The sequence below is a fragment of the Rothia sp. P100 genome, from assembly GCF_023712425.1.
In the GTDB taxonomy this organism is placed as follows: Bacteria; Actinomycetota; Actinomycetes; order Actinomycetales; family Micrococcaceae; genus Rothia; species Rothia endophytica.
The window spans coordinates 1-114,163 of the sequence record NZ_JAMAYG010000001.1 but is presented as its reverse complement, the minus strand read 5'-3'; the positions used below and the strand labels follow the sequence as shown (position 1 = coordinate 114,163).

Genomic DNA, 114,163 nt, shown 5'->3' with positions numbered 1-114,163 from the left:
GACGCGTTTATGGACATGCTCGGCATCAGCGAACGTCAGGTGCTAGCTGATGACCAGAGCGTTGAGGTCAACGGCAGCCAGGTGCAGGTAGGCATCGGCAGGGTTGGTCGGCTACCCCTGCCTATGACACTCAAGGAACTAGCTGAAAAAATCGCGGACTTTCTACCTGCCACCGCAGCAGGGCTACGCGTTGCCGGGCGGGCAGATACTCAAGTGCAAAAAGTGGCTTTGTGCACCGGTGCTGGGGACTCTCTTTTCAAAGAGGCACTCAAGAGCGGCGCAGATGTCTATATCACCGCTGATTTACGCCACCACCCAGCATCAGAACTCCGAGAAAACGCTCTGATAGCCGGCGGTCCGGCGCTCATCGACTGCTCACACTTCGCCAGCGAATGGTTGTGGATGGACGGCGCAGCTCAGCTGCTCACCGAACGCTTAGCGGACCGTGGGTTCACCATCAGCACCTATATTTCTGATCTCAACACCGACCCCTGGGACTTCACCGTTTCAACCGGGAAGATGAGCGGTTCAGCCAGCACCCGCTAACTCCAGCTACGGCCAGAACCTCAAGCCCGGCGTCCTACTCTTTCACCACCAGGGTGAGGGTGCCGGGCCTTTTATCTGTTGCGGCGCTCAGCTCCACGGTGAACTTGGGGGAGAGCCGGGGTAGTAGCTGTTCAATATCGTTGATGTTCGTAAGGCCTTCATCGATCAGGTATCGGGCCAGCAAACCCCTGTAGTGCTTCGCCATATGTGAGACCACCTTGCGGCTGCCGTCGGGCAGCATCTTCTCAACTCTTACCGCATAGGTGAGCTGAGGTTGAGGTGCCCAGGCCTTAGCGTAAGCAGCTGACCGGCAATCAATAATCAACTGACCGGCGAAGGCATCAGATAGAACCGACGTCAGCTCACCGGCCCAAAATTTAGCCAGATTCCCACAGTTACCTAGTTTCACTCCCATTGAGAGACGGTAAGCCGGGATGCGGTCCTTTAAGCTCACCGCACCCCAGAGCGCGGAAATCACCAGAAGGGACCGAACAGCGCTTTCTTGAGCTGCAGTACCTAAACTTGCAAAATCAAGCGCTTCAAACAAAACCCCGGTGTACACCTGAGCCGCAGGTGCAGCTGGCTCAGCTAAGAGGCGAGTATTTCTTTCAACCTCAGCCAGTAAGGACTTACCGACCTTGAGCTGTTCAGCGGCGCCTTCTTCTGCACTAACCCGAGCTAGCTCCTCCACCACGCGCTCGCGGGCTTCGGTGAGCTGCGCGAACGATAAATCACCTATCTCAACGGGGCTAGTACCTGTGGCGGGAGTCTTACCTTCGGAGGGCGGTAGAAGAATGAGCATAGTTTTTAGTGTAGTAAAGTTGAGAGGTGGACGGGGTGCCTGGGCAATCGCGAGACCTAAGGTTTCGAGGAAAGTCCGGGCTCCACAGCACAGGGTGGTCGATAACGTCGACTCAGGGTAACCTGCAGGCCAGTGCCACAGAAAATAGACCGCCGCACCTCTGGTGCGGTCAGGGTGAAACGGTGAGGTAAGAGCTCACCAGCACCCCGGGCGACCGGGGTGGCTCGGTAAACCCCACTCGGAGCAAGGTCAAACAGGGCATGCTAGTAGCCAGTGCGGCGAAGTGCCCGGGTAGGCTGCTTGAACCCACGAGCAATGGTGGGTCTAGATGGATGATTGCCGCTCGGCAACGAGTACAGAACCCGGCTTATAGGGCACCCCGTCCCTACAATACTTAAGACGCCCGCTCAGTTGAGCGGGCGTCTTTTTGAATTCTTAGTGACCGAAGGGGTCCGGGTCTACACCCGGCACCCAGCTGTTGCCGTCAACAGTCCACCCCTCAGCTTTCACCACTTTTTTATACTTCTTGGTGTAGCGGGGGTTAAGGCGGTTGACATAGAGTTTTCCATCGAGGTGATCTGTTTCGTGTTGCATGACGCGGGCAAACCAGCCTGTAGCATCAAATTTCAGGGGGTTGCCATCAGCGTCTTGGCCGCTCACTGTAACCCATTCAGCGCGCTTGAGCGGGAAGGAATAACCGGGGAAGGAGAGGCATCCTTCAACTTCTTCTTCGGGATCAGGCTCTGAGGTTGAGATTTTGCCCAGGGTGAGCAGGGGATTGACAACAACACCCAATGGGGGCACTCCGTCTTCGTTGTCAAACTTATAGGTAAAGAGCCGCAAACCGACTCCCACCTGGGGAGCTGCAAGGCCCACCCCGTTGGAAAGCTCCTGCGTCTCATACATATTAGCAATCAGCTGCTTTAGGTCATCATCAAAGGACGTAACGGGTGCAGCCGGGCGGTGAAGCACGGGGTTACCGTGCACAACGATGGGTAGAACTGTCATAACTCAACCTTACCGTGTGGGTTTAGAAGGGCACATAAAAAGAGAGCCGCTACGTTTACCGTAGCGGCCCTCTTTATTCTGGGTGATCGACGGGGGTTGAACCCGCGACCTCCTGGACCACAACCAGGCGCTCTGCCGACTGAGCTACGACCACCATGTTTACTAAAACGCTAGCTAAATTTCTTTTGCTTTTGTTTTGGCAACAGGTAATAGCTTACACAGATTTTTACCAGCTGTAAAACTGAGTCTGTGATTCGCGGGGTGACCATCCTCACCTGAATTCTAGGTGAGTTATCACGGTGAGCTGCTTTCATGGGAGCTAAACAGAGTTAACTTCTTGGCGGGTTTCACTCACCTGGCGAGCTACCTGCTGGCAGGTGGCGCTATCCGGACCAGGTGCGGGTACAAAGATGGTTCCGCGGTAGTAGCGGAGCTCATCGATCGAATCACGGATATCACCTAGAGCCCGGTGATTGCCGGTCTTGGCAGGGGCGTTGTAGGTTGCCTTTTCAAACCAGCGGCGAGATAGTTCTTTAATCGTTGACACATCAATCACCCGGTAGTGCAGATAATCAATGAGTTGTGGCATATCCCGCACTAGGAAGGTCTTGTCGGTACCGATAGAGTTGCCGCCCAGCACAGCCTTTCGGGGTTCTGGAACCCATTTTTTAACGTAGTCCAGGACCAGCTGCTCTGCGTCAGCCATGCTAATGCCGCCGTCCAACTCATTGATAAGACCAGAATCCGTGTGCATGTTGCGCACAAAATCATCCATCTGCTCAAGAGAGCCTGGGGCCGGTTTGATGACTACATCGACGCCTTCACCCAGAATATTGAGGTCACCATCGGTAACAAGGGCTGCCACTTCAATCAGAGCATCATTCTCTAAGGACAGACCGGTCATTTCACAGTCGACCCAAACAATTCGTTCATTACTAATAGACACACCACCAATGTACTAGCCCTAGCTGATACTTGTCTGGTCTTAGAGGTAAAAACCATAATTTATTGAGAGCGGGGGATGAGCATCGGTGCCGATGAGAGCAACGGGCGGGTAAAATCGTGGATGTTTTAACAGCGCAACTCACGGAGAACGATGAGCCCCAGAAATATGGAGGCAACTACCGCCAGCAAACCGGTGCACCGCTATAACAGCAAAACTGCGCACTATGTAACAGGTAGCCCCCTAAGAACGCTGATTTTCGGCACCATTGGGTCCCTGCTAGTGATGTTTGCTTCATTCGGTGTGGGATGGCTAGCAGATGCTTCCCCCTTCCGCCGTGTTGAGTGGATTGTTCCGTTGCGCTACACCACCCCTGGTCTGATTACCTGCATTGCTTTATTGGTGATTGGTGCCATGATGCTCTGCCGTGAATGGTTGCGTATGGTGCAAAAACTCATGGTCTGGGATGAACGGGCTAAGAGATGGGTTTGGGCTGCCACCATATGTTGGATCACCCCCCAACTGTTCGCCTTCCCGCTTTATAGCCGCGATGTCTTCTCCTACTTTGCTCAGGGGCGTCTCATGCAAGCCGGCCTCAATCCCTACGAATACGGGGTCTCCGCAGTCAACAATTTCTTCCAGTACGGGGCAGATCCCATGTGGGCGGAATCTGCACCACCATATGGGCCTGTTTTCTTGTGGATCGAAAAGATAGTGGCAGGTATGGCGGGGGAGTCTGTTGATACTGCCCTCTACCTCTTTAGAGGTGTAGCAATACTGGGCGTCATCCTGATTGCCATTTATGTGCCGAAGTTGGCTAAACTCCACGGAATCAATGGGACGCGCGCTAACTGGCTGGTGGTCGCAAACCCCCTATTTATTGCAGCGTTCATTACCTCTAGCCATAATGATGCCCTGATGACGGGCTTTATCCTCGCCGGTGTCTACCACGCAGCTTCCCGGAGGGACGCAGTGGGCGGCATTCTAGGTGCAACCCTGGTCACTCTGGCGGTAGCTGTAAAGCCCATAGCCCTGGTAGCCCTGCCCTTCATCGGGCTGTTTTGGGCTGGACGAGGGGCCAGCTGGCCCCGTCGCTTTGTCTTTTGGGCGCTGACCTTGGCAGTTTCGGTGGCCGAGCTAGCTCTCTTGGGCTGGGCCTCTGGTCTGGGCTTTGGGTGGATTTCTGCTCTTTCAACGACAGGTGGCCAGTACATCTGGTACACCCTTATCGGGTTTTTGGGCCTACAGATCAACCAGATTATTGTTTCGATGACCGGGAATAATGATCTAGCCAACAGCATCAGAGATGCTTTCTTCAGCCTGGGCAAACTGATTGGTATGGGTCTTGCCGTACTCACTATGTTCATCGGAAAGGACGAGAACCTGGTGAAGCGAACCGGTCTCGCCATCGGCTTCGTGGTGCTCTTCTCACCCATGATTCAATCCTGGTATCTACTCTGGTTTATACCGCTCTTAGTGGTAGCCGGCATTAGAACAGACTGGCAGCTCGATTTCTACTTCTTAACCACACTCTTCTTTATGATTTACGCGGTCTCAGATCAGCTGGCGGTATCACCCTACCTTGAAGATTTTGATCAGAATATCGGTCGCCTAATCGCAGCGGTTATCAGCGTTGCCTACGCATCGTGGCTGGTCTTCCTAGACCCTGCTACGCGCCGAGTGTTGCGCCGTGCCCAGCGTTCATCGATTTATGAGGTCTCAATTTAGCCTGAGCCTCCGGGGGCGTGGAACTCTACCGCTGATATGACTTTGAGGTGCACCCACGCTAGAATAAAACACGTTCAGCCTCAGTAGCTCAGTGGATAGAGCAGGAGCCTTCTAATCTCTTGGTCGGGGGTTCGACTCCCTCCTGGGGCACTTCACCTATCCCTCACCTCATCAAAGAGGTGGGGGATATTTGTTTAATCAACTATTTATTGTGAAACTATCCTCTCATTTAGAGCAGTAGATACTGCACTTGAGAATAGACTTGACCTATGTCCCAGCGAACTTTCTTTCCCTCTAGCGATGCTAATCTACACCCCACTGCGCGCTCGCGGAGAAGCACGCTCAAAGCGACTGCTGCTCTTCTAGCTTTAGGGCCTGTGCTGGTAGGTTGCGGAGGCGATGGGGACCGAAAACAAATCACAGCTTCCGGGCAGGAACACCTTAATGATCGAAAAGACGTGGATATCAATGAGGCTCTGTCCAGTCTTGAAACTGAGCATTCAGCAACGATTAGCTTGGCCGTCTACAATCATGAAGAAGATAAAACCTTCCTCCACCATGCTAATGAGTGGTCTTATGAAGCCTCAATTGTCAAAGTTCCCATAGCTCTAACTCTTCTGCGCCGTGCAGTCTTTGAACAGCGCACTCTAACGGAGGAAGAAAAAGCGCTCATCGAGGCTGCTATCAGTTTTTCAGATAACTCCTCCACCACAGAAATATTTAGACGGATTGGCACTACGGGGCCCGGCACCGATTCAGAGGCAAGCTCTCAATCCCTTAACAAAACCTACGAATTATTGGGTGCTACGAAGACTCGCAGCGAGGGCACCTGGGGTAATAACCAGACCTGGGCAGAGGACTACGTCAAGATTATGCGGTTTATCGTTGAAGATATCCACTGGATCAGTAAGACCGATGCTGAATACCTCTTAGAAACGATGAATCCGAATGATTGGTCGCAACTCTGGGGCGTGGGTTCTCAAAAAAACCAGACTGTTTTTGGAAAGCAAGTTCAGCAGGTCTCTGTTAAAAACGGGTGGATTCAGGACGAGGCGGGTACCTGGTACGTCAACTCTATAGGCGTGGTGCAGACAGAAGATAATACTTTTTCTATAGCCCTGCTCTCTCATGGCTTTAGTGATGTAAACATCGGCTACGAAGTTGCCAGTACAGCTGTGCAAGCCTACTTCGATCATGCTGGCTAATGGTCATTGCCCGGCTCATCCATTCCAGCCGTATACGGCTAGGCACCTAGCCTAATGAACCCCGTTGCTTGGGCTAGAGCGCAGCACACAACCGGACCGGCACGCTGCACGCCAGCGTCCTTGAGATCGTCAGCAATCCTATCTGTCGTCTCTAAAGTCCTGGGTAGCTCACTGACCGAGTCAAAGATGGCGGGTGAGTCAAAAGCCTGTTCGAATAAGTCGGGAAGATTAATGTTGTGATGAAGCAAAGTCTGTGCGTTGGTGATACAGCTCCGAATTTTAGCTTCATTCCTAATCATGGATGTATCGGATAGCATCTGAGAAATATCGTGCTCGGTAAGAGAAGCAACAGCCTCTAGAGAAAACCCTTTGAAGTGTCTGCTGATAGCTTCTCGCTTACCTAGGACTACGCTCCACCACAGCCCATTTTGAAAGACCAAAAGGCAAAGGTGCTCAAACATAGCCTGCTGCGTGCGCGGCACGTTCTGCCATTCTTCAAGGAAATACGTTCGGCTGGGATCATCTCGTACCCAGGAAGGTTCCTTGCGCTTTATACCCGCCACAACCTCAGCTTCGATATTTTTATAGACCATGATCGCTCCTCCATAACGGTGTAGAAACAACCTAGGTGGCTCATGCGCCGCTGGTCAACGGCTGTGGACAGAACCCGACACAAACTTTGGTGAGCGCGTCTCACAGTCACCACATTGTTTCAGAAGTCCCAGAAACCTCAGCTCCCCAAGTCAGTAAGTTTATCCACAGCGCCCAGGCTCCTTTCAAGACCTCTTCCTGGAGTGTCAGGCTAAAGCTACCCAACCTTTACCCCAGTAGCTCAAGGAGGAGCCATGACAGATACCGTGACCGTGAGAGGCTACATTGCCACCGCCCCCACCCAAAAATACCTACCGAAGACAAATATCCCTCTAGCTAATTTCCGATTAGCATCAACTCCATGCTGGTTTGATAATTCAACAGGGCAGTGGCGTGAATCAGATACAAACTGGTACACCGTCAATTGTTTTCGAGCACTGGCTCATAATAGTGCCCGCAGTCTTCACGTGGGTCAGCCCGTGTTAGTAACTGGACGCCTGAAAGTTAAGCAGTTTGAACGCAGTGACGGGTCGCAAGGCACCAGTATTGAAATCGATGCCTCAAGCATCGGCCATGACCTCAACTTTGGAATCGCCCGCTTTGAGCGGGTCTCAGATCGCCGCCCGGAAGCTGGCGATGGTGATAGAAGTTTGGAACAGCAAGTAGAGGGTGAACGCCAACGCGTTCAGACTCAAGTGCCTACCTCCCAGGTGAGTGCCGGGGATACACGCCCAGAGGTCCCCCCTGCGGTTAAACCTTCTCAGCCCATCAGCGACCGTGTGCAACAGCTACCCCCAAATTTTGGGCTGACTGACGCTAAAGAGACCGATGATGCCGCTCTTTCGGTTACTACCTGACGCTGGAATCTGGAAGAAAGCGGGCCTCACCTCTCAGGGAGGGGAAAGCCGGGGCCTGCAAATCCACCGGCCAGATACTGACCCAATGCCGTTTGTTCATATGCGAGCCCGGTGTGATGTTGGAATGTGCCAGCGGTAGCACGCGTGATTCTTCAGGGGTTATGCTACCTGGTTTTAAAATAGCCATCCGCTCGACCGTAACAAGCTATGGGTTATGGGCTACTCAGGTGGTGCAGAAATAATCGGCTTTGAACTCAACGCAGACCGCCAAACAAGGTGAAGGGCTGGCGGTGGCAGCGTCCTGGTCGGTGGAGGTAACTCAAACGGTATGCAAACTTACCCCCACTCAAGCCTTCCAGCACAACTCCCGCAGAAATACGATAGTCGTTTGGTCTGAATCAACAGGCACCACCAGCCTGAACAGTAACGGCGGGCTCTACTGGCACTGGAGGAATATTGAGGCACACCAAGAGTAGCTCCGGTGAAAACTGCGTAATTTGACCGCACACGGTAGGCTTAAACCCATGGCTGAATTTATTTACACCATGACCAAAGCCCGCAAAACTGTGGGCGATAAGGTCATTCTTAACGACGTATCAATGTCGTTCTTCCCCGGTGCAAAGATCGGTATGGTCGGCCCTAACGGCGCCGGTAAATCCACCATCTTGAAAATTATGGCGGGAATCGACACTCCCTCCAACGGCGAAGCACGACTCTCTGACGGTTACACCGTGGGCATCCTCATGCAGGAGCCCCCGCTCAACGAAGAAAAGACCGTCCTGGGCAACGTCCAGGAAGGCGTAGGCGAAATCTACGAAAAGATTGTTCGCTACAACGAAATCTCAGAAGAGATGGCTAACCCAGACGCTGACTTCGATGCGCTCATGGAAGAAATGGGTAAGCTTCAGGAAGCTATTGACGCTGCTAACGCCTGGGATATCGATTCCCAGCTAGAGCAGGCAATGGATGCCCTGCGTTGTCCTCCCGGCGACTCACCCGTGAGCCACCTTTCCGGTGGTGAGCGCCGCCGTGTGGCACTCTGCAAGCTGCTGCTGCAGAAGCCTGACCTGCTTTTACTCGATGAGCCTACTAACCACCTGGATGCTGAGTCCGTGCTCTGGCTAGAGCAGCACCTGAAGTCCTATGAAGGTGCCGTCATCGCGATTACCCACGACCGCTACTTCCTAGACCACGTTGCCGAGTGGATCGCTGAAATTGACCGCGGTAACCTCTACCCCTACGAAGGCAACTACTCCACCTACCTGGAGAAGAAGCGCGCTCGCCTTGCCGTTCAGGGTAAGAAGGACGCCAAACTCGCTAAGCGTCTTGAAGACGAACTTGAGTGGGTACGCTCCAACACCAAGGGCCGCCAGGCTAAGTCAAAGGCTCGTCTGGCACGCTACGAAGAAATGGCAGCTGAAGCTGAGAAGACCCGCAAGCTGGACTTCGAAGAAATTCAGATTCCGCCCGGACCTCGCCTGGGTAACGTTGTTATCGAAGCCGAAAATCTGCAAAAGGGCTTCGACGGCCGCTCCCTGATTAACGGCCTGTCCTTCTCTCTGCCCCGCAACGGCATTGTGGGTGTCATTGGCCCCAACGGTGTGGGTAAATCAACCCTCTTTAAGACCATTGTTGGTCTTGAACCTCTGGACGGCGGCAAGCTCAAGGTAGGCGAAACCGTCAAAATCTCTTACGTTGACCAGAACCGCGCCAACATTGACCCTGAAAAGTCGTTGTGGGAGGTCGTCTCTGAAGGTCTGGATTACATCCAGGTTGGCCAGGTAGAAATGCCTTCGCGTGCCTACGTCTCAGCTTTTGGTTTCAAGGGCCCGGACCAGCAGAAGAAGGCCGGTGTGCTCTCCGGTGGTGAGCGTAACCGCCTGAACCTTGCACTGACCCTCAAGCAGGGTGGCAACCTTCTGCTCCTCGACGAACCCACCAACGACCTGGACGTCGAAACTCTGACCTCCCTGGAAAATGCGCTACTGGAATTCCCCGGCTGTGCTGTCGTGGTCTCCCACGATCGTTGGTTCCTCGACAGAGTAGCTACCCACATCCTGGCCTGGGAAGGCACCGAGGGTCAGCCCGATAACTGGTACTGGTTCGAGGGTAACTTCGAGTCCTACGAGAAGAACAAGGTAGAGCGTCTGGGCCCCGATGCCGCTAAGCCGCACCGCGTTGTTCACCGTAAGCTCACGCGCTAAATGTGACCCTAAAGTAACCCGCCCTTTCCTAACTCATGGAGGGGCGGGTTCTTAGTTTAAGCAGTTCTACAATTCATGATGAACTATTTGATGAGCGGTATTCGGGCAACCTCAGCATGGCCTCCTGAGCTACCGTTGCCACGTGCTTGCCTGAGGCCGTGAAGATTTTACCGATAGACAAGCCGCGGGCGTGCTGGGCGCTGGGGGATTCCTGCACAAGGAGGAGCCACCGGTCGGCGCGAGCCGGGCGGTGGAACCACATGGCATGGTCCAGCGAGGCCACCTTCATGCCGGGCTCAAGCCAGCTTTTCCCGTGGTTGCGCAACACCGGCTCTAACTGGGTGTAGTCGGAGGCATAAGCAAGTGCTGCCTGATGAAGGGTGGGATCATCGGGGAGAGGCTCGAAGGTTTTGAACCACACCATGTTGGTGGGGGTGGGGGAAGTAGCTGGGGATGTGTAAAGCGGGGTGGCTATATGGCGCACATCAAAGGGGCGCGTATAAGCCACTTTTTGTGCCATCGGCAGATCGATATGGCCCAGCAAATCTGCGGCGGTAGGCAGTAATTCTGGGTCAGGCACATTCATAGGGAAATCTGAGCTGTGCTCAGGCCCTCTCGCCTCAGACTGGAAAGAGGTAATAGCCGAGAAAATGGGTGCCCCATTTTGGTAGGCCTGCACACGGCGGGTAGCGAAGGAACGAGCTTCGTTGAGGCTCTCGACGCCGTAAGAGAGCGGATCGTCCACATTACCGGGGCGTAAAAAGTAACCGTGCAGTGAGTGAATCTGCTTGTTCTCCACCGTGTGTGCTGCGCTCACGATGGCTTGTGCCAGTACCTGACCGCCAAAGATACGAGGAGTTTCGCGGGTTAGCGTCACGGCACTAAATACCTGTTCGTGTGCACGGGCTATACCTGGAACGGGGGAGAGCATCTGCACCAGTTTCTGGGTGGGCGATAACTGATCGAGGCGGTAGGTTTCTGCACTGTTCTTTTCTTCACTCATAGAAACTACTTTCTCATATCTCGTATAGGGTTGTGTGGGTAACTTCTACGCTAGCTGACGATAAGAGAGAAATATCAATGAATGATCAAACCGCCTTGGGGCTTGAGCCCACGACTGCAGATTCAGCCTATTTTCAGCTCCCCGATGCCAAGACTGCCAGGGATCTAGCTACTTTTATCACGCGAGCTAAGTCGGTTGATCCGCAGGCCGTTGTGCGTTTGCAGGGCAAGGGGGGCGTCTTAGGCGTTTATGTCTGCACGTTAGCACCAGCTGACCTTTTTGATAATGAAACACCCACGGTGCTAGGGCTTCGAGCGATCAGCTTGGGGAAGAGGTCTGACCTTGATGTCACCGCTCCGGCAGCAGCCCTCTTAGACAGGCTCGCCCGGATTGAAGAAACAGGTTTTAAACTGATGGTGCCGCCGGTGACTGCCACGGCGCCGTGGGCAGGCATAGCGCCCCCCACCGGTGGCTGGCAAAGGGCGGGCTTCTACCTGTCGGACGATGCCCGGTCAGCTGCACGTGCGGGCATTGAGGCGGTTGATAAGGCTCTTCCCGAAAACCCCGGTCACGCCGTGGTCACCACGGTGAGGTCCCGTATCTGGGCGTCCTCACTTGAAGCCCCGGATGCCAGTGTGCCCCTGCCTATTGGGGTGGCCTTCGCCCTTGAAGTTCTTGGCTTTTTACCACCGCGTGCCACCGAGCCCTTGCTCGTCTTCACGAACGGTGACTGGGCACGTGTCTCGGGTAAAGCTGGGCATGTGCTGGTGCGCACCAAATAACGTTTGACCGGGTACTTTTATTGAGCGCGGTTCTGCATAGCGTGCGCTGAACGTTCAAAGTAGTCCCACATCTCTGCGTCGTGCAGGGGTGAGAGGTTCAGCGTGTCCAGGGCGGTGCGCATATAGCGGAGCCAGGTGTCCCGCTCCTTGGGGCCAACATAAAAAGGAGCGTGTCGCATGCGCAGGCGGGGGTGCCCACGTTCTGCCTGGTAGTCCTTAGGCCCACCCCAGTACTGTTCCAAGAACATGAAGAGACGACGTTCTGCCGGAGCTAAATCTTCTTCCGGGTACATGGCTTTGAACTCGGGGTCAGCTGCCACTTGAGAATAAAACTCGCGGCAAAGCTTCTCAAAGACAGGTCTGCCACCTACCTGGTAGTAAAAGGAATTTTGGTTGGTTTCAGGAACAGGGTGTTGGGCGGCAGGTTGATTGTTGGTGCCCAGGCTAAGAGCGGGGTTGGGTAGGTTGTTCATAGTTCCAGTCTACCGACAGACCAAAAACCAGGGGCAGGGCTTCAGCAACGAAACCCTGCCCCCTTCCTCAGACACGCTGTTTAGATATCAGCTGACTGTACCTTGAGCGCTCGAGCGAGTGCGTCGCGGCACTCAGAGATTTGACGGTGCAAAGACGCCGCGTCCTCGGGGAGCTGGGCGAGGTAGGCTTCAGCCCGTGCCAGGAGTTGTTGGGTATAGACCTTGGGGAAGAGACCCGTGACAATCTGGGTTGAAACCTCGTGGGAGCGCTCGCGCCACACCCCTTCAACAGCTGCAAAATACTTCTCAACGTAGTCCTCAGCTAGGTCACGTGAACCGCGATAAAAGCCCGAGATGGCAGAGCGCTGCACAATATTAGACAGTTCACCGGTTTCAACTACTGCCCGCCAGGTCTCAGCTTTGGCTTCGGCAGTTGGTATCGCTGCCTGTGCAGCTGCGGCAGCCTGCTGGCCGTTTGACGTGTTGTCCTCGGCAAGGGCGGCGTCAATATCAGTTGCAGTGCGGCGTCCTCCAGCTGCCAGTGAACCTAAGAGAACCCAGCTGAGGTCAGTATCAATCTCTAGCCCCTCAAGAGTTTTATCGCCGGTCAACAGAGCCTCAATAGCATCGAGCTGCAAATCGGTGTGGGCTAGGCGGGCAAAGCTGGTCACAAACTGGAACTGATGGTCAGAACCTGCCTCTGCCGCTTGAGCAATCTGCCACATGCGGTTAGCCGCCAGTGCGCGGATCTCCTCTGCGTGGGAGGGCGCCAAGAAAGCCTTGAGTGCATGTTCGAGGTTGAGCAACTGCACGCGAACAGCGGTGGAGTTGGTCTCTTCAGCAATATTATTGAGCACCAGATTAACGAACTGGCGGGCAGGCATTTCTGCGTCCCGCACCGTATCCCACAGTGAGCCCCACACCACCCCACGAGCCAGCGGTGAATCAATAGCGCCAAGGTGCTGCACAGCGGTTTCCCGTGAACGATCATCTAAACGAATCTTGGCGTAGGCCAAATCCTCATCATTAACCAAAATCAAATCAGGACGCTGCAGCCCGGCAGCCTGCGCAACTTCGGTGGTCTTTCCATCAACATCTAGCTCGATGCGGTCAGTGCGTACCAGCGCATCGTTTTCGAGACGGTAAAAGCCAACCACCAGACGGTGGGGGCGGAGGGTCTCGTAGCCCTTAGCGTAGCTCTGATGGATCACGAGCTTTTCGATGGTTCCGTCGCTGGCCTCTGCTACCTCGGTGGTCAGGGTATTAACCCCAGCCGTCTCAAGCCAGAGGGAGCTCCATGCTTGAACATCACGACCAGAGGCAGCCTCAAGTTCAACCAGAAGATCATCGAGAACGGTGTTACCCCAGCTGTGCTTCTCAAAGTAGACCTTGAGCCCAGCCATGAAGTTATCTTGACCTACCCAGGCAACCAGCTGGCGTAGCACAGAGGCCCCCTTGGCGTAAGTGATTCCATCGAAATTGACCTGGACATCCTGCAGGTCACGGATGGGGGCAACAATGGGGTGAGTGGATGAGAGCTGATCCTGGTTATAGGCCCAGGTTTTCTCTGAGGCAGAGAAGGTAGCCCACGCTTCAGATGCGAAACGGGTGTTCTCTGCTGCTGCCAGGGTAGACATGAACTCAGCGAAAGATTCATTGAGCCACAGGTCATTCCACCACTTCATGGTGACAAGGTCACCAAACCACATATGGGCCAGTTCATGGAGCACGGTTATGGCGCGGCGCTCCACTACCGCTTCAGTCACCTTTGAACGGAAAATGTAGTTCTCCAAGAAAGTGACAGCACCAGCGTTTTCCATGGCACCAGCGTTGAATTCAGGCACAAAGAGCTGGTCGTACTTCTCAAAGGGGTAGGGGGTAGAGAACTGATCTTCAAAGAACTCGAAGCCCTGGCGGGTGAGCTCAAAGATATCTTCGTGGTCCAGGTACTCCATGAGTGACTTGCGGGCATAGCAACCCAGCTTAATCTCGCGGCCCTCACTATTGGTCAAAGATGAGTGCACCGAATCGTAGGGTCCCGCGATAATGGCGGTGATGTAGGAGGACATGCGAGGGGTGGGTTTAAAGTTCCAGGTCTTGGTTTCCCCAGCGTCTATCACGTTCATCTCAGGCTGGTTAGAGACAACTACCCAGTGGGCCGGGGCAGTGACCACAAATTCAAATTCAGCCTTAAGATCAGGCTGCTCAAAAACGGGGTACACACGGCGGGAATCGGGCACCTCAAACTGCGAGTAGAGGTAGACCTCACCGTCCACGGGGTCAACAAATCGGTGTAAGCCCTCACCGGTGTTGGTGTAGAGCATATCTGCTTCAATGACTAGGACGTTTTTTTCGGAGAGATTGGGTAAACCAATACGCACGCCATCAGCTAGGTCTAACGGTAGCTGCTCGCCGTTGAGTTCGATGGTGTGCACCGCGTCCGTAATGGCGTCGATGAACGTTTCGCCCCCGGCCACGGCATCAAAATTGATTTGGGTTTTACACCCAAAAACCCTCTCGCCGCGGGTGAGGTCCAGCTCAATCCGGTAGGAATCGACACGGGTGATGACCGTTGCGCGTTCTTGCGCTTCGATGCGGGTGAGGTTCATTCCTGGCATGGAAATCCTTTAGATGTGAATAGTTCAACAAAATAATGACGCTGATGAAGCAGCGCGACTACGCAGCAAATAGGCAGGTGATTTAGAATCAAGGGAGATGCCATCTGCTCTGCATTAACCATCATTTTAGGTGCTGGTCTGTGAATTACATAACTTCACGCCAGTGCAGGCAGGTCGCTTGTTAGCCAAACCATCTGAACGGAGAACACCATGCGCGTTCACATTGCAACAGACCATGCTGGTCTTGAATTGAGCCACTTCCTCATCAAGGAACTATCAGCTGCTGGCTACGACATGATTGATCACGGTCCCGAAGAATACGATGCTCTGGACGACTACCCCAGTTTTTGCATCAATGCAGCTCTGGCGGTCAAGGCAGACCGCGACGCTGGTCGGAACTCTCTAGGTATCGTACTGGGAGGCTCGGGCAATGGTGAGCAGATGGCTGCTAACAAGGTGCAGGGAATCAGGGCTGCGCTGGCATGGAACCATGACACCGCTGCACTGGCCCGTGAACATAATAATGCTCAGGTGGTTGCTGTGGGCGGCCGTCAGCACACCAAGGAAGAGGCTCTTGAGATTATCAAGACCTTCCTCACTACCGAATGGACCAACGAAGAACGTCATGCTCGCCGCATTAACCAGATGTTGGAGTTTGAGGCAACTGGCGACATTGCCGGTAAAATCATCAACCGCTAGAGCTCGAGGGGAATCCAAATATGCCTGAGGGGCACTCTATCCATCGTTTGGCCCGCCAATTCAATGATGTTTTTGCGGGGCAGAGCGTCGCGGTGAGCAGCCCTCAGGGCAGGTTTGCTGAGGGTGCCCAGTTACTAGATGGGCACCGTATCACACATGCCTTTGCCCACGGGAAGCACCTTTTTGTGGGCTTTGACAACGAGCTTTACCTCAACGTTCACCTGGGGATCTACGGCGCTTTTAGCTTCGGCGGCGATGAGTTCTTTACAGGGGCCTCCTCGATTGGGGCACCACGCAAAATTGGTGAGAAAGAAATCCACCAGGCCGATGAGTTTAGCGCACAACCACCTGAACCTCGACCAACTACCCGTGCCAGGTTTGTCAGCGACCACGGGTGGGCTGATGTGGTGGGGCCAACGGTCTGCCGGACGCTCACTCATAATGAGGTGCGCCAGGTACGGAGCAAACTGGGACCTGACCCTCTTAACCAAGACGCTGACCCGCACCTCTTTTATGCTGCAGCTGCCAAAACCTCCCGCCCCATCGGCGTGGTGCTCATGGACCAGAAAGCTATTTCAGGGGTAGGCAATATCTTCAGAGCTGAGTCCCTTTATCGATGTAAGGTTGATCCTTTTAAACCGGGTAAGGAATGTTCAACTGATGAGCTTGAAGCCCTCTGGCTTGATAACCGGCACCTTCTTGAGATTGGTGTGCGAGTGGGCAGAATCATCACCACTGAAGCGAAGGACCGCCCTGGTGTCAGTGAAGAGGCCGCCTGGCCTGAGCACGCTAACTACGTCTACCAGCGCCAGGGTCAAGCTTGCCCTCGCTGCGGTGCGACTATTCGACGGCAAGAAATCGCGGCCCGCAAACTCTACTGGTGCCCCGGCTGCCAAGTCTAAAGGAGCAGGTCTACAGCCATAACGCTGGCTTATCGCCCGTTCGCATCACTGAGGTTGAAGCCGCGCATGCCATCGTGACACTGCACACTCATCGCCCCGGTACTGGTGCAGGTCATACCCATCCAGCTCAAAGACTGCCCCTCGGGCAGAACGTTTTCAGTGTTGAACCAGGGGTGGGTAGCTGCTCGCCCCTGAGCCTGGATAGAGCGCGGGGCTTCATCCCCGGGTTTCATGGAAACACTGAGTAAGACCCAGTTCAGTGAATCATCAGTCATGCAGAAGACCCCGTAGGGTTGCATAAGGCAGGCAACCTGAGGGTCAGTTGTTTGAAAGACAAGTGCTGGCTGATCGGCTTCAGCGTAAATGTAAGTGTCCGTTGAAACAGGGTCGCCCGTGACGAGCTCGGTGGTGGCGATACTGGCAGGGTCAATGGTGTAGCCATCTTGGGTAGGGGCGGTAGGGTCCGCCGTAGGTGAGGGAGTCTTAATGCTTGTCTGCTCACCGTGTTCTGCTTCGGAGGTCTCTGCGACCGTGGGAGTGGGGGTAGCTGTGGTGTTACGGGTCTGGCTGGGAGATGAGGTGGCTGATTCTGTTACCTCGCTCTGAGGAGCCTGGGAGCAGCCAAAGAGCAGTAGGGAAATAAGTGCTAGGAAAGGTAGACGTTGCTTCAGGTGCGGCATGGGAAACCTTTGCTGGATGGTATGCCTAATGAGCAACAGTCTATCCTTTTCCTTAACTCTGTAGAGTTCGAGGTTTACCCCTAACCCTGCTCTTGCTCACCAATAATCTTGAGGATGCTTTGGGCTGCCTTATCAGTTTCTTGCAGAAAGAGAGGATCCGTGCCAGGCATGGGGGAAATCGTTGTATCCGGATGCTGGCCGCCGGTAGGTATTCCGATGAGCAGGATGCGCGGATCAAGCTCACCAGCAGGGTTAACCAGTAAACGTGTGGCGGGGTCTGTTTCAGGGGAGCCTGTACCAGCAAAAGCGCGCATTCTGGGCGAAAGTGAAGCGAGCAAAGGGTCATCGGTGCGCAGTGCATTAGGCGTGTGCATCCAAGCATCAACCAGTACATCCCCGCTGACTGGAATCTGCTCTGTCGTGGGAGAAGTAACCACCCAGTGATCAGATTGAACAGTAATCTGGGGCCTGGCTCCGAGGAAGGTGATGAGGCCAGCGTCCACCAGAGCTAGTAGCTGACGGCTGCGGAACGCCGGCGGCCCAGAACCCACCATTTGCCCCATCTTCATGAAGCGGGAAACTTCGGCTTGATCGGAGTAGCGTCCACCTGCACCCAGCATGGAAACACGTTTTCTCACTGACGAAATAACCCAGAGGGCGTTTTTGAGGGGACTGGACGCAGCCTGTTCGGCTTGACGAATATCGTTGGCCAGTGAGTCAGCAATAAAGGCAGTCAGTTGATCAGGGTTTCCGGTAAAACCTGCCAGGGGGTTGAACCAGTAATCGATATCAAATTCTGGATCTTGTGCCAGGGCGTCGTGAAGAATTGAAGGGTACACCTCCTCCAAAAAGCAGATGGTATCTGCACCTTCCAGTTGCTCAAAAACAGCATCAAATGCGGGAGTTGAGGCCACCGGGGGCAAACCGGCGTACTCTGATTTGGGTAAGAAGGGGTAACCTCTGCCAGAAGTGACCAGCAGGGCAGGTTCCAGACCTGAAGGCAGGAAGCGCAGGCCGCCGCGAGCTGTTGAATCTGCGATAAACTGCCCGCCTCGGTCGATGCTGCTGAGAGCTAGAACATCAAAAAAGCCCATTCCCATCCCACGCACCAGAACCTTCTTTCCGCTCGAAGCTGGGGGAAGGGCGGAGAGGTCCTGTTCCAGAGGGTTAGCAGGTTTGACCCAGGGGAGGGAAGCCGCGGCAAAGACGGTTTCTTCAGCCGTGGCTGAGGGGGTTACCCATCCCAGGGCTAGAACGGTGGCATCGGAGAGAATAACGGACCCGTCGGCCAGCTCTACTCTGTCCCGCCCCTGGACTTCGGTCAGTGAAACCGCTCGTGTTCGGTGTTTGATGACCTCTACATTTGAGGGCAACCTGTCAAGAGCGATTTCAAAACACCATTGAAGGTAGGCTCCGTAGAGAGCCCGTGAAGGGTTTGATTCAGGCCGGGTGATGGCCAGCTCATCCTCAAAGCTAGCGAGCAAATCAGGAAGGTCAGAGCTAAAAGCCACAGCTTGAGCATGAGCTGGGTAGGAATCGTAGAGAGGATAGGCGGGGGAGTCCCCATCTTCCCTCAGTTCTTGAATCCACTCGTACATCGTCGGGCCAGGTTGGACTGGTCCGCTGATGCTGGCACCTGGCTCGGTGAAGAGGGTAACGGCACCAGCTAGGGTGTTCATGCACAGAGTGCGGGTTTGGTCCGTTTTCCAGACGGCTCCAGCACCAAGTTGGGCAGAATCGACGCAGTGCAGCACAACCTTTGAAGTGACTCCCGCCGCTCCCAGTCGTTCAATAACCGAGATGCCACGGGGCCCCATTCCCACAATTGTTACGTTTACTACGTCCACATTGATTCCTTTGAATTCTGATGACTAACGTTAATTTTTCATGACGAAACGGTGACCGCTCACCCAACCTATCACCGCGATACCACACTCGTTAGAGGGGCGTAATAGTTCGCAACTCTGGCCAATATTGAAGGAAATCACCCGTGGCTTTTACCCGGCGACAATTTGTAACCCTTGTATCAGCAGGTGGCATTTTAGGGGCTGCCGGCTGCGCAGCTGACGGTTCTGAACCTGTTTCTGACACCTCCTTAACCTACCTCGAATCTGCCTTTTTCACCTCCCTCTACCCGCCGTCGGTTGGCTTCTACCCTAATGGTGGGGTCATGAATAATATCGCGGACCGGCTGCTCTATCAGCACCCTGAAACCAAGCAACTACACCCCTGGATTGCTGAAGAACTACCCGAAATCAACCAGGACGGCACCGAATTCACGTTCAGGCTGCGCCGGGGAGTGACCCACTCTGATGGAAGCAGACTCGATGCCCGCAACGTTGCTCGTAACTTTGACCTGTTTGGCCTGGGGGATAAGAACCGAAAACTCACAGTTTCTGAACAAATTACGGGTTACCTCCGCAGTGAAGTGCTCGATGACTATACCGTCAAGTTCTACTTTGAAAAACCTGCCCTAGGTTTTCCGCAAGCAACTAGCTCTATGAACGCAGGGCTACTGTCTGACGCTACTTTGGAGCTAGATAACACTGGGTTCGGGCCGGGAAATGCTACGGAGATTATTGCATCTGGCCCCTTTGTCATCACGGGTGAAAAGCTTGGTACCGAACTGGTTCTAGAAGCACGGGGCGATTACGCCTGGGCACCGCCTATCCTTGAGCATCAAGGCAGAGCTAATCTAGACCGGATCACCATTGCCCTTGCGAGTGAAGACTCGGTGCGGGTTGGTGCCCTTATAGCTAACCAGGCCGATATTGCCCGGCAGATTGAGGCGCCTGTCGAAGACCACCTGCTTGACCAGGGGCTGAAAATCGTGGCGGCAGCAACCAACGGCGTCAATAACTCCTGGGACCTGCGGTTTCAGCACCCGCTACTTTCTGACATTCGGGTGCGCCGTGCCATCGGCTATGGAATTGACCGCCAGCACATACTCACCACCCTCTTCTCGCCCCGCTACAAGCTGGCGACTGGCCCGCTGGCGTCCACCGCGCTGGGCTATGTGGATCACAGCGAGGCCTACCGTTATGACCCTACCGAGGCCCAGCGGCTACTGGATGACGCCGGGTGGGTACCTGGAGAGGACGGCATCCGCACCAAGGGCGGCAACAGACTGTCTCTCACCGTCAATTGGAGCCCCGTCCAGCCCCGCAATAGGGAGCAATCAACGGTCATTCAAGAACAGTTGCGGCGGATAGGCATAGAAATCAACATCTTCCCCGGTGACAGGTCAGCCCAAAGTGCAGCGACTCTGGATCACAACATCATCCAGATCAACTCATCCATGGTAGGACGCGCGGATTACGACGTCATCAAAAGCCAGTACTGCTCAGAAAACCGGGACACCCTGCTCAACCTCAACCCAGATACGCAGACCATCGGGGATCAAGAACTTGAAGACCTCACTTTTGCCGTAGCCCAGGCTGCCAGCGACGAAGAAAGAGCCGCCAACTCAGCCAAGATACAGCAGCTGCTCATCGATAAGGCGTACAGCATCCCTATCTTCGAAGAACCCCAGGTTTTCGGTCTTCAACCCGCGGTCAAAGATTTCATGACTGACCCCATCGGCCGCCCCTCTTTTTACAGCGTAAGAATTGAAAGCTAAAAACCAATGAAAAGCACACAAGTATTACTGAGGGTAGGGCAAGCGATACTGGTTTTGCTGGCAGCATTCACCCTTGCCTTCATCCTGCTCACAGCATTACCCGGAGATGCGGTCACTACCCGTTACTCCAACCCTGAACTGGGTTTGTCAGAGGCTGAAGTTTCCCAGATTAGGGAATCCTACGGCCTAGATCAGCCCCTGATTATTCAGTACTTTATGACGCTAGCCAATTTTTTGACGGGTAACTTTGGATACTCTGTTAATTCAGGCACCGCAGTCAGCAATCTGATGAAATCAGCGCTGCCAGGTACCCTAACTCTGGCTTTCTTAGCCTTCGCTGCGTCCATAGTGCTAGCTTTTTGCATTGCATTTGCCTCGACGTTGCCTGGACAGGGCTGGCTCAGGCGCACGGTCAGAGCACTTCCGGCCTTCATGAGTTCAATCCCCAGTTTCCTCATCGGTATCGTGCTCATTCAGATGATCTCCTTCCAGCTCGGCTGGGTACCTGTCTACGGTGCAAGCAACCTACAGGACCTTATTCTGCCCGTGCTCACCCTAGCCGTTCCCATCTCAGCCCCGCTTGCGCAAGTGCTGGTCCGCAGCATCGATGAAGTGTACACCCAACCCTTCGTGCAGGTTATCCGAGCCAGGGGAGCTAGCGAACGGTGGATCTTCTTCCACAATGTGCTGCGCAATGCCATGATGCCCGCTATCACCATCGCCGGGGTTCTTTTTGGCGAACTGGTCAGCGGGGCCGTGGTCACTGAAGCCGTCTTTGGACGCGCCGGGCTAGGAAACCTTACCGTGCAAGCTGTTGCTAACCGAGACACCCCTGTCCTGCTCGCAGTAGTTGTCACCGCAGCTACCGCCTACATCATCATTAATCTCATCGTCGATCTGCTCTACCCGGTCCTCGACCCCCGATTGTGCAGGAAGGCAAACTCATGAAAACTGCCTACACCAAACCCACAGCACTTCTTGCTTACCTTATTTTGGCGACAGCCATCCTGTGGTCACTAGCCCCGGGCCTCTTTACGCAGGGGGATCCCATTATCGGTGATGATCGAGCCCTGCTAGCACCCAGCGCCACCCACTGGTTTGGCACAGACTCCGTGGGTAGAGACCTCTATACCAGGGTGATCTACGGAGCACGCAACTCACTGCTAGGCGCTCTAGTCGCCGTCCTCGTTGGCCTCATCATCGGTACCTCCCTTGGTGTCATTGCAGGCACCTTACGCGGTAAAGCAGAGACAATTATCATGCGAATAGTCGACGTTCTGCTCTCCATCCCATCTTTGCTCCTGAGCCTTGCCGTCCTCATCCTGCTCGGTTTCGGCACCATGAACGCAGCCATCGCTGTAGGTGTTACCTCGATTGCAATGTTCGCACGGCTGGTGCGCTCCCAGGTGCTGTCCGTGGTCTCAAGCGACTACGTTGAAGCAGCCTATGGAGTAGGTTCCACCCGCACCGCCGTCCTCATCAGACATGTCCTGCCCAACTCCCTAACCCCGGTTCTGGCTCTGGTTGCCCTGCAATTCGCCTCGGCCCTGCTTCAACTGGCAACTCTAGGGTTTCTGGGCTACGGCACCCCGCCGCCCACTCCGGAATGGGGGCTACTCATTGCAGACTCCCGCGCCTACCTCGCCACCAGCTGGTGGCTGACCCTGCTACCCGGTGCTGTCATCGTTGCCGTTGTGCTAGCTGCAAACCATATCAGCCACATCATTAATCAGGAGGGGCAAGTATGAGCCTACTCAACGTTACCGACCTCAACGTCAGCTACACCGCCTCATCGGGTACAGTTCAGGCTGTTCACGGAATTAATCTGACCGTAGAACGCGGCCAAACCACCGCGATTGTGGGGGAATCTGGCTCCGGTAAATCAACCAGCGCCCTGGCAATCATCGGCTTGCTGCCAGATAACGCTTCAGTATCAGCAGGTGCCATTACACTCATCGACCAGCCCGTGACACCTGTTATGAGGGGGAAAAGGGTAGGGCTGATTCCCCAAGACCCAACAAACTCCCTCAACCCCACCAAAACCATCGGTGAATCTGTGGCTGAAGGTTTGAGAATTCACGGCCATGCTGATGTGAAATCTAAGGTATTAAGACTGCTTGAAAAAGTGGGTATTGATCAACCCGAAAGACGCTACAAGCAGTACCCCCATGAGTTATCGGGTGGCATGAACCAGCGCGTCCTCATCGCAGCGGCACTCGCTCTCGAGCCAGATCTGTTGATCGCCGATGAACCAACCAGTGCCCTCGATGTGACCGTGCAGAAGGTAATCCTTGATCTTCTAGACCAGATGCGTGAAGAGCTGGGCATCGGAATTCTACTGATTACCCATGATTTGGCGGTTGCTGGGGACAGAGCCCACCGCATCGTCGTCATGCAACAGGGAGCAGTCGTTGAAGAAGGTCTTGCAGCTCATGTCTTAGCCAACCCGCGGCAGCCCTATACCCAGCGGCTACTTGCCGATGCTCCCTCACTAGCCACCGGCTCACAGGCTCCTCTTAGACCCTCTACTAGAGAAGGGGAGATCATACTCAGCGTCGAAAATCTGGGGCAGGTCTATGGCAACTTTACCGCTTTAGAAGGTTTGAGCTTCGAGGTTACCCGGGGGAGCACCCACGCTATCGTAGGGGAATCAGGTTCGGGTAAAACGACAGCGGGCCGAGCCATTGCTGGCTTGCTCACACCGTCCTCAGGGCAGATTACCCTGGATGGCGTGAAGCTAAAGCCCTCTCGTGCCCTCCGCCAAAAAGTGCAGATGGTATACCAAAACCCCTACTCATCACTGAACCCGCGGCAGACTATAGGTAAGGCCATTGGCGAGGGGCTGGGGAATTTTACTAATCTTACGAAGAAGCAAATCCAACAAAGGGTTCAGGACTACCTAGAACTTGTCTCGTTGAGCCCCGAGCTAGCCAATCGCCGTCCGCGGGAACTTTCAGGTGGGCAACGCCAGCGAGTTGCAATTGCCAGAGCGCTTATTCTTGAACCCGATGTGGTGGTATTGGATGAAGCGGTTTCAGCGCTGGATGTAACCGTTCAGGCACAAATCCTGCGCTTGCTTGAAAAGCTTCAGCAAGAGCTTGGACTGACCTACCTCTTTATTTCCCACGATTTAGCTGTGGTGCGTCAAATATCGGATACCGTGACGGTGATGAGCCGGGGGCAGCAGGTAGAGCACGGAGAAACCGCCCACGTCTTTACCAACCCTCAGTCAGACTTCACCCGCACCTTGCTCGGGGCAATTCCAGGTGCTAGCTATCGTCACGGCAACTACAACCTGGGGCTCTAAGAAGCAACGGCTAAGAGGATACAAAATGGATATTATTAACTTCTTATCAGGCACAGACCTTGCTGAACGCAATGATCGGCTCCAGGCAAAAGACAATGCCCAACTTAGTTTTGAGGTACTTTTGGAGGGAGAGTTGCCAGAACGCTACGCTGTCGCAGCGTTTGTTGCTGGTCTGCACAGGTCCCCAGTAGCTGAATTTTATTTTGATCTTCTAGGCGATGAAAACCCAGGCCTGATGCAACCTGTGGCTGAGGCTGTAGCTGCCGGTTTGGACACCTGGGGTAGCGGACCGTCAGAGCAGGGGCAGGCACGATGGTTCTCAGCCGCAACCCTACCTCATGCCGATTCTCTGGGCCAGCGACTCGTCGCTGCACTGGATTTCTCCCACTTCCTCGTCTTTCACCCTGTTGATAGCACCCCGGAGCGGCTAGCGGCTTTGGCCAAGGTTTTTACTGAAGACGAGACCGTTACTCTGGCTCAGTTGATTTCTTTTCTGGCCTTTCAGCTGCGAGTGGTGCACGGGCTAGTCGTGCTGGACGGGCGAGAGACTGCACCGTTACCGGCCCCTGCCTCCACTGCACCTGCTATTACCGTGGCCAGTGATGAGGGTAGCGCACCCACGGCACTAACTGGGGGAGTGTATGAGGTGCTGACCTACCCCCATCTGGTGGAACCTAGCCACTTTGTACACCATTCATTGGGCTGGAAACCCTGGGTGCCAATCCTGGGCGAAGATGAACTGACGGAAGCGCACCTGGAGGCCATGATTCTTCCGGAACGCGCTAAATCAGCCTATTTCAGGCTATTAGCCAGGGACCCTCAAGCGCTCAAAGCACGAACCTTGACCGACTTCGATATCTTTTACAACATTGACACCGGAATTGGGCGGGCTGAGCGGGAGCTTGCTGCGACTGTTGCTTCGCGGCTCAACGGTTGCATCTATTGCGCTTCTGTTCATTCGGCTCGTACCCTCGAAGAATCAACAGGTAGGGTTGCTGACGTAGAGCGGCTGCTGGACCAGGGTGTTGGAGCTGATCTGGGGTCAGATACCTGGAATGCTATCCGTGATACTACCGTTGCACTGACTCGCACCCCCATCGATTTCGGGCAGCGCCATGTGCATCAGCTGAAGGCATTAGGGCTTGAGACCGGCGACATGATTGACATCATTAACGCTGCTGCCTTCTTTAACTGGGCTAACCGGCTGATGCTATCTTTGGGTGCCGCAGAAGTACCGCGCCGTTTCCGAAACCACTAGGTGCCCCCTCTAGCTGTAGGGGTGCATCTTCGCCTACCGCTCAACTGCGTTGTTCTACAAGGCGAAAAGACCCGGTGAGCGTTACAGCTACCGGGTCTTAGGTGGAGGGGATGACGGGAATCGAACCCGCGTAATCAGTTTGGAAGACTGAGGCTTTACCATTAAGCTACATCCCCGAATATTCAGTTATATCCTCGAAGGACTTGTTCAAGTAAACACGCATTTGGGACACATGTCAAATGCTGATGATGTTGTTTTAGGGGGTGTGATTGACCGGTTGAAAGACACGCTGAGAGCATAACCAAAACCTGGGTTAGGTAAAACTGCAGTGAACAGGTAAACTCGTATTTGCTTCCGTGCAAAACGGGGTGTGGCGTAGCTTGGCTAGCGCGCCTGCTTTGGGAGCAGGAGATCGCAGGTTCGAATCCTGTCACCCCGACGTGAATAACGCGAGACCCGCCGGAAACGGCGGGTCTTTTGCTTTATTCCCGCAAACCAAGATATATCACCGCTCAAACCCGAGCTGTGGTCCCATCAATTATCAGGAGATCAACGGACGTGAAGACTGCCGTCGAGAAGATCAACCCGACCCTCGCAAAGATTGAGGTCGAGGTCCCCTTCGCTGAGTTCAAGCCTTACCTTGACCGCGCTTACAAGACCCTGGCAGGACAGATTAATGTTCCCGGCTTCCGTAAGGGCAAGACCCCCAAGGCTCTCATCGAGCAGCGTGCAGGCTTCGATTTCATCGTTGAAAACGCACTGAACGAGGCGCTGAACAGCTACTACTCACAGGCTCTGGCCGAGAACGAACTGACCCCCTTGGCCCAGCCTGAGCTGGATATCATTTCCAAGCCTGAAGAGGATGCTCGCGAAGCTGACCTCCACCTAGCCATCGAGGTCACCGTTCGCCCCGAAATTGAGCTCCCCTCCTATGAAGGTATCAAGGTTGAGGTTGCAAACGTAGAGGTTTCAGAGGACGACGAAAAGCAGGCACTGGATGCCCTGCGCGGTCGCTTCGGCACCCTCAAGACCGTTGAGCGTCCCGCCGCTAACGATGACTTCCTGACCATCAACATCGCTGCTGAAATCGACGGTGAAGAGGTTGACGCTGCTAACGACCTGTCCTACCAGGTTGGCTCAGGCACCATGCTAGATGGCCTGGATGAAGCTGTTCTGGGTCTCTCCGCTGACGAAGACGCTACCTTCACCACCAAGCTGGCCGGCGGCGAGCACGCCGGGGAGGAAGCAACCGTCAAGGTTAAGGTCTCCGCTGTTAAGGAACGTGAACTGCCCGAGGCAGACGACGACTTCGCTCAGTTGGCATCAGAGTTCGACACTATCGACGAGCTGAAGGCTGACTTGGCTAAGCAGGCCGCAGAATCAAAGGTTGCTGAGCAGGGCTCAGAGGCTCGCGACAAGGTTCTGGAAGCTCTGGTTGAGCTTGTTGAGATTCCCGTGCCTGAGAAGGTTATTGATGAGCAGGTGGAGCAGCACTTTAGCGCTCCCGGTTCAGAGGACGACCACGACAGCGAAGAGCACCGCGCTGAGGTTCGCGAAAACACCATCGCGGCTTTCAAGAACGAAATCATCCTTGATGCTATTGCTGAGAAGGAAGATGTATCCGTTGAGCAGTCAGAACTCATTGACTACATCATCACCATGTCACAGCAGTACGGTATGGACCCCAACCAGTTCGCTCAGATGCTGGATGGTTCCGGTCAGTCCGGCATGATTGTCGGCGAGGTTCGCCGTTCAAAGGCTCTGGCTGCAGTTCTCGCCAAGGCTGAGGTTAAGGACGCCGACGGCAAAGCTGTTGACCTGACCTCATTCCTGGGTCAGAACGAAGAGGCTGCTTCCGCTGAGTAGTCCCACCTAGCGTTTCAAGCTAACGAGAAAACGCCCCCACCGCTACATCGGGTGGGGGCGTTTTCTCATCAAATCGGTGCGATAATTGATTAGGTTACAAAAATATGACGTAAAGAGGGCTTTTTGTTTGAAATAGGTTTACCTTACTTGTAAGGTTAGGTGGGACTTACTTCGATGACGGGGTGGGCCTGGCCCTGATAAAAACACCACAAGGAAACCTACGTGAAGCAGAACTCTTTCTCTCTCATTGCAGTCACCACAGTGCTAGCGCTGGCGCTGGCTGGCTGCGGCGCCAATACTGCCTCTTCTGAATCATCGGCTGACACTTCTGCAAGTTCTTCAGCTCAAACCGCTCAGGAGATCACGATTACCGACAATTACGGTGAGGTGACTGTCTCTCAGCCCGTGCAGAAAGTGGCTTCCACTGATAATAGGACTTTCGAAGTGCTTGATGCCTGGGGTATTGACCTTGTAGCCGCCCCTGTTCCCCTCATTCCTTCAACGGTTGAAAACTATAAAAATAACCCAGATATTACTGATATCGGAACTCACCGCGAGCCCAATCTTGAATTGCTGGCTGCTGAAGAGCCGGATCTCATTATCAACGGTCAGCGTTTTACCGACTACTACGAAGAGATCAAAACTCTCAACCCCCAGGCGGCTATTATTGAGCTAGAGCCTCGAGAGGGTGAGCCTCTGGAGGCTGAACTTAAGCGTCAGGTTACTACTCTGGGTGAAGTTTTTGGCAAGCAGACTGAAGCTGAGCAGCTGATTGCTGATTTTGATGCCGCTCTCAAGCGCGCTAAGGACGCTTACGACGGCGAATCAACGGTCATGGCAGTTAATGTTTCCGGTGGAGAAATCGGTTTCATCGCCCCCAGTAAGGGCCGCACCTACGGCCCAATTTTTGACCTCCTTGACCTCAAGCCAGCTCTTGAAGTAAATGATTCCAGTGATAACCACCAGGGCGATGACATATCTGTTGAAGCAATCGCTGAGGCCAACCCGGATTGGCTCCTCGTGCTGGACCGCGACGCCGGGGTGAGCAGCGTCGAAAGTGCAGAACCTGCAGCCGATGTGATTGCAGCCAACGCAGCACTTGCTAATGTGACAGCGGTGAGCAAGGGCAATTTGCAGTACGCTCCTAAGGATACCTACACCAACGAATCAATCATCACCTACACCGAGATTCTCAACGATATCGCAGATAAGTTTGAAGCGGCTTAGTAGGCAGTTTCAGCCCTAGACCCAAGAAAAAGGAGTCACCCACACCGAGCGTGCGGGGTGACTCCTTGAGGCATTTATGACGACGATAACTAGTAACCGAGCTAAAAGCACCCGTGCGCCACTTTTTGATACTAAACTGCTGATTGGCCTACTGGTCGTTCTTGCTCTACTCGCGGTCTCCTTGCTAACGGGGGAGTATGACATTTTTGGGAAGTCTGATGGATCCCAGATGTTTGCCAATACCCGTATACCGCGCACGATTGCGCTGGTACTGGCAGGAGCAGCTATGGCTATGAGCGGGCTGGTCATGCAGATGCTCACTCAAAATAAATTTGTGGAGCCAACTACCACGGGCACCACTGAATGGGCAGGGCTGGGGCTACTTTTTATGCTCTTTTTCTTCCCGGCGTCCACGGTGTTACAGCAGATGATGGCTGCGGTTTTCTTTGCCTTTATTGGTTCTATGGTCTTCTTCCTCTTTCTACGCAGGGTTTCGCTACGTTCTTCTCTCATCGTGCCGATTGTGGGAATAATGTTGGGTGCGGTGGTCAGCTCGTTTTCAACCTTCTTTGCCTTGCAGACCAACCTTTTGCAGAACCTGGGCGTCTGGTTCGCCGGTAGCTTTACCTCGGTAATCCGCGGTCAGTACGAGGTCTTGTGGGTAGTCCTTGCCGTGGTAGCGGTTATCTTTTGGTATGCGGACCGGCTGACGGCTGCCGGCCTAGGGGAAGAATTCGCCACCAACGTTGGGCTCAACTACGCCCGTATCATGCTGGTTGGTACCGTACTTATTGCGGTAGCCACCGGAGTGGTGACAGTTGTTGTTGGTTCTCTACCTTTCCTCGGGCTGATCGTGCCCAATATGGTCAGCATCTTTCGTGGAGATGATCTGCGCTCAAACCTTCCCTGGGTGGCACTGACGGGCGTTGGTGTGGTTACTGTCTGTGATCTCATTGGCCGTCTTATCATCGCACCCTTCGAGATACCTGTCTCTGTCATCTTGGGCATTGTTGGTGCTCTGGTCTTTATCTTCCTGATTATGAGGGGACGCCGACGTGTATAAGAAACCTGCCACGCGCCGCCTACTACCCGTCCGATCTTTATCAGCGCCAAAGTCTTACCGCAGTGCTGGTGCCTTCAGAACCCTCGGTGCAGCTCGCCGCTATTGGATTATTCTGGCCGTACTCGGGGTCATTGCTGTACTAGCTGCCTTTGGTTTACTCGCCTATAAGAATCCTTTTGAAACGGGGAGCCAGAAATGGTGGTTGATTGCCGAACGCCGCGGCAACGCACTCATTGCGATGGGAATAGCCGCCGTCTGCCAGGCAGTAGCAACCATTGCCTTTCAGACGGTGACCAACAACCGCATCATTACTCCAGGCATCTTGGGCTTCCAGGCTCTTTACACTGCTATTCACACAGCTACCGTCTATTTTGCAGGGGTTACAGGGCTGGTTGCTGCTCGGACGCTCGACACCTTCATCTTCCAAACCATCATGATGGTAGCCCTCAGCCTGTTGATTTACTCCTGGCTGCTGACCGGTAAACACGCCAATATGCACGTCATGCTTCTGGTAGGAGTTGTTATTGGGGGCGGGCTTGGCTCGGTATCAACCTTCATGCAGCGAATGCTGACCCCCAGCGAATTCGATGTGCTCACTGCCCGCCTCTTTGCTTCGGTCAATAATGCTGAACCCGAGTATTACCCCATCGCTGTTCCACTGGTGTTGGTCAGCGTCCTGATTCTCTGGGCAAAATCCCGCACCCTCAATACCCTCAGTTTAGGTGCCCCTGCGGCAACCAATCTCGGGATTTCCTATCGCCGCCAAGCAATTGTGGTTCTTGTCCTGGTCTCTGTGCTCATGGCAGTTTCTACAGCCCTCGTTGGCCCCCTTACATTCCTGGGTTTCCTTGTGGCTACGATGACCTACCAGGCAGCAGACACCTTTGATCACCGTTATCTTTTCCCCATGTCTATCCTGCTTGCCTTCGCCACCCTGGCAGCTGCTTACTTCATCATGAACCACATCTTCTCAGCTCAGGGTGTTGTAGGTATTATCATCGAACTGGTCGGCGGTATCGCCTTCCTCATCATTATTCTCAGAAAGGGCAAACTGTGATCACCCTCGAGCAGGTCGCCAAATCCTACTCATCAGAAACCAGTATCGGGCCCGTTGATCTCAGCATCCCAGCCGGGGGCATCACCGCCCTGGTGGGCCCCAACGGCGCGGGCAAATCCACTCTTCTTACCATGATGGGGCGCCTTCTCGATATTGAAACCGGCACCATCACCGTCGGCTCTTTTGACATTGCCTCCACTAAATCAAAAGACCTGGCTAAGGTTCTCTCCATCCTGCGCCAGGAAAACCACTACGTCACAAAACTCACCGTGCGTCAGCTCGTAGGGTTTGGCCGCTTCCCCTACAGCAAAGGGCGCCTGACCCGGCAGGATGAAGAGATCATCTCCCGCTACATCGACTTCCTTAACCTCACTCAACTAGAGCACCGCTACTTAGAAGAGCTCTCCGGAGGTCAGCGTCAACGTGCCTATGTAGCCATGGTGCTCTGCCAGGAAACAGAATACGTACTGCTGGATGAACCGCTCAATAACCTCGATATCTCGCACTCAGTGCAAATGATGAAGCACCTGCAGGCAGCCGCCCGTGAATTTGGCAGAACCATTATCGTGGTACTTCACGATATTAACTTTGCCGCCCGCTACGCCGACCACATCTGCGCCATCAAGGACGGCAAACTAGCTGCTTTTGGCACGGTCGGAGAAATCATGCAACCGGAGCTACTGACCGAAATCTTCAACACGGAAATCGAGGTTCTCCAGGGCCCTAGCGGCCCCATCGCCTGCTACCACTAGAGGGGACGCAGGGTGTCACTGGGTATGTTTGTTCGCCCAGAGCGGTCACAAAAGGTACCGCTACATGCCATCAGCGAACTGAGCCCCTTTTACCCCTCGCGCCGGCGTTTTTAGCGATAATCTGAATGTCAAGAAAATCTTTGGTGCCCACCCGGCACCTGACCCGATTGAGGAGCTGACTTTATGTCATTCAACCTTCCCGCAGCAACGCAGGTACCGGTGATGGAAACCCCCATGGGCGGCCAGGACGACTACGTCTACAACCGTTTGCTCAAGGAACGTATTATTTGGCTGGGATCAGAGGTGCGTGACGATAATGCCAACCGCATCTGTTCACAGCTTCTCTTGCTTTCGGCAGAAGACCCCGAAGCTGATATTTACCTTTACATCAACTCACCCGGTGGTTCAGTCACCGCTGGCATGGCTATCTACGACACCATGCAGCTGATTCCCAATGATGTGGTCACCGTTGTCACTGGTATGGCTGCTTCCATGGGCCAGTTCCTGCTGACCGCAGGAGCTCCCGGTAAGCGCTACTCAACCCCCAACGCCCGCATTCTCATGCACCAGCCCTCCGGCGGCATTGGTGGTACAGCATCTGATATCCGCACTCAGGCCCAGCTCATTCTTGACATGAAGAAGCGCCTTTCCCAGATTACCGCTGAGCGCACCGGTCAGAGCTTAGAGACCATCCTGCGCGATAATGATCGCGACAACTGGTTCACCGCTGAAGAGGGCCTGGAATACGGCTTCTTCGACAAGATTCTTGACCGCATCGGCCCCGCAACCAGCGCCACCGATCAGTAACCGGCAACTTTAGTTTTTTCAGGAGAACACCAATGATTCACCTTCCCTCATCTACCGCGCCTGCCGGTATGCCCACCGACCGATACGTGTTGCCTAACTTTGAAGAGCGCACCCCTTACGGCTACAAGCGCCAGGATCCCTACGCTAAGCTGTTTGAGGACCGCATTATCTTCTTGGGTGTACAGGTGGACGACGCGTCAGCTGACGATATTATGGCCCAGCTGCTGGTTCTGGAGTCGCAGGACCCTGATCGCGACATCACCCTTTACATCAACTCACCCGGTGGTTCCTTCACCGCGATGACCGCTATTTACGACACTATGCAGTACATCCGCCCTGAAATTCAGACTGTTTGCCTGGGTCAGGCCGCTTCTGCGGCGTCAGTTCTGCTGGCTGCGGGTACCCCTGGCAAGCGTCTGGCACTTCCCAACGCTCGCGTGCTCATTCACCAGCCTGCTCTTTCAGGTCAGCAGGGTGGCCAGGCGTCTGACATTGAAATTCACGCCAATGAAGTGATGCGCATGCGTGAGTGGACTTCAGAAACTCTTGCACTGCACTCTAACAAGACCTTTGAAGAGGTCGACAGGATTATTGAGCGCGACCACATCCTCACGGCTTCGGGGGCTAAGGAGTTTGGCATTGTTGACCAGGTGCTCGAATCCCGTAAGGCAGTAAAGCCCACCTTCAACACCGCTAAGAAGCACGACTAAGAACTCATAGCTTTTCAGTGGCCAGGACGCCGCCTACCGCACCCACCAGCATTGGTCGGGTCACCGGTAGGCGGCACCCTTTTTAGGTCAAATACAAAACCTACGTGGTGTGGGCTAAGAAGTTATTCACTTATCTTCATCTAAACGTAATATTGCAACGGTGTCAGCAGTCTTGGGTCTATCCCCATTAAGGGGTAGATTAGGAGTGATATACACGAGGAAAGGCGGAGTTCGATGGCGCGTCTCGGCGACAGTGCGACACTTCCTAAATGCTCATTTTGCGGTAAGAACCAGCGACAGGTGCGAAAGCTCATCGCTGGGCCGAATATCTACATCTGCGATGAGTGCATTGAACTGTGCAACGAAATCCTCGAAGAAGAGCTGGCCGAGGTAAAAGACCTAGGCGCCACGGTAGAGTTACCAACACCCCGCGAAATTTTTGACCACTTGCAGGAATATGTCATTGGGCAAGAGGCTGCGAAGAGAGCCCTATCTGTAGCTGTTTACAACCACTACAAGCGAATCCGCGCCCTGAGTGCCCCTGCCTTTGATGCGCAAGAAATCCTTGCCACTGAAGGTGAAGATGTTGAAATCGCTAAGTCTAATATTCTCTTAGTTGGACCTACGGGCTCAGGTAAGACCTACCTTGCTCAGACCCTGGCTAAAAAACTTGATGTTCCTTTCGCTGTTGCCGATGCGACCTCGTTAACGGAGGCAGGCTATGTCGGTGAGGATGTCGAGAACATTCTGCTCAAACTTATTCAGGCTGCAGATGGTGATATTGAGAAAGCGCAGCGCGGTATTATCTACATCGATGAGATTGATAAAATCTCGCGCAAGGCAGATAACCCCTCTATCACTCGTGATGTTTCAGGTGAGGGGGTGCAGCAGGCGCTGCTGAAAATTCTTGAAGGCACCGAGGCTTCTGTGCCGCCCCAGGGTGGCCGTAAGCACCCACAGCAAGAGCTCCTGCGTATTAATACTTCAAATATTCTCTTTATCGTGGCTGGTGCTTTTGCCGGTATCGAAGAGATAGTAGGCGGACGCGTTGGCCGTAAGGGAATTGGCTTTGGAGCTTCCATCGAACAAGCCTCCAAGGATTCAGACATCCTCACTAAGCTGATGCCCGAGGATCTCCTTAAATTTGGGTTAATCCCAGAATTCATTGGCCGCCTCCCGGTACTTGCCACCCTAGGCAAACTGACTGAAGAAGACCTGGTTGCCATTCTGACTCAACCCAAGAACGCACTGGTCAAGCAGTACAGGCGCATGTTTGCCCTCGATGACGTTGAGCTGATTTTTGAGGACGCCGCCATTGAGGCTATCGCTCGTCAGGCAACGGCAAGGGATACCGGCGCTCGCGGACTGCGTTCCATTATGGAGAACCTCTTGCAACCAGTCATGTTTGATATTCCCAGCCGTCAGGATGTCACCGCTGTCATCATTGATGAAGCGGTGGTGCTGGGGGAAAAGGACCCCATTCTGGTGGTCGAAAAAGATGTTGAAAAGAAATCTGCCTAATCATGAAAGAAGAAGTTATGGCTCAGAATACTGTTGATTTTTGGTTTGATCCTACCTGCCCCTGGTGCTGGATGACCAGCCGTTGGATTAAGGATGTGGAGAAGCTCCGTGATATTTCGGTGACGTGGCACCCCTTCTCACTCGCTGTTCTCAATGAGGGTAGAGATCTTGACCCCGGCTACCGCAAGCACGTTGATAACACCTGGGGCCCAGCACGTGTATCAACCGCCGTGGCGGAGCAGTACGGACAAGAAAAGTTGGACGAACTATACACGGCACTGGGTGAGCAAATTCATCACCAGAAGAACACGGAAGGCACCTACTTTGAGAAGGCTATTGACGCTGCTTTAGCAGCTGTCGGTCTTCCAACAGAGTTAAGCCAGGTTGCCTTCACCGAAGAATACGACGAGCAGATGCGCGCCTCGACACGTCAGGGGCTGGATGCTGCTGGTGGCGACGATATCGGCGTCCCCTTGATGAGCATCAATGGGGTGACTTTCTTTGGACCTGTCATGAGCCCGGCGCCTACGGGCGAAGAAGCTGGCAAGGTTTTTGATGCAGCTGTCACTCTGGCTGGGTACCCCGGTTTCTACGAAATAAAGCGCCCCCGAAAGGTTGGCCCCATTTTTAACCAGAAGTAGAAGTTTCAGTGGCGAGATAACGCAAGCTTAAGCGCCAGATCAGCTTAAGGCTACTGCCATCACCCTCTACGGGCTAACCGTCTGCCCCCAACTTTGAAGAACTCACAGGAGCTCTGGGCCGCCACAGGCTCGGGGCTTCCTGCGTGTATATCACCAATCTCGATACAGTTGACCGTGAAATACTTGAGCAGCTAGTTATTCAGTCACGGACAGCTGATAGTGAGGGTTACTCTGCCTCAGGCTGCTAGCTAGCGCTGTTTGCTTTCTGCTGACGTCGGCCACGCCGGGTTTCAGTGGCGTTATGCGTGTAGTTGACCGCTCCGTCATCGGTGAACTCAATGAGTGCAAAGACGTGGACCGCCATCAGAACGTAGACGGCGTAGAGCGTACTGACAGAAGCCTGGCCGGTGAAAACGGTAATGGCATTAATGACGAAAGAAACGCTCAGCAGGGCTAAGAGAACCTTGCGGGCACGCCGACGCCCCCGAATCACAGCAGCTGAGAGGATAACCTGAACCAGTGCGAGGGTCACTAGCGCACCAATGAGGGTGATATCGGCATATTGGTTGGTGAAATCAGCGAGGGCAACATCTCTTTCGCCCAGTAGGGTAAGGGACGACGCAGTGTAATCAGGCAGGTGCAACAGACCCAAGCCCAGCTGAATCAGCGCTAAGACGCCCACACAAGCCGCAGCGGCCCAGACACTGAGCGGTGCCTGCTCCGCGAGTTGCCAGGGTGTGCGGTGGTAAGAGTAGCGGGACTCTTCATGGTGATCGTGGATTTCCATAGCCTCTTCGACAACATCGTGCACATCTAGAATGGGCAAGTGACCATCGGTGATGATGTTATCTCCGCCGCCGTTGCGTGAATGGTAACCGGTCGAGAAATCCTTGATGACATCAAGTGAGGTGCTTGAGGGATGGCAATAACGCACTGTATCGACCACATAGTCACGTTCTTTATCGGTTTCAGCATCAATCTTGTGAGTCACTTGGAAAGTGAAGAGGGAAAGACCGACGGACCGGTCGTAGGTAGCGGCAGCTAGCCAGTCAACCTCAGCACCACCGGGCAACTTCCAATCTGCCGGAGTCTTCCAGAACCTAATATGATGGCGCTTGCTAGGGGAGCCGTCAACTTCCTGCTGGTAGGCGAAATCCTCTTTGCGGTTGAAGAGGAAAAGTGGTGAAACCGGTGCCGTAGGGTAGGGGAGACGGCGGATGGTTCTGATAATGATCCGCCAGGAAGAAGCCAAAGTAACCGGTTCCGCTTTGTGCCAGCCGGCATTTTTCATGGCACGGTGAACGTCTACTGACTCGCCCTGAAAAGCCAGATTGACGGGGTCCCCCAAGAGACCGTCGTTAGTGCGGGTGCGGCCAATAAAGTAGCTGGGCACATAAAGGGTGGTGAGGATTCTGTGCAGCCGTGGCAACGTCATGTAGGCGGCGATACCCCAGAAAACAAGAGCTAAAAGGATTCCCCACCAGCTGTGCTGCACCGCGTCCACCAGGGCCACGATAGCCAGCCATGCAGAGGCAAGCCCAGCGAAGACAAAGAAGAAATGATCCAACCAGCTTCCATCAACCCGGCGGTCTGCCTGTGTGAAGGGGTGCAGAAGATTGCTGGGATTGCTGTCATTTCCACCACGGTAGACGGGGTAGCCAGAATCGAAGGGACGCCGAGTGGTGGGCACGCTACTCCTCAACGGTTGAGCTTGATAGTTAGGGTGTACCCATTCTACCGGGGCAGTAAATGGGAATACTCCTATAAAAGGCGCCCCGGTTACCTTCGTGAGGTACCCGGGGCGCTTAGAGTGGGGGGGGGGGAGTTGCGCCTACTCGGCGTCTTCTACCAGAACAACGTCAGAGACAGTCAGCTCGCCTTTACCCTCAACTAGGGTGATGGCGCGGGCGTTGCCGGCAGCCTTGAGGTCGTTCAAACCTGTGGTCAGTCGGGTAACGTCAGCGGCAGAAGCGGTGATGACAGCGCTCTCAACCTCGGTGCGTTGTTTGACCTGGGCCTCGCTCTTTGCCTTGCGCAGCCCACTTAGGGCGGTTGCAACGGTGGGCAGCACCTCGGCATCAGCATCTGCTACCAGTGCTGCATAGCCTTCGGTGGTGGGCCAGGGTGCACGGTGCACGGAGCCAGCACGCCACCAGCTCCAAATCTCGTCGGTGACGAAGGGTAGGAAGGGAGCGAAGAGACGCAGCATAGCATCGAGGGTCGTTGCAAGAGCCGCCAGAACTGAGGCCTGCTGGTCTTCACCCACGTTGCCGTAAGCGCGATCCTTGATAAGTTCTACGAAATCATCGGTAAAGTGCCAGAAGAAGGTCTCTGAGATTTGCAGAGCACGGGCGTACTCGTAGTTCTCAAAGGCTTCGGTGGCACTCTCAACTAGGGTGTTGAGGCGTGCCAGTAGGGATAGATCCAGCTCGTTGATGACCGTGGTGGCCTGCTCGGGGCTGGTCAGCACTGAATCAGCGGTAGCACCCAGACCCAGAACAAACTTAGAAGCGTTAAGCAGCTTGATCGCCAGGCGGCGGCCAATCTTCATCTGCGCTTCATCATAGGCGGTATCGGCGCCCAGCTTTGCGGAAGCAGCCCAGTAGCGCACCGCGTCCGAACCGTACTTTTCAAGGACGTCGTTGGGGACCACCACGTTGCCCTTGGACTTTGACATCTTCTTGCGGTCCGGGTCCAGGATCCACCCCGACAGGGCGGTGTTGGTCCAGGGAACGGTGTTCTCCAAGGAGTTGGAGCGAACCACGGTCGAGAAGAGCCAAGTGCGGATGATGTCGTGACCCTGAGGACGCAGGTCCATGGGGAAGGTGACTTCGTGCAGTTTCTCGTTCACGGCCCAGCCAGTAGCAATCTGCGGGGTCAGGGAGGAGGTCGCCCAGGTGTCCAGGACGTCGGGGTCAGCAACGAAGCCTCCGGGCACGCCACGCTGATCTTCGGTGAAACCGGGGGCAGCCTGGGAAGCCGGGTCAACGGGGAGCATGTCCTCGGTGGGCAGGATGGGAGCATCGTAGTTGGGCTCGCCCTCAGCATCCAGTGCGTACCAGATGGGGAAGGGCACGCCGAAGAAGCGCTGACGGGAAATGAGCCAGTCGCCGTTGAGACCCTCAACCCAGTTCTCGTAGCGGGAGCGCATGAAGGCAGGGTGCCAGGTCATTTCGCGTCCGCGCTCTATCAGAGCCTCGCGGCGCTCGGTATCACGACCACCGTTGCGGATGTACCACTGACGGGAGGCTACGATTTCGAGGGGCTTATCACCTTTTTCGTAGAACTTGACCGGGTGGGTGATGGGCTTGGGCTCGCCGTCCATTTCACCGGCTTCGACCAGCATCTCAACAACGGTCTTCTGGGCGGTGAAGACGGTAGCGCCAGCCATACGCTCGTAGCGCTCGCGTCCCACTTGGCTGGTGATCCACTCCGGAGTCTCGGATGAGAAGCGGCCGTCGCGGCCGATCAGGGCGCGGGTGTCCAATTGCAGTTCGCGCCACCAGGTGACGTCTGTGGTATCGCCGAACGTACAAATCATGGCGATACCGGCACCCTTATCCGGCTGGGCTAGGGGGTGGGCCTTGATTTCGACTTCAACACCGAAGAGAGGAGAGGTGACCTTGGTGCCGAAGAGAGGCTTGTAGCGCTCGTCATCGGGGTGGGCGACCAGAGCAACACAGGAGGGCAGTAGCTCGGGGCGGGTAGTCTCGATCCAGACCTTCTCGCCGTTCTCGCGGTGGAAGGAAATGCGGTGGTAGGCGCCGGGTCGTTCTTTGTCTTCTAGCTCTGCCTGGGCAACCGCGGTGCGGAAGGTGACATCCCACATGGTGGGGGCTTCTGCCATGTAGGCATCGCCGCTTGCTAGGTCGTTGAGGAAGGCCAGCTGGGAGACCTTGCGAGAGCGGGCATCGATGGTGCGGTAGGTGTGTGACCAGTCCACGGACAGACCCAGGGTGGTGAAGAGTTCTTCGAAGACCTTTTCGTCTTCAACCGCTAGAATTTCACAGAGTTCGATGAAGTTCTGGCGGGAGATGCGGGGCCAGTCACGCTGGTTCTTGGCGGGCTTTTCGGGCGCTGTGAAATCGGGGTCATAAGGGATCGCGGGGTCACAGAGTACGCCGTAGTAGTTCTGCACGCGGCGTTCGGTGGGCAGACCGTTATCGTCCCAACCCAGGGGGTAGAAGACGTTCTTGCCCTTCATGCGCTGGTAGCGGGCTATCACGTCGGTCTGGGTATAGGAGAACATGTGACCGACGTGCAGTGAACCGGACGCCGTGGGCGGCGGGGTGTCAATCGAGTAGACCTGCTCGCGGGCGGTCTTTTCGTCAAACGCGTAGGTGTTGTGCTCAGCCCAGTTCTGAGTGAACTTCGCTTCAAGGCCTTCGAGGCCGGGCTTAGCGGGGACATTGATTTCTACGGGCGTGTCTGTGCCCTGGTTGATTTCAGCCATGCTGTCCATTCTCTCATGTCTGGCTCCAGCATGCACCCGGGCAGAGGGTTCTGTGAGCAGTAGGATAGAGGTCAGAGATTACCTACCGTGAGGAGTTCACATGAACCTGCCTGCTAACCCCTTTGCCCCCGATGCTCATACCGGTAAGGTTGCTGTGGTGACCGGTGCCTCTTCTGGAATCGGCCGTGCCACCGCCGAGCTGATGACTGCTACCGGCTGGACGGTTTATGCTGTAGCCCGCCGCGCTGACCGCCTCGAGGAGCTGGCCTCACGCACTTCGGTGCATCCGGTCGTCCTCGATATTACGGACGCAAAGGCGGTCACCGCCCGCGCCCAGGAGATTCTGGGTGAAACCGGCGGTCGTCTCGATGCTCTCGTTAATATCTCTGGCGGTGCTATTGGGGCTGACTCGGTGGCGAATGCCGACCCTGCTGGCTGGTCGGCCATGTTCGAGCTTAACGTGATTGGCACCCTCCATATGGTCAAGGCCTTTTTGCCAGCCCTGCGCGAGAATGGCCAGGGCACCATCCTTAACCTGACCTCAACCGCGGCAGAAGCCGGCTACGAAGGGGGAGCGGGCTACAACGCCGCCAAGTTCGGTGAGCGGGCCCTGACCGAAACCCTGCGCCTGGAAGAAGCTGAACATAACGTGCGTGTAATTGAGGTACGCCCCGGCATGGTGCACACCGAAGAGTTCTCGCGTAACCGCCTTGGGTCGGAAGATGCCGCAGCTAAGGTCTACGTTGGCGTGGACAAGCCCCTGCTGGCTGAGGATGTCGCCCAGACCGTCACCTTCGCGGTGAACGTTCCCCACCATATCAACCTGGACCACATCACCATGCGGCCGGTGGCTCAGGCGGCTCAGTACAAAGTGATTCGCCGGGCAGAATAAATCTGCCAGAAGCGTTAAGCGCGAGCGGGGGCTGCTGTATGAGGCGGATTAGTCGGATGTCTTGAAAACAGTTCTATCGAAGGTAGGGTTTAGATATCCAGGCTGGCACCGTGGAGCAAGTGATTGAAGAGGCAGAGGCGGTCATCTTCGCTCCCGTTATGGAGAATTAATCAAGATATATGACGGGTGGGGGTGTATCTCTCATGCTGTTGATTGTCCTGTACAGTGGGTGGGGTCAGCCCCACCCACTGTGCTGTGTCAACAGCAGACTGGAGCCTCATGATTCACCTGGTCGCCGCCTCCCACGGAACCGATAACCCCCAGGGCCGTCAAGCCGTCAATCTCATCCGTGAGCAGCTCACTGCCCTGGTCGAGGCTCAGGCTCCGGGAACCTACACTGTGCACGAAGCCTATGTAGATGTGCAAGAACCCTCCCTGCCGCAGGTATTGCAAGGCTTGCCGTCCGGGGCGACCGCCGTCCTTGTGCCCCTGCTGCTTTCACCGGGCTACCACACCGAACATGACATGAGGCAGGCAGCTGCCAGCGCCAGCCACTTGACTACCACAATTGCTCGCGCACTGGGCCCCTCAGCAGCCCTTGCCAAACTCCAGCGTCAGCGGTTAGAAGAAGCGGGCTGGGACGGCTACGACGATATCGCCATGGCGGCAGCCGGTTCCTCCCGGGCAGACGGCCGTGAAGCTGTGCTCTACCAGGCAGAAGTATTCAGTACCCTGCTCAGCCGGCGGGTGCCCTACGGCTTTGTCGCCGATATCGAACCTACCATCGAACAGGCGTGGGAGAGTAACCAGGCCGAATACATCTCAACCTACCTGCTGGCCCGCGGCTACTTCCACAACAAACTCACCAAGGCTTATCAGGGCACAGAAAAGGCGGTCGTCGCCGAGCCGCTCGTGTTACCCGGTGAGGCCGCCTCTGCTGCGGTAATCGCTTCGGTTGCCCTGGAACGGGCTAACGAAGCCCTAGCTGCTCTTAGCGCTTAACCGCTACCGCCTCAAAGGTCTCAGCAGGTTCAACGTAGGCCTGCTGGGACTCAACCAGCTGCAGTTCACGCTGGCCCGAGACTAGGGTGTTTTTCAGCAGTTCGTAGACGCTGGCGGTGGTGAGTTCCAGTGCTTCCTTCAGGCTCTTGCCCGCTGCGAAGTGAGAGGCAAAGAGGGCCTGGGTAACGTCTCCCGAGCCGTTAGCCTTCATGGGCAAGCGGGGAGTGGTGACTAGCCAGGCCTCATCGCCTGAAACGGCCAGCATCTGAATAGAGTCGTCGGGGGTTTCAGGGGTGTTGACGCTGGTGACCAGCACTGTCTGGGGGCCAACCTTCTGGACTGCGCCCACAGACTCAAGGACCTCATCTAGGGTCTTAGGGTCCGTGCCGGTGACAAAGCCCAGCTCAAACTGATTGGGAGTGATGATGTCGGCGTGCTGGATTACGCGATCACGGATGAGCTCCTGCACCTCGGGGGAGACGAAACAGCCACTGGTTGCGTTGCCCAGCACCGGGTCGCAAGAGTAGAGGACGTTAGGGTTGGCTGCGCGGGCCTTAGCAACGGCATCAAGAATGGCATCGCCGATGGATGAGCCACCCTGGTAACCGGAAATAACCAAGGCGGTGTCGACCAAGCCGCCCCGCTCTTCGATGCCGGTGACAATCTCGCGGACGTCGTCACCCGAAATCAGCGGGCCTCGCCAGGCACCATAGCCGGTGTGATTTGAGAACAGGACGGTATTGACGGGCATGACCTCGTGGCCAAGACGTTGGAGCGGGAAGACTGCGGCTGAATTACCTACGTGGCCGTAGGCAACAGCGGACTGAATAGACAAAATACGCATAAACACCATTGTGGCATGCCCCGGGTCTATCTGCGGTACGCCCGTTTCATGAGATGACAGGTAAGTCTGCAGCCAGTGGTGCACAGTAGTTGGCTCTCAGGGCCTGACGCAAAATTTAGGGCGTAAAAATTACCCCCTGTTAAGACCTGTGACGTAAAAATGTCGCCCCGTGACTTAGTCCCCGAAATAAATCGACCACCCCGCCCCCATAAGCCTAGACTTTCAAACAATTCGACCTTAAGAACAGTTATGAAAGGAACACTATGGAACCCTCATCCGTGAGCTTTAAAAACTTTGGTCTTGGTTCACCGGCCACACCGCTGGAAAATCCGGCGATTAGCCCAGAAGGAACGGCCGAGCCCGCCCAGCTCTCAGACGCAGAGAAAGAGGCCAACCGGGAACTCGTGGATCGCTATGCGGATGCCCTCTACGATGCGAGCGCCGAAGAAATCCTGACCTGGGCCCACGAACACGTGGCGGGCAAGCTGGTGGTAACCCTCTCCATGGAAAACACGGTGCTGGCTGAACTAGCCAGCCGTTACCTACCTGACTCAGACTTTCTTTTCCTCGATACAGGGTATCACTTTCCCGAGACCCTGGACGTAGCTCAGAAGGTAGAGCAACGCTACCCCCAAAACCTGGTCAAGGCTAAGCCTCTGCTCACCGTCGGCCAGCAGGATGCACGCTACGGTATCAACCTCTACAATGCCGACCCCGCCGCCTGCTGCCGCATGCGCAAGGTGGAGCCCCTAGCCGTGTCCATGGCCCCCTACACCGGCTGGATCACCGGCCTACGCCGGGCAGATTCACCGCTTCGCGCCACCACCCCGGCCCTGGACATTGACCCCAACGGCAGACTGAAAATTTCGCCCCTGGTCACCTGGAGCCTGGAAGACACCGACCAGTACATCGAAGACAAGAACCTCATCGTTCACCCCCTGACCAAGGCAGGCTACCCCTCCATCGGCTGTGCCCCCTGCACCGCCAAGGTAGAAGCTGGCCAAGACCCCCGCAGCGGACGCTGGGCAGGGTTCACCAAGACAGAATGCGGACTACACACATGAGCACCACAACAGCAGGAACCCTTTCACCTCACCTCAAAGACCTAGAAAACGAGTCAATCCATATCCTGCGCGAAGTAGCCGGGCAATTCGATAAGGTCGCCCTGCTCTTCTCGGGCGGCAAAGACTCCGTAGTTGTCTACGAACTAGCCCGCCGCGCCTTCGCACCTGCACCCGTGCCCTTTGAACTACTCCACGTGGATACCGGCCACAACTTCCCTGAAGTCATCGACTTCCGCGACCGACTGGTAAAGCGCACCGGCGCCCGCCTGCGCGTCGCCAAAGTCCAGGACTGGATTGACCGGGGCGAACTTCAGGAGCGACCCGACGGCACCCGTAACCCCCTGCAAACCGTGCCCCTGGTTGAAACCATCGAGGAGCAAGGTTATGACGCAGTTCTCGGTGGCGCTCGCCGCGATGAGGAACGAGCCCGCGCCAAAGAGCGAATCTTCTCGGTGCGCGATGCCTTCGGCGGCTGGGACCCCCGCCGCCAACGCCCCGAGCTGTGGAACCTCTACAACGGCGGGCACCTGCCCGGCGAGAACATCCGTGTCTTCCCCATCTCCAACTGGACCGAAGCCGATATCTGGGAATACATCGGTGCTCGCGCTATCGAGCTTCCCCCTATCTACTTCTCCCACGAGCGCGAAGTCTTCAACCGCGACGGCATGTGGCTGACCGCGGGGGAGTGGGGTGGGCCCAGCAAGGGCGAACCCATTGAAACTCGCCGGGTACGCTACCGCACCGTCGGTGATATGAGCTGCACCGGCGCCGTGCTGTCTGAAGCCAGCACGGTACAGGACATTATCACCGAAATCTCCACCTCAACACTGACCGAACGCGGCGCAACCCGCGCGGACGACCGCCTCAGCGAATCAGCCATGGAAGACCGCAAGAAGGAAGGTTACTTCTAAAATGACTCTGCTCACCCAACCCACCGACAGCGAGCCGGCACCCGGGGCAGCGGCCTCGGCCCAGCTCGCAACTCGCCAGACCCTGCGCCTGTGCACCGCCGGTAGCGTCGACGACGGCAAATCAACCTTCGTGGGCCGCCTACTGCACGACACCAAGAGTGTGCTGGCCGATCAGCTCTCAGCAGTCGAGCGCACCAGCCGTGAGCGCGGCCACGATGGACTTGACCTATCACTACTGGTCGATGGTCTGCGCGCCGAGCGTGAGCAGGGCATCACCATTGACGTGGCCTACCGCTATTTCTCAACCGCCGAGCGCACCTTCATTCTGGCTGATACTCCAGGCCATGTGCAGTACACCCGCAATACCGTTACGGGTGTTTCAACCTCCCAGGTCGTAGTGTTGCTCGTCGATGCCCGCCACGGCGTGGTGACCCAGACCCGCCGCCACCTGACGGTCGCAGCCCTGCTGGGCGTGCGCCAAGTAGTTCTGGCGGTCAACAAGATTGACCTGGTGGATTACTCCCAGGACACCTTTGAGCAGATTCGCGAGGAATTTACGGCTCTAGCGCAGGAGAAGGGGGTTGCCGAGGTCACCGTCATCCCCATTAGCGCGCTGAGGGGGGATAACGTGGTGGAACCATCCACAAACACCCCCTGGTACACCGGCCCCACCGTGCTTGGGTACCTAGAAACCGTGGAGGTCACCGAGGCTACGTCGGAGCTGGGCCTGCGCCTGCCCATTCAGTATGTCATCCGCCCGCAGGGCACTGACTACCGGGGCTACGCTGGCCGTATTGCCGCCGGGCACCTAGCCGTGGGGGATATCGTGCACCTGGGGCAGGGGCGCACTAGCACCGTCACTCATATCGACACCGCAGATGGTGAAGCCGCTACTGCCACCACCGGCGATTCCATCGTGGTGCGTCTGGCAGACGATATCGACCTATCCCGCGGCGACCTCATCGCAGGAGCCGACCGCCCCGAGGGGAGCCGGGATCTCACCGCCACCCTGGTAGGACTGGCCGACACCCCCTTACGCCCCGGCGCCAAGGTAAAACTCCGCTACGGCACCTCCCTGGTGCGAGCTCGATTGACCTCCATCGACTCCCTACTCGATATCGACACCAACCATGAACACCCCGGTGAAGCCATCGAACTGAATGACATCGCCACCGTCACCCTACAACTGGCAGAAGACCTACCCACCGAACCCTACAGCGGGCGCGGGCTGGTAGGCTCCCTTTTGCTCATCAATCAGGCAGACGGCACCACCCTCGCTGCAGGACTCGTCCGCTAGAGCCCCTCACAGAACGAATACCACCATGAACAAACTACTTCTCATCGCCCTAGGCGGTCTGCTTGCCCAACTGGTCGACGGCAGCCTCGGCATGGGGTTTGGTGCCACCTCATCCACCCTGCTCCTTGCCCTTGCCGCGATGAACCCGGCCAGCGCGTCCGCAGTTGTTCATGTGGCAGAACTCGGCACCACCCTCGCATCGGGTGTGAGTCACTGGCGGTTCAATAACATCGACTGGAAGGTTGTACTTCGCCTGGGCCTGCCCGGGGCGGTAGGGGCCTTTGCCGGAGCCACACTGCTCTCCAACCTCTCCCTGGCCACCGCCAAGCCGGTCATGGCAACTATTCTGACTCTCATCGGCATCAACCTGGTCCTCCGCTTTTCAACCGGACGGCGTACCGCCCGGGGCACCGGAGCCCCCGCCACCCCCCGAACCCTCAGCTTCCTAGGGCTCTTCGGAGGATTTGTTGACGCCGCCGGTGGAGGAGGCTGGGGGCCTGTCACCAGCTCCACCCTGATGAGCATCGGCAAAACAGAACCCCGCCGAATAGTGGGTACCGTCAATACGGCTGAATTCCTGGTGACCCTAGCAGCTAGCCTGGGCTTTGTTCTGGGCATGTGGCAGGAACTGACTGAACACCTCCTGCCCGTCCTCGCTCTGCTAGCCGGTGGTGTCCTCGCTGCCCCGTTTGCCGCCTGGCTGGTCACCCGCATCAACCCCACCGCACTCGGGGGCTTTGTGGGCACCTGCCTCGTCGTAACCCACCTGCCCTACCTCATCGGCCTTGCCCCGGCTCTTGCTCCCTATAGCCTGCCGCTGATTCTGGCAACTGCCCTGACCGGACTGGTCTTGAGCGTCCGCGGGGTACTGCGAAGCCGCCAGCTGACACCGCGCCGTCCCACCGGCTACCAGGAAACCGTTCCTCCCTCAATTCACACTCTTGCTACCAGCACCACACGCACGAAAGACTAGAACCCATGGCAAAAACCCTCACCGCCCGTCCTGACCAGGCCGCAACCCCGTCTCGTCGCAAACCTGTCTCTAAGAAGCCCAACGGTCAGTGGAAAATCGACGGCAAGACCCCGCTCAATGCCAATGAAGAATTCAAGCTAGCTGACGACGGCTTGCACGTGCGCGAGCGTATCATCGACACCTACTCCAAAGAAGGCTTCGATGCCATCGACTCAGATGATCTCCACGGACGCTTCCGCTGGTGGGGACTCTACACCCAGCGTAAGCAGGGGATTGACGGCGGACGCACCGCCACGCTGAGCCCAGAAGAGCTTGAAGATAAGTACTTCATGCTGCGCGTGCGAATCGACTCAGGTCAGCTCACCACCGAGCAGACCCGCGTAATCGGGGAAATCTCCCGAGATTTCGCCCGTGATACCGCCGATGTGACCGACCGCCAAAACGTGCAGCTGCACTGGGTGCAGGTAGAAGATGTGCCCGAAATCTGGCGCCGCCTGGCTGAGGTGAATCTCGATACCACTGAGGCCTGCGGCGACGTTAGCCGCGTCATTCTGGGCTCGCCCTTAGCCGGTATCGCGGCTGACGAACTGATTGACCCTACCCCGGTCATCCATGACATCAAAGAAAAGTACATCGGCGACCCTGCCTTCTCGAACCTGCCACGCAAGTTCAAGACCTGCTTCACCGGCCACCCCAGCCAGGACGTCGTCCACGAAATCAACGATATTGCTTTCGTAGGTGTGACCCACCCCGACCTGGGCGTCGGTTATGACCTGTGGGTGGGTGGGGGTCTATCCACTAACGCCAAGCTGGCCGAACGCCTCGGTGTCTTCGTCACCCAGGACCAGGCCGTTGAGGTCTGGAAGGGCGTCATCTCCATCTTCCGCGACTACGGCTACCGCCGCCTGCGCAACAAGGCCCGCCTGAAGTTCCTGGTCGCTGACTGGGGCGTTGAAAAGTTCCGCCAGGTACTAGAAGAAGAGTACCTGGGTTACGCTCTGCCCGACGGCCCCGCCCCCGAGACCCCCACTGTGACCGGTGATCATGTTGGCGTGCACGCTCAGAAGGACGGCAAGTTCTACATCGGTCTGACCCCCACCGTGGGCCGCATTAGCGGCAACCAGCTCATTGACTTAGCCCACCTGGTTGAAAAGTACGGCTCCACCCGCCTGCGCACCACCCCTTACCAGAAGCTGGTCGTGCTCGACATCGAAAAAGATGATGTTGAGCCCTTCATCGCCGAAGCTGAGAAACTGGGCTTTTACGCGCGTCCGTCCGTCTTCCGCCGCTCTACCATCGCCTGCACCGGTATCGAATACTGCAAGCTGGCGATTGTGGCAACAAAGTCCACCGCAGAGCGGGTGATTGATAACCTCGAAGAGCGCCTAGCCGATGTTGCTGACCAGCTCCCGGAGCGCCTGACCCTGCACATTAACGGCTGCCCCAACTCTTGCGCCCGTATTCAGACCGCAGATATTGGGCTCAAGGGCCAGATAATTACTACCGAGGACGGACGCCAAGTACCGGGCTTCCAGGTACACCTCGGTGGGGGTCTGGCCGACTACCAGAATGATGCAGCCGGCACCCTTGGGCGTACTGTGCGCGGGCTTAAAGTTGAAGCTGACCTGCTCGAAGACTACCTTGAGCGCCTGATTCGCGCCTACCTGGCTGAGCGCGCGGACGCGTCCCTAAGCTTTGCCCGCTGGGCAATGGAGGCGGACGAGCAGCAGCTGGTCTAGAGCTAGTTCTTAGACGCGTCCGCCGGTTTTCTCACTCCTTTGAAGGAGAAAACCGGCGGACGCGTCGAAATCTAGGTGACTCTCTGCGAGCCCTGTGGGCCCGCAACAGAGAGAGCCAATACCTGTAACACTAATGGGTCTCGAAGGCCCGAGCCATCACCTCATCGCGGCGGGGGCCGGCAACCGCGCACACCTCACCCAGGGTAATCACGGCAGGTGGCTTCACATCGGCTAGGGTCTCAAGGCAGTCATCTAAGGTTGCGTATATCTCGCGCTGCTTGGGGCGGAAACCGTCCTGCACCGCAATCATAGGTAAGGACGTCGGCACACCGCGCTTGCGCAAACCGGCAACGGTGTGGGGTAAAGATTTCACACCCATGAGCAAGGAGACTGTGCCGCCATCCTTGAGCAGGCCTGCTAATTGGTCCAGCTCTGAGCCGCTCAGGGGGGCATGGCCAGACACCACCGTGAACATGTGGGAGACACCGCGTAAGGTGATGGGAACTCCGGCAAGGGCGGGGAGGGCAATCGACGACGTAACTCCCGAATACACCGTTACCGGTATACCAGCCTGCTCACAGACATACAGTTCCTCAGCGCCCCGGCCAAAGACGTAGGGATCACCCCCCTTGAGGCGGGCTACGGTGCGCCCGGCTTGGGCATACTCGACCATGAGCTGGTCAATGTCGCGCTGGGGTACCCGGTGCTTGCCGGGAGTCTTTCCCACATCGATAATTTCCGCTTTGGGTGCCCAACGGGGTAGATCCTGGTGTGGGGCCAGGTGGTCAAGGAGGACGACGTCCGCCCGGCTGAGGGCCTCAAGGGCATGGCGGGTCATGAGCCCGGGGTCGCCTGGTCCTGCTCCTATGAGGTAGACTCTTCCGACTTGCTGGGGCGCAGGTTCGCTATCCACAAGAAGTACTGCGTGCAAGCCCCTGCTACTCCGCGCGGTTTTCACCGCTTGTCGCCAGCTAGCAATCTCGTTGGGGTGTTCGGCGCAGATGACGACCACAGAGGGGGAAATACCTTCTATAGCAGAGGGAAGTAAGTCAGGGGAGTAAACACTCGTTACTTCAGCGGCGGCCTGATACTTAGGCGCAACCTGGCGCACCCGTTCTGAAGTTCCGCAGAGCAGCACAGAGGCACTGGCTACATCAAGATCAGCGAACACGCTTCTTCCTCTCCCTAGAAAACTCGCTACCCTTAATCCTCACACGGGGTAGGGGACTTCACCCACTTGCATGACCTCGCATGAACCGGCCTGTAATCGCCGCGTCACACGAGGTCACACGGGCACTATCTAGCCTGCATGCACCGGCAGGCTAGCCCCGGCAATCAGAACCTTCTCACCGGCGTCCTCACCCTCAAAATCGCCATCGGCCGCAGCTATTTCTGCCTCGGTTGCCGGGCGAATCTGATTGCGTTCCAGCACATACATGCGGTCACCTGCCGAATTAGCTTCCGGTTCATTGACAAAAGCCCTAAAACGGCGCAAACGCTTCTCGTCACGCAAAGTCGCGGCCCACTCGTCCTCATAATGGTCAATGTGGTACTGCATGTCGGCATCCAGCTGCTCACAGAGACCCAGCTTGTCGTCGATAATTACCTCGCGCAGGTGCTCGATGGCATCCCCGAACTTCTCGTCTAGGTCCTCAGCCCAACGGGCAGTGCGCTGTAGCTTATCAGCGGTGCGGATGTAGTACATCAGGTAACGGTCAATGTAGGTGTAAGCAGTCTCCTGATCCAGGTCCTTAGCGAAGAGACGGCCGTGCGCGGGAGTCGCACCACCGTTACCTGCGAAGTAGAGGTTCCAGCCATTAGCGGTGGCAATTACCCCAACGTCCTTGCCCTGAGCCTCAGCACATTCACGGTTACAGCCCGAAACGCCCATCTTGAACTTGTGGGGCGAACGCAGACCTTTATAGCGGTTCTCGGTATCGATAGCCATCTGCACCGAATCCAGCATGCCAAAGCGGCACCAGGCGCTACCGATACAGCTCTTGACGTTGCGCAGTGACTTACCGTAGGCCTGGCCCGACTCAAACCCGGCCTCCACCAGACGCTTCCAAATCTCGGGGAGCTGCTCCAAGCGTGCACCGTACAAACCGATACGCTGGGCACCATTAATCTTGGTGTAGAGGCCAAAGTCGCCGGCAACTTCTGCGATCACCGCCAGCTTCTGCGGGGTGATTTCGCCACCGGGGATGCGGGGGATTACACCGTAGGTGCCATCTTTCTGCATGTTAGCCAGGTTGCGGTCGTTGGTGTCCTGCAGAGTGCCACGGCCGCCGTCCAGAGCGTAGCTCTTGCGGGTGGACGCCAGGATGGAGGCAACCGTCGGCTTACAGATTGCACAGCCCTCTTCGCCCTTGCCAAAGCGCTCCAGCACGGTATAGAAGTCATCCAATTCAGCCACAGCATGGACTGCCTGGAAGAGTTCAGCACGTGAAAACTCGAAATGATCACAGAGGGCATTAGAAACTTCCAGCCCCATCTTGGCCATGGTCTGATTCAAGGTCTTCTGAATCATGGGGACACAGTTACCGCACTGGGTGCCAGCAGTGGTGCTCTTCTTGATGGAGTTCACATCCTGGTCGCCGTTTGCTACAGCTGCACGAATAGAGCCAAAGCTAACGTTATTGCAGGAACACAGGATAGCGTCATCAGGCAACTCGGTATCAGGAACCCCGTCCCCACCGGAAGCTGAGAGATAGGCATTAGGCTCAGCCGGCAACTCACGACCCAGCAGAGGCTTCAAAGAATCGTAGGGGTCAGTATCGCCCACAAAGACGCCACCCAGCAGAGTCTTAGCATCCGAGGTAGTGACAATCTTCTGGTACATCCCGCGCGCGGGATCGGCATACACAATCTCAAGGCAACCCGGAGTAGTGCCACGTCGGTCACCGAAACCAGCCACAGAAAGACCGGAGAACTTCAGCTTGGTCGCAATATCAAAGTCAGTTAGAGACTCATCGCCCCCGGTCAGGTTAGTTGCCACGGCCTCAGCCATCTGGTTAGCCGGTGCCACCAGACCCCAGGTGCGGCCCAGAATGCAGGCGACCTCGCCGATAGCCCAGATGGTGGGGTCCTCCGACTGACAGTTGGGGGTAACCAGTACGCCACCGCGCTCGCCAACCTTGAGCCCGGCATCCCTAGCAAGTTGGTCATTAGGGCGGATCCCTGCTGCCATCATGACGATGTCAGCGGGCAGGTTGTGAATAGCTGCTTCATCGCCCATGCCATCTGCAACTGATACAGAAACAACCTCTCCGTTAGCGTCACGGTTGATGGATGAAATAAAGGCACCGGTTTCAATCTCAATCCCAGCTTCGCGGATTGCGGCATTGACGGCGAAGCCGCCGCCCTGATCAACCTCGATGGAAAGGAGCCAGGGAGCTACGTCCAAAATGGTTGGCTCGCCGCCCAGGTGTTTGAGACCCTCAGCTGCTTCAAGGCCCAACAGACCGCCGCCAACCACGATAGCTTTGGGGGCACGTCCCAGTTTTTCACTGAGTCGCTCCATTTCGCTGACGACGTTTTTCACACCGTCAATGGTGCGGAAGACATGCGCTGATTCGGAGCCAGGGATGGGGATTTTGACGGCCGAGGAGCCGGTAGCTAGGACTAGCTCATCGTAGGGGTAGAACCGACCATCGGTGGCGCGGACGGTGCGGTTCTTTCGATCAATGGCAGTGGCGCTTACGCCGTTGACCAGGGTGATGTGCGGGCTGGTCCATAGATCTGAATCGCCCAGGGTGAGATCTCGGTTTGGGTCGATGAAAATCTGTTCGAGGGCTACACGGTCGTAGGGGAGGTATGGCTCATCGTTGAGCACGGTAAGGTGGGAGGCGCCGGCGTCCTTTTCAATGAAGGCCTTGGCGAACCTCCAGGCGGCGGGCCCACCTCCAATCACCAGGACTGAACGTTGATTGGTGGCGAGGGGGTTGGTGGACATCAGTGCCTCCCTGTGTGGTTTCAAACCGGTTTAATACGTATTAATAATGCTAATATTAGCTTAAAAGCAAGACAAACCCACACAAACACAAGCAGTGAAATAGAAATTAGGGAGAGTACCGTGATAACACAGTGGCACCGTATCTGCGCCATGGATGAACTGGAACCCAACTGGGGCGAGGCCGCCCTGCTTGATGGGCGGCAATATGCGGTCTTCCGCACCTCGAGCGATTCCATCTTTGTGACCGACCACAAAGACCCTGCCTCTGGTTCCCTGGTGATAGCCCGCGGTATCGTCGGTGAAAAGAACGGCGAGTCGACCGTAACCTCCCCACTCTACAAAGAGGTATACTCACTGGCCAGTGGTGACTGCCTCTCTGGGGGTGAATTTAGCCTACCCGTTTACTCTGTTGAGGTGCGCGACGGAGATGTCTGGGTGGAGCTGCCCGCGTGAACCAGCGCTTACCCCTAGCGCTGGATGTGCGCGGGCGCCGGGTACTCGTTGTGGGAGCCGGGCAGGTCGCTGCCCGTAAGATTGCTCCCCTCGTGCGCGCCGGCGCCCGAGTCGAAGTGGTTGCGCCAACTCTGAGTGTCCCGGTTGAAGAAAAACTGACCGCCGGGCAACTGGTTGCCCAGCGGCGTCCTTTTACTCCTGATGACCTAACCGGAACCTGGCTGGTATATGCCCTGACCGACTCACCCGAGCTCAATGAGCAGGTAGCAGCCCTCTGTGAGGAGCGAGCGATCTGGTGCCTGCTGGGCGGGGCTTCGCACAAGTCTTCAGTCTGGTCTCTGGCTCACCGCTGGCAAGGAAGTGAGTTGGTGGCTGTTTCTGGCGATGGTAATCCTCACCGGGCCCTTGCGCTGTTGAAGCGCATCAGTAAGGCTTTAGGCTGGGACTAGAGTAAGCTCTCCCTCTATATCGACCTCGGATTACCTAGTTCAGGTGCAGGGTCATATCGTGCCAGATCTCTCCACCGTGCGTGGATTCTGAAACTCCGTCCAGCTCAAAACCCTGTTTTTCGTAGAAGCCAATCAATTCCTTCTTGCAGGTGAGAATCACACCGGAGCGACCCTGCTCCCGGGCCTGGTCTATTAGCTGCTCTATCAAGGCGGACGCGTAGCCCCGTCCCCGGTAGACAGGGCGGGTATTGATGCCAAACACCGTCTGGTAGGCGCCGTGACGTGTGTGAGATGCAGGGTTCTGATAGAGGTCATCGAAGATGACGGGGGAATCTGTGACCAGACCGTCGATGAAGGCAACAATTTCACCGTCTGCCTCAAGTACCCAGAAGTGTTCACCAAAGATCTCAAACCTAGCCCGTAAATCGCTCTCGCTGGCGGCTTCTGCTGCCGGGAAGCACTCGGCCTCAATGGCTGCAAGGGTGCGCAGGTCTTCTTTCCGAGCCTGACGGACCTCAATTCGGGCGTCCTTGCGGTGGGTGTCTGCCGCCGCATCAAGTCCGTCCAGGGTCTGCCCGCCAACACCCCAGTCGGTACGCGGCACCTCGTTGAGAATCACCCACACCGAGCTTTCCTTGGCACCCATCACCCGCCCGTAGGCGCGGGTGAGCTCAACAATCAGTTCGGCTTTCTTCTCATCGGACTGAATAGATGCGTACGAGACGTTAATCAGTGGCACGGTGTTCTCCTCGATAGTATGTGCACCCAAGTCTATCGGCCCGGGGCAGGCACATGGGGACCCCCTCAGTACGGGCAGTGCGGCGTTGAAACTCCCGGTACTAGGCTGAGACGTGCTGAGGTGTAGCTGGGCCCGCCGCCGCTCAGTGGTAACTTGACTCTCGGAGTAGCCACTGAGTGGCGTAAGCACTAAGAGAGCTTAGTGGGCCCGTAGGGGGCAGGCGCTGACGCTGGGCGCCAGTAAGGCGTAAGGCGAGCGCTGGGTAAGGGCCATCAGAGGCAGAAGTAAGAATTGTAATTTAGGTTCCCCTGCTCACCACGGCGAGGTGCACTAACCCGCTATTTTGTGGTGGGGCGTCCGTTCCTCCACCACATCTTGTACTCACATCTCTGTAATTTACCGGGCACCCTGGTGCCCGCTCGCGGTAAAACAGAAAAACCCGTTAGACAGCTACAGCCCCTGCCCCTAAAATGGGTAACAGTTGCAAAGACCCGGCTATCACCGGCGAGCAATCTGGAAGAACAGGTTATACCTGCATACCCCCGTATTCGTTGCGACGAGGGGAGTGCGCGGAATAGATGTAACCCCAGTAGAACCAGACGGGTAGGCCCGAAATAGCTGTCATGAAGCGACTGATAACCGTTTCGGTACTGCGCCGGTCACCACCCTAGTGTGATGACCGGCGCAGCCCTACACCTGCTGGCTCCTGCGCTGGCGGTGAGGGCGTATCGAAACGGTTACTTCAGTAAGCAAGGTGGTACCGCGCCACACAACCCACTGCCTCGGCAGTAAAGGTTGATGCAGCGTCCTTGCACCCGAGAAGATTTGTTAATCATCCAACGAACAGGGCGCACCATGACTAACCAGCCTGTCTACCCCAAGGCAAGTGCCACCAACGCTTTCGGCGTTGCTTCTTCACCCAACTTCCCGCACCTCGAAGAAGCTGTGCTGGACTACTGGAAGAAGGACGGCACCTTCCAAGCCTCCATTGACAACCGCAACGCCGGTGAGAACGGTGCTAACGAATTCGTTTTCAATGATGGCCCTCCCTTCGCTAATGGCCTGCCCCACTACGGTCACCTGCTCACCGGCTACGTCAAAGACCTGGTCGCCCGTTACCAGACCCAGCGCGGACATAAGGTAGAGCGCCGCTTCGGATGGGATACCCACGGTCTGCCCGCTGAGCTAGAAGCCATGAAGCAGCTGGGCATGACTGATAAGCAGCAAATCATCGAGATGGGCATCGACAACTTCAACGACGCTGCCCGCGAATCCGTGCTCAAGTACACCAAGGAATGGGAAGAGTACGTTACCCGCCAGGCTCGCTGGGTAGACTTCGAGAACGACTACAAGACTCTGAACGTAGAGTACATGGAGTCGGTTATCTGGGCCTTCAAGCAGCTGCACGATAAGGGCCTGACCTATGAGGGTTTCCGCGTGTTGCCTTACTGCTGGAAAGACGAAACTCCGCTCTCAAACCACGAGCTGCGCATGGACGATGATGTTTATAAGGACCGTCAGGACCCTTCCGTCACCGTAGCCTTTACCATCACCGCCGACAATTCTTTGGCACAGCACAAGGACATCGCAGCCCAGCTAATCGGTGCTGAAGCGCTCGCCTGGACCACCACTCCTTGGACTCTGCCCACCAATGAGGCTCTGGCTGTCGGCCCCGATGTTGAGTACTCGCTGGTCGCCGCCGCCGGTGATTTTGCTGGCCGCAAGTTCCTGATTGCCACCGACCTTCTGGGCTCCTACGCCAAGGACTTGGGCTTCGAAAGCGCTGAAGAAGCAGCCGAGGCTGTTACCGCCACTTTCACTGGCTCTCAGCTAGAGGGCGTCCGCTATGCTCCCCTGTGGGACTACTTCACCGACGCTGAGAAGTTTGGCACTGGTGCAGCCTGGCAGATTGTGGTCGCTGACTATGTCACCACCACCGACGGTACCGGTCTCGTTCACCAGGCACCTGCCTACGGTGAAGATGACCAGAAGGTCTGCGAAGGCTATGGCATTCCCGTCATTCTTTCCATCGACGAGGGTGCTAAGTTCCTGGACTATTTCGCGGATGAGTCCCTGGCTGAGGGCGCACCTCTACGTGAGATCGCCGGTGTGCAGATTTTCGACGCTAACCGCACCATCATCAAGGCCCTCCAGGCAGACGGCACCTTGATCCGCGAAAAGTCCTACGTGCACAGCTACCCCCACTGCTGGCGCTGCCGCACTCCGCTGGTCTATCGTGCTATCACCTCCTGGTACGTGCGCGTCACCGACTTCAAGGGCCGCATGAGCGAGCTCAACGTAGACATCAACTGGATCCCTGAGAACGTGAAGCACGGCCAGTTCGGTAAGTGGGTAGATAACGCCCGCGACTGGTCAATCTCTCGCAATCGCTTCTGGGGCTCACCTATCCCCGTCTGGGTTTCAGATGACCCCAACTACCCCCGCACCGACGTCTACGGCTCCCTGGCTGAGCTAGAAGCCGACTTCGGTCGCCTGCCCCTGAACAAGGACGGCGAGGTGGACCTGCACCGCCCCTACATCGACGAGCTGACCCGCCCCAACCCGTCCGACCCCACCGGCAAATCAACCATGCGCCGCGTTGAGGACGTCCTGGACGTCTGGTTTGACTCAGGTTCCATGCCCTTTGCCCAGTTCCACTACCCCTTTGAAAACAAGGAATGGTTCGAGGCTCACTACCCGGCGGACTTCATCGTGGAGTACATCGGCCAGACCCGCGGCTGGTTCTACACCATGCACATCCTGGCCACCGCCCTCTTTGACCGCACCGCCTTTGAAAATGTGATTGCCCACGGCATCGTGCTGGGCTCGGACGGGCAGAAAATGTCCAAGTCCTTGCGCAACTACCCGGATGTGTCCGAGGTGCTGGATCGCGATGGTTCAGATGCCATGCGCTGGTTCCTGATGTCCTCACCCATCCTGCGCGGTGGCAACCTGATTGTCACCGAACAGGGTATCCGTGAGGGCGTCCGCCAGGTCATGCTGCCCCTGTGGAACGTCTACCACTTCTTTGCCCTTTACACCAACGCTGCTCACGGCGGATCCGGCTACGAGGCAAAGCGTGTTTCTGATGCTGAGCACGTGATGGACCGCTTCATCCTGGGCAAGACCCGCCAGCTGGTTGCAGATATCACCGAGGCCATGGATGCCTACGACGTCTCAGCTGCCTGCGATCTGCTCCGTCAGTACACCGATGCGCTAACCAACTGGTATGTACGTCGCTCCCGCGAGCGCTTCTTCGATGAAGACACCGCGGCTTTTGACGTGCTGTACACCGCTCTTGAAACCTTCGTGCGTCTGGCTGCACCCTTGTTGCCCCTAACTGCTGAGGAAATCTACCGCGGTCTGACCGGTGAGCGTTCGGTGCACCTGACTGACCTGCCCAGCGTTGATGACTTCAAGGATGAATCAGAGCTCATTGCTCTGATGGAGACTACTCGCGGTGTGGCCTCTGCCGGCTCAGCGCTGCGTAAGGCTAACAAGCTGCGCGTGCGTCAGCCCCTAGCCTCCCTGACCGTTGCTGCTGCAGGCGGTAAGGAGCTGGCTGGAACTTTCGAGAGCATCATCGCAGACGAACTGAACATCAAGGCTGTTGAACTGCTGGACGCCGCGGAGGTCAGCCCCGCTGACTTCGGCATCTCCCAGCAGCTCAAGGTCAACGCTCGTGCGGCTGGCCCGCGCCTGGGCAAGCAGGTTCAGGTCGCCATCAAGGCCTCCAAGAACGGGGACTGGCAGGTTCTGGAGGACGGCACCGTAGTAGTTGGTGCCGACAAGATGGCACTGGAACCTGGCGAATACGAGCTCGAGACTGTCGTCGCTGAGACCGAAGAATCAGCAGACCGTGCTGTTTCCGTTCTACCCGGTGGAGGCTTCCTGGTGCTGAACACCGCTCTAACCAATGAGCTGATTGCTGAGGGCACCGCTCGCGATGCTATCCGCGCTATCCAGCAGGAACGTAAGGACAGCGGGCTGAACGTCTCAGACCGCATCGATCTGACCCTTGCCGCTCCGGCAGAGACCCTGGCAGCCGTTAAGGCTCATGAGGCTTTGGTGACCGGTGAAACGCTGGCGCAGAGCGTGACCTACACCGAAGCAGACCAGCTGACCATCACCGTAAAGAAGGCATAATGCCCAACGACAACTTAGATTTTGATTCTGTGCTTGACCAAACCCCCGCCGAAGCCCTCCCTTACCAGACGGACGCCCTCGGTGTGGCAAGGGTCTACGCAGACCTGCTGGCCCGCGCACCCGAAAATAAGTTGGCACCCCGCTTAGATGCCATGCGTCGTGCCGTTGAAATCCTGGGTTCACCTGAAAAGGCAGCCCCGGTTATCCATATCACCGGCACCAACGGAAAAACCTCCACCGCTCGTATGATTGAGCGCCTGCTCATGGCCCACGACATCCGCACCGGGCGGTACACCAGCCCCCACCTCTCCAAGGTCACTGAACGCATCAGCATCGACGGTGAACCGGTTGCTGACACCACCTTTGTTCGGGTTTGGGACGAAATCTCCCCCTACCTGGCCATCGTGGACTCTGAACTGGAGGCAGATGAGCAGCCCCGCATCACCTACTTCGAAGCTGTAACCCTCCTGGCTTTCGCTATCTTCGCCGATGAGCCGGTAGACGTCATCGTCCTAGAGGTCGGTATCGGCGGCAGCTGGGACGCCACCAACGTCGCCGATGCTACCGTCTCGGTCATCACCCCCATCGGGCTGGACCACACCGATATGCTGGGGGAGACCCTGGCAGAAATCGCCGGTGAAAAGTCTGGCATTATCAAGCCCGGTAGCTTCTTGGTCTCCGCAGTTCAGGAGCCAGAAGCCGCCCAAGTTCTGCTCGAAGCAGCCCGGGCCAACAACGCTGACTACCGCTTCGAAGGCGTAGAATTCGGCACCGTCGAACGCACCGCCGGCGTTGGTGGACAACTGCTGACTATCCAGGGCTTAGCGCAACGCTATGAAGGCATCGCTTTACCCCTCTTCGGAGAACACCAGGGGCAGAACGCCGCTGTTGCGCTCGCTGCCGTAGAAGCGTTTTTGGGAGGCGGTGAGAAGGAACTTTCAGAAGATCTGGTCAAGCAGGCCTTCGGAAGTGTCACCTCACCGGGGCGTCTTGAAGTAGTTGCCACTGAACCGGTGGTGGTAGTGGACGCCGCTCATAACCCGCACGGGGTGCGAGCCAGCGCAGCTGCCTTCAAGGAATCCTTTGCCCTCGAAGAGCTGCACCTGGTGGTCGGCATCCTGGGTGAAAAGGACGCCGCCGAAATCTTTAGCGTCCTGCGCCAGGGCTATATTGATACCACCGAATACAGGGTCAAACTACACCTCACTGCCTCGGATTCGCCGCGGGCCATTGCACCGGCAACCCTGCAGGGGCTAGCACTTGATGCAGGCTTTGACGAAGAGGACCTTGAGACTTACGAGAACATTCCCGACGCTGTTTCTGCCGCTCTAACGGCCGCGGCGGACGTCCCCAACCTCAATTCAGCAGTGCTCATCACCGGCTCCATCACGGTCGTCGGCGAAGCCCGCACCCTGCTGGGGCTCTAGGAGAACCATGGCTAAAATGACGCGATCCCAGCGCGAATGGCGCCCCGGGCAAAAGAAACCGGCACGCTCCATCAAGGTCATGTTCACTTCCATGGTGCTCTCCCTTGAAGCCCTGGTAGCTTTCTTCGCCACTCTTGCCATTTTTGGGCACAACTTCAACGAACCTACCAGCACCAGAATCTTGATTTGGGTGCTGGGGCTCTTGCTAGTAGTAGCTTTTATCGTCACCCCTGCTTTCTTGAAGAAGGGTTGGGGCTACACATTTGGCTACGTGCTTCAGGTGCTGCTGCTCCTAGTTGGTTTCGCCCTGCCCTCCATGTTTTTCGTCGGTGCAGCCTTCGCAATCGCCTACTGGTTCGCGGTAACCCGCGGGGCCCGCCTGGACGCCGAAAACGCCGTACGTGCCAAAGAGCAAGCTGAGTGGGAAAAGGCTAATCCCCTCTAATAAAGCAATGCTTCTCACCAGGCAAACCGCCCGGTAAAGTGAGGTAAGACCACCAAACCTTAGAACGGGGACATTAATGACCGAACGCACCCTTATCCTTGTGAAGCCCGATGCGGTTGAGCGCAACCTGACCGGTGCCATCCTGGCTCGCTTTGAAACCAAGGGGTACAAGCTCTTAGCCCTTTCCTCTATGGAGCCCTCCCGTGAAACCCTGGCAGCTCACTATGCTGAGCACGAGGGTAAGCCCTTCTACGAGCCGCTGCTTGAATTCATGTCCTCCGGTCCTATCGTAGCCGCGGTCTTCGAAGGCGAGCGCGTCATTGAGGGTGCCCGCACTATCATGGGCCCCTCAGACCCCACCGTGGCTCCGGCAGGCACCATTCGCGGTGACTTCGGACGTGACTGGGGCGAGAAGGTGCAGAAGAACTTGGTGCACGGTTCTGACTCAGTTGAATCAGCAGAGCGCGAGATTGCTATCTGGTTCGCCTAAAATCAGACATAAAAATGGGGCCCTCACCGATCGGTGAGGGCCCCATTTTTCTTCTTAGAACATGTTGACGATGATGTCGAAGAATCGAATGACAATGATGCCATAAATCAGGATGTAGAGCAGAACGATGGTGAACCAAGACCAGTTGGGGGCAGCTTCGCGCACTGACTGGGGAAGGTTGAAGACACCGGCGCTGATATTGCGGGCGGTTACCTTCACGAAGATAGGAATCTGCATCATCCAGACAATCATGCAGAAAAGGCAAAGAGCATTGATTTGGAAGGTCGTTTGGTACCAGAGCCAGAAGACAAAGGCTAGGGCGAGGCCATGGCCAATGTTCATGGCAATCCAGTACCACCGGCTAAAGCGGGCACCAGAAATCAGTGCCGTGGCGATAGTTATGGTGATGGCGTAGCCGGCAATACCGATGAAGGGATTAGGGAAGCCGAAGAGCTCCGCTTGCTCGGTGCGCATCACCGTGCCGCAGTTGAGCAGGGCGTTGACATCGCAAATAGACTTATGGCCGGCGTCCATAAAAATTTGCAGACGCTCATAGACCAGCATGGAGGCTGCGCCGAAGGCAATAATGCCGCTGATCAGTATAAACCAGCCCAGCCTCCGGTCAGCTGCTGGGTTGGTGTAGCCTGTCTCGAGTGTTTCATTAGCCTCTAGTGAAGACACAAAAAGTCCTTAGGATTGCGAAATTGTTTGTACCCCATAGTACGGGCAAGCAGCTGGCGAGGGGCCCTGCTGCGCTAAAAATTGTGTTTTCTTTAGCAAGTTCACAGAATCAGGTGGGTGCGCTCCCACAATGTTAGTTCAGAGAACTTTCATGCTGAAATAGTTTCTTTGCGGGCGCCCTGATGGCGGTGCTGGTGTGAAAAGGCCCTTGCTGTGAGAGAATGGTAAGCGGCAGCTATCCGCCCGCACGCGGAAGGGCTGCCCAGCGTATTCCCCGAACGAGTTCATGTACCGCCGCAGAGACCTGCGGCGAAGATGGATTCCCGCACAAGACTGGCACGCGACGTGTTGGCTCGGGAGAGATGCGCTGGCCCGGTATTTTCGGTATGGAGCAGAAGCCTACACCCCTACTGAATACTCGCACAGAAGCTCGAGAACACCGGGTAGCAAGGTTTTCGGTGAACCTCCTACACTGTCAGGGGGGATTACCGACGATAAGAACCAGCCCGCGGTGCGGCTAGCGGCACACCGAATTTAAAGGAGAAACTGCAGCACATGACGAGTGAAAATAAAGAGGGTGCTTTGGCCCCTGAAAACGACCATAACCAGCCCGCCCAGGCTGCTCAGCCACATGAGGCTCAGCAGGACCAAACTCAGGCAGATAAGAAGAACACCGAAGAGGCTTCAGCTGAAGAGGGCGTACTCGAGTCCCCCACCGGGGAGACCGCAGCTGAGAAGACCCAGCGTGAGCTACTTGAAGAAGAACTTGCTCAGCTGACCAAAGCTGCCAGCACCTCATCCCTGCTTTTTCATGCTCCTGACATTGATGAGATTCTTGAAAAGGCGCGTGCTGAGCGTGAAGCTCGCCGCGCAGCAGAGGAAGCTGCACGACGCGAACGCCGTCTGGCAGATCTTGACCCTGAAATTACCTCCCACCGCCGCCGCCGTCGCCGCCGCGGCGATGCTGACCTAGAGTTTGAGGGAGGCACTGAAGATGACCCTGAAGATACCGTCGTTAAGGTGCGCGCCCCACGCCTGTCTGATTCTCACAGCTCTAACCGGGTGACCGGGGTGCGCGGCTCAACCCGCCTGGAGGCCAAGCGTCTGCGCCGCCGCGAAACCCGCGCTACCGGCCGCCGCCGCCAGGTCATTACCGAGGCAGAGTTTTTGGCGCGCCGTGAATCCGTTGACCGCCAGATGCTGGTGCGCCAAAAGGATGATCGCATCCAGATTGGTGTGCTTGAAGACGGTGTTCTGGCTGAGCACTTTGTTTCTAAGACTCAGCAAGATTCGCTGATTGGCAACGTTTACCTGGGTAAGGTTCAGAACGTTCTGCCCTCCATGGAAGCTGCCTTTATTGATATTGGCCGTGGCCGCAACGCGGTGCTCTACGCAGGCGAGGTTAATTGGGATGCCACCGGCCTGGACGGTGCACCCCGCAAGATTGAAAATGCACTGAAGGCCGGAGATTCTGTGCTGGTTCAGGTCACTAAAGACCCCATCGGACATAAGGGCGCCCGACTGACCAGCCAGGTCTCCCTGCCTGGGCGCTACCTGGTGTACGTACCCGGTGGTTCCATGACCGGTATCTCCCGCAAGCTGCCCGATGTGGAGCGTACCCGTCTCAAGCGCATCCTGAAGGACCGCCTACCCGAGGACGCCGGCGTTATCGTACGCACTGCAGCCGAAGGCGCCAGCGAAGAAGAGCTGACCAACGATATCAACCGACTGCGTGTTCAGTGGGATGAAATCAAGGAAAAGAGCGAGAGCCGCAAGGTTCTTGCCCCCGAGATGCTTTACCAGGAACCCGACCTGACCATCAAAACCGTGCGCGATGTCTTCAACGAAGACTTCACCTCCATGGTCGTTCAGGGGCAGGACGCCTGGGACTCAATTGAAGCCTACGTCACCTATGTGGCTCCTGACTTGGTAGATCGACTCAAGCAGTGGGAGGAGGACGATGACCTCTTTGAGCATTACCGCATTGAAGAGCAGCTGCAGAAGGCCCTAGACCGCAAGGTTTACCTGCCTTCAGGCGGCTCACTGGTCATTGACCGTACCGAAGCGATGACCGTAGTGGATGTCAACACCGGCAAGTTCACCGGTAGCGGCGGCAACCTTGAAGAAACTGTCACCAAGAACAACCTAGAAGCTGCTGAAGAAATCGTGCGCCAGCTGCGCCTGCGCGATATCGGTGGCATCATTGTGGTTGACTTCATCGACATGGTCTTGGAATCAAACCGCGAATTGGTTTTGCGTCGCCTGGTTGAATGCCTGGGCCGTGACCGTACCAAGCATCAGGTTGCTGAAGTGACCTCTTTGGGCCTGGTGCAGATGACCCGTAAGCGTATGGGTACCGGTTTGCTTGAGGTCTTCTCTGAACCCTGTGAGCATTGTGCTGGCCGAGGTCTTTTGGTGCAGAATCAGCCCCTTGAAGGTCGTACCGGTGGCGCCTCTGACTTCATCCACCGTGCTGACCGCGATGATCGTAAGCGTTACCGTCACGAGAAAGCTGTTGCTCACCACGATGTGGTACATGAGGTTGAGGGTGATGATGACCCCAAGAGCGAAGCCCGCCGGGCGGCTCTTGCTAACATCGTTGCTGCCACCCAGCACAGCGAAGAGGGTGATGATGCCGAGTCGCGCTCAGCCCGCAAGCGTAAGCGCCGCAAGCGCAACCGCCGCGCTGACTCACATCAGGTTGAGGCTCAGAACAGTGAACAGACCCTCAGCATCGGTGATGAGGTCATTGAACTACCTGTTGCTGACCGCGATGATTCCGCCGAAGAAACTTCGGGGGAGCAGGGAGCGTTCACCCTCGAATCTCTAGCCGCCGTCTTTGAACAGGGCGACGACGAACAGACCGTCGGTGAGTCACGCGGTAATCGCCGGGGCGATGGTCAGCGCGGTGCTAAGAAGCCGCGCCGTGAGCGCACCCGCAACCGCGCTGACATTTCTGCGGATGATTTTGGTGCTAACTCAGATGCGTCAGTAGATGTTGACCCTGAAGCTGACTCACGTTTCACCCAGAACTCCAACCGTCTGGAAGCAATCCGTGCCGGCGAAGCTCGTGCGCGCGCTTCGCAGAAGGCTGGGCGTGAGTACGACCGCGGTGATGATGAGAACGGCGAACAGCGAGATTCCCGCGGTGGCCGCGAGGATCGTTCTCACCGCAATGATCGCTCTACCCGTGGGGATCGCAATGAGCGTTCTTCCGGTTCTCGCGGTGAGCGCCACCCCCGCCGTGCATCCTCCGGTTCAGGCCTTAAGTACGTGGCACCAGTTGAAATGGAAACTAGCCCTGCTCTCACCGGTGTAGCAACCCCGGGCAAGAAGGCTGAGGCTCCTGCAGTTGCTGAAACTCCGGCAGCCCAGGAACAGGCTCCCGTTGTTACCAGTGCTCCTAAGAAGCGCCGTTCACGCCGAGCTGTGAGCTCGGGTGCCGGTTCTACCGAGGTGCGCACTGAAGAAGTAGCTGCGGCAACCGGTAGCTCTGTGACCGCTTCGGTGACTGACGTTGCTCAGAAGGCAGCGACCACCGAGGATGCACCGGTCATGTTGGGTGTGGGCGTGTCGGCGGCTGATATCAAGCGCGATGGCAAATAAGCCCTCTTCGATAGGCTAAAGCTCTAGGGCGGCACTCCGGCGAAAACCGGGGTGCCGCCCTCTAATATGTGCCCAACATATGGGGAAGGGTATGAGCGATAACACGCCGTTTGACTGGGAATTAACTAGGCTCATTGCTTGCCCCCAGAGCTAAGAACCCCGTACAGTAGATGGTCGGTGCTGTTTTCACAAGCAAACGTTAGCGTGAGAACAGTGGAATATTTTGAAAAAGGTATTCAGCCGCGACGTAAAAATAGGTTCGCCTCAAAAACTTATTCGGCAAACGATGGGGGACCATTCCCGCGTTTAGTCGCCGGGTCAGAAACACGCCCACCTTCGGGTAGAGCCCGGCACCTGTTTTTACACACTGTTAAAAAAGACGTCAAGAGAAGTGAGTTCCCAAGTGGCATACGCAATTGTTCGCGCTGGCGGCCGCCAGGAAAAGGTCTCCGTCGGAGATCTCGTTACCCTTGACCGCGTCGCTGGTGAGGCAGGAAGCACTATTCAGCTTCCCGTTCTCATGCTGGTAGACGGGGACAAGGTCACCGTAGATGCAAAGACCCTGGCTTCGGCCAAGGTTACCGCTGAAAAAATCGAGGACCTCCGTGGCCCCAAGATCGTTATTCAGAAGTACAAGAACAAGACCGGTTACAAGAAGCGTCAGGGCTTCCGTGCCGAACTTACCACCGTCAAGATCACTGCGATCAACGCGTAAGTTCCCGTAGACTAGTTCTAAATCACAACCGATTTCTTCTACATAAGGTAGGCATCAATGGCACATAAGAAGGGCGCAAGCTCCACCCGCAACGGCCGTGACTCAAACCCCCAGTACCTCGGTGTTAAGCGCTACGGCGGTCAGACCGTCAACGCAGGCGAAATCCTCGTCCGCCAGCGTGGCACCCACTTCCACCCCGGCAACAACGTAGGCCGCGGTGGGGATGACACCCTGTTCGCTCTTGCAGCAGGTCAGGTCGAATTTGGTACCCGTAAGGGCCGCAAGGTTGTTAATATCCTTGCAGCAGCTGAGTAAGTTTTTATAAACTCACGCATTTGAGAGGGCACCCGCGTTTAGGCGCGGGTGCCCTCCCTTTTATTCCCCGCTCGGTCAGTCATCACAGATACGTAGTGAGTGTCTGCCTGTAGAATGGGGAACCAGATCTTATTTATTTCTCTAAGGAGCTTTTGTGGCTGATTTTGTTGACCGGGTTGTGCTTCATGTGACCGGTGGGCACGGTGGGCACGGCTGTGTGTCGGTTCGCCGTGAAAAGTTCAAACCCCTGGGTGGTCCCAATGGTGGCAACGGCGGTAAGGGCGGCGACGTCATCTTGCGCGTAGACGGGCAGACTACCACCCTGCTGGAATACCATCACAGCCCCCACCAGCACGCCACTAACGGCGATGTTGGCCGCGGCGACATGTCTCACGGCTTCAATGCCCCCGATCTTATTCTGCCGGTGCCGCAGGGCACCGTTGTGAAGGATAAGCAGGGCAACGTCCTTGCTGACCTGGTGCGTATCGGTGATGAATACGTAGCTGCTGAGGGCGGGATCGGCGGTAAGGGTAACGCTGCCCTGGCATCCACCAAGCGCAAGGCTCCCGGCTTCGCTCTGCTCGGCATTCCTGGCGATGAAAACGATGTGGTGCTTGAGCTCAAATCCATCGCGGATGTCGCGCTGGTGGGGTACCCTTCCGCCGGTAAGTCCTCTCTGATTGCGGCTATTTCAGCAGCCCGGCCCAAGATTGCTGACTACCCCTTCACCACCCTCATCCCTAACCTGGGTGTTATTCAGGCAGGCGATACCCGCTACACCGTGGCCGATGTCCCCGGTTTGATTGAGGGCGCATCTGAGGGTAAGGGTCTGGGCCATCGCTTCTTGCGCCACGTGGAGCGCTCTAGCGCCCTGGTGCACGTCATTGACTGCGCCACCCTTGAACCCAACCGCGACCCCATCTCTGATTTTGATGTGATTCGTGGCGAGCTAGAGAACTACGAGGTAGACCCCACCGCCGGTGTCACCGTGCCCCTTAACGAGCGTCCGCAGCTAATCGTGCTGAATAAGATTGATGTTCCCGAAGCACGCGAATTGGCGGAATTCGTCAAGCCCATGTTTGAAGAACGCGGCTTCAGGGTCTTTGAGGTGTCAACGGCTTCCCATGAGGGTCTCAAGCAGCTGACCTTTGCTATGGCTCAGATTGTTGAAGAGGACCGCAAGGCCCAGCGCAAGGCACGCAAGAACACTGTTGTTGCTGAGGACACTGTGGTGGTTAAGCCTAAGGGCTTCCGTTCCAAAAAGAAGCAGGAATTCATCATCCGCAAGGAAGAGCGTAACCTTGAGCCGCTCTTCCGCGTTATTGGTGAAAAGCCCGAACGCTGGATCAAGCAGACTGACTTCAACAACGATGAAGCGGTGGGCTACCTGGCGGACCGCCTTAACCGCCTGGGCGTTGAAGACCAGCTCTTCAAGGCTGGCGCTATCGCCGGCGATGCCGTCGTCATCGGCGAAGAGACTGACGCTGTGGTCTTCGACTGGGAACCCACCATGGTGGGTGGTGCCGAGTTGCTCTCAAGCCCCCGCGGTACCGATGTGCGCCTGGAAGAGCTGATTCGCCCAACCCGTGCTCAGCGTAAGGCGGAGTTCCACGAGCGTATGGACGCTAAGGCTGAAGCTCGCGCAGAGCTTGAAGCTGAGCGTGTTGCCGGTATCTGGACCGAATCAGTGGAAGAGATGAAAGCTAGCCGTCAGTCCAAAGCTAAGGCAGAAAAGAAAGCTGAAACCGAGACAGAGTAAAATCTATCCCGAGATTTGAGCGTCTCATTGCCGCCCATCGGTTGATACCGGTAGGCGGCAATGTTGTATATTCGAAGGGTTGTTGCGGAAGAGCATAGGAAGAGAAAACAGTGGATATTAAAACCGCTTTCCAGGCCAGCGCTGAAGGGCGGGGCAAGCACCGCCGTAGCCCCATTCTTGAGCGTGCTGATATGCCCAAGGCCAGGCGTATCGTAGTTAAGGTGGGCTCTTCGTCTCTGACCTCCATAGAGAATTCACTCGATGAACTAGCAATTGCCACGATTTCTGATGTGCTGGCCAAGAAGAAGCGCGAGCACCCCAGTATTGAGCTGGTTTTTGTATCTTCTGGCGCCATTGCTGCCGGCCTGGCGCCGCTGGGTCTTTCCCGGCGTCCCAAGGATTTAGCAACGCAGCAGGCTGCTGCCTCGGTGGGGCAGTCCCTCTTGATGAGCCGCTATACCGATATATTCAGCAGGTACGGGGTGACGGTATCCCAGGTACTACTAACCGCTGAGGATTTGATGGCGCGCGACCGCTACCAAAACGCCCACCGACAGCTAGAGCGTCTTCTCGATTTGGGTGTGATGCCGATTATCAATGAAAACGATGCGGTAGCAACCCGCGAAATTCGCTTTGGCGATAACGATAGAATTGCTGCCCTGGTCGCCCACACGGTCAAAGCAGATGCGCTGGTGCTACTTTCAGATGTGGACGCTCTCTACACCCGCCACCCCAACGACGGAGGAGAGCGGGTCAACTCAGTACGAGGGGAAGAAGACCTCGCCGGTATGGCTATTGGCTCGGTGGGTAGTGCTGGGGTTGGTTCAGGCGGTATGGTCACCAAGGTGAAAGCTGCCCAGGTGGCAGCGTCCTCGGGCATCCCGGCTCTGGTAACCAGCGCACCGAATGCTCGGGCCGCTTTTGCTGGGGAGGACGTAGGAACCTGGTTTTATTCGACCGGCGACCGCTCAACGGTTCAGAGTCTCTGGCTACAGCACCTGGCAGATATTGAAGGGACCATCGCGGTGGACGCCGGAGCGGCAGCTGCCCTGCGCCGCCGCCGCTCCCTGCTAGCAGCGGGTGTCACCGGTGTTGAGGGTAACTTCGAGGGCGGTGGTGCTATCGCGATTACCGATGAACAGGGCACTGTTATTGCCCATGCGCTCAGCTCTTATAGTGCGGGGGAGACCGCCCAAATGATTGGCCGCCACACCACCCAAATTCAGTTAGCTATGGGGGAGACCTATGACGGCATTGTGGCTCACGCCGACAACATTGTGGTGTTGCCTTAACCAGCTGCTAGGTGCTGCAGGTAACATGGTGTAAAACAGTCCCCAGGAAAGAAGGTTACCGTGGCAGAACAACTTGAGGTCAACGAAAAAACCATGCAGAGCGTGGTGCATATGGCAGAGGACGCCCGCGTGGCTTCTTTGAAGTTAGCCCGTGCAGATAGCAATTGGAAGAACCGAGCCCTTGAAGCCGTGGCCGTCTCGCTGGAGAAGCACGCGGCAATTATTACCGAACAGAATGCTCTGGATCTTGAACGCGAGCATGAGGCGGGCATGAGCCCTGCGATGTTGGACCGCCTGGCTTTGAACGAGCACCGGGTGGGCGAGCTAGCCGGTGCTCTGCGTGCACTGATTGGTCTGCCTGACCCGGTGGGTGAAGTGATGCGTGGCTCCACCTTGCCCAACGGTTTACGCATGCAACAGGTGCGGGTACCTCTGGGCGTCATCGGAGCTATTTACGAGGCGCGCCCAAATGTCACCGTCGATATTGCTGGGCTTGCTATTAAATCCGGGAACGCTGTGCTGCTGCGCGGTGGCAGCGCCGCTGAGAAAACCAACCAGGTCATTGTTCGCATTATTCGTGATGCTCTCTACGCCACCGGTCTGCCCATTGACTCCGTGCAGTCGGTAGATGAATTTGGGCGGGAAGGCGCCAACGCTCTCATGCTTGCTGCCGGTAAGATTGACGTTCTCATTCCCCGAGGGGGCCGCAGTCTGATTCAGTCAGTGGTGCGAAACTCCCGCGTACCTGTCATTGAAACCGGTGAGGGCAACTGCCATATCTTTGTTGACGAGAGCGCAGATGAGAAGATGGCCGTTGAGATCCTTCTCAACGCTAAAACTCAGCGCCCCGGCACCTGTAACACCGTTGAAACCCTGCTTCTAGCAAAGGGAGCTAAGGCCGCCCCCGCCGTCCTCACAGCCCTTTCCCGTGCCGGTGTCACCCTGCACGTTGATGCTGACACCCGAGAAATACTGCCCGAAGGTGTAGAGGCTGTGGACGCTACCGAAGAGGACTGGAGCGCCGAATACGGCTCACTCGATCTTGCCGTCAAAACGGTAGCTGGCCTTCCAGATGCACGCCGCCACATTCGCACTTACTCCACCGGTCACTCAGAAGCCATTATCACCAACGACCTTGTCAACGCTGAGACCTTTGTGCGCGATGTCGATTCAGCGGCCGTCTATGTAAATGCCTCTACCCGTTTTACGGATGGCGGGCAGTTCGGTTTAGGCGCAGAGGTGGGGATCTCCACCCAGAAGTTGCACGCTCGGGGGCCTATGGGCCTCGAACAGCTCACCACCTCTAAATGGATTGTGCGCGGCGACGGGCACACCCGCTCCTAGAGCGCATACCAGCTAAAAAATTACGCTACCGGTGGGGCGCAACTACGCAAAAACCAAGCCCAACCGGTAGCATTAGATAAAACCCATACTGGCCCACCACCGGTGTGCCCACACACTGCACACCGATTGAAAGGTGCACACATGTTTGATACCCTCCTTGCCGCAGGTGCCACCGTCCTTGCCTCAGAAGAGACCGGCGCGCACCAGCTTGAACTGTACGGTATTCCCACCTACTGGTTCGCTATTTTCGGTTTCATGTTCTTCGGCATCCTTATGTTCATCACCATCTCTTTCTCAGGCCGTGGCGTAATACGCGCCGAGCACGCCGCTGGTCACCTCTCCGCTGAGGAAGAAGCAGCAATGCTTGATTACAAGAACAAGCACGGCCGCCACTAGGCAAATAATCTTTATAACTGTCGGCGCGAGTGCCGGAAAATCTTCCGGCGCTCGCGCCGCTGTTGTACCACCTACTCGGCAGGAGACCTGTGAACGCTACAACGTTCGATGACCAAGTGAACCTTGGCATCCCCCAAAGAACCCCGGGAAGAACCCGTCTGGGGGTGATGGGTGGAACCTTTGACCCCATCCACCACGGGCACCTGGTTGCTGCCAGTGAGGTGGCTGCCTATCTTGATTTGGATGAGGTAGTTTTTGTCCCCACTGGGCAGCCCTGGCAAAAGGCCGATAAAGAGGTGACAGACCCCGAGCACCGCTACCTCATGACGGTGATCGCTACCGCTTCCAACCCTCGCTTTACCGTGAGCCGCGTGGATATTGACCGTGAAGGGCCCACCTACACTATCGATACGCTCACCGACTTGCACGAGCTACGCCCCAACGCCGATCTCTTCTTCATCACCGGTGCTGACGCTCTAGGGCAGATGATGACCTGGAAGGACGCCGAGAAGATGTGGGACCTTGCCTACTTCATCGGTGTGACCCGCCCCGGGCATGAACTGACTATCCCCGGGCCTGCTGAGGGACGAGTGGCCCTCCTGGAAATCCCCGCTATGGCAATTTCATCAACGGGCATTAGAGACCGTGCCCGCGATAAAATGCCGGTCTGGTACCTGGTGCCTGACGGTGTGGTGCAATATATCAACAAGTACGAGCTATACAGCGCTGACGATGCGGCCGCCGGGGCAGGTAGCTACAACGAAGGTCTGCCACCAGTAGCTTAGAACCTGCCACACCTTCGGTGCACAGCGTTCCTGGCTAGAGCGTTTCTGGCTGTCTTGCTACCATGAAGATAAGTGTTAGTTACGCTCTCGACCACTGAGGACCCCCTTGAGTAAATCACCTGCTGAATCAGCAGAAGGACCAGCTGCTAAAAACAGCACCACCTACCTCACCGAGCCTTTGATCACGGAGGATGGGCTTACTATACCCCCTCCGGCCAGGCCCATGGGCCCGCGTCGTTTGGCTCGTTACTATGAGGAGGTGGCTGATTACCTGCGCGCCGTAGAGCGCGGGGATGACCCCTTACCCGCTGCACCTATGTTCATGAGTGGGCAGGCGCCATCCCCGCAGTCTCACCGTGCCGGTTACCTCGATCAGCTAGCGAGCCTGGGTTCTATTGACCAAAAGGTCACCTCAGATGAACCCGAGCTGGATTTTGAACAGACTCAAGCAACCGTGCTGGAGGACCCCCTGACCCAGATTGGGCAGCAGATATACGCAGGTGATGCGCCGGTTGAAACAATGGGTGCTTATCCTTCAGCTGATTACGCCTCACCCACCGGCGACTTCTTGGGGGATTCAGCATTTGTTCCCGATGAGCTACCGGGGGAGGGCACGGCAGAGGTTCAATCTGAGCTTCCTAATGAAACCCCAGCTGATACTCAGGTGGAGCTACCAGAGCTTAGCCTCCCATCGCCCGTTCGCGCTGTGGACGCTCAGGGCCTTGATTTAACGGAGTTAGACGAGACACTGCCCGCAGGGCTTTCCGGTGATGTGACTGAACCGGCTACCGTCAACAGTTCCGAACAGGTTGACCGTGCGGTAGACTCTGAGAGTTCTGATGAAACCGAAGAACCCCTCATGGGCGATCATTCATCAGAGGTAATGACTGAAGAAAGCGGTGAAGAATTCACCGCGCAACCTACCGACCGAGAGGTGGAGGTTGCCAATCAAGAAGAGACCATCGATACGACTGACGAAACAAGCCAGTCCACCGATATTGAGGTTGCCTCAGAGCAAGCTGATCAACCAGCCGCTCAGAGCGGGGCGATGGCGTCAATTATTGGCATTGTGGTGCTTGTGGCGCTATTGCTGATTGTATGGTTCTTCTTTTTTCAATAAGTTTTAGATAGACCCCAAAAAGTTTGGGGTGCTACGTGCTCGGAAAGGGCGAAATGACTGCTGCTGCAGAGTCTATTGAAGCGCTAAAGGTGGCCGCACGCGCTGCGGACGATATGCAGGGAACCAACCTGCTAGCTGTTGATGCTTCTGACATCATGGGTTTGATTGACGGGTTCCTCGTTGTCTCAGCCCACAACGAACGACTGGTCAACGCGATTGTTGATGGGGTTGAAGATAAGCTCCGCGAAGAGTTGGGCATCAAGCCCCTGCGCCGCGAAGGTCGCGCTGAGGGCCGCTGGGTTCTGCTGGACTTCGGTGACATCGTGGTGCACGTTCAGCACGAAGAGGACCGCGCTTTCTACGCCCTGGACCGCCTGTGGGGCGAAGCTCCCCGCATTGAGCTGGGCTTGGACTCAGAGGTTGGTGCAGTGGATATTGCTGGCGCTGAAGCTGACTACCAGACCATCACTCCCGCAGAGGATTTGATGAACCAGCGCGAGGACGACTAGTACCTCCGCCAAGGTTTGCCTTAAAGCATTTACCACCGGACGTCGCGCACCCTATTTGGTGCGCGGCGTCCGGCTTTCTGCAGATCAAAATGGGGGGCAGAAAAAAGTAGAAGAATTTTGAAAAATAGGGTCCCCCGATTTGCGCGCCGTTCAAACATCTGGGTACACTAGATGAGTCGCCACGGCGGCAAACAAAAGAATATGGGGATATGGCGCAGCTGGTAGCGCACTTGCATGGCATGCAAGGGGTCAGGGGTTCGAGTCCCCTTATCTCCACAGAGCAAACGCCCTCACCGTAACGGTGAGGGCGTTTTTTGTTTAAGCTGAGTTTCTTATGAATCAGGTGCCTAAGCTTTAGCTGCGTAGATTCTGAAGCAGCGCTGGGTGACGGCGATGGGCGCTGAGTCCAACCGCAAGAGTCTATCTGCATACGCATCTACGGTGAAATCCTCAGGGACGTCCCAAGGCACCAACCCCAGATAGGTTACGAGCGCTTCTGCGTCCTTGAAGGTCATACGGCCCGACCAGTCCTCAACCGTCGTAATCTCCAGACCTGCTACCTCTAGATCTGAGCAATAGTTTTCTGCGGTGACGTGAGGGTACTGGGGCTCGCTGCCAAACCAGTCCTGAAATTCTGGGACCTCAAGGCCGTGCACTTGCTGGGTGAGAAAATGCCCACCGGGTTTGAGGATACAAGAAGTTTCCACACGCTAAGTTTTTAGAATTTTCTTTGATGCTACCGAAGTCTCTTTCCTCACGATAGGCTTCACTAAGAACTACTGTAAGGAAGCAGATGTTTACTTTTGAACGTATTGACCCCGTAGCTGAAGCGCAAGAGCTCATCAACTTCATGACAGCCCAGCCTTGGCCCTATCACGTGAACCCTCATCCAACGGCGGAAGACATTAGAGAAGCTATCGAGGCAGGGGCTTACCGGGATGACGAGAACGACTCCTACTGGATTCTGCACCGGACGCTGGGGCGGGTTGGTTTTGTGCGTCTTGAAGACTTAGAAGACCCAACACCGCTTTTTGACCTGCGGCTAGCCGAGGAGCATCGCGGTAAGGGCTTCGGCAAAGACCTACTGTTATCGATCACCATCTGGTTATTTGAGAATAACCCCCAATTTGCTCGCTTTGAAGGGCAGACCCGGGAGGATAACCTGCCGATGCGGAAAACTTTTGTTCGAGCTGGTTGGGTTAAAGAAGCCCATTACCGGGAAGCCTGGCCTGTGGCAGGCGGCGGAGCTGTTGCATCGGTTGCCTACGCAATCTTGCGCCGCGACTGGGAAACGGGAGTTACCACCCCTGTTCCCTGGGACGACGATCCCCAGTAAACCTGGTTGCTGCGAACCTTAGTCTCTAGAGCATTGGTTCTTTGAACGGACATTTTTACTATGAGCTACGTGGTTGTATGACATAGTTGGGGTGAGTCCCGTTGCTCAGGCGAGCACGATAAGTTATCACGGAGGGCGCCATGCCGGCTTTAGCATTTCCTCACCCCACCGAAATTCTTGGGGGAAGGTATGTAACCCTTGAGCCTCTATCCCTTGATGGGTTGTATGCGGTTGCGCCTAAGCTGTGCGTACCGGAGGTCTTTGCCGGTGGGCACGCCGGGGGTATCGCTGCTCTGCCAGCCTCGCCCGAAGAGTACGTAAGGTTCTTTGTGGATTATTGCCCCTGGTTGAAAGGTGGGCGGAGCTACCTGGTGCGGTATGAGGGGGAGCTGGTCGGCACCACGTCCTTCTATAAGCTCAACCCAGCTACCGAGAGTCTGGCCATCGGCTATACCGCCTATGCGCCGGAGGTCTGGGGCAGCACAGTCAACCCTGACACTAAATACACCCTGCTCTCCTGGGCCTTCGAACACGGGTTTTCGAGGGTTGAATTTGAGGTGGCGGGAATCAACTCCCGGTCAGCTGCAGCCGTCAGTAAGTTGGGGGCAGCTCTTGAGGGGGAGCTGCGCCGCAACAGAAGGATGGCGGATGGCAGCTGGGATAGCACCCTCATCTTCAGCATCCTGACCGACGAATGGCCCCAGGTAAAAGCGGGACTACTCAGCCGCCTTGGCGCCTGAGTTCATCTAGAAAGCTATCAACACGCATTATTGATGATGCGTTCAGAGGCTCTTTGGGCTTCAATAGTTAGTTCTTCCTCTGACCATCCATGTAGATAGGCAAATGCGACAGCCTGGAGCGGGTGAGACCGACGCAGAATTTCAGCACGGTCAGCTAACTCTGGGTTGGCTAGCTGGGGGAGAAGCTGCCACCCATGCCAGTTAGCCAGGCTGGCCACATCAACAGCCGGGTCAGATACCGATGCTAAATCCCAGTCGAGGATCGCTGTCACCTGGTCACCCTCGAAAAGCATATTAGAGCCAGCTTAATCGCCGTGGGTGAAGCCTAGATCAGCTGGTGTGAGCCTGGCTTCCTGGTTTTCAAGCTGATGAATAATCTCCAAAGCTGGTTCCTGTGCGACGGCGTCCAACAAAGGCACTATCTTGTGCAAAACATCCAACCGCTGACGACCCCCGCAGAAGACGTAAGGTTCAGCAAGAAAATTTGTGAGTCCGCTGATATCAACCTCCTGGATTTCATCCAGTACAGCTTTCAGCGCCTTGGGGTTACCCGACCCAGCAGCATGTGGGCTACCCGTAAGCCGGTGAGTGGGAACTGCGACAATGCCACCCTCATCTAGAATCTCTGCTGCTGAGCGCGGTACCTGAAAGGAGAACTCCGGCAACTCATCGACAAGACGTTGAGTCCGCTTTAGTTCCCTTGCCGCTATCTCGTCACGAGCTATACGTATGGCTAGATCAGGCGTCAGTACAACCACTGAACTGGTGCCTGTTTCAACAATTTCTTGTACCTTCTGCCCAGGGGCAACCGCATCAACAAGGTCTAAAATCTGATGGCGAGCCAAATTCAGCTGCTTAAATTGTGGCATCTAAAACCTACTCTGCCTGATGACTCCTACAGAACTTCAGTATATGTAGCCTTAGTAGCTACGACCATAAAACTAAGCAGCACGGTAACCCATCACGCAGGTGAGCGGACCTTCCGAGCCCTGACTTTTCTTGACCGCTTCTAGTGCCCGGCCAGCACCATAATGGCTGCTACCAGGATGAAGAGGGAACCAAAGACCAGGTTGAGCGCTCGCTGTCCACGCACCGAGTGAGAGAGCCGGGTGAGCGATTTTGCCACCACCGCAAAACCGCCCCACATAACCACGATGTCAATAACAATCATGGTGGAAGCCAGCAGCAGGTACTGGGGTAGCTGCGGCTGATCCGGGCGAATGAACTGCGGCATGAAAGCCAGAATAAAAACAATAGCCTTAGGGTTAGACATGTTGACCCAAAAGCCGCGGTTCACCAGTGAAAGCGGCGAACCGGGACGTTTGGGAGCCTTTCTACCCGCACCCTCAACCCGCGCGGATTCGGCATCCCGAGCTGGCTTCACTTTTGCCAGCATCATACGAATACCCAGGTAAACCAGATAAGCCGCGCCGCCGTACCGTATGACGTCAAAAAGGATGGGCGACTGAGCAACGATGACCCCCAACCCGGCAGCCACAATAGCGATCTGCGTCAGTAACGCTAGCTGTTGCCCCAGCACCGTAAAGAATGAACGCCTCCAGCCATAGAGCAGGGAGGTTGTCATGGTGTTCACCGCACCGGCGCCAGGCGTCAAACTGATAATAAGACAGGCAGCCACGAGAGAAAGCCAGAGGGTTAGGGTCATAGACAACCATCCTAGGGTTGGTGTAGCCGTAGCGGAAATATGCTGACCAGCTACTGAGAATACAGCTGGTGGTTATTGCTCCCCCGATAGCAAGAACCCGGCGCCACATCGGGCGCCGGGTTCTGACCATTGAGGGCAATGAGACCCAGAGGCTAGTTCTTGGGGATGGGCGGGCCCAACCACAGCAGGGTCAGGTAGAGAGCCACCACAAAAGCAAGCAACAAAATAATTGCCAGTAGAGGGTTACGAAGCACCCAAGTCTGAACCTTTTCTACCAGGGTGCGCGGTGCCTGACCGCCGGGGGCAAGACGCCACCCGCCGTCCAAAAGGCCGCGCTTCTTAAGAAAAATTTCATAGGGCACGGTTGCAAAAGGCACAATGGCTAGCAGTACGCCCATAATGCCTAGAGCAGGCTTCCATTTCTGATTAACCCAGACGAAGACAGTGGCGGTGGCGTAGCTTAGAAAAATGAAGCCGTGCAGACCGCCGGCAAGAGAAACGAAATCAGCAAGACCAATCGCCCTGCTAACAATAGCGGCGATCAGACCAGCCCAGGTAACCATCTCGGCAGCTGCGAAGAAACCAAAGAGCTGGTGCGGGGTGGGTGACGATGAAGGGGACATAGCTCCGTCCGGGGTAGAAAACCGTTGCACCACCACTGTACCGGCTCACCCTCAACACATACCAACCCCATCAGCGCTTACTTTGGTGCTCTGAGCCTGGAGCAGGGCACCACCATAGTTCTTACCCGGAAGGATACAGCGTGGTGTTCCTGCTGGAATAAAGTAGGGCCCCGACTAGTTATTCACCCTAGAAACTTTACCTAGAAAGAAAAGTGTTTCCATGAAGATTGAAATCTGGTCCGACATTGTTTGCCCCTTCTGCCTCATTGGCAAACGCCACCTCGAACTTGCCCTCGAGCAATTCGAACACCGCGATGCTGTTGAGATTATCTGGCGTTCCTTCGAACTAGACCCAACCGCGCCAGCAACAGCCGAGGGGACGCTAGCTGAAGCCATCGCCCGCAAGTACGGTATTAGCCTGGAGCAGTCAGAAGCATCCCAACGAGATATCGCCGCCCGAGCCCAAGCCGTCGGACTGACCTTCAACTGGCAAAAAGCCCAGTACGGAAACACCTTTGACGCCCACCGCATGATCCATCTTGCGGCTGCTCACGGAAAAGCCAGTGAAGCCCAACAAGCCTTCAAGACCGCCTACTTTACCGACGGCAAATCAGTAGCTGACCCCGCCACCATCCGCGAGATCGCCCTCGAGTTAGGGCTGCCTGCACCTGAGGTAGAAGAAGTTCTCACCACCGACCTTTACGCAGATGCCGTGCGCACTGACGAAAACCAAGCCCGCACCTACGGCATCAGCGGTGTCCCCTTCTTCCTCATTGAAGGGAAGTGGGCCATCAACGGCGCCCAGCCCGTTGACTTCATTCTCGGTGGACTACGCCAGGTCTGGGAGCAACTACACCCCGCAGAACCCAAGCCCACGCTACTCACCGTCCCCGGAGCAGAAGGCGGAGCAAGCTGTGGCCCCGACGGTTGCTAATAGCCCTCCGTCAACACACGCCATCTGCACCCAGCCCCCTCTAAACTTAGAGCCATGGATACCAAAGAACTGCTCGCCCGCAGGCTCATCGCCCAAGCGCTCGCACCTACCGACGCGCGTCCTGCACCGACGACCCTGGCCGAGGCAGCCCGCTATATGGTGGCAACTCAGGGGCAGAACTATGCTGGTGGGCTAACCGGCCTTGCTATCCGTGCCGGGCAGGACGCAGCTCCGACCGGTAAGAACACCAGCGAACTGGACGCCGCCATGGCAGACTACGAGGTCATTAGAACCTGGTCTCAGCGCGGTACCCTGCACTTTCTGCATCGCGATGATCTTTGGGTAGCGTTGCTCTGCGGTCACCGCTCAGTTGCAGGAAATATCGATAGGCTCGCAACAGCCTCCGGTATTACCACCGATGAGTACCACTCAATCCAGCAGGCAACTTTTGATGCCTGCCCCCAACTCACCGACCGGGCGTCCTTACGTTCCGTTACAGCCCACCTGCCTCAATCCAGCGCCGTAACCTCACACCATCTGCGCCGTCTAGGTGCTAGCGGGCAGATCATTCAAGGCCCCAAAGCAGGGCAGCACGACACCTTCATACAAACCAAGGTAGCCCTGCCCCAGGAACTGGAACAAGCACAGCAGCGAAACAAGGACGACGCCACAACAGAGCTGGCCCAACGCTACTTCAGCACACGCGGCCCCGCCACCATCGAAGACTTCTGCTGGTGGTCCTCCCTGCCTAAAGGCACAAGCCTCAAAGCAACAGAACAACTGGCCGCAGACGGCAAACTCCTGCGCACAGACATCGGCAACCAGCCCCACTACATGGCACCCTGGCAAGCAGACGTCACCGGCAAAGAACTCACCGCAGCCAGACGACTCACCTTCCACCTCCCACCCTTCGACGAATACTTCATCGCCTACAAAAACAGGGACGTCCTCTTCGCACCCGGCGTAGACCCCCTCACCGTCATGACCAAAAACGGCATCAGCTGGCCCTTCACCGTAGCCGGCGGCGCCATCACCAGCAGAGCCTAAACTCCACCATCACCATCACCTTCACAAAAAGAACAGCCATGACCACCACCCAACCCCCTGAAAGCCGCCAAGCAACCATCGAACGCGGCACCGGCATCACCTGGGACGACTGGCTCACCTTCTTCGGCACCACACCAACCATCAACGGCGAAAGCCTCACCGGCGACCCCCGCATCAACAGCACCGAAAAATGGCGCTACTGGCGCGCCAGCCTCACCGACGGCACAGAAATTACCGTCAGCTTCCAAACCAAAAAAACTCCAGCCGGATCACCCACCAAAGGCATCGTCTCCGTAGACCGCACCAAACTCACCGGCGCAGAGCTGATCGACCCCACCAAAACCTGGTGGAAAACCAAACTAGGGGAGTTCGCAGCAACCCTCTAACACGAAGCCAACAACCCCAATCGAATACATATTCGAACTCAACACAGCACACAGCCCCTGCCAACCGGCAGGGGCTCCGTACTAGTACGACCCAACTTAGCCTCTCACCATCGCCCGGCGGCTCACCACAAAACCCACCAAACCAAGCAACCACACCAACGGAACAGCCAACCAAGCCTGCCCAAAAGCCACCAAAGAAAACTCCCCAGAACGCTCCAACCACACACCCATCAACTGCGCAGCCACCATACCCGCAGTAAAACCACCCATATTCGCCAACCCAGTACCAGCCGCCAAAACACCCGGCGATAAGCGCTCGCGCACGGTATCAAAACCGTAGTTGGACGCTGGGACGAACATACCCAGCAGAGCAACAGCTACCAGCAGCAGCCAGAAGGCTCCGCCTGCCTGGAAGAAGACCAGGAAGCTCAGCACAATCAGACCAGACATGGTAATTGCCGCGCACTCACGTTTGGCACCAAATCTGGGGGAGATGGCTCCCAGAAGCGGGCCAGAGAAAATATTGACCGCGGTGCAGAGCACCAGTGCCATACCTGCGGTCTGAGCCGATAGACCCAGCCCCAACGTCATCATGGGTACACCCCAAATAAGGGTGAAAACGATCAGTGGCACCAAGCCCATCCAGTGCACGAAGAAAGCTTGCCAACAGACCGGTGACTTCAGCACCGACCCTAGACGCGCTGAAAAGGAGCCTAAGGGGATGGGCGTGGTGAGGGGCGGACGCGGTGAGTCTCGTAGCGCTACCCAGGCGGCTAAGCCGACAAGAATGCCCACTGAACCCAGCGACACAAAGGCCACCGTCCAGCCCTGCACTTTCAGGAGTGAAAGGAAAGGGATAGCTGACACAAATTGGCCCAGCTGCCCAATAGCTGCTGATGTTTGGGCAATGAGTGGAGCCTTTCTGAGGGGGAACCACTCGGGGATTAGCCTCATGAGGGAAAGAAAAGCGGTGGCATCGCCTACCCCAATGAGTGCTCTGGCTCCCAGCGCGACAGAGAAGGAGGTAGTGATGCCCAAGAGAATCTGCCCGCATGCCATGATGACGGCACCTATTGACATGAGCCGGCGGGGGCCGAAGCGGTCAATGAGAAGGCCCATCACAATCTGCGACAGCGCATAGACACCCACCTGCAAGGACGTGAAGACGGCAAGTTGCGAGGCACCTACATCGAAGCGTTCCAGCGCAAAAACGCCTGAGACACCAAACGAAGTTCGTCCGGTGATCGCCACCAAGTAAACGGAAACCGCCACCAACCACACTACAAACGCTCGACTCACCGGATCACAACCTTTCAACCTTTCCGATTATATGACCCGACTAATCCGTAAATACTCATCATCTGCTTCTACCGTAGATATAGGTGCAAGAGCGGTTCACAGTTAGAGAAATGACGGGAAATAAACAGGACACGGTAGCACCGCTCACATTAAGGAGAAATAAACTTAAATCAGCGGGTGAACAGCAATCGTGCACCCGCACAAAAACTACTTAAGGTTGAAAACTATGAAGGCAGCACGTTTCTACGACCGTAACGACATACGCATCGAAGAAATAGAAGAACCTACACCCGCCGAAGGAGAAGTGCTCATCAGCGTCGCCTGGTGTGGCATCTGCGGCACTGACCTTCACGAATATCTCGAAGGCCCCATCTTCTGCCCCACTCACACCACTCCGCACCCCATCTCCGGAGAAACCGCCCCTGTTACTCTGGGGCACGAATTCTCAGGTGTCGTTGCAGCACTGGGTTCAGGCGTCACTGACCTCGAGGTTGGAGACCACGTAGTAGTTGAGCCCTACATCATCGATGAGAGCGTTGATACCGGCCCCACCTCAAAGGATTACCACCTCTCAGAAAATATGAACTTCATCGGTCTCGCCGGGCGAGGTGGCGGGCTTGCCGAAAAAATTGCTGTCAAACGTCGTTGGGTTCATAAAATCTCTAAAGACCTCCCGCTCGATGAAGCAGCCCTTATCGAACCTCTTTCTGTCGGCTACCACGCCGTGGAACGCGCTGGCGGAGTCAAAGAAGGCGACATTGCTCTTGTCGGTGGAGCCGGCCCTATCGGACTACTCACTGCTGCCGTCCTCAAAGCTCAGGGTGCAACAGTTATCATCAGTGAAACCTCCAGCCTGCGCCGCCAAAAAGCACTCGACTCAGGGGTAGCCGATTACGCGCTCTCACCCACTGAAGTAGATATCCCCGAAGAAGTTAAAAAGCTTACCAACGGTAAAGGTGCTGACCTCGCCTTTGAATGCACGTCCGTCAACGTCGTCCTTGATACCCTCTTCGATGCCATCAAGCCTCAGGGTGTCATCGTTGTTGTCTCTATCTGGGGCAAACCTGCCAGCCTGGACATGCAAAAACTTGTCCTCAAAGAAGTAGACCTACGCGGCACTATCGCCTACGTCAACAACCACCCTGAAACCATCAAGCTTGTTGAATCAGGCAAAATCAACCTCAAACCATTTATCACCGGAAAAATTTTGGTCGACAATCTCGTGGACGAAGGGTTTGACACCCTCATCAACCGCAACGAAACGGCTGTCAAGATCCTGGTTACAACCAACCCTAGCTTCTCGCTGGACACCAGTAACTAAAAGGGGAGTCTCACTCTAAGCGCCACCGACCTTAGATGTCGGTGGCGCTTGTCTGCTCTGTAGCTGCGGTTTTACGCACAAACTGTCACAAACACCGGCGTAGCATTACCCCAAGAACCTGGGAGCACGCTATATTTTTATGTATGGCAAAGAAAAAAGTTACCCTCGCAACCGCCCTCGCGGCGTCCGCTCTTCTAGCAGGCTGCGCTCAGACCGTTGTTCCCGGCATGGGCATCGAAGAAATTAGCGACTGGGGTGGCCGTGACGACATCACCTTTGAGGTAATGGCATCGCTGGAGGGCAATGAAGCACCCGCCAAGGTCACTGTTTACCAGGATCAAATATCTTTTGACGGCAACACTGCTGAATTTACCGGCGAAGCTTTCTACAAGCTCACCGCAGATGACCTGACTGACCTCTCCGACTCTCAGATTCGTATCTCCGTTGAAGCAGAAGACCCCAACGCTGAGGTAGCCTGCGGTCTTAAGGGCACCGGTCTCACCCACCCACTGCACTCCACTGAAGCTGAAGGCACCGGCAGCGCATCCTGCGTGCTGAACGTCGACTAGCGAGCAAGCTCCACACCAAGACACACCCCAGGGGTGGGCATCACCGGTAGATGCCCACCCCTTGTCTTAACTCAACCTCTATCTTGCGCCGCCACTGTTCTACCGTGGCGTGTTAGGGCATAGAGTATGAAAAAATAAGGATTATGAGCACTTCAGGCGCACACGAATTCATGAACATAGCCCGAGAGGCAGCAGGCGAAGCTGTTAATATGGGTTTCCGTATCGGTAATAGAATCCACGCTCACCGTGAGCGCAGAGCGGAGCGGAACCAGCTTGAGCCGGTCATTGTACCCAGCGTGGGCTACGGTAGCGATGGCTGGGTACGCGTGCTGGGGCGGGTGCTCTACAAAACCGATCTCTTTGAAGATTTTTTTGACTCCGTTGAAAAAGGCGATCCTGCCGTTGAGCCGGTGCGAGGCTGGCGCTCCTTCACTTCTGTGGCAATTTCATATGCAAAAATTACCGTTGAAATTGAAGGGGTTACCCACGACGTTCAGGCGGACCGCGGCGGGGTCGTGGACGTCCGTCTCGAGCAGCAGCTCGAACCCGGTATGCACAATGTCACCATGCGTACTGATGGCGGACACCCAGCCCAAACCAGCGTTTATATTGTTCCCAAAGACCAGCAAATTGGAATTATCTGCGATGTCGATGACACCGTCATGAACACCGCACTTCCCCGGCCACTACTGGCAGCATGGAACTCTTTTGTGCTCAACGAGCATGCACGCAGCGCTACGCCCGGCATGGCAGTCATGATGGATCGCCTGCACTGCACCTACCCCTCAGCCCCCTTCATGTACCTTTCGACGGGTGCGTGGAATGTTGCGCCCACTCTGCGCCGTTTCCTGCACCGCAATGGCTACCCCAAGGGAACCTTCTTGCTCACTGACTGGGGCCCCACACCAGACCGCTGGTTTCGATCTGGCCAGCAACACAAGGTCAGCACCCTCAAGCGACTGGCAGCTGAATTTCCCCACATCACATGGATTCTTATTGGTGATGACGGTCAACATGACCCCGAAATTTATAATGGGTTCGCGGTGCGCTACCCTCACAATGTTAAAGCGATTTTGATTCGCAACCTCACTTTTGGTGAATCGGTGCTGTCCTCTGGTCGTGTCTGGGGTGACAATCGTGCCCAGGAAATCACCAAGGGAGCGCTCTGGCTTGAAGGCAACGACGGCACTGCCCTTTACGAGCAGCTCAAAGAGCGCGGTCTAGTCTAGAGTCGCACACCTCAGCCCTATCTCAGGACGCCGGCCCGAGCAGCAGCCCACAGTGGCTGACGCCCAGGCCGGCGTCCTCATCTACGGCTCGTTCTTGCCCATCAAAAAACTCGGCTTGTCAAGTGTCAGACGCACCGGCGAAGCCGACACTCCGAGGCGAAAAAACTGCCCAAAATTTATGGGGAGAGAGCGCTGATCTCAAGCCTAAAGTTTACGTTGAATCCCTAATCCCTGTATAAACCGCGGAATCTTGCGGTTAAAAAAATCTATTCCCACCGGGGCACAAAAAACCTGCTTTTAAGCTCACAGTAACCAGCTTTCAGCTTCTCTCAAAAGAGCTCGGTGTGGATAACTCTCAGAAACCGCGAGAACAAGCGGAACCAAGCTGTGGATAGCCGCGTGTCTTTAAAAAATTGGCAAGAGACCACACTATCTAGGGGGTTGCGCGAGGAGGTAACACTAGATGTAGTATTAAATCTCGGTTCGGGGCACAAGAGGTTTAGCCTTCAAAACCCCAACCAGCAGACACGCCACTTCCCATATCCCCGTCTGAGGGGTACCCCAAGGAGAGCTCCATCATGACCGTAACGGTGTACACCAAGCCAGCCTGCGTCCAGTGCAACATGACCTACCGCGCACTCGATAAGCTCGGCGTTAACTACAACACCGTGGACATCACCGAGGACGCCGATGCGCTGGCTCGCATCAAGGGCCTGGGTTACCTGCAGGCACCGGTTGTTATCGCTGGCGATGACCACTGGTCCGGGTTCCAGCCCGATAAAATCAACGCTCTTGCAGCTGCCGCAGCCTAACGCTTTACGATAGCCCGGGCGAAAATTCCAGAGTGAATTGCCCGGGCTTCAGCATGTGCTGGCGAACCGCCGGTACATCAAGAGACCAGAACACCCCTTGCGGAGATGATGAGCTATGGAGACTAAACCCCCAGAAGAAATGATGGCGACAGGTCAACCGACCATCGTTTACTTCTCGTCGATCTCAGAAAATACTCATAAGTTCGTGCAAAAAACTGGCGTAGCGAATGTGCGGATCCCCCTCAAAACTGCGGAAGAACCACCGATCATGCACGCACCCTATGTGCTCTGCGTGCCTAGTTACGGGCGTCCTGGGGGAGCGGGATCAATACCGCCACAGGCAGTTAAATTTCTCAACCAGCCCCAAAATCGTGAGCACCTGGTAGGTGTTATCGGTGCGGGCAATACAAACTTTGGTGACCTCTACTGCATAGCAGCAGAGAAGGTTGCCACTAAATGTGGAGTTCCCCTGCTCTTCAAATTTGAGCTCATGGGAACCCAAGAAGATGTACAAAAAGTTCAAGAAGGATTGAAAGAATTTTGGAATCAAAACTCCCTGTACCCGGCCTCAGCGTAGAACCCGGTCACGAAGACCCCAGCACCCCCGATAAATACCGCGGCATGGGCTACCATGAGCTCAACGCGCTGCTGAACCTCTATGATGAGAACGGCCAGATTCAGTTCGAGGCTGACCGTCAGGCAGCCCGCCAGTACTTCCTGCAGCACGTCAACAACAACACCGTGTTCTTCCACGACCTTGAAGAGAAGATTGACTACCTGGTCAAGCATCAGTACTACGAGCCCGAGGTCTTTGAGCGCTACTCCTTTGACTTCGTCAAGGCGCTCTCCAAGCGTGCCTACGCTCAGAAGTTCCGTTTCCCCACCTTCTTGGGTGCCTTCAAGTTCTACACTTCCTACGCGCTGAAAACCTTTGACGGCCAGCGTTACCTGGAACGTTTTGAAGACCGTGTGGTTATGACTGCGTTGCTGCTGGGTGAGGGCAACGAGCAGCTGGCAGAAAGCATCGTAGACGAGCTCATTTCGGGCCGTTTCCAGCCTGCCACCCCCACCTTCCTCAACGCCGGTAAGAAGCAGCGCGGTGAGCTGGTCTCTTGCTTCCTGCTCCGCATCGAAGACAATATGGAGTCCATCGGTCGCTCCATCAACTCAGCTCTGCAGCTCTCCAAGCGCGGCGGCGGTGTGGCATTCGCCCTCACTAACCTGCGTGAAGCTGGTGCGCCGATCAAGAAGATTGAGAACCAGTCCTCCGGCGTCATCCCCGTCATGAAGCTGCTTGAAGACTCCTTCTCATACGCTAACCAGTTGGGCGCACGTCAGGGCGCCGGTGCAGTTTACCTGCACGCTCACCACCCCGACATCTACTCCTTCTTGGACACCAAGCGTGAGAATGCGGACGAAAAGATCCGTATCAAGACCCTCTCACTGGGCGTCGTCATCCCCGATATCACCTTTGAGCTGGCCAAGAAGAATGAGGACATGTACCTCTTCTCGCCCTACGACGTTGAGCGCATCTACGGCGTGCCCTTCTCAGATGTTAACGTCACCGAGAAGTACTACGAGATGGTCGATGATGCCCGCATCAAGAAGACCAAGATTAACGCTCGCGAGTTCTTCCAGACCCTGGCTGAAATTCAGTTTGAGTCTGGCTACCCCTACGTTATGTTCGAAGACACCGTGAACAAGGCAAACCCGATCGAGGGCAAGATTATTATGTCTAACCTCTGCTCGGAAATCCTTCAGGTCTCAGAGCCTTCCGTTTACAACGCTGACCTTAGCTACGCAACCGTAGGTAAGGACATCTCCTGTAACCTGGGTTCACTGAACATCGCCCTGGCGATGGACGGCGGCGACCTGGCCCAGACTGTCGGCACCTCTATTCGTGCACTCACCTCTGTCTCTGACCAGTCAGACATCACCTCCGTGCCCTCCATTGAGCGCGGTAACTCCATGAGCCACGCTGTGGGTCTGGGGCAGATGAACCTGCACGGCTACCTGGCTCGTGAGCACGTCTACTACGGTTCAGAAGAAGCACTGGACTTCACCAACATGTACTTCTACACGGTGACCTACCACGCCATCCGCGCGTCCATGGAAATCGCCAAGGAGCGCAAGGAAACCTTTGTGGGCTTTGAGAAGTCAAAGTACGCGTCGGGGGAGTACTTCGAGAAGTACATCAACGGCACCTGGGATTTCGAAACCGAGCGGGCCCGCGAACTCTTTGCCGGTCACTTTGTGCCCGGTGCTGAGGACTGGAAGCAGCTGGCAGCTGAGGTTGCCGAGCACGGTATGTACAACCAGAACCTGCAGGCTGTACCGCCCACCGGTTCTATCTCTTACATCAACGGCTCCACCTCATCGATCCACCCCATTGCATCGAAGATCGAGATCCGTAAGGAAGGTAAGCTGGGCCGCGTCTACTACCCGGCACCCTTTATGACCAATGAGAACCTGGACTACTATCAGGACTCCTACGAAATTGGTTACGAGAAGATCATTGATACCTATGCTGTGGCAACCCAGCACGTGGATCAGGGTCTGTCACTGACCCTCTTCTTCAAGGACACTGCGACCACGCGCGACGTCAACCGCGCCCAGATTTACGCTTGGCGTAAGGGCATCAAGACCATCTACTACTCACGTATTCGTCAGATGGCTCTTGAAGGCACCGAGATTGAGGGCTGCGTCAGCTGCATGCTCTAAAGCTCTGAGCTGTTAGCAAACCGCCGTTCCCCTGTGTGGGAGCGGCGGTTTGTTTTTATTTGCCTTGCAGAGTGCTTGAATGAGGTTTATAGTCAATATAACTAATAAGTTAAACTGATTATTTTGGGGTGGCGCCTTTTGGAAAATTTTTTAGCAGAGCACGCGCGCAACCTCCACCATTCGGTGTTCAGAATGCATCGACGTCTGAGGAATGAGTCAGCTAGTTCTTCGCCCTTCACTTTTTCTGAGGAAACGGTGCTGGCTCAGCTACTGGTGCAACCTCGGCAGACGGGGGCGGAGCTGGCTCGTTTTCAGCAGATCACACCGCAGTCTATGAATGTCATTGTCAAGTCACTGTTGGCACGAGGTTACCTATCATCGGGTAAGAACCTGCTAGATAAACGCCGTAAAGAGCTCTATCTCACCGAGCAGGGAACCCGAATGATTACGTCCATTCAGGCTGAGCGCGAAGAGTGGCTGGTGGGCAGAGTTGCAGAGGCACTGAGTGAAGAAGAAACTCAGATGCTGGTCAAAGCATTGCCGGTACTGCGTACCATGGTGGACCGCGCGTCACGCTTGGGTCCAGACGAGCATGAAGGTGAAGTTCCGGGTGAGGTTGAGGAGGACGCGGGGGATTAGTACGCGGCTTAAACAGGGGCCAGCTTCGGTGTGAGTGTGAGACTGAGACGTTCGCTATGAAACAATATCGCGCCATTTTGGGCGTAACAATGGAACAATAGAAGGCAGAGCGTCTTGCAGACGCATAAGAATTTTTGAACGAGGAGTTTCCCACCGTTATGAGTGAAAAGGTCAAGCTGGTTCACCACGTTGAAGCAATCAACTGGAACCGTATTGAGGACGAAAAAGATCTTGAGGTTTGGGACCGTCTGACCTCCAACTTCTGGCTACCTGAGAAGGTGCCCCTGTCTAATGATGTGCAGTCCTGGAAGACACTGAACGATGAAGAGAAGCAGCTGACCATGCGCGTCTTCACCGGTCTGACCCTGCTTGATACCATTCAGGGCACTGTGGGCGCTGTGTCTCTGCTGCCCGATGCTGTGACTGCTCACGAAGAAGCGGTGTACACCAACATTGCCTTCATGGAGTCGGTGCACGCTAAGAGCTACTCTTCTATTTTCTCCACCCTCTGCAGCACCAAGGAAATCGATGAGGTTTTCCGCTGGTCCACCGAGAATGAGCACCTTCAGAAGAAGGCCAACATCGTGATGGATTACTACCAGGGCGATGACCCGCTGAAGAAGAAGGTAGCCTCGACCCTGCTGGAATCCTTCCTCTTCTATTCGGGCTTCTACCTGCCCATGTACTGGTCATCGCACGCCAAGCTGACTAACACTGCTGACTTGATTCGTCTCATCATTCGCGATGAGGCTGTGCACGGCTACTACATTGGTTACAAGTTCCAGCGCGCCCTGGAAAAGGAAAGCCCGGAGCGTCAGGCGGAGCTCAAGGAATACACCTTTAACCTGCTCTACGAACTGTACGAGAACGAAGTGGCTTACACCGCTTCACTTTACGATGGTGTTGGGCTGACTGAGGACGTCAAGAAGTTCTTGCATTACAACGCTAACAAGGCACTGATGAACCTGGGCTACGAGGCGATGTTCCCCGCCAGCGTCACCAATGTGTCCCCGGCAATTCTCTCAGCGCTTTCACCGAACGCGGATGAGAACCACGACTTCTTCTCAGGCTCTGGCTCTTCCTACGTGATCGGCAAGGCCGTGAACACCGAGGACGAGGACTGGGACTTCTAAAACCATTCCTGACTTGGACCCCCGTAGTTTCATTCTTAGAACAGCAACATAGCGTAGCTGTTGAGAGGGAAACTGCGGGGGTTTATTGTTGTGGTGCCTGGTGCCGCCACCGCTTGGATACGGACTTAACTGTCTAGGACGGCTTTGTCATGCTCATAGTGGCAGATAGGGATTGGTCGTAGCACTTCAATCTAAAATCCCGCCCCTGCATCTTGTGCTTGGGGCGAGATTGTTGTTGGTTAGGCCTCTAAGGAACGAACTGTAGCTCGGATTATATCTGCGAAAGCGTAGATGTCCTCTAAGTCATTAATGGGATGCCTAGTTTCCTTTTTATCAGCATCGAAGGTCCCGACGTACCACTGAGACTTTGCATTGAAGTGTAAGCGTGCAATGGGTTTACGGTTGTTGTCATCAAGGAGAATGGCAAAATATGACTTTGCATCTCGATGAGCAATGCGCTGCGGCTTAACCTCGGAGCATGCGATAGCTTTCACAATCTGATAACCGGCGAGTTCCTCCTCGGTTGTCACGACACCGTTGTCGTCCTGTTGATTATTATCTTCAGTGTCAACTGCAGCTGGGGCCGATTCAATGGTTATTGCTTCAGGGATAGAGAGATCTGAGTCGCCCAGGGCTGTCTTTAGACGGTCATTGACCTGTTCCTTGAGAAATTGCTTTAGTGCTTTGTCAACCAGGTCACGGAAGAGGGCAATGTTATCCGCTGTTGCGCGCTTATCTGATACCGAAGTCATAAGCATTTTGACGAAATCTGCAGGAAGCTCTTTAAAGATAGAGGCTACTTCGCGCTTCAAAGCCCCCACATATTTGAGTTCTTCAGCCGAAGAGATGATTGAGTCGAGGTCGAAGGTGTCCTTGGTTATTTTCTTGAGCTCAGGCAGGATCGTTTCATCAATATCCAGTAGGTCGAGGACGAGGAATGGACGCTTATCCATGATGTTGGGGGAGTCCAGGTCCGTGAAGAAATGGAATACTTGACCATTGGTGAGGATGGCGATGCGGGAATTGGTAACAGAGAAGTATCGGAAGAGCTGCGAGGCATGCTTTACATTGAGGTCGCTGCCAATTTTCTTACATTCGATGAGGATGCGCACTTCACCATCTTGCATGATGGCGTAATCCACTTTCTCACCTTTTTTGGTGCCATGGTCAGCGGTAAATTCGGGCATGACCTCAAGTGGGTTGAAGACATCATAGCCAAGTACCTGGGAGATAAATGGCATAATGAAAGCATTTTTGGTAGCTTCTTCGGTTTGAATGATGTCCTGCTGGCTTCGCATCTTTTTTGCAAGAGCGTTGATTCCGGCCTCAAATTCCATTGTGTGTCCTTATCCTTGTGGGCTGTATTGGTGTCTACTTTAAAAGATACAGTGACGCAAACCTCACGGGTGGAACTTCTCGCAGATTATGGAGTGTTTTTTGAGGCCGGTGATGAGAAGGTAATAAATCTTACCTTTCTGTACGCATGAGGCCGGTCTTTCAATGAATCCAGAGAGATACTTATATTAGTCTTATGATTAATTTACTGTCCCCAATCTAGTGGACTGTTCAATATGGATGAGGTTTTATGAAATACGAACCAGAACTTTTTGAACCAGACCCTTCAAGGAGCCAACCTACCAACGTGAGTTCATACCTAGCTCATGCTGAAACCGTAGCTCTGAAAGCTAACAAAGTTCCCTCGGCAGGGTGGCTTATCGCTACATGGGTTTTAGGCATTATCGGTGTCCTTGCATTTTTCCAAGGCGGTTTTCTGTACCTGCCAGTAGCTTGGCTTTGTTATTGGTATTACGACCATGGGCTCGTTCCAACCTGGTTTCGGAGCTCTCTCAATTTTGTTTGCGATAGATCCAATCACTTCTTCAGCGGTTTCCAGTTGGGTAGCTGTAAAAATTGGTTTATGGGCGTTCAAGAATCCTCTTTTCGGTGGCGTGGACGCCGCAGGGGGAGTCTTCCTCGACGGGTGTTGTAACGAGATACTTAATCGTCTGTTTGTCTTTCAGGAGAGCAAATGTCAGAACAGTGGATTCCATTAGGTGTAAGGCTTGGGGTTCAGGAGCCAGTCGCTTTGAAAAATGGATTTTTAGAGGATGAAGCAACCTCACATGCTGCAAGGGAATGGCTCGTAGATGTGATTTATCACTTTCGATCTGATGATCTAGAGCCGTTGATTGGTGCTTGCGGTATACCCACGTACAAGAACAGCAACGGAGTGAGGACCAATAGTGAGAGGGTACTGAGGTACTCGTCTACCGGTGAGATTCAGTTGCTGAATACGCTTGAGTTTTTGGCAGCAAAAATACACGATTCATTCGTTGTTTCAAGGCTAAATTCACTCTGCTTGCACTACAACGTCAATTGGCGTTTTGACTTTAATTCGAGGCGGCTTGCCCGCCGCGTTCTACCTGAGACGCAGGAACATTATCTGAACCTGGCTCGGAGTGTTAGTGAATCCTGCTCTGAGTACCTACAGCAGGCTTTCACTAATGCTTATGGGCATAACGGCACCCCGGCGGAATCCTGGGTGGCTTCTCGAAAGGCTGTTGAGTTTCTGCTACATCCGGTTGTCAGTCCTAGCAACACAAGGGCTACGATTTCCTCAATGATTAGGGACATAAAATCAGCCCCTCATAAGTGGGTATCAGCGATCCCCGCCAATGACCCCGAACAGTCTGTCCTCAAGTTTGTTCAGCTCTTGCAAATGATGCCGTACGAACCGGGGCATCACGGGCAAACCCCTGGCCAAGTATCTCTTGACCAGGCGCGTACCCAATTCAACCTTGCTCTGACGGTGTGTCAGATGGTACTTGACGGAGGCTTTGCCCTCGCTGATAGCTGAGTGCAACTTGAACGGGTATAAGACGCGGTAAATCTCGTTGATTTGCGCTTGAGTGATACCTGCTTGCTGTTCTTGGAGGTACGTGATCGCTTGTTAAGGGACGAGGCGGAATGCCTTCCAGAGTTTGATCGATACCAATTCCTACTCGATGAGATGTGCCAAGAAGGTGCAAGCAAGGTAGCAGATTACTGACCGGATAGATAGCGGTCAGAGCTGATGCCATTCGCCTATTTTAACGAGTCAAACAGACACTAAAAGTGGTGGTAAAGAGGACTGGGACTTCTAAACCATTCCTGACTTGGACCCCCGTAGTTTCATTCTTAGAACAGCAACATAGCGTAGCTGTTGAGAGGGAAACTGCGGGGGTTTATTGTTGTGGTGCTTTATGCCTCCACTACTTATAAATCTTGGTCTTATGCGGGTAACGCTTCTGCACGTCCCGCAGGGCAGCTAGCTTCTTTGGGCTGGTTCCTTTCCAGAGAATCCACTTCACGAATTCCAAATCGATTTTCTCGGGACAACCTTCGGTCATATCGGGGCGGGCAGCGCCGCGAAAACGCAACCACCGGCATCCAACCCGCCACAACCGCACCAAACGCGGAGCCAACAAAATAAAAATCTGGTCTGCCTCCTCCAGTCGCCGCTCAAACTCCACGTTGGAGTAACCACCCTCAACCACCCAGCCGTCATGCGAGTCCATGAAGTCCCGCACAAGAGTACGTTCATCCTCAAGAATTCGCTCACTCCACCCCGGCAACCAGTGCACCCTATCCAGGTGCAGAACAGGCACCTGGTGCCTATCAGCCAGGGTACGTGCCCACGTCGATTTACCCGCACCGCTCAAACCAAGAACCACAATCTTCATGCTCTCAGTTTAACCGCGGCACATAGTCTGCCCTCCCGCAAGCAGGCGGAGTACCCTAGATAGGTATACCTGCACCCCAGAAAGTGAGCTATGCCCACACCAATCGTCAGTTATGAGGACGCCCTTACTCTGCTCAACCGGCAGCTGTCGGTGGATATGTGCCTGCCACCAGCGTCATTTGACCTCGCCTTCCAGCACGGCTCCACGCTGCTCACCAGTCAGCGTCTACCCCTCGAAGAGAGGGGCGCTGACCGCCGCCGCTACCGTGACCACTGGGAGCTTCGCCTCATCAACTTTCGTGGGCTTACCGCCGTCTCCGCAGCCCACCCGCGTGTCCTGGACGCCGCCCAAGCACTGCTGGCAGGGGACAACGGCAACTGGGTGGGCGACTACTCCGAGCTGCGCAAACTCAACGACTATCTCACCCCCTTCGCCCTGCAGGTCTCGAGCACCTCACTCTTTTACACCCCCGGTCGCAGTTTCTGGAAGCACCAACCGGCGGCGTCCGCGCAGGACGTTAGGTTACCGCAGATAGAGGGGTACGAACTGCGCTGGTTAGAACCGCAGGAGCTTGAAGCTTTCCGCGACGATGAGCGTTTCAGCAATGCCCTGGGCTTCAAAGAACTACGCCCAGATGTGCAGGTGCTAGCCGCACTTGCCCACGGTGAGACTGTAGCCCTTGCCGGGGCTAGCGAGGACTCCAACCTCATGCAGCAGATCGGCATCGATGTGCTACCTCAGCACCGTGGCGCAGGGTTAGCCGGCACCATGGTCAGGACGCTGGCAGAGGCCATTATCGCCGAAGGCTTTCTACCCTTCTACGGCACCAGCCCCTCGCACATCATTTCACAAAGAGTAGCGCTCAACGCCTGTCTGCAACCCACCTGGTGGGAGTTTGTTTCCACCAGCCTCAACGAAATTTCTGTGGACTAGGAGTACCGTGCAGCTTCAACGATTCGGCAGTGATCATACCGCCACCATGAACGAAATGATCGATAGCGCCATGCAGACGGTGCGCGCTGTCGGCAGGGGAGAGCAGCCCTCAACCCTGCGGCTCTACCGCCCGGCACCCACGGTTGCTTTTGGGCGCCGAGACGAGCTTAACCCGCAATTCCCGTCCGCGCGCCAAGCCTGTCTCGACCAAGGTTTCGAACCTCTGGTACGCACCGTTGGCGGGTATGCTGCTGCCTACCATCGCGGGTGCCTGGTGGTGGATCATTTTCAGTACGCCCCGGATGCCGTCAGCGGTAACCACGAGCGTTACGGTATTTTTGGAAACATGTTTGCAAAGGCCCTGGAAAGTCTCGGCATTCAAGCGGGCGTGGGGGAGCTACCCGGCGAATACTGCCCCGGCGAATACTCGGTCTGGGGTCAGATTCCCGGCGGTTACCGGGTAAAAATTATTGGTACCGCCCAGCGCGTGGTTTCGGGTGCCTGGTGGTTTTCCAGTGGCATCGTCGTGGAGAACCCTGAGCCGCTACGGGCAGTGACCGAAGATGTCTATCGTGCACTTGGCCTGCCCTTAGAGCCGGCAACGGTAGGTGCTCTGACCGATATTGAACCACTCATGACCGTTGACGACATTGAAGACGCTGTCATCGAGGCCTATGAAAGTGAGGGCTTCTAATGTGCGGCCGTTACGCTCTTGAACTAGCTTTAGAGCATACCCAATACCTAGCAGGAGCCCAGCTCACAGAACCAATAGCCAATTACAACGTGGCACCCACCCATATGGTGCCCATTCTGGTGGATAGGCTGTTTGGAGACGAAACCCTGAAAGCCGTGCCAGGGAGCACCGCATCTTTTGTTCCCCACGTTAGCCCGGACGCCGCGGCGTCCGCACCAGCCCAGGGCAGGTTTGTACGTGAGATGCACGCAGCCCGTTGGGGCCTGTTGCCGGGCTGGGCTAAAGACCCTTCCTTTGCATCACGTGCCTTCAACGCGCGCAGTGAGACGATCTTTACCAAGCCCACCTTCCGTGAAGCGGCGGTGGCGGGGCACTGCGCTGTACCGGTCAGTGGCTACTACGAGTGGAAAACCGAGACAACTGCTGCCGGTAAGACAGCTAAGACCCCCTATTTTGTACACCGCGCAGACGGTCGCCCCATCTACTTCGCTGGGCTGTACGAGTGGTGGAAAATCCCAGAAGAGTTTGCTGGCCCTGGTTCCGGCTTTGAAGGGCAGGGCGGCCAATGGTTGCTGAGTTGCTCAATCATCACCATGGATTCACCGGGAAACGGTGAATTTGATAGCGGCATTCTGGCTGATTTGGGTGGCGAAGCGCCCTATGCCAACCAGATCGAAGAGCAACTGGGGCAGCTCCATAACCGTCTGCCGATTCCACTGAGCGTAGCCGATGACCGGGATGTAAGTGAAAGCGATAGTTTGACCTTCTGGCTGCGGTCAGGGAGAGCCGCTGGCACCCGTAAACCAGCCGACACCATATCTAAATTGCATCAACGGCAGAGTGCAGAAGCAGCACTAATTCACCTTCGGGAGCAGGCATTTGCCCAGACCGCTGGCTGGACGATGCACCCGGTCAGCAAGGACGTCGGGAACGTTAGTAACAACGCCCCCTACCTGATGGAACCCGCCGAAGACCTGCTAACAGGGCTCTAGGCACGCAGCAGACAGAGAAAAAAAGGGGCTAACCGCACATAGCGGTTAGCCCCTAGTTGTAGACCTTAGACCTTAGAAGATGTCTTCCGCCTCAGGGTACCAACGGTTGAAATCGAGGGTAAGGTAGAGGGCTAATGCTGCAGAGTTGTTGTCTTGGATGCGTACGGTAACCTGCTCGTAGCCGTCCTCGAACATCTGATCAATAGACTTGCGAATCAACTGTTCAGCAAGACCCTCACGGCGGCGGGATGCTGCGGTGAAGAGCTCATAGATGGTCGGTAGATCTTTGGGTTCTCTTACGGGGCTGTTTTTGAGGCAGAGGGACGCGGCAATAACGCGGTCGTGTTCATCAACGACGACGGGGGATGCATCGGTGTAGAACTCACCGTGTTCACCGCGCAAAATCTTTTCCATCTCGGTGGCAGCTTCAGCCTGGGAGCTGAAGCGGTCGCCTTCGTAGGAGGCGAAGTAGAGACGGGCTAGAGCCTCAGCGTCTTCAACCTGGGCAGGGCGAGTGCTGACGGTGATGGGCTTCGTTGCTTTGGATGTCTGGGAAACGAGGGTGATAAAGCCGCTCATCGCGAGCCTCCTTAGTATCTGAAATAAATTACACTGTGAGGTATAGAGTACTCTGTTTGCTAATAGTTATGTAAGGTGTTCGTTATAAATTCATCTGCTTTTCTTTGTATTTCTTACCAAATAAAGAGTGTTTGACCTGCAGATTCGTTAATGATACTAAAAGAATTATAACTTTTAGAGGAGTAGAAATATGAAGTTCGCTCAGATACTTTTACGAGGAAAACCAGTTGCTGTTATCGAGCAAGGATCACGCTGGTATCAGCTGGATAAACCCTTGGCTGACTACTTGGCGACCCGCGAGGTTCAGTTCATTTCTGCCGAGCATATGGATGCTCAACCGTTAGATCTGAGTGAGGGCGACTTCATCCGCCCTTTAAGCAACGTCTCCCGGGTGCTGTGCGTAGGCCTTAACTTCACCGACCATGCCAAAGAAGTAGGCGCTGAAACCCCCTCCCACCCCACTATTTTCACCAAGTTCGGCAATGCGCTCATTGGTCCTGGTGAGCAAATTCAGATGCCCCCCGAGAGCAATAAAATTGACTGGGAAGTTGAACTCTGCGCCGTGATTGGAAAGGAGGGGCGCCGCATCCCGGTTGAAGAAGCTGAGGAATACCTACTGGGCTACACCGTCCTCAATGACGTATCGGTGCGGGACTGGCAGGGGCGCACCAGCGAGTGGTTCCAGGGGAAGAACTGGGACTCAATGACCCCCTTCGGCCCGGTCATCGTCAGTCCCGACGAGCTAGATATAGCTGGCGGGTTAGCAATGACCTGCACCGTGGACGGTGAGATACGGCAGCAGGGTAGCACCGCCAACCTCATTTTTAAACCGGCTGAAGTGATTTCATATATTTCAACCTTCATGACTTTGCAGCCCGGGGATCTTATCGCGCTGGGCACACCGGCAGGGGTTGGCCTTTCCCTGCGTCCGCGTAGGTGGCTGGCACCGGGGCAAACCGTGGTGACAGAGATTGAGGGTATTGGTCGCCTCACCAACGTCTGCTCCATCGAGGGCGTGGCTTAACCCTCACTGGTGGGGAGTAACGCACCGGGGGAGCGTGGGGTATTCTGGACGATGTGTCGAAACGTTCTATTTGGTCAGCAAGTGGCGCCAGCATGGTGGTCCACGGAGATAACCTTGCCGTACTCAAAAACCTGCCCGATGAGTCGTTTCAGCTCATTTACATTGACCCACCCTTTAATACGGGTAAGGTGCAGCGCCGTCAGAGCATCAAGACGGTGCGCACCGAAGGTGGCTCACGGGTGGGCTATAAGGGGCACACCTACGAGACCATCAAGGGCGATGTCTACGGCTACAACGACTCCTTTGAGGAATATTGGGAGTTCTTAGAGCCTCGCCTGATTCAGGCGTGGCGCCTGCTCAAGCCCAGCGGCACCCTCTATCTTCACCTTGATTACCGCGAGGTGCACTATGCCAAGGTGGTGCTGGACGCCCTCTTTGGCCGAGAATGCTTCCTCAATGAACTCATTTGGGCCTACGATTATGGCGCTAAGTCGAAGAAGAAGTGGCCGGCTAAGCACGACAACATTCTGGTCTACGTTAAAGACCCCGAGAACTACTACTTCAACTCTGAGGCGGTAGACCGCGAGCCCTACATGGCACCCGGTCTGGTCACCGAAGAGAAGGCGCTGGCTGGCAAACTACCCACGGACGTCTGGTGGCACACCATCGTTTCGCCCAGCGGCAAAGAGAAAACCGGTTACGCCACCCAGAAACCCCTGGGTATTCTGCGGCGTATCCTCCAGGCATCTAGTGCTGAAGGAGATTGGGTGCTGGACTTCTTTGGAGGCTCAGGCACCACCGGCCACGCCGCTGCCCAGCTTGACCGCAAGTTCCTGCTCATCGATCAGAACCCCGAGGCTGTCAAGGTCATGCGCAAACGTCTGCGCAGTATTGACGGTCTGGACGTTGATTTCAAGAAGTCACGGGCAAAGGCACCGACTGCACCTCGGGTTGAAGGTGTCACCAAAGCTTCGTAAGGTCTGGTTGGGCACTCCTCGGCGTCTTTACTAACGCCTATCCGTGCAAGACTTTTCACGTTTCTACCTATAGTTTCGCTGTCGCTCGGCACTGCGACAGCGGGTAAACTTATGCTTAGCCTGCGCCCCTGTATCGCGCAGGTGTAAGCCCGGCCCACCCATCGTAGGGGTGAGCACCAAACTTTAGGAGACACTCTTTGTCTACCCTCAACATCACCGTTGCTGGCGAAAACGTCACCGTAGAAGCCGGCAGCAAAGCCGCTGACCTGTTCGCTGAGAAGAGCGACATTGTTGTTGCTCGCATCAACGGCACCCTGGTCGATCTCTCCACCGAACTGGCACCAGGCGACACCGTAGAGCCTGTGAGCGTTCACGACCAAGAAGGTCTTGAAGTGCTGCGCCACTCGGTTGCACACGTCATGGCACAAGCGGTGCAGGAATACCGCAAGGACGCCAAGCTGGGCATCGGCCCCTATATCACCGACGGCTTCTACTTTGACTTTGATGTTGAGGAGCCCTTCACCCCTGAGGATCTCAAGAAGATTGAGAAGTCCATGGTGAAAATCATTAAGAGCGGCCAGACCTTCCAGCGTCGCGTGGTCACTCACGATGAGGCGTGCGCTGAAATGGCGGACGAGCCCTACAAGCTGGAACTGCTAGAACTTGCTCAGGGCCCCGGCTCGGGCGCGGACGCCGCTGAAGGTGCCTCCGTTGAGGTGGGCGCTGGCGAAATCACCATCTACGACAACATTAACCGCAAGGGCGAGACCGTCTGGAAGGATCTCTGCCGTGGCCCGCACGTGCCCTCCACTAAGATTCTTGCCAACGGCTACGCACTGATGCGCACCGGTGGCGCTTACTGGCGCGGTTCTGAGAAGAACCCCATGCTGCAGCGTATCTACGGCACCGCCTGGCCTTCCAAGGAAGAGCTGGTTGCTTACAAGGACCGCATCGCTGAGGCTGAGCGTCGTGACCACCGCCGTCTGGGCGAAGAACTCGATCTCTTCAGCTTCCCCAAGACTATCGGCCCCGGTCTGCCTGTCTTCCACCCCAAGGGCGGCATCATCTTACGCGAGATGGAAAACTACGTGCGCGAACGCCACATCGCTGAGGGCTTCCAGTACGTTAAGACCCCGCATATCTCGAAGGAAGATCTCTTCTACACCTCCGGCCACCTGCCCTACTACTCAGACGGCATGTTCCCCCCGATGGAGGACGAGGGCCAGGCTTACCGCCTCAAGGCAATGAACTGCCCCATGCACAACGAGATTTTCCGTTCACGTGGCCGTTCTTACCGCGAGCTGCCTCTGCGTCTCTTTGAGTTCGGCACCGTCTACCGCGATGAGAAGTCAGGCGTACTGCAGGGCCTGACCCGCGTGCGCATGATTACCCAGGACGACTCCCACAGCTATGTGACCAAAGAGCAGGCACCGGACGAGGTGCGTCACCTGCTCAAGTTCATGCTGAGTCTGCTTGAGGACTTCGGTATGACCGACTTCTACCTGGAACTCTCCACCCGCGACACCGAGGGTGATAAGAAGGATAAGTTCATTGGCACAGACGAGCAGTGGGAAGAAGCAACCGCTGTTCTGGAGCAGGTTGCTGCTGAGACCGGTCTTGAACTGGTAGCCGACCCCGGTGGTGCTGCCTTCTACGGCCCTAAGATTTCTGTTCAGGCTAAGGACGCTATTGGCCGTACCTGGCAGATGTCTACCGTGCAGTACGACTTCAACCAGCCTGCCCGCTTCGGTCTGGAGTACCAGGCGTCGGATGGTTCCCGCCAGGAGCCCGTCATGATTCACTCCGCTAAGTTTGGTTCGCTGGAGCGTTTCTTTGGTGTACTGACCGAGCACTACGCAGGTATGTTCCCGGCGTGGTTGGCTCCGGTTCAGGTGGTGGGTGTTCCCGTTGCTGAGGCTTTCAACGACTACATGGGTGAGGTTGCCGCTAAGTTGGCTGCTCAGGGTGTGCGCGTTGAGGTGGACTACGGCACCGACCGCTTTCCCAAGAAGATTCGCACCGCATCCAAGGAGAAGGTGCCCTTCATCTTGATTGCCGGTGGCGAGGACGCCGAGAACGGCGCGGTGTCCTTCCGCTTCCGCGACGGATCCCAGGAAAACGGCGTACCCGTGGACGAGGCCGTGGCAAGGATTGTGGAGCACATCAAGTCACGGATTAATGCGGATCCAATTTGCACCGTTTCAAAGGTGAATAGTTAGGACTATACTAAAATGTACATAAAAAGTATTTCACTTGAGAACTATCGTGGGTTTAGGGATAACGTTTATATTGATTTTTGGAACGGTAGCGATCAGTCTCCAAGAATGAATATTTTTGTGGGTGAAAATGGTGGTGGTAAATCCACTATTCTGGATGCTATTGCCAAATCAATTAGCTGGTTCCCCGCTAGAGTCCAAAGTAGTAGCAGGCAGGGCCAGTTCATCGAAAATGATGAAATAAATAATTTCGAAAACTATGCAAGAATAAACCTAGAGGTTGGGAGAATCTACGCTAAGTTAGAAATAGACTCATTTCCTGATGACTTATTCTCGTTCATAGATGAGGATGATTACAATAGTAAAAGCTTTGAGTTCAAAAGCAAAACGCCGGTCTCTTGGAGCATAGCGCGTACTAAAAAAGGATCCCCAATTAAGACTCGATCCGATTTTAGTCAATTAAATAAAATAACAAAAGAAATTCAAGATAATTTACAGTTCCTAAATGCAGAAGTAACTTTACCTTCGATTATGTACTATGGTACAAATCGGCACATCAGTAAATCCAATGGGCGATTCAGAAATCGTTGGTCATTTAATGGTTCTAACGCATTAGAAGAATATTCTAAACCTTTAAGTGGTGACAACGGATTTCAGAATTTTTTTGAGTGGTTTGAAGAGCTTGAAAACTATGAAAATCAGCGTTTCAGGGATTTATATCGAGATTCCAACAACAGCGGCCTTAAGGCTATTGAGTCGCTTGATAATTTTGAAGAGGATCCACGGCTGCATTTTACAAGGAAAGCGGTATTTGAATTTTTAGATAATTTCACTGAGATGCATATCGACCGCGGTTCATCCAACAGGATAAAAGTGATGAAAAATGCAAAATGGTTAAATATTGATCAGCTTTCTCAGGGTGAAAAAAGTTTATTGGTATTGGTCGGTGATATAGCTAGGACCCTATCCGTAATGAACCCGAATAGTCAAAAGCCACTTGATAGTCCTGGAATAGTATTAATCGATGAGGTTGATGTTCACCTTCATCCAAGCTGGCAAGTTAGTTTACCTCAGAAGCTGTCGTCTATCTTCCCAAATTGCCAATTCTTCATTACAACACATTCACCATTAGTTTTATCAAATGCTCAAAATTGCAATATATTTGCGGTTGCCGAAAATGAAATTTCTAAAGTTGATGGAACCTATGGTGAAAACGCTTCGTATATTCTCGAAACTGTTCTAGGCGCTAATCCTATGGATTCAAGTGTTCTCGAGCAGTCAGATAGAATTCAATCATTTTTAGATTCAGACGATCTCGTTAAAGCTAAAGAGAAATTTTATATTCTTGAAAAGGAAATCAACACTAAAGGTCAGCTATACAACACTCTCAGGAATAAGATTTTGTTGTCAGAATTCCGCCTGAAAGACAGAATTACTGATGGCTAAGGTTTTTAATAGAGTACAATCCCCATCTGATTATTTAACTTATTTAAAGAAAAACAAAGTTAAAACCTATTCTCAGTTAAATGTCCAAGACGCTAATGGAAAGAATCCTATTAAGGATTGCATTAGAGACACCTTGATGAAAAATCAGCTGGGTGCTTGTGGGTATTGCGGTAGATCTCTTAGTAGGGAGATTGGATCCATTGAACACCTTAATCCACAATCTGCGCAAAAAGGGGACAGTTTAGAGTTCGGTAATTTCCTCCTAAGCTGTCCTCAAAGATTTGGGACTTGCAATCATTATAGAGGTTCTAAACCTATTTATGTTACGCCATATGATGCAAATTGGTCTGAAATACATGTGGAAATCAATGGAACTTATGATTTTGCACAAAAGTCTGATTATGAAATCACATTTGATAACCTTAATATCGGAAATAAAAACTCGACAATAGTTAATAAAAGAAGGAATAAGATTAAAGAAATATCAGAATTTATTCAAAATCTTGAACAAACGACAGTTGATGAGCAGGAGATTGGTGCCATGCTTAAAAGAGTCTTGTTCGATGAAAATGGGCTATATGTAGATTTTGGTCCCGTGGTTGAAGATTATTTAGCGAATAAAAGATATTCAAAATACCTAATATGGTAAATTGCCTGCTCAAATTTGTATAAGGTATTTAATTATATCTCGTTTGATGTAATAAAAGATTCCTCCAATAAGACATCATAGTAGAATAACTTTTCTAAAAATAATAATTTTTAATTGGTAAGGCAGGGTTTCGTTCATTTATCTAGCTGGGTTTCAAAAGATTAAAAATTATTTTTATTGTTGGGCTATTATGTGCCTGGCAAAACCCAGTACCAGTCCAAGCGTTTATGTGCTGCCAGGCACCGGCGTCCTTGGCTTTAGCGCGTAGGGGAGCCGTGAGGTAATGCGCATGTGGGTAAACCGCAGGAGCGAGCGCGTCGAACTCGGTTACAAAATCATTGACGATGGCTCGGGCGGGACGTCCCGTAAAAGCCCGGGTGAGCCGTGTTTCTGTAATTCCTGATTGCAAGGCATCGCGATGTGCTTGGCTAGTGCCTGCCTCGTCGCTCAGCAGTAGAACCGTGCCAACCTGAACTGCCTCAACACCTAAAGCGAGAATCGACTGCACATCCTGGTTGCTACCGACTCCGCCACCGGCTATCAGGGGCAAATTAGTGACAGCTTGAACAGCAGGAACAAGCTGCGACAGTGGTAGCTGGTTGACCTCGTCCTGGACCCTAAAGGTGGACTGATGGCCGCCAGCGTCCGGCCCCTGAACACACAGAAAGTTCGCATCAGCCTGGGTGGCGAGTATAGCGTTCTGAGGATTGGTGACGGTTACCCCCACATAGGTGCTAACCATCTGCAGTCGCTCGATTTGCTCGGCACTAGGGCAACCAAAGGTAAAGGTCACTACGGGCACAGGGTTGGCAAGTAGCCAATCCAGCAAAGAATGAAAGTGGTCAGGCAGAACCAGTTCGTAATTGAGAAGGTCTAGACCGTACTGCTTGCCTAAAGGTGCTAGTGCCTGCCGGTAGCCCTGCAGAAGTGCCTTGGCATTACCAGGATTGTCATTGGGGTCAGCCGGGCAGAATAGGTTCACCCCAAAAGGCCCATCAGTAAGCTCTCGAGTTTGCTTCACTTGTTCAGCCAGCTGGTCAGCATTCAGGTAGCCAGCCGCTAACATGCCCAACCCACCGGCGTTAGACACCACAGCAGCAAGCTGGGGCGTACTCGGCCCACCCGCCATAGGGGCGCCCACCAGAGGGATTTCAAGGTCAGCAAAACTAAACATTCTAGTGAACCTCCAGGATCAGCTTTCGTTCTTCAAACGCTCAATAAAACCCAGGGCATTATTCTTGGTGCGCAACAGCCTATCCTCGACACTCAGCGTCTCGTCCATCTGGCGGATGCCCACCGGCTTTTTCTTACCCAGCACATAGTCGGTGCACGCCAGATTGGCACAAAGATAAGTGCCGATGGTGTTACCGCGCCTGCCAGGCTCGCCAGGACGGGCAGCTGTGTAAAGCGAAATACCTGAGCCGGGGTGCAACGTCAGGCAAAACTGGCACATCTGGGCAGCCCTGCTCTGTGCCTTAGATTTCTGCAGCAGAACACCCTGAACTATACCGTCCTGCTCCACCACCAGGCAGCCCTTCAGTGGACTCTTGGGGTCTAGCCACGACAGGAAAACCTGGTTCTCCCATGCGACCTCATTGAGGCTGGGCAGGTTTAGGCGCTTAGCTTCACCCTTCGAACAGTTAACAAAGCTAGAGCGGATGGTCGGCTCAGAAAGTTCTTGCATACCTGCAATTCTACTAACCCTCTCATCCAGCAAAGAACCCTAGAAAGCCGCTTCTCTAACTCAGGCTAAGGGCTTATACGGAATAAGAGGTCAGGTGACGCTGTTACGAGGGGGAGAAGTAACCCTAACCCTGGAAGCAATATTATGACATCCCCCATCTTTGAGCCCTTTACCGTTCGCTCTATGACCACCCGCAACCGTCTCTGGGTTCCGCCCATGTGCCAGTACTCGGTCGACGAAAAAGACGGTATTCCCACCAACTACCATGAACATCACTACAACGCCCTGTCACGCGGTGGCGCCGGTGCGGTTATCGTTGAGATGACTAGCGTCCTGCCCGAAGGTCGTATCAGCCCCCTCTGCCTGGGGCTCTGGTCGGATGAACACACCGCAGCTCACGCCCGCATCGTTCAGGCTATCCATGACGGCGGCGCGAAAGCTGGTGTGCAGATTGCCCACGCTGGTCGAAAGGCATCCAGCGTTACTGAGCGCGTCTCCCGCGACGGCGGTTCCCTCAGCATTGAAGAGGGCGGCTGGGAAACCTTCGCCCCCTCAGCTATCGCCTACCCCGGCCTCAAAGAAACCACCGCGCTCACCGAAGAACGCATTGGCGAAATCGTTGAAGCTTTCGGAGCTGCCGCCCAGCGCGCGGTAAAGGCTGGCTACGACTTCCTCGAAATCCACGGAGCCCACGGCTACCTCCTTACCCAGTTCCTCTCACCGCTATCCAACCAGCGCACCGACGACTACGGCGGCTCGCTCGAAAACCGAGCCCGCCTCGTCCGCCGGGTTGCCCACGCTATGCGCGCCCAGATGCCCGCGGATATGCCCCTGCTAGTGCGCCTCTCCGCCACCGAGTTCGTGGAGGGCGGCATCACCGTTGAAGAAACCGCCCAGGTAGCTGCCTGGCTAAAAGAAGACGGTGTGGATATGGCTGATATTTCGACCAGCGGCAACTACCCGGCACCTATCAAGGTCTACGCGGGCTACCAGACCCCCATGGCAGCACACGTCAAGCGTGAAGCTGACATTCCTGTTGCGGCCGTCGGCATGATTAACTCACCCCGCCTTGCTGAATACATCGTAGGTTCAGAGCAGGCAGATGTGGTGCTGGTCGGCCGCGAAGCTCTACGCAATAACTCCTTTGCTCTGAGCTGGGCTAAGGATCTGAAGGTTGATGTGGATTATGCGCCCTCCCAGTACCTGCGTGCCTGGAACACCCGCCGCTAGCTCCTTGCGCTCGGACTTGCGCCCGGCGTCCTCGCGGAATAATCATAGATGGTTGACGCAGTTGACGCCGGGGTTTAGGATGGGAGAAATAGGGCATAGCTAAGGAGGCTCCCATGTCGCAGGCCCTTACCCAGCAGGATGCCGGCACTCAGGCGGTGATTGACCAGCTGATCGCTGAGTTCACCAGAAACCTGAAGAGTCTGCCACCAGAATTCCTTGCTTCTATTGACGATCTCGAAGACGTTAAAAGCCGTATGCGCTCAGTTCTTGCCCGCGCCAGCGTGCGCGGCTACGGCGATCTCATCGGCCCGGTCTACGACCTTGAAAACACCATGAAACTGCTCAAGGTCACCACCCGCGCGGCCATCAGTAAGCAGGTCAAACAGCACAAACTACTGCGGTTAACCATAGAGAACGGCGAATCAATTTTCCCCGCCTTTCAGTTTGCCGGACGGGCCGTGTGCGAGGACGTTCAGCAGGTGCTCCTTGCCTTTGGCGCTGCTGACCCCTTTGCCGTAGCGCAGTGGTTCAATACACCGCTCGATGGCACCACCCCGCTTGACCTCCTTGACCAGGGCCAGCTTGCCCGCGTGCTGGCAGAAGCGCGCTCTCTTGCCCCCCGGTGGCAGGCCGCATGAGCCGTCAAAGACTGGTGCAACACGGCCCCACTCCGGGTTCCCACCTGGCCCTAGCGCCGGTTGCCGAATACGAGCAGGGGCACGAATTTTTTAGAGCCCACAGCCAGCAATTAGGCCCCTGGTTCTATTCATCATCAATGCAAGGCAGGTTTGATTTGCCAGCACCCAAAGGCACCTGCTATTTAGCCAGCAACCCGGGCGCCGCCGTCCGCGAGGTGCTGGGGGACAGGCTCAGCCAGGGCCGGCGCATCCCCATCAGCCTCACCGAGGGCCGGGTTATTTCCCGCATGCCGCTACCCGCCCCCGTGAGGTCAGCCAACGTTTCCCACGATGACGCCTTCACCCTGGGCATCACCGGCGAACTCACCAGCATGCCTCACTACGACATACCCCAAGCCTGGGCCAGCGCCTTCTGCGCAGCGGGTTTCGACGCCTTGACCTACCGGCCGCGCTTCTCGCCCGGCGACTCTCTAGCCCTGGCCCTCTTTGGTGAGGCAGCGGAACATCAAGACCCCAGCGGCTTTGAATGCACACTCGCCCAGGCAACCACAGACCTAGGGCTAGAACTCTTTGCCACGGACTCCCGAGGCCTCTACACCTTCGCCACCTTCACCGAGAGCGACTAACCATGCAGCTACCTGACTACACCAGCGACGACTTCGAACTACCGGGTGTACCCGATGCCTTCCAGCGCCTCTGGACGCCCCACCGCCGCGCCTACGTCAGAGGCGGCCAGCAGGATTACAGCGAGAACTCCTGCCCCTTCTGCGTAGCACCCCAGCGCCAGGACGCTGACTCGCTGATTGTCCACCGCGGTGAGTATGCTTTTGTGATTCTTAACCTCTACCCGTATAACCCCGGGCATCTGCTAATCTGCCCCTACCGGCACATCCCTAACTATGACGACGCCTCAGCGGATGAAGTCGCAGAAATCGCTGCACTCACCCAGCGGGCTATGAAGATTCTGCGGAAGGTTAGCCGTGCTGCTGGTTTCAACATCGGCATGAACCAGGGCAAAATTGGTGGCGCCGGAGTAGCAGATCACTTGCATCAGCACATCGTGCCCCGCTGGGGTGGTGACACCAACTTCCTGCCTATCATCGCGGGCACGAAAACCGTCACCCAAACTTTAGGGGACATTAGAACTCTCATTGCTGAAGCCTGGGGTGTAACTGCAGAAAGCACAGAAAGTAGCGACGCCTAACCATGACCATCAAAATCATTGCTGTGGGTAAGAAGCACGAAAAATGGGTCACCCAGGGTATTGACCGCTACGAAAGCAGGCTCCGCAAGCCGTGGGACGTCAGCTGGGTCTACCTGCCCCATTCTTCCCTGGCTGAAGAGCAGGCGCGAGCTGAGGAATCCAAACGGATTCTCGGCAAGATATCTTCCGACGACCACCTAATTCTGCTGGACGAGCGCGGCAAAAACCTATCGTCACCAGAACTGTCAGCCTTGCTGAACTCAAATCTAGGCTTCAAGCAGATAGTGCTGGTCATTGGCGGTGCCTACGGGGTGGACGAGAGCGTCCGGTCACGAGCCAACACTGTGTGGAGCCTGTCCAAGCTGGTCTTCCCTCACCAACTGGTGCGCCTACTTCTCACCGAGCAGATTTACCGCGCAGGCGAAATTGCCAATAACCGCCCCTACCATCACGTCTAGCAGGCGCTAGAACAGCGAGGTCTGAAAGGACGCCGGGGGAGTCAGCCCATCAAAGAGGGTGCAGGCACGATTAGCTAAATCAGCGGTATTGACCAAGAAACTGGCTTCAGGGTCACCGCAGTGAGCCGTGAGAAACTTGCCCGCCCCACCGGTGATAAAAAAGCCGTGCGAGCCAGCGGCCAGAGACTCATACCCGGCCAGTGGCAAGCGGTCATCTGCCCGTAAAGATGCATAGGCGCGGGACATAGCGGCCGAAGGGTGCCACCGGTTTTGCAGAAGCTCAAATCCGTCTAGCTCTGCGTCCTCCAGCGCCCAGGTAGCAGATTCAACTGCCATGTAATGCTCAGATTTCAACTGGTCAGCGGGTAAAGGGTCAATCCAGGCACGGTACTTAGTAGAGGCCCGTTTGAACTGTGTGAGGTTACTTTCCCGCGATACCAGGTCTTCTAGTACCCTGACGATGCGCCCATCATCAGCGCGGGCAACAAAGGTAGCGAACGCTACGGCCTGCTCGTCCAGACGCCGTGGGTTGGAACGAGCCGACGCGGTACCGACCTTAGAGGTGCCATCCGGAAAAGTCGCAATGTAAAGATAATGTTCAAGGTTGACGTAGGCGAGCGCTGCCTCCGTCATGCGGGCGCCCATGTGAACTCGGTGGATAGGGGCAAATTCATCGCGCCCCAAGCAACGATCGCATTGTCTACCTTTAACTATAGGTTGAGAGGTGGGGCAGGGAAGGTGCCTAAAACCGGCGGTATCGGTGCGCGCAAGAGCAAAGCCACTGCAGTAGCGTCCGCCGCTGGCAGAGTCCTCGGGGATAACCGCTACCCCCAAGAAGCTCTCGGGGGTCAGCGGCACCGAGAGCAGGGTGCCATCTGGGGTGCCATTTATGCAAGGTTCTACCTGAACCTCGGGTGCCCTATTGACCCACTTGAGGTCCCTCCATATGAAGGAACCCTGCGGTGCTACCGGTTCTAAAATGTTCTGCATACTCACCGCTCAGATTATGCCAGACACCCTAAAGCCTCGTTGTCACTTTGGGTGTGCTGAGCACGTAAGATGGGGTGTATGTCAAGACCCATAACCCGCCTTGTCGGCCAAGGCATTCGATACGCAACCAAACTGCGCGGTGGAGGCTCGGCCTTCCCCGGTTTGGTGATGGAAAAATTGCACCCCCAGTTCGTTGTAGAGGAGCTGGCAAAGCTACCTCAGGGCGTTGTGGTGGTCTCAGGCACGAACGGTAAGACCACCACTACCAAAATGGTGGTTCAGCTGCTGGAATCCCAAGGCTTGCGCGTCTTTACCAACCGCACCGGTTCTAACTTTGTGCGTGGCGTTGCTGCGGCCCTGCTGGGTGAAATGTCACTGACGGGCAAGCTCGACGCTGATATTGCCGTGCTGGAACTCGACGAGGCTCACGCTGTGCACTTCGTCAAAATGGTCAGGCCCCGCTACTCCCTGTTGCTCAACGTCTTGCGTGATCAGCTAGACCGCTTCGGTGAAATCGACACCACCCGCCGTATGCTCTCTAGCGTTGCCGGCGCTACCAGCGGCACCATCGTGCTAAACCGCGAAGACCCACGCATCCGCTCTCTTGCCAGCAACGCCCAGTCAGGCACCAAGGTCAGCTACTTCGGTCTGTCAGATAAGCTCCGCTCCCTCTTCCCCTCGGATGACGAGATGCGCGGCTCCACTGATGTTGATGAAGCGGTCACCGCACCGGAATTGCCGGCAGCTTCCGTCGTGCTCAGTGACTTTGCTGGCACCCAGGCAACTTTCGGTCTAGAAGGCCGCGAGGTGACCGGCACCGTTAACCTCTACGGCATCTACAACATCTTCAACGCCGCAGCCGCTATCGCCCTGACCCAGGAGGTTCTAGGGGAGAAGCTCAACGAAACTGCGCTGCTGGCCGAGCTTGAAAAAATTACTCCAGCTTTTGGCCGTGGCGAAACCTTGACCGTTAACGGGCAGACGTTGCAGCTACTCCTAGTGAAAAACCCCAGTGGTTTCCGCCTGTCACTGGCATCTGCTGATGCCAAAGATTACGCCACCATGATCACTATCTACGACCAGTACGCCGACGGCCGCGACGTTTCCTGGCTCTGGGATGTGGACTTTCACTCCCTCATCCAGGGCGGGGTAACGATGGTCTCGGGTGTCCGTGCTTACGACATGGCACTGCGCCTGGCCCACGATGATGTCTACGTAGAGACCGTTGACGAAGACCTTGAAGAAGCCTTGGCCGAGTTCATCAGAAAATCCAACGGCAAGCCCATGCGTATTTTCTGCACCTACACCGCCATGCTGGCGATCCGTAAAGAACTGTCAAAGATTACCGATGTGGAGGACGTATTGTGAGCCAGCCCCAAAACCTCACCGAAGAACTGGGCGAGGAAATCATCACCCAGACCGGTAACAACAAGAGCCTGAAAATTGTGCAGCTCTACCCCCGCGACATGAACATTTACGGCGACTGGGGTAATACCCTCTCTCTGTCCCGCCGTGCCCAGGCGCACGGTTTCACCACCGAAATCGTTGACTACAACCCCGGGGACGAGTTCCCCCTGGACGGCGATATTTTCATCGGTGGCGGCGGTCAGGACTCAGGCCAGTCAGTAGTTCAGGATGACCTGCTGGCGAACGCCGAAACTTTGCGCATGCTGGCCCAGGACGGCACCCCCATGCTGGTAATCTGCGGTCTTTACCAGCTCTTCGGCAAAGAATTTAAGACCGTGGGCGGGGAGACCCTTAACGGCGTGCGCATCTTTGACGCTAAAACCGTGGGTGGCGAAGAACGCTTGATTGGCAACATCGTTGAAGAATCAGAAGAGTTCGGCACCCTAGTTGGCTTTGAAAACCACTCGGGCCTCACCTACCTGTCGGGCGACACCAAGCCCCTGGCCCGCGTCACCAAGGGCGAAGGCAACAACACCGAGGACGATGGAGAAGGTGCGCACGTCCATCACGTGATTGGCACCTACCTGCACGGCTCACTGTTGCCCAAGAACCCGGCAGTCTCGGACTACCTGATTAAGCACGCAGCAATCAAAAAATACGGTGAATTCACCCCCGTGGTGATTGACGATTCACTGGTAGAAAAGGCGCGTGCCTCTGCCGCGGCTCGCCCCCGCTAACCCCATGTTGCTAGAACCGCTAGAATAGAAGGCGGTAAAACGTGCCACCTGCCGGTGAGCACCAGAATTTTTAGAAGGAGACTCATGTCAGGTCACTCCAAATGGGCAACCACCAAGCACAAGAAAGCTGCCCTGGACGCCAAGCGCGCCAAGGCATTTGCCAAGTACATCAAGGGCATTGAAGTAGCTGCTCGTATGGGCGGCGCCGATATCTCGGGCAACCCTGCCCTTGATCTTGCGGTATCCAAGGCTAAGAAGAACTCGGTGCCCAACGACAACATTGACCGCGCGATCAAGCGTGGCGCCGGTCTGACCGGTGAAACCATCGACTACACCGAAATAATGTACGAGGCACGCGGTCCTCAGGGCACCGCTCTCTACATCGAGTGTCTGACCGATAACCGCAACCGTGCAGCGGCTGAAGTTCGCACCGCGGTGACCCGCAACGGCGGTACCATGGCAGACTCCGGCTCAGTAGCCTTCCTCTTTGAGCGCAAGGGTGTTGCCGAAGTGACCAAGACCGACAGCCTCACTGAAGATGATGTCCTGATGGCCGTTCTGGACGCAGGTGCTGATGAGGTTATTGACGACGGTGAGGTCTTCACCGTGGTATCAGAGGCAACCGACCTGCCTGCCATTCGTAAGGCACTGGACGAAGCCGAGCTGGACTACAACAACGATGAGCCCGTATTCCGCCCCACCATGCAGGTTGAAATTGACGCTGAAGGGGCCCGTAAGTTCCTCAAGCTGGCTGATGCCATTGAAGAGCTGGACGATGTTCAGAACGTCTACTCCAACGCTGATATCAACGAATCCGTCATGGCGGAACTCGAAGCTGAATAAGTAAAACCACAAGGGAAGGGGCGCATCACAGTGACCTCGCTACCGCGCCCGGAACACGCTACCCCGCGAGTCCCGGGCGCTGCCCGTATTTTGGGCGTTGACCCGGGGCTGACCCGCTGCGGCTTCGGCATGATTGATATGAGCCCCAACCGCAAGGCTGCCCTAGTGCAGGTTGGAATTGCCGGTACTGCCGCGGCTGAGAGTCTGGATCAGCGCATCCTCAAAATTCTTCGAGCCGCCGAAAGCTGGTTGGATGTCTACCAGCCGGATGCTCTGGCCATCGAGCGTGTCTTTGCCCAAGAACAGGTCAACACGGTAATCGGTACCGCCCACGCTTCGGGGGTGGTCATCGCTGCTGCGGCTGCCCGCGGCGTCCCAGTCTACTTTCATACACCCTCTGAGGTGAAGGCTGCCGTGACCGGCTCTGGGCGGGCAGACAAGGCCTCGGTAGGCCGTATGGTGACGCGTATTCTAGGGCTTACCGCTATGCCTAAACCTGCGGACGCCGCTGACGCACTCGCTATTGCTATTTGCCACGGTTGGCGCGGCGGCACTGTTTCAGGCGGCCTGGACATGTCAGCTCATACCCAAACCCACCAGGGCTCTAACCCGGCGGGCACAGCACGCACCAGGGCACTTACCCCGGCGCAGCGGGCTTGGGCTGAAGCCGAAGCAAAAGCCCGCCGCTAATTGTATTAGTACATACGTTCGATTAGACTAGGCTCTATGATTAGCTCTCTCACCGGAACAGTGACCCACCTCGGCCTCGACAACGCCGTGATTGACGTTAACGGCTTTGGCATGCTGGTACACCTCAATGCACGTACCGCCTCAAAGCTCAGACTGGGGGAGAGCGCCACCATCACCACCACTCTTATTGTGCGCGAAGATTCCATGACGCTCTACGGCTTCGCAGACGCTGCCGAACGCGAAGTCTTTGACATTATGCTTTCAGTCTCTGGCATCGGTCCGCGTATTGCTCTGGCTGTGCTCAGCGTCCACACCGCCGCTGAAGTAGAGAGGGCCGTTGCCACCGGGGACGATAAGGCCTTCACCAAGGTTCCCGGTATTGGCCCTAAGGGTGCCCGCCGCATTGTCCTTGAGCTAGCCGGCAAGCTGATTCTTGCCGACCACGAGACCAGCGACCAGCTACCCATCAACCAAGGTATCGCCTGGAAACCGCAGGTGCTCGACGCCCTCACCAGCCTGGGGTGGAGCGAGAAGGACGCCGAGGCAGCTATCGCCGCTTTCATTGATCACAACCCCCGCGCAGAAACCATGGGCGTGGGAGAAGCGTTGCGCTCAGTGCTCGCCTCACTGGGTAGCCAGAACACCGTTAGCCGCTAAAAGAACCGCCACCGAAGGTAGAATCACTCCCTATGAGCCAGTTGCCTAACGCTGACGGTCAAATCCCCGGTCAGCGCCTCGTGTCTATGGACGAAGAGCCCGAAGAAAAAATGATTGAGGCGGCGCTGCGCCCCAAATCTCTCGATGATTTTGTGGGCCAGCACCGCGTTCGTCAGCAACTTTCCCTGGTGCTTGAGGCCTCCCGCATGCGCGGCCGTAGCGCCGACCACGTGCTGCTTTCTGGCCCTCCGGGGCTAGGCAAAACCACCCTTGCCATGATTATTGCTGCCGAGATGGACGCGCCCCTGCGCATCACCTCCGGCCCAGCCATCCAGCACTCGGGTGACCTAGCCGCCATTCTCTCTTCCCTAACGCCCGGTGAAGTGCTCTTCCTCGATGAAATTCACCGCATGAGCCGCCCGGCTGAGGAAATGCTGTACATGGCAATGGAGGACTTCCGCGTTGATATCGTGGTGGGCAAGGGCGCCGGTGCTACCTCCATCCCCCTAGAACTCCCGCCCTTCACCCTGGTCGGAGCCACCACCCGTGCAGGGCTTCTACCAGGGCCCCTGCGCGACCGCTTCGGCTTTACCGGCCACCTAGAGTTCTACTCCGTAACTGAACTTGAAAGCGTCATTCGCCGCTCAGCAGGTCTCATGGAGCTATCTATCAGCCCCGAAGGTTTCACCGAAATCGCCGGACGTTCCCGTGGCACACCCCGTATCGCCAACCGTCTGCTCCGCCGCGTCCGCGATTGGGCACTGGTCAACGGCATTAATCGGATTGACGCCACCAGCGCCGCCACCGCCCTTGACATGTACGAAGTGGACGAACGCGGGCTCGACCGCCTCGACCGCGCCGTCCTTGAAGCCCTCATCAACAAGTTTGGAGGAGGCCCCGTAGGTCTCTCCACCCTCGCCATAGCCGTCGGCGAAGAAACCGAAACCGTCGAAACCGTCGCAGAACCCTACCTCGTGCGCGAAGGCCTCATCGGCAGGACACCAAGAGGGCGTGTGGCGCTTCCGGCAGCCTGGCAACATTTAGGGTTAGCAGCCCCAGAGCTGCCGTAAGCGCCCTGCGCTGACGCGCAGAGATTCACCACGATTTTCGTTTCCTCGCGCGCTCGGAAAATCATGGTTCATCCGGCAGCCTGGCAACATTTAGGGTTAGCAGCCCCAGAGCTGCCGTAAGCGCCCTGCGCTGACGCGCAGAGATTCACCACGATTTTCGTTTCCTCGCGCGCTCGGAAAATCATGGTTCATCCGGCA

At 55.6% G+C, this 114,163-nt stretch carries 108 protein-coding genes, 5 tRNA genes and 1 other RNA gene (1 of these 114 cut by a window edge); 83 read left to right on the top strand and 31 right to left on the bottom strand.

Annotation, left to right across the window (positions count from 1 at the left end; all coding sequences use genetic code 11):
• On the top strand, nucleotides 1-546 hold the 3' portion of the coding sequence (locus tag M3668_RS00570) for a Nif3-like dinuclear metal center hexameric protein (protein WP_251378896.1). The gene continues 348 nt to the left of window position 1, outside the view; the window shows 546 of its 894 coding nt (coding positions 349-894); its start codon lies off the left edge, out of view; it ends in the stop codon at nucleotides 544-546.
• Nucleotides 547-580: 34 nt separating this feature from the next.
• On the opposite strand, the gene M3668_RS00565 is transcribed toward M3668_RS00570, so the two are convergent.
• Nucleotides 581-1,348: a YaaA family protein gene (locus M3668_RS00565; RefSeq protein WP_251378895.1), complete on the bottom strand. Its 768-nt coding sequence runs from the start codon at nucleotides 1,346-1,348 to the stop codon at nucleotides 581-583.
• Nucleotides 1,349-1,379: 31 nt separating this feature from the next.
• Between M3668_RS00565 and rnpB the strand changes: the two genes are divergently transcribed.
• An RNA gene (rnpB, locus tag M3668_RS00560) (RNase P RNA component class A) lies at nucleotides 1,380-1,734 on the top strand.
• A 49-nt stretch (nucleotides 1,735-1,783) separates the two neighbouring features.
• Here rnpB and def read toward each other — a convergent pair.
• From def to orn, 3 genes are all read right to left on the bottom strand, one after another.
• Nucleotides 1,784-2,356, bottom strand: a complete 573-nt coding sequence (def, locus tag M3668_RS00555) for a peptide deformylase (protein WP_251378894.1) — start codon at nucleotides 2,354-2,356, stop codon at nucleotides 1,784-1,786.
• Between the two features lie 81 nt (nucleotides 2,357-2,437).
• Nucleotides 2,438-2,510, bottom strand: a tRNA-His gene (locus M3668_RS00550).
• A 165-nt stretch (nucleotides 2,511-2,675) separates the two neighbouring features.
• On the bottom strand, nucleotides 2,676-3,302 hold the full coding sequence (gene orn / locus M3668_RS00545) for an oligoribonuclease (RefSeq protein ID WP_251378893.1): 627 nt from the start codon (nucleotides 3,300-3,302) through the stop codon (nucleotides 2,676-2,678).
• A gap of 150 nt (nucleotides 3,303-3,452) precedes the next feature.
• On the opposite strand from orn, the gene mptB reads away from it, so the two are divergent.
• From mptB to M3668_RS00530, 3 genes are all read left to right on the top strand, one after another.
• On the top strand, nucleotides 3,453-5,027 hold the full coding sequence (gene mptB / locus M3668_RS00540; RefSeq protein WP_251378892.1) for a polyprenol phosphomannose-dependent alpha 1,6 mannosyltransferase MptB: 1,575 nt from the start codon (nucleotides 3,453-3,455) through the stop codon (nucleotides 5,025-5,027).
• 77 nt (nucleotides 5,028-5,104) lie between these two features.
• A tRNA-Arg gene (locus M3668_RS00535) sits at nucleotides 5,105-5,177 on the top strand.
• Between the two features lie 119 nt (nucleotides 5,178-5,296).
• Nucleotides 5,297-6,232 (top strand): serine hydrolase, encoded by a 936-nt coding sequence (locus M3668_RS00530; RefSeq protein ID WP_251378891.1) that lies wholly within the window; start codon nucleotides 5,297-5,299, stop codon nucleotides 6,230-6,232.
• A gap of 38 nt (nucleotides 6,233-6,270) precedes the next feature.
• On the opposite strand, the gene M3668_RS00525 is transcribed toward M3668_RS00530, so the two are convergent.
• Nucleotides 6,271-6,825 carry a DNA-3-methyladenine glycosylase I gene (locus tag M3668_RS00525; RefSeq protein WP_251378890.1) on the bottom strand — a complete coding sequence of 185 codons (555 nt, stop codon included), beginning with the start codon at nucleotides 6,823-6,825 and terminating at the stop codon, nucleotides 6,271-6,273.
• 252 nt (nucleotides 6,826-7,077) lie between these two features.
• Between M3668_RS00525 and M3668_RS00520 the strand changes: the two genes are divergently transcribed.
• The 3 genes from M3668_RS00520 (at nucleotide 7,078) to ettA (ending at nucleotide 9,884) form a co-directional block, all read left to right on the top strand.
• Nucleotides 7,078-7,680 (top strand): single-stranded DNA-binding protein, encoded by a 603-nt coding sequence (locus M3668_RS00520; RefSeq protein ID WP_251378889.1) that lies wholly within the window; start codon nucleotides 7,078-7,080, stop codon nucleotides 7,678-7,680.
• Nucleotides 7,681-7,928: 248 nt separating this feature from the next.
• Nucleotides 7,929-8,156: a hypothetical protein gene (locus tag M3668_RS00515; protein ID WP_251378888.1), complete on the top strand. Its 228-nt coding sequence runs from the start codon at nucleotides 7,929-7,931 to the stop codon at nucleotides 8,154-8,156.
• Between the two features lie 48 nt (nucleotides 8,157-8,204).
• Nucleotides 8,205-9,884 carry an energy-dependent translational throttle protein EttA gene (gene ettA, locus M3668_RS00510; protein WP_251378887.1) on the top strand — a complete coding sequence of 560 codons (1,680 nt, stop codon included), beginning with the start codon at nucleotides 8,205-8,207 and terminating at the stop codon, nucleotides 9,882-9,884.
• A gap of 73 nt (nucleotides 9,885-9,957) precedes the next feature.
• On the opposite strand, the gene M3668_RS00505 is transcribed toward ettA, so the two are convergent.
• Nucleotides 9,958-10,887, bottom strand: a complete 930-nt coding sequence (locus tag M3668_RS00505; RefSeq protein ID WP_251378886.1) for an acyl-CoA thioesterase — start codon at nucleotides 10,885-10,887, stop codon at nucleotides 9,958-9,960.
• Nucleotides 10,888-10,964: 77 nt separating this feature from the next.
• Here M3668_RS00505 and M3668_RS00500 point away from each other — a divergent pair, with 77 nt between their 5' ends.
• Nucleotides 10,965-11,669 carry a DUF8185 domain-containing protein gene (locus M3668_RS00500; protein ID WP_251378885.1) on the top strand — a complete coding sequence of 235 codons (705 nt, stop codon included), beginning with the start codon at nucleotides 10,965-10,967 and terminating at the stop codon, nucleotides 11,667-11,669.
• A 17-nt stretch (nucleotides 11,670-11,686) separates the two neighbouring features.
• On the opposite strand, the gene M3668_RS00495 is transcribed toward M3668_RS00500, so the two are convergent.
• Nucleotides 11,687-12,142, bottom strand: coding sequence for a globin (locus M3668_RS00495; RefSeq protein ID WP_251378884.1), 456 nt, complete (start codon nucleotides 12,140-12,142; stop codon nucleotides 11,687-11,689).
• A gap of 80 nt (nucleotides 12,143-12,222) precedes the next feature.
• Nucleotides 12,223-14,760 (bottom strand): aminopeptidase N, encoded by a 2,538-nt coding sequence (gene pepN, locus M3668_RS00490; RefSeq protein WP_251378883.1) that lies wholly within the window; start codon nucleotides 14,758-14,760, stop codon nucleotides 12,223-12,225.
• Between the two features lie 210 nt (nucleotides 14,761-14,970).
• Between pepN and M3668_RS00485 the strand changes: the two genes are divergently transcribed.
• On the top strand, nucleotides 14,971-15,459 hold the full coding sequence (locus tag M3668_RS00485) for a ribose-5-phosphate isomerase (RefSeq protein ID WP_251378882.1): 489 nt from the start codon (nucleotides 14,971-14,973) through the stop codon (nucleotides 15,457-15,459).
• A gap of 20 nt (nucleotides 15,460-15,479) precedes the next feature.
• Complete coding sequence (locus M3668_RS00480; protein WP_251378881.1) at nucleotides 15,480-16,361, top strand: Fpg/Nei family DNA glycosylase; 882 nt, start codon at nucleotides 15,480-15,482, stop codon at nucleotides 16,359-16,361.
• A 29-nt stretch (nucleotides 16,362-16,390) separates the two neighbouring features.
• Here M3668_RS00480 and M3668_RS00475 read toward each other — a convergent pair whose 3' ends face one another.
• Nucleotides 16,391-17,041 (bottom strand): hypothetical protein, encoded by a 651-nt coding sequence (locus M3668_RS00475; RefSeq protein ID WP_251378880.1) that lies wholly within the window; start codon nucleotides 17,039-17,041, stop codon nucleotides 16,391-16,393.
• 80 nt (nucleotides 17,042-17,121) lie between these two features.
• Nucleotides 17,122-18,888 (bottom strand): FAD/NAD(P)-binding protein, encoded by a 1,767-nt coding sequence (locus M3668_RS00470; protein ID WP_251378879.1) that lies wholly within the window; start codon nucleotides 18,886-18,888, stop codon nucleotides 17,122-17,124.
• A gap of 143 nt (nucleotides 18,889-19,031) precedes the next feature.
• Between M3668_RS00470 and M3668_RS00465 the strand changes: the two genes are divergently transcribed.
• The 5 genes from M3668_RS00465 to M3668_RS00445 are packed head-to-tail and all read left to right on the top strand — an operon-like array spanning nucleotide 19,032 to nucleotide 25,225.
• Complete coding sequence (locus tag M3668_RS00465) at nucleotides 19,032-20,660, top strand: TIGR04028 family ABC transporter substrate-binding protein (RefSeq protein ID WP_251378878.1); 1,629 nt, start codon at nucleotides 19,032-19,034, stop codon at nucleotides 20,658-20,660.
• A 6-nt stretch (nucleotides 20,661-20,666) separates the two neighbouring features.
• Nucleotides 20,667-21,608: an ABC transporter permease gene (locus M3668_RS00460; RefSeq protein ID WP_251378877.1), complete on the top strand. Its 942-nt coding sequence runs from the start codon at nucleotides 20,667-20,669 to the stop codon at nucleotides 21,606-21,608.
• Nucleotides 21,605-22,408 carry an ABC transporter permease gene (locus tag M3668_RS00455; RefSeq protein ID WP_251378876.1) on the top strand — a complete coding sequence of 268 codons (804 nt, stop codon included), beginning with the start codon at nucleotides 21,605-21,607 and terminating at the stop codon, nucleotides 22,406-22,408. Before M3668_RS00460 ends, M3668_RS00455 begins: the two co-directional genes overlap by 4 nt.
• On the top strand, nucleotides 22,405-23,967 hold the full coding sequence (locus M3668_RS00450; protein WP_251378875.1) for a dipeptide ABC transporter ATP-binding protein: 1,563 nt from the start codon (nucleotides 22,405-22,407) through the stop codon (nucleotides 23,965-23,967). The genes M3668_RS00455 and M3668_RS00450 overlap by 4 nt, the downstream gene beginning before the upstream one ends.
• Nucleotides 23,968-23,992: 25 nt before the next feature.
• The gene (locus tag M3668_RS00445) at nucleotides 23,993-25,225 is read left to right on the top strand and encodes an alkylhydroperoxidase domain protein (protein ID WP_251378874.1); all 1,233 of its coding nucleotides are present in this window, start codon (nucleotides 23,993-23,995) and stop codon (nucleotides 25,223-25,225) included.
• A gap of 102 nt (nucleotides 25,226-25,327) precedes the next feature.
• Here M3668_RS00445 and M3668_RS00440 read toward each other — a convergent pair.
• Nucleotides 25,328-25,401, bottom strand: a tRNA-Gly gene (locus M3668_RS00440).
• A 188-nt stretch (nucleotides 25,402-25,589) separates the two neighbouring features.
• On the opposite strand from M3668_RS00440, the gene M3668_RS00435 reads away from it, so the two are divergent.
• From M3668_RS00435 to M3668_RS00390, 10 genes are all read left to right on the top strand, one after another.
• Nucleotides 25,590-25,664, top strand: a tRNA-Pro gene (locus M3668_RS00435).
• 119 nt (nucleotides 25,665-25,783) lie between these two features.
• On the top strand, nucleotides 25,784-27,091 hold the full coding sequence (tig, locus tag M3668_RS00430; protein WP_251378873.1) for a trigger factor: 1,308 nt from the start codon (nucleotides 25,784-25,786) through the stop codon (nucleotides 27,089-27,091).
• Between the two features lie 222 nt (nucleotides 27,092-27,313).
• On the top strand, nucleotides 27,314-28,318 hold the full coding sequence (locus M3668_RS00425) for a siderophore ABC transporter substrate-binding protein (protein ID WP_251378872.1): 1,005 nt from the start codon (nucleotides 27,314-27,316) through the stop codon (nucleotides 28,316-28,318).
• 76 nt (nucleotides 28,319-28,394) lie between these two features.
• On the top strand, nucleotides 28,395-29,381 hold the full coding sequence (locus tag M3668_RS00420; RefSeq protein WP_251378871.1) for an ABC transporter permease: 987 nt from the start codon (nucleotides 28,395-28,397) through the stop codon (nucleotides 29,379-29,381).
• Nucleotides 29,374-30,438: an iron chelate uptake ABC transporter family permease subunit gene (locus M3668_RS00415; RefSeq protein WP_251378870.1), complete on the top strand. Its 1,065-nt coding sequence runs from the start codon at nucleotides 29,374-29,376 to the stop codon at nucleotides 30,436-30,438. The genes M3668_RS00420 and M3668_RS00415 overlap by 8 nt, the downstream gene beginning before the upstream one ends.
• Nucleotides 30,435-31,190, top strand: coding sequence for an iron ABC transporter ATP-binding protein (locus M3668_RS00410; protein WP_251378869.1), 756 nt, complete (start codon nucleotides 30,435-30,437; stop codon nucleotides 31,188-31,190). The genes M3668_RS00415 and M3668_RS00410 overlap by 4 nt, the downstream gene beginning before the upstream one ends.
• A 183-nt stretch (nucleotides 31,191-31,373) precedes the next feature.
• Nucleotides 31,374-31,997: an ATP-dependent Clp protease proteolytic subunit gene (locus M3668_RS00405; RefSeq protein WP_285835620.1), complete on the top strand. Its 624-nt coding sequence runs from the start codon at nucleotides 31,374-31,376 to the stop codon at nucleotides 31,995-31,997.
• A gap of 32 nt (nucleotides 31,998-32,029) precedes the next feature.
• Nucleotides 32,030-32,707 (top strand): ATP-dependent Clp protease proteolytic subunit, encoded by a 678-nt coding sequence (locus M3668_RS00400; RefSeq protein WP_251378868.1) that lies wholly within the window; start codon nucleotides 32,030-32,032, stop codon nucleotides 32,705-32,707.
• Nucleotides 32,708-32,941: 234 nt separating this feature from the next.
• Nucleotides 32,942-34,228, top strand: a complete 1,287-nt coding sequence (gene clpX / locus M3668_RS00395; protein WP_251378867.1) for an ATP-dependent Clp protease ATP-binding subunit ClpX — start codon at nucleotides 32,942-32,944, stop codon at nucleotides 34,226-34,228.
• A gap of 17 nt (nucleotides 34,229-34,245) precedes the next feature.
• Nucleotides 34,246-34,869 carry a mycothiol-dependent nitroreductase Rv2466c family protein gene (locus M3668_RS00390; protein WP_285835619.1) on the top strand — a complete coding sequence of 208 codons (624 nt, stop codon included), beginning with the start codon at nucleotides 34,246-34,248 and terminating at the stop codon, nucleotides 34,867-34,869.
• 244 nt (nucleotides 34,870-35,113) lie between these two features.
• On the opposite strand, the gene M3668_RS00385 is transcribed toward M3668_RS00390, so the two are convergent.
• Nucleotides 35,114-36,559 (bottom strand): LssY C-terminal domain-containing protein, encoded by a 1,446-nt coding sequence (locus tag M3668_RS00385; RefSeq protein WP_251378865.1) that lies wholly within the window; start codon nucleotides 36,557-36,559, stop codon nucleotides 35,114-35,116.
• Between the two features lie 141 nt (nucleotides 36,560-36,700).
• The gene (valS, locus tag M3668_RS00380) at nucleotides 36,701-39,322 is read right to left on the bottom strand and encodes a valine--tRNA ligase (protein WP_251378864.1); all 2,622 of its coding nucleotides are present in this window, start codon (nucleotides 39,320-39,322) and stop codon (nucleotides 36,701-36,703) included.
• A 100-nt stretch (nucleotides 39,323-39,422) separates the two neighbouring features.
• Between valS and M3668_RS00375 the strand changes: the two genes are divergently transcribed.
• Complete coding sequence (locus M3668_RS00375) at nucleotides 39,423-40,214, top strand: SDR family oxidoreductase (protein WP_251378863.1); 792 nt, start codon at nucleotides 39,423-39,425, stop codon at nucleotides 40,212-40,214.
• 255 nt (nucleotides 40,215-40,469) lie between these two features.
• Nucleotides 40,470-41,216: a sirohydrochlorin chelatase gene (locus M3668_RS00370; protein ID WP_251378862.1), complete on the top strand. Its 747-nt coding sequence runs from the start codon at nucleotides 40,470-40,472 to the stop codon at nucleotides 41,214-41,216.
• On the opposite strand, the gene pdxY is transcribed toward M3668_RS00370, so the two are convergent.
• Entirely contained in the window at nucleotides 41,206-42,060 is an 855-nt protein-coding gene (gene pdxY, locus M3668_RS00365; protein WP_251378861.1) for a pyridoxal kinase PdxY, read from the bottom strand. The two genes, M3668_RS00370 and pdxY, sit on opposite strands and share 11 nt — an antisense overlap.
• Before the next feature lie 263 nt (nucleotides 42,061-42,323).
• Between pdxY and M3668_RS00360 the strand changes: the two genes are divergently transcribed.
• Genes M3668_RS00360 through M3668_RS00340 form a run of 5 tightly spaced genes read left to right on the top strand, consistent with a single transcriptional unit; the run spans nucleotide 42,324 to nucleotide 48,044 of the window.
• Nucleotides 42,324-43,124, top strand: coding sequence for a phosphoadenylyl-sulfate reductase (locus M3668_RS00360; RefSeq protein WP_251378860.1), 801 nt, complete (start codon nucleotides 42,324-42,326; stop codon nucleotides 43,122-43,124).
• Nucleotides 43,106-44,035 (top strand): sulfate adenylyltransferase subunit CysD, encoded by a 930-nt coding sequence (cysD, locus tag M3668_RS00355; RefSeq protein ID WP_502948940.1) that lies wholly within the window; start codon nucleotides 43,106-43,108, stop codon nucleotides 44,033-44,035. The genes M3668_RS00360 and cysD overlap by 19 nt, the downstream gene beginning before the upstream one ends.
• A 1-nt stretch (nucleotide 44,036) precedes the next feature.
• On the top strand, nucleotides 44,037-45,332 hold the full coding sequence (locus M3668_RS00350) for a sulfate adenylyltransferase subunit 1 (protein WP_251378858.1): 1,296 nt from the start codon (nucleotides 44,037-44,039) through the stop codon (nucleotides 45,330-45,332).
• Nucleotides 45,333-45,357: 25 nt separating this feature from the next.
• Nucleotides 45,358-46,305 (top strand): sulfite exporter TauE/SafE family protein, encoded by a 948-nt coding sequence (locus tag M3668_RS00345; protein ID WP_251378857.1) that lies wholly within the window; start codon nucleotides 45,358-45,360, stop codon nucleotides 46,303-46,305.
• Between the two features lie 5 nt (nucleotides 46,306-46,310).
• On the top strand, nucleotides 46,311-48,044 hold the full coding sequence (locus M3668_RS00340; RefSeq protein WP_251378856.1) for a nitrite/sulfite reductase: 1,734 nt from the start codon (nucleotides 46,311-46,313) through the stop codon (nucleotides 48,042-48,044).
• Nucleotides 48,045-48,174: 130 nt separating this feature from the next.
• Here the strand turns inward: M3668_RS00340 and cobA are convergent, their stop codons facing one another.
• Both cobA and nirB read right to left on the bottom strand, forming a co-directional pair.
• Entirely contained in the window at nucleotides 48,175-49,215 is a 1,041-nt protein-coding gene (cobA, locus tag M3668_RS00335; protein WP_251378855.1) for a uroporphyrinogen-III C-methyltransferase, read from the bottom strand.
• Nucleotides 49,216-49,344: 129 nt separating this feature from the next.
• Complete coding sequence (gene nirB / locus M3668_RS00330) at nucleotides 49,345-51,999, bottom strand: nitrite reductase large subunit NirB (protein ID WP_251378854.1); 2,655 nt, start codon at nucleotides 51,997-51,999, stop codon at nucleotides 49,345-49,347.
• A gap of 120 nt (nucleotides 52,000-52,119) precedes the next feature.
• Between nirB and nirD the strand changes: the two genes are divergently transcribed.
• Both nirD and M3668_RS00320 read left to right on the top strand, forming a co-directional pair.
• Complete coding sequence (gene nirD / locus M3668_RS00325) at nucleotides 52,120-52,452, top strand: nitrite reductase small subunit NirD (RefSeq protein WP_251378853.1); 333 nt, start codon at nucleotides 52,120-52,122, stop codon at nucleotides 52,450-52,452.
• The gene (locus M3668_RS00320) at nucleotides 52,449-52,901 is read left to right on the top strand and encodes a precorrin-2 dehydrogenase/sirohydrochlorin ferrochelatase family protein (RefSeq protein WP_251378852.1); all 453 of its coding nucleotides are present in this window, start codon (nucleotides 52,449-52,451) and stop codon (nucleotides 52,899-52,901) included. The genes nirD and M3668_RS00320 overlap by 4 nt, the downstream gene beginning before the upstream one ends.
• Before the next feature lie 34 nt (nucleotides 52,902-52,935).
• On the opposite strand, the gene M3668_RS00315 is transcribed toward M3668_RS00320, so the two are convergent.
• On the bottom strand, nucleotides 52,936-53,640 hold the full coding sequence (locus M3668_RS00315; protein ID WP_251378851.1) for a GNAT family N-acetyltransferase: 705 nt from the start codon (nucleotides 53,638-53,640) through the stop codon (nucleotides 52,936-52,938).
• Nucleotides 53,641-54,495: 855 nt separating this feature from the next.
• Between M3668_RS00315 and ileS the strand changes: the two genes are divergently transcribed.
• From ileS to ndk, 4 genes are all read left to right on the top strand, one after another.
• Nucleotides 54,496-57,786, top strand: a complete 3,291-nt coding sequence (gene ileS / locus M3668_RS00310) for an isoleucine--tRNA ligase (protein WP_251378850.1) — start codon at nucleotides 54,496-54,498, stop codon at nucleotides 57,784-57,786.
• Nucleotides 57,786-59,213, top strand: coding sequence for a bifunctional folylpolyglutamate synthase/dihydrofolate synthase (locus tag M3668_RS00305; protein WP_251378849.1), 1,428 nt, complete (start codon nucleotides 57,786-57,788; stop codon nucleotides 59,211-59,213). The genes ileS and M3668_RS00305 overlap by 1 nt, the downstream gene beginning before the upstream one ends.
• A 7-nt stretch (nucleotides 59,214-59,220) precedes the next feature.
• A complete protein-coding gene (locus M3668_RS00300; RefSeq protein ID WP_251378848.1) occupies nucleotides 59,221-59,658 on the top strand; it encodes a DUF4233 domain-containing protein in 438 nt (145 codons plus the stop codon).
• Between the two features lie 76 nt (nucleotides 59,659-59,734).
• Nucleotides 59,735-60,148: a nucleoside-diphosphate kinase gene (ndk, locus tag M3668_RS00295; RefSeq protein ID WP_251378847.1), complete on the top strand. Its 414-nt coding sequence runs from the start codon at nucleotides 59,735-59,737 to the stop codon at nucleotides 60,146-60,148.
• Nucleotides 60,149-60,202: 54 nt separating this feature from the next.
• Here the strand turns inward: ndk and M3668_RS00290 are convergent, their stop codons facing one another.
• Nucleotides 60,203-60,829, bottom strand: coding sequence for a vitamin K epoxide reductase family protein (locus M3668_RS00290; RefSeq protein ID WP_251378846.1), 627 nt, complete (start codon nucleotides 60,827-60,829; stop codon nucleotides 60,203-60,205).
• Nucleotides 60,830-61,384: 555 nt separating this feature from the next.
• Between M3668_RS00290 and M3668_RS00285 the strand changes: the two genes are divergently transcribed.
• The 11 genes from M3668_RS00285 (at nucleotide 61,385) to M3668_RS00235 (ending at nucleotide 72,946) form a co-directional block, all read left to right on the top strand.
• Nucleotides 61,385-64,435, top strand: coding sequence for an Rne/Rng family ribonuclease (locus M3668_RS00285; RefSeq protein ID WP_251378845.1), 3,051 nt, complete (start codon nucleotides 61,385-61,387; stop codon nucleotides 64,433-64,435).
• A 403-nt stretch (nucleotides 64,436-64,838) separates the two neighbouring features.
• Entirely contained in the window at nucleotides 64,839-65,150 is a 312-nt protein-coding gene (gene rplU / locus M3668_RS00280; RefSeq protein ID WP_251378844.1) for a 50S ribosomal protein L21, read from the top strand.
• A gap of 57 nt (nucleotides 65,151-65,207) precedes the next feature.
• Nucleotides 65,208-65,465 carry a 50S ribosomal protein L27 gene (rpmA, locus tag M3668_RS00275; RefSeq protein WP_237204060.1) on the top strand — a complete coding sequence of 86 codons (258 nt, stop codon included), beginning with the start codon at nucleotides 65,208-65,210 and terminating at the stop codon, nucleotides 65,463-65,465.
• Nucleotides 65,466-65,619: 154 nt separating this feature from the next.
• Nucleotides 65,620-67,224: a GTPase ObgE gene (gene obgE / locus M3668_RS00270; RefSeq protein ID WP_251378843.1), complete on the top strand. Its 1,605-nt coding sequence runs from the start codon at nucleotides 65,620-65,622 to the stop codon at nucleotides 67,222-67,224.
• 191 nt (nucleotides 67,225-67,415) lie between these two features.
• Nucleotides 67,416-68,516, top strand: a complete 1,101-nt coding sequence (gene proB / locus M3668_RS00265; protein WP_251379673.1) for a glutamate 5-kinase — start codon at nucleotides 67,416-67,418, stop codon at nucleotides 68,514-68,516.
• A 93-nt stretch (nucleotides 68,517-68,609) separates the two neighbouring features.
• Complete coding sequence (locus M3668_RS00260) at nucleotides 68,610-69,860, top strand: glutamate-5-semialdehyde dehydrogenase (RefSeq protein ID WP_251379672.1); 1,251 nt, start codon at nucleotides 68,610-68,612, stop codon at nucleotides 69,858-69,860.
• A gap of 141 nt (nucleotides 69,861-70,001) precedes the next feature.
• Complete coding sequence (locus M3668_RS00255) at nucleotides 70,002-70,256, top strand: hypothetical protein (RefSeq protein ID WP_251378842.1); 255 nt, start codon at nucleotides 70,002-70,004, stop codon at nucleotides 70,254-70,256.
• 89 nt (nucleotides 70,257-70,345) lie between these two features.
• Entirely contained in the window at nucleotides 70,346-71,041 is a 696-nt protein-coding gene (nadD, locus tag M3668_RS00250) for a nicotinate-nucleotide adenylyltransferase (protein ID WP_502948939.1), read from the top strand.
• A 106-nt stretch (nucleotides 71,042-71,147) separates the two neighbouring features.
• Complete coding sequence (locus M3668_RS00245) at nucleotides 71,148-72,161, top strand: hypothetical protein (RefSeq protein ID WP_251378841.1); 1,014 nt, start codon at nucleotides 71,148-71,150, stop codon at nucleotides 72,159-72,161.
• Nucleotides 72,162-72,214: 53 nt separating this feature from the next.
• The gene (gene rsfS, locus M3668_RS00240) at nucleotides 72,215-72,670 is read left to right on the top strand and encodes a ribosome silencing factor (RefSeq protein ID WP_251378840.1); all 456 of its coding nucleotides are present in this window, start codon (nucleotides 72,215-72,217) and stop codon (nucleotides 72,668-72,670) included.
• Between the two features lie 203 nt (nucleotides 72,671-72,873).
• Nucleotides 72,874-72,946: transfer RNA gene (locus M3668_RS00235), tRNA-Ala, on the top strand.
• 71 nt (nucleotides 72,947-73,017) lie between these two features.
• Here M3668_RS00235 and M3668_RS00230 read toward each other — a convergent pair.
• Nucleotides 73,018-73,377, bottom strand: coding sequence for a hypothetical protein (locus tag M3668_RS00230; protein WP_251378839.1), 360 nt, complete (start codon nucleotides 73,375-73,377; stop codon nucleotides 73,018-73,020).
• An 86-nt stretch (nucleotides 73,378-73,463) separates the two neighbouring features.
• On the opposite strand from M3668_RS00230, the gene M3668_RS00225 reads away from it, so the two are divergent.
• Nucleotides 73,464-74,006 carry a GNAT family N-acetyltransferase gene (locus M3668_RS00225; protein ID WP_251378838.1) on the top strand — a complete coding sequence of 181 codons (543 nt, stop codon included), beginning with the start codon at nucleotides 73,464-73,466 and terminating at the stop codon, nucleotides 74,004-74,006.
• A gap of 140 nt (nucleotides 74,007-74,146) precedes the next feature.
• On the top strand, nucleotides 74,147-74,746 hold the full coding sequence (locus tag M3668_RS00220; protein ID WP_251378837.1) for a GNAT family N-acetyltransferase: 600 nt from the start codon (nucleotides 74,147-74,149) through the stop codon (nucleotides 74,744-74,746).
• 17 nt (nucleotides 74,747-74,763) lie between these two features.
• Here M3668_RS00220 and M3668_RS00215 read toward each other — a convergent pair whose 3' ends face one another.
• The 4 genes from M3668_RS00215 to M3668_RS00200 all read right to left on the bottom strand — a co-directional run bounded on the left by M3668_RS00215 (nucleotide 74,764) and on the right by M3668_RS00200 (nucleotide 77,035).
• Nucleotides 74,764-75,039, bottom strand: coding sequence for a phosphotransferase (locus M3668_RS00215; RefSeq protein WP_285835618.1), 276 nt, complete (start codon nucleotides 75,037-75,039; stop codon nucleotides 74,764-74,766).
• A 12-nt stretch (nucleotides 75,040-75,051) separates the two neighbouring features.
• Nucleotides 75,052-75,615 carry a hypothetical protein gene (locus tag M3668_RS00210; RefSeq protein ID WP_251378835.1) on the bottom strand — a complete coding sequence of 188 codons (564 nt, stop codon included), beginning with the start codon at nucleotides 75,613-75,615 and terminating at the stop codon, nucleotides 75,052-75,054.
• Between the two features lie 140 nt (nucleotides 75,616-75,755).
• A complete protein-coding gene (locus M3668_RS00205; RefSeq protein WP_251378834.1) occupies nucleotides 75,756-76,412 on the bottom strand; it encodes a LysE family transporter in 657 nt (218 codons plus the stop codon).
• 152 nt (nucleotides 76,413-76,564) lie between these two features.
• Nucleotides 76,565-77,035, bottom strand: coding sequence for a DUF3817 domain-containing protein (locus M3668_RS00200; protein WP_251378833.1), 471 nt, complete (start codon nucleotides 77,033-77,035; stop codon nucleotides 76,565-76,567).
• Between the two features lie 220 nt (nucleotides 77,036-77,255).
• Here M3668_RS00200 and M3668_RS00195 point away from each other — a divergent pair, with 220 nt between their 5' ends.
• Genes M3668_RS00195 through M3668_RS00185 form a run of 3 tightly spaced genes read left to right on the top strand, consistent with a single transcriptional unit; the run spans nucleotide 77,256 to nucleotide 79,402 of the window.
• Complete coding sequence (locus tag M3668_RS00195; protein WP_251378832.1) at nucleotides 77,256-77,969, top strand: DsbA family oxidoreductase; 714 nt, start codon at nucleotides 77,256-77,258, stop codon at nucleotides 77,967-77,969.
• 54 nt (nucleotides 77,970-78,023) lie between these two features.
• Entirely contained in the window at nucleotides 78,024-79,016 is a 993-nt protein-coding gene (locus M3668_RS00190) for a DNA glycosylase AlkZ-like family protein (protein ID WP_251378831.1), read from the top strand.
• Nucleotides 79,017-79,054: 38 nt separating this feature from the next.
• Complete coding sequence (locus M3668_RS00185) at nucleotides 79,055-79,402, top strand: hypothetical protein (RefSeq protein ID WP_251378830.1); 348 nt, start codon at nucleotides 79,055-79,057, stop codon at nucleotides 79,400-79,402.
• Nucleotides 79,403-79,498: 96 nt separating this feature from the next.
• Here the strand turns inward: M3668_RS00185 and M3668_RS00180 are convergent, their stop codons facing one another.
• Nucleotides 79,499-80,701: an MFS transporter gene (locus M3668_RS00180; protein ID WP_251378829.1), complete on the bottom strand. Its 1,203-nt coding sequence runs from the start codon at nucleotides 80,699-80,701 to the stop codon at nucleotides 79,499-79,501.
• 226 nt (nucleotides 80,702-80,927) lie between these two features.
• Here M3668_RS00180 and M3668_RS00175 point away from each other — a divergent pair, with 226 nt between their 5' ends.
• The 8 genes from M3668_RS00175 to nrdF all read left to right on the top strand — a co-directional run bounded on the left by M3668_RS00175 (nucleotide 80,928) and on the right by nrdF (nucleotide 89,125).
• Entirely contained in the window at nucleotides 80,928-82,022 is a 1,095-nt protein-coding gene (locus M3668_RS00175; protein ID WP_251378828.1) for a 2,3-butanediol dehydrogenase, read from the top strand.
• A 143-nt stretch (nucleotides 82,023-82,165) separates the two neighbouring features.
• The gene (locus M3668_RS00170; RefSeq protein WP_237203702.1) at nucleotides 82,166-82,591 is read left to right on the top strand and encodes a hypothetical protein; all 426 of its coding nucleotides are present in this window, start codon (nucleotides 82,166-82,168) and stop codon (nucleotides 82,589-82,591) included.
• 143 nt (nucleotides 82,592-82,734) lie between these two features.
• The gene (locus tag M3668_RS00165; protein WP_251378827.1) at nucleotides 82,735-83,820 is read left to right on the top strand and encodes an App1 family protein phosphatidate phosphatase; all 1,086 of its coding nucleotides are present in this window, start codon (nucleotides 82,735-82,737) and stop codon (nucleotides 83,818-83,820) included.
• A gap of 578 nt (nucleotides 83,821-84,398) precedes the next feature.
• Nucleotides 84,399-84,632, top strand: a complete 234-nt coding sequence (nrdH, locus tag M3668_RS00160) for a glutaredoxin-like protein NrdH (RefSeq protein WP_237203700.1) — start codon at nucleotides 84,399-84,401, stop codon at nucleotides 84,630-84,632.
• 115 nt (nucleotides 84,633-84,747) lie between these two features.
• Complete coding sequence (gene nrdI, locus M3668_RS00155) at nucleotides 84,748-85,209, top strand: class Ib ribonucleoside-diphosphate reductase assembly flavoprotein NrdI (protein WP_251378826.1); 462 nt, start codon at nucleotides 84,748-84,750, stop codon at nucleotides 85,207-85,209.
• Nucleotides 85,173-87,353, top strand: a complete 2,181-nt coding sequence (nrdE, locus tag M3668_RS00150; protein WP_502948938.1) for a class 1b ribonucleoside-diphosphate reductase subunit alpha — start codon at nucleotides 85,173-85,175, stop codon at nucleotides 87,351-87,353. The genes nrdI and nrdE overlap by 37 nt, the downstream gene beginning before the upstream one ends.
• 138 nt (nucleotides 87,354-87,491) lie before the next feature.
• A complete protein-coding gene (locus M3668_RS00145; protein WP_251378825.1) occupies nucleotides 87,492-87,992 on the top strand; it encodes a MarR family winged helix-turn-helix transcriptional regulator in 501 nt (166 codons plus the stop codon).
• A gap of 158 nt (nucleotides 87,993-88,150) precedes the next feature.
• Entirely contained in the window at nucleotides 88,151-89,125 is a 975-nt protein-coding gene (gene nrdF / locus M3668_RS00140) for a class 1b ribonucleoside-diphosphate reductase subunit beta (RefSeq protein WP_251378824.1), read from the top strand.
• 239 nt (nucleotides 89,126-89,364) lie between these two features.
• Here nrdF and M3668_RS00135 read toward each other — a convergent pair whose 3' ends face one another.
• Together M3668_RS00135 and M3668_RS00130 are read right to left on the bottom strand one after the other, a co-directional pair.
• Nucleotides 89,365-90,462, bottom strand: coding sequence for a type I restriction endonuclease (locus M3668_RS00135; RefSeq protein WP_251378823.1), 1,098 nt, complete (start codon nucleotides 90,460-90,462; stop codon nucleotides 89,365-89,367).
• A 392-nt stretch (nucleotides 90,463-90,854) separates the two neighbouring features.
• On the bottom strand, nucleotides 90,855-91,055 hold the full coding sequence (locus M3668_RS00130) for a hypothetical protein (protein ID WP_251378822.1): 201 nt from the start codon (nucleotides 91,053-91,055) through the stop codon (nucleotides 90,855-90,857).
• Nucleotides 91,056-91,154: 99 nt separating this feature from the next.
• Between M3668_RS00130 and M3668_RS00125 the strand changes: the two genes are divergently transcribed.
• Nucleotides 91,155-91,982: a hypothetical protein gene (locus M3668_RS00125; RefSeq protein WP_251378821.1), complete on the top strand. Its 828-nt coding sequence runs from the start codon at nucleotides 91,155-91,157 to the stop codon at nucleotides 91,980-91,982.
• A gap of 394 nt (nucleotides 91,983-92,376) precedes the next feature.
• On the opposite strand, the gene M3668_RS00120 is transcribed toward M3668_RS00125, so the two are convergent.
• Nucleotides 92,377-92,847, bottom strand: coding sequence for an AAA family ATPase (locus M3668_RS00120; protein ID WP_251378820.1), 471 nt, complete (start codon nucleotides 92,845-92,847; stop codon nucleotides 92,377-92,379).
• Between the two features lie 90 nt (nucleotides 92,848-92,937).
• Here M3668_RS00120 and M3668_RS00115 point away from each other — a divergent pair, with 90 nt between their 5' ends.
• The 3 genes from M3668_RS00115 to M3668_RS00105 are packed head-to-tail and all read left to right on the top strand — an operon-like array spanning nucleotide 92,938 to nucleotide 95,466.
• A complete protein-coding gene (locus M3668_RS00115; protein ID WP_251378819.1) occupies nucleotides 92,938-93,780 on the top strand; it encodes a GNAT family N-acetyltransferase in 843 nt (280 codons plus the stop codon).
• A 7-nt stretch (nucleotides 93,781-93,787) separates the two neighbouring features.
• A complete protein-coding gene (locus tag M3668_RS00110) occupies nucleotides 93,788-94,474 on the top strand; it encodes a lipoate--protein ligase family protein (RefSeq protein ID WP_251378818.1) in 687 nt (228 codons plus the stop codon).
• Nucleotides 94,474-95,466, top strand: coding sequence for an SOS response-associated peptidase (locus M3668_RS00105; RefSeq protein WP_251378817.1), 993 nt, complete (start codon nucleotides 94,474-94,476; stop codon nucleotides 95,464-95,466). The genes M3668_RS00110 and M3668_RS00105 overlap by 1 nt, the downstream gene beginning before the upstream one ends.
• A 72-nt stretch (nucleotides 95,467-95,538) precedes the next feature.
• On the opposite strand, the gene M3668_RS00100 is transcribed toward M3668_RS00105, so the two are convergent.
• Nucleotides 95,539-96,045: a GNAT family N-acetyltransferase gene (locus M3668_RS00100; protein WP_251378816.1), complete on the bottom strand. Its 507-nt coding sequence runs from the start codon at nucleotides 96,043-96,045 to the stop codon at nucleotides 95,539-95,541.
• A gap of 190 nt (nucleotides 96,046-96,235) precedes the next feature.
• Here M3668_RS00100 and M3668_RS00095 point away from each other — a divergent pair, with 190 nt between their 5' ends.
• The 5 genes from M3668_RS00095 (at nucleotide 96,236) to M3668_RS00075 (ending at nucleotide 102,357) form a co-directional block, all read left to right on the top strand.
• Nucleotides 96,236-97,069 (top strand): fumarylacetoacetate hydrolase family protein, encoded by an 834-nt coding sequence (locus tag M3668_RS00095; RefSeq protein WP_251378815.1) that lies wholly within the window; start codon nucleotides 96,236-96,238, stop codon nucleotides 97,067-97,069.
• Between the two features lie 92 nt (nucleotides 97,070-97,161).
• Nucleotides 97,162-98,046: a DNA-methyltransferase gene (locus M3668_RS00090; protein WP_251378814.1), complete on the top strand. Its 885-nt coding sequence runs from the start codon at nucleotides 97,162-97,164 to the stop codon at nucleotides 98,044-98,046.
• Between the two features lie 197 nt (nucleotides 98,047-98,243).
• On the top strand, nucleotides 98,244-100,265 hold the full coding sequence (thrS, locus tag M3668_RS00085; RefSeq protein WP_251378813.1) for a threonine--tRNA ligase: 2,022 nt from the start codon (nucleotides 98,244-98,246) through the stop codon (nucleotides 100,263-100,265).
• Between the two features lie 12 nt (nucleotides 100,266-100,277).
• Nucleotides 100,278-101,708 carry an AAA family ATPase gene (locus tag M3668_RS00080; RefSeq protein WP_251378812.1) on the top strand — a complete coding sequence of 477 codons (1,431 nt, stop codon included), beginning with the start codon at nucleotides 100,278-100,280 and terminating at the stop codon, nucleotides 101,706-101,708.
• Nucleotides 101,701-102,357: an HNH endonuclease family protein gene (locus M3668_RS00075; protein WP_251378811.1), complete on the top strand. Its 657-nt coding sequence runs from the start codon at nucleotides 101,701-101,703 to the stop codon at nucleotides 102,355-102,357. The genes M3668_RS00080 and M3668_RS00075 overlap by 8 nt, the downstream gene beginning before the upstream one ends.
• A 142-nt stretch (nucleotides 102,358-102,499) precedes the next feature.
• Here M3668_RS00075 and M3668_RS00070 read toward each other — a convergent pair whose 3' ends face one another.
• Nucleotides 102,500-103,531 (bottom strand): nitronate monooxygenase, encoded by a 1,032-nt coding sequence (locus M3668_RS00070; protein WP_251378810.1) that lies wholly within the window; start codon nucleotides 103,529-103,531, stop codon nucleotides 102,500-102,502.
• Nucleotides 103,532-103,549: 18 nt separating this feature from the next.
• Nucleotides 103,550-104,041 (bottom strand): FBP domain-containing protein, encoded by a 492-nt coding sequence (locus M3668_RS00065; protein ID WP_251378809.1) that lies wholly within the window; start codon nucleotides 104,039-104,041, stop codon nucleotides 103,550-103,552.
• A 144-nt stretch (nucleotides 104,042-104,185) separates the two neighbouring features.
• On the opposite strand from M3668_RS00065, the gene M3668_RS00060 reads away from it, so the two are divergent.
• The 5 genes from M3668_RS00060 to M3668_RS00040 all read left to right on the top strand — a co-directional run bounded on the left by M3668_RS00060 (nucleotide 104,186) and on the right by M3668_RS00040 (nucleotide 107,571).
• Complete coding sequence (locus M3668_RS00060) at nucleotides 104,186-105,271, top strand: NADH:flavin oxidoreductase/NADH oxidase (RefSeq protein ID WP_251378808.1); 1,086 nt, start codon at nucleotides 104,186-104,188, stop codon at nucleotides 105,269-105,271.
• Between the two features lie 113 nt (nucleotides 105,272-105,384).
• A complete protein-coding gene (locus M3668_RS00055) occupies nucleotides 105,385-105,909 on the top strand; it encodes a hypothetical protein (RefSeq protein WP_251378807.1) in 525 nt (174 codons plus the stop codon).
• A complete protein-coding gene (locus M3668_RS00050; protein ID WP_251378806.1) occupies nucleotides 105,906-106,535 on the top strand; it encodes an RES family NAD+ phosphorylase in 630 nt (209 codons plus the stop codon). Before M3668_RS00055 ends, M3668_RS00050 begins: the two co-directional genes overlap by 4 nt.
• A gap of 2 nt (nucleotides 106,536-106,537) precedes the next feature.
• Nucleotides 106,538-107,113, top strand: coding sequence for an HIT family protein (locus M3668_RS00045; protein WP_251378805.1), 576 nt, complete (start codon nucleotides 106,538-106,540; stop codon nucleotides 107,111-107,113).
• 2 nt (nucleotides 107,114-107,115) lie between these two features.
• A complete protein-coding gene (locus M3668_RS00040) occupies nucleotides 107,116-107,571 on the top strand; it encodes a 23S rRNA (pseudouridine(1915)-N(3))-methyltransferase RlmH (RefSeq protein WP_251378804.1) in 456 nt (151 codons plus the stop codon).
• 6 nt (nucleotides 107,572-107,577) lie between these two features.
• On the opposite strand, the gene M3668_RS00035 is transcribed toward M3668_RS00040, so the two are convergent.
• Nucleotides 107,578-108,561, bottom strand: a complete 984-nt coding sequence (locus M3668_RS00035) for a hypothetical protein (RefSeq protein ID WP_251378803.1) — start codon at nucleotides 108,559-108,561, stop codon at nucleotides 107,578-107,580.
• 69 nt (nucleotides 108,562-108,630) lie between these two features.
• On the opposite strand from M3668_RS00035, the gene M3668_RS00030 reads away from it, so the two are divergent.
• The 6 genes from M3668_RS00030 (at nucleotide 108,631) to ruvB (ending at nucleotide 113,965) form a co-directional block, all read left to right on the top strand.
• On the top strand, nucleotides 108,631-109,929 hold the full coding sequence (locus M3668_RS00030; RefSeq protein WP_251378802.1) for a Mur ligase family protein: 1,299 nt from the start codon (nucleotides 108,631-108,633) through the stop codon (nucleotides 109,927-109,929).
• Complete coding sequence (locus tag M3668_RS00025) at nucleotides 109,926-110,705, top strand: type 1 glutamine amidotransferase (RefSeq protein WP_425570010.1); 780 nt, start codon at nucleotides 109,926-109,928, stop codon at nucleotides 110,703-110,705. The genes M3668_RS00030 and M3668_RS00025 overlap by 4 nt, the downstream gene beginning before the upstream one ends.
• A gap of 84 nt (nucleotides 110,706-110,789) precedes the next feature.
• Complete coding sequence (locus M3668_RS00020) at nucleotides 110,790-111,548, top strand: YebC/PmpR family DNA-binding transcriptional regulator (protein ID WP_237203674.1); 759 nt, start codon at nucleotides 110,790-110,792, stop codon at nucleotides 111,546-111,548.
• 30 nt (nucleotides 111,549-111,578) lie between these two features.
• Entirely contained in the window at nucleotides 111,579-112,238 is a 660-nt protein-coding gene (gene ruvC / locus M3668_RS00015) for a crossover junction endodeoxyribonuclease RuvC (RefSeq protein ID WP_251378801.1), read from the top strand.
• A 36-nt stretch (nucleotides 112,239-112,274) separates the two neighbouring features.
• Nucleotides 112,275-112,895, top strand: coding sequence for a Holliday junction branch migration protein RuvA (ruvA, locus tag M3668_RS00010; protein WP_251378800.1), 621 nt, complete (start codon nucleotides 112,275-112,277; stop codon nucleotides 112,893-112,895).
• A gap of 32 nt (nucleotides 112,896-112,927) precedes the next feature.
• Nucleotides 112,928-113,965 carry a Holliday junction branch migration DNA helicase RuvB gene (ruvB, locus tag M3668_RS00005; protein ID WP_251378799.1) on the top strand — a complete coding sequence of 346 codons (1,038 nt, stop codon included), beginning with the start codon at nucleotides 112,928-112,930 and terminating at the stop codon, nucleotides 113,963-113,965.
• Nucleotides 113,966-114,163 lie beyond the last annotated feature (198 nt).

What these genes read in the sequence shown, in the direction of transcription:
- M3668_RS00565 (WP_251378895.1), bottom strand. Translation starts at nt 1,348, where the DNA reads ATGCTCATTCTTCTACCGCCCTCCGAAGGTAAGACTCCCGCCACAGGT.
- def (WP_251378894.1), bottom strand. Translation starts at nt 2,356, where the DNA reads ATGACAGTTCTACCCATCGTTGTGCACGGTAACCCCGTGCTTCACCGC.
- mptB (WP_251378892.1), top strand. Translation starts at nt 3,453, where the DNA reads ATGAGCCCCAGAAATATGGAGGCAACTACCGCCAGCAAACCGGTGCAC.
- M3668_RS00530 (WP_251378891.1), top strand. Translation starts at nt 5,297, where the DNA reads ATGTCCCAGCGAACTTTCTTTCCCTCTAGCGATGCTAATCTACACCCC.
- M3668_RS00525 (WP_251378890.1), bottom strand. Translation starts at nt 6,825, where the DNA reads ATGGTCTATAAAAATATCGAAGCTGAGGTTGTGGCGGGTATAAAGCGC.
- M3668_RS00520 (WP_251378889.1), top strand. Translation starts at nt 7,078, where the DNA reads ATGACAGATACCGTGACCGTGAGAGGCTACATTGCCACCGCCCCCACC.
- ettA (WP_251378887.1), top strand. Translation starts at nt 8,205, where the DNA reads ATGGCTGAATTTATTTACACCATGACCAAAGCCCGCAAAACTGTGGGC.
- M3668_RS00505 (WP_251378886.1), bottom strand. Translation starts at nt 10,887, where the DNA reads ATGAGTGAAGAAAAGAACAGTGCAGAAACCTACCGCCTCGATCAGTTA.
- M3668_RS00500 (WP_251378885.1), top strand. Translation starts at nt 10,965, where the DNA reads ATGAATGATCAAACCGCCTTGGGGCTTGAGCCCACGACTGCAGATTCA.
- M3668_RS00495 (WP_251378884.1), bottom strand. Translation starts at nt 12,142, where the DNA reads ATGAACAACCTACCCAACCCCGCTCTTAGCCTGGGCACCAACAATCAA.
- pepN (WP_251378883.1), bottom strand. Translation starts at nt 14,760, where the DNA reads ATGCCAGGAATGAACCTCACCCGCATCGAAGCGCAAGAACGCGCAACG.
- M3668_RS00485 (WP_251378882.1), top strand. Translation starts at nt 14,971, where the DNA reads ATGCGCGTTCACATTGCAACAGACCATGCTGGTCTTGAATTGAGCCAC.
- M3668_RS00480 (WP_251378881.1), top strand. Translation starts at nt 15,480, where the DNA reads ATGCCTGAGGGGCACTCTATCCATCGTTTGGCCCGCCAATTCAATGAT.
- M3668_RS00475 (WP_251378880.1), bottom strand. Translation starts at nt 17,041, where the DNA reads ATGCCGCACCTGAAGCAACGTCTACCTTTCCTAGCACTTATTTCCCTA.
- M3668_RS00460 (WP_251378877.1), top strand. Translation starts at nt 20,667, where the DNA reads ATGAAAAGCACACAAGTATTACTGAGGGTAGGGCAAGCGATACTGGTT.
- M3668_RS00455 (WP_251378876.1), top strand. Translation starts at nt 21,605, where the DNA reads ATGAAAACTGCCTACACCAAACCCACAGCACTTCTTGCTTACCTTATT.
- M3668_RS00450 (WP_251378875.1), top strand. Translation starts at nt 22,405, where the DNA reads ATGAGCCTACTCAACGTTACCGACCTCAACGTCAGCTACACCGCCTCA.
- M3668_RS00445 (WP_251378874.1), top strand. Translation starts at nt 23,993, where the DNA reads ATGGATATTATTAACTTCTTATCAGGCACAGACCTTGCTGAACGCAAT.
- M3668_RS00420 (WP_251378871.1), top strand. Translation starts at nt 28,395, where the DNA reads ATGACGACGATAACTAGTAACCGAGCTAAAAGCACCCGTGCGCCACTT.
- M3668_RS00405 (WP_285835620.1), top strand. Translation starts at nt 31,374, where the DNA reads ATGTCATTCAACCTTCCCGCAGCAACGCAGGTACCGGTGATGGAAACC.
- M3668_RS00400 (WP_251378868.1), top strand. Translation starts at nt 32,030, where the DNA reads ATGATTCACCTTCCCTCATCTACCGCGCCTGCCGGTATGCCCACCGAC.
- clpX (WP_251378867.1), top strand. Translation starts at nt 32,942, where the DNA reads ATGGCGCGTCTCGGCGACAGTGCGACACTTCCTAAATGCTCATTTTGC.
- M3668_RS00390 (WP_285835619.1), top strand. Translation starts at nt 34,246, where the DNA reads ATGGCTCAGAATACTGTTGATTTTTGGTTTGATCCTACCTGCCCCTGG.
- valS (WP_251378864.1), bottom strand. Translation starts at nt 39,322, where the DNA reads ATGGCTGAAATCAACCAGGGCACAGACACGCCCGTAGAAATCAATGTC.
- M3668_RS00375 (WP_251378863.1), top strand. Translation starts at nt 39,423, where the DNA reads ATGAACCTGCCTGCTAACCCCTTTGCCCCCGATGCTCATACCGGTAAG.
- pdxY (WP_251378861.1), bottom strand. Translation starts at nt 42,060, where the DNA reads ATGCGTATTTTGTCTATTCAGTCCGCTGTTGCCTACGGCCACGTAGGT.
- M3668_RS00360 (WP_251378860.1), top strand. Translation starts at nt 42,324, where the DNA reads ATGGAACCCTCATCCGTGAGCTTTAAAAACTTTGGTCTTGGTTCACCG.
- cysD (WP_502948940.1), top strand. Translation starts at nt 43,106, where the DNA reads ATGCGGACTACACACATGAGCACCACAACAGCAGGAACCCTTTCACCT.
- M3668_RS00350 (WP_251378858.1), top strand. Translation starts at nt 44,037, where the DNA reads ATGACTCTGCTCACCCAACCCACCGACAGCGAGCCGGCACCCGGGGCA.
- M3668_RS00345 (WP_251378857.1), top strand. Translation starts at nt 45,358, where the DNA reads ATGAACAAACTACTTCTCATCGCCCTAGGCGGTCTGCTTGCCCAACTG.
- M3668_RS00340 (WP_251378856.1), top strand. Translation starts at nt 46,311, where the DNA reads ATGGCAAAAACCCTCACCGCCCGTCCTGACCAGGCCGCAACCCCGTCT.
- nirB (WP_251378854.1), bottom strand. Translation starts at nt 51,999, where the DNA reads ATGTCCACCAACCCCCTCGCCACCAATCAACGTTCAGTCCTGGTGATT.
- ileS (WP_251378850.1), top strand. Translation starts at nt 54,496, where the DNA reads ATGACTAACCAGCCTGTCTACCCCAAGGCAAGTGCCACCAACGCTTTC.
- M3668_RS00305 (WP_251378849.1), top strand. Translation starts at nt 57,786, where the DNA reads ATGCCCAACGACAACTTAGATTTTGATTCTGTGCTTGACCAAACCCCC.
- M3668_RS00300 (WP_251378848.1), top strand. Translation starts at nt 59,221, where the DNA reads ATGGCTAAAATGACGCGATCCCAGCGCGAATGGCGCCCCGGGCAAAAG.
- ndk (WP_251378847.1), top strand. Translation starts at nt 59,735, where the DNA reads ATGACCGAACGCACCCTTATCCTTGTGAAGCCCGATGCGGTTGAGCGC.
- M3668_RS00285 (WP_251378845.1), top strand. Translation starts at nt 61,385, where the DNA reads ATGACGAGTGAAAATAAAGAGGGTGCTTTGGCCCCTGAAAACGACCAT.
- rpmA (WP_237204060.1), top strand. Translation starts at nt 65,208, where the DNA reads ATGGCACATAAGAAGGGCGCAAGCTCCACCCGCAACGGCCGTGACTCA.
- proB (WP_251379673.1), top strand. Translation starts at nt 67,416, where the DNA reads ATGCCCAAGGCCAGGCGTATCGTAGTTAAGGTGGGCTCTTCGTCTCTG.
- M3668_RS00260 (WP_251379672.1), top strand. Translation starts at nt 68,610, where the DNA reads ATGCAGAGCGTGGTGCATATGGCAGAGGACGCCCGCGTGGCTTCTTTG.
- M3668_RS00255 (WP_251378842.1), top strand. Translation starts at nt 70,002, where the DNA reads ATGTTTGATACCCTCCTTGCCGCAGGTGCCACCGTCCTTGCCTCAGAA.
- rsfS (WP_251378840.1), top strand. Translation starts at nt 72,215, where the DNA reads ATGACTGCTGCTGCAGAGTCTATTGAAGCGCTAAAGGTGGCCGCACGC.
- M3668_RS00225 (WP_251378838.1), top strand. Translation starts at nt 73,464, where the DNA reads ATGTTTACTTTTGAACGTATTGACCCCGTAGCTGAAGCGCAAGAGCTC.
- M3668_RS00220 (WP_251378837.1), top strand. Translation starts at nt 74,147, where the DNA reads ATGCCGGCTTTAGCATTTCCTCACCCCACCGAAATTCTTGGGGGAAGG.
- M3668_RS00215 (WP_285835618.1), bottom strand. Translation starts at nt 75,039, where the DNA reads ATGCTTTTCGAGGGTGACCAGGTGACAGCGATCCTCGACTGGGATTTA.
- M3668_RS00210 (WP_251378835.1), bottom strand. Translation starts at nt 75,615, where the DNA reads ATGCCACAATTTAAGCAGCTGAATTTGGCTCGCCATCAGATTTTAGAC.
- M3668_RS00205 (WP_251378834.1), bottom strand. Translation starts at nt 76,412, where the DNA reads ATGACCCTAACCCTCTGGCTTTCTCTCGTGGCTGCCTGTCTTATTATC.
- M3668_RS00200 (WP_251378833.1), bottom strand. Translation starts at nt 77,035, where the DNA reads ATGTCCCCTTCATCGTCACCCACCCCGCACCAGCTCTTTGGTTTCTTC.
- M3668_RS00195 (WP_251378832.1), top strand. Translation starts at nt 77,256, where the DNA reads ATGAAGATTGAAATCTGGTCCGACATTGTTTGCCCCTTCTGCCTCATT.
- M3668_RS00190 (WP_251378831.1), top strand. Translation starts at nt 78,024, where the DNA reads ATGGATACCAAAGAACTGCTCGCCCGCAGGCTCATCGCCCAAGCGCTC.
- M3668_RS00185 (WP_251378830.1), top strand. Translation starts at nt 79,055, where the DNA reads ATGACCACCACCCAACCCCCTGAAAGCCGCCAAGCAACCATCGAACGC.
- M3668_RS00175 (WP_251378828.1), top strand. Translation starts at nt 80,928, where the DNA reads ATGAAGGCAGCACGTTTCTACGACCGTAACGACATACGCATCGAAGAA.
- M3668_RS00170 (WP_237203702.1), top strand. Translation starts at nt 82,166, where the DNA reads ATGGCAAAGAAAAAAGTTACCCTCGCAACCGCCCTCGCGGCGTCCGCT.
- M3668_RS00165 (WP_251378827.1), top strand. Translation starts at nt 82,735, where the DNA reads ATGAGCACTTCAGGCGCACACGAATTCATGAACATAGCCCGAGAGGCA.
- nrdH (WP_237203700.1), top strand. Translation starts at nt 84,399, where the DNA reads ATGACCGTAACGGTGTACACCAAGCCAGCCTGCGTCCAGTGCAACATG.
- nrdI (WP_251378826.1), top strand. Translation starts at nt 84,748, where the DNA reads ATGGAGACTAAACCCCCAGAAGAAATGATGGCGACAGGTCAACCGACC.
- nrdF (WP_251378824.1), top strand. Translation starts at nt 88,151, where the DNA reads ATGAGTGAAAAGGTCAAGCTGGTTCACCACGTTGAAGCAATCAACTGG.
- M3668_RS00135 (WP_251378823.1), bottom strand. Translation starts at nt 90,462, where the DNA reads ATGGAATTTGAGGCCGGAATCAACGCTCTTGCAAAAAAGATGCGAAGC.
- M3668_RS00125 (WP_251378821.1), top strand. Translation starts at nt 91,155, where the DNA reads ATGTCAGAACAGTGGATTCCATTAGGTGTAAGGCTTGGGGTTCAGGAG.
- M3668_RS00120 (WP_251378820.1), bottom strand. Translation starts at nt 92,847, where the DNA reads ATGAAGATTGTGGTTCTTGGTTTGAGCGGTGCGGGTAAATCGACGTGG.
- M3668_RS00115 (WP_251378819.1), top strand. Translation starts at nt 92,938, where the DNA reads ATGCCCACACCAATCGTCAGTTATGAGGACGCCCTTACTCTGCTCAAC.
- M3668_RS00105 (WP_251378817.1), top strand. Translation starts at nt 94,474, where the DNA reads ATGTGCGGCCGTTACGCTCTTGAACTAGCTTTAGAGCATACCCAATAC.
- M3668_RS00100 (WP_251378816.1), bottom strand. Translation starts at nt 96,045, where the DNA reads ATGAGCGGCTTTATCACCCTCGTTTCCCAGACATCCAAAGCAACGAAG.
- M3668_RS00095 (WP_251378815.1), top strand. Translation starts at nt 96,236, where the DNA reads ATGAAGTTCGCTCAGATACTTTTACGAGGAAAACCAGTTGCTGTTATC.
- M3668_RS00090 (WP_251378814.1), top strand. Translation starts at nt 97,162, where the DNA reads ATGGTGGTCCACGGAGATAACCTTGCCGTACTCAAAAACCTGCCCGAT.
- M3668_RS00080 (WP_251378812.1), top strand. Translation starts at nt 100,278, where the DNA reads ATGTACATAAAAAGTATTTCACTTGAGAACTATCGTGGGTTTAGGGAT.
- M3668_RS00075 (WP_251378811.1), top strand. Translation starts at nt 101,701, where the DNA reads ATGGCTAAGGTTTTTAATAGAGTACAATCCCCATCTGATTATTTAACT.
- M3668_RS00070 (WP_251378810.1), bottom strand. Translation starts at nt 103,531, where the DNA reads ATGTTTAGTTTTGCTGACCTTGAAATCCCTCTGGTGGGCGCCCCTATG.
- M3668_RS00065 (WP_251378809.1), bottom strand. Translation starts at nt 104,041, where the DNA reads ATGCAAGAACTTTCTGAGCCGACCATCCGCTCTAGCTTTGTTAACTGT.
- M3668_RS00060 (WP_251378808.1), top strand. Translation starts at nt 104,186, where the DNA reads ATGACATCCCCCATCTTTGAGCCCTTTACCGTTCGCTCTATGACCACC.
- M3668_RS00055 (WP_251378807.1), top strand. Translation starts at nt 105,385, where the DNA reads ATGTCGCAGGCCCTTACCCAGCAGGATGCCGGCACTCAGGCGGTGATT.
- M3668_RS00050 (WP_251378806.1), top strand. Translation starts at nt 105,906, where the DNA reads ATGAGCCGTCAAAGACTGGTGCAACACGGCCCCACTCCGGGTTCCCAC.
- M3668_RS00045 (WP_251378805.1), top strand. Translation starts at nt 106,538, where the DNA reads ATGCAGCTACCTGACTACACCAGCGACGACTTCGAACTACCGGGTGTA.
- M3668_RS00040 (WP_251378804.1), top strand. Translation starts at nt 107,116, where the DNA reads ATGACCATCAAAATCATTGCTGTGGGTAAGAAGCACGAAAAATGGGTC.
- M3668_RS00035 (WP_251378803.1), bottom strand. Translation starts at nt 108,561, where the DNA reads ATGCAGAACATTTTAGAACCGGTAGCACCGCAGGGTTCCTTCATATGG.
- M3668_RS00030 (WP_251378802.1), top strand. Translation starts at nt 108,631, where the DNA reads ATGGGGTGTATGTCAAGACCCATAACCCGCCTTGTCGGCCAAGGCATT.
- M3668_RS00020 (WP_237203674.1), top strand. Translation starts at nt 110,790, where the DNA reads ATGTCAGGTCACTCCAAATGGGCAACCACCAAGCACAAGAAAGCTGCC.
- ruvA (WP_251378800.1), top strand. Translation starts at nt 112,275, where the DNA reads ATGATTAGCTCTCTCACCGGAACAGTGACCCACCTCGGCCTCGACAAC.
- ruvB (WP_251378799.1), top strand. Translation starts at nt 112,928, where the DNA reads ATGAGCCAGTTGCCTAACGCTGACGGTCAAATCCCCGGTCAGCGCCTC.